We start from the raw sequence: 115,343 nt of genomic DNA on the forward strand, positions 1-115,343 counted from the left end.
ACAAATTTAAATGTATATTTGTTTTAATTTTAAAAAACCGCCATAGCTATGACGGTTAATAATCGTTATTGATTAAAATGTACATCCATTTGAGGATACGGTATAGAAATACCTTCTTCATCAAATTTTCTTTTTACAGTTTCAATTATATCAAAATAAACTGTCCAATAATCCTCTGCCTTTGTCCATACTCTTACCGTAAATACTAAGGCACTATCTGCATGTTCTGACATTCTCACAAAAGGTTTCGGCTCTTTAAATATTTGAGCATGATTATCCATAATTTCTTCCAATAAACTAATAACCTTATCTTGATCATCATTATATCCTGCAGTAAATTTAAAATCTACACGACGCGTGTCTTTTACCGAATAATTTACAATGCTTGTATTTGCAAGGTTTCCATTAGGTATGTAAATTACCTTGTTATCAACAGTTATGAGTTCTGTATAAAGAATCTGAATTGCCTCTACAGTTCCACCGTAGCCACTTGTCTCAATATAATCTCCAACTTTAAATGGTCTAATGGTTAGTAGAAGTACCCCTCCTGCGAAATTAGCCAAAGATCCTTGAAAAGCTAACCCAACAGCAAAACCTGCAGCCGCTAGAATTGCCACAAATGAAGTAGTATCTATCCCTATAATTTTAATTATTGAAACTGCTAATAAGACTTTTAAGGTAGCATTGACTAGGGATATCGAAAAAGGTTTTAAAGTATTATCAAGTGGTGATTTTTCGATATATGTTTTAAATTTTCCTGTGACCCATTTAATAACCACAAGTCCAACAATTATGACTACGATGGCTAGCGCTAAATTTCTAACAAAAGGTAGAAATAAAAAAGTCATTTGAGCTAGTGTACGTGTTCCCTCCATCTTATCCTCTCCTTATGATATATAGAGTACAAGGTTGTTTGTGCCTTGTTATATCTTAATTCTTTCTCTGATTGTAACATTATTAATACTAATTTAAAAGTTTACAATAATTTAAAATCAGTATCCAAGATTCATCATCAAGTTTTAATTTCTCAATTAGAAAATAAAAAGCCATGTCAGAATTATTTTAATAGTGCTATCATACAATTAGTATAATTATATCTAGGAGGAAATTAGATGACGTGCAAAAGATGTAACAGTGTTCCAAAAACTAATTATGGAAAATGTAAAGCTTACATAAGTATCCCTATTGATGAATTATTTATTAAGGTTAAAGATATAATAGGAACATATGCAAATGTAATTAGTATTAAAGAGGATTACCTAGAAGTTGAAGTAGAAGACTTTGAAAGTTTTATTATAAATTTGGGAGCTGATAAAAAATTATTCGAAAAAGAAAAAGATGATATCAATGTTCTCCCAATTTCATATGCTGATGTACTTAATTTCAGTGCATTTTCTAAAACAAAAACTCTCCAAAAATGGGTTAATACAATAAAATCTAAAGATTTAATTTACATTTTATGTAACAAAAAACTTATTACCCTTTTCCAACCTATAATTAATATAAAAAATAATGAAATCTTTGGTTACGAAGCTTTAACCAGGGGAATAAAGGAAAATGGCACAATTATGCCTCCCTTTGAGATGTTTAATCTAGCTAAAAAATGCGATTTAATTTTTAACCTTGACCGACAAGCCAGAGAAGCTGCCATAAATAATTCCGCAAAAAAAAATATAAAGAAAAATCTCTTTATTAACTTTTTACCTAGTGCTATTTATGATCCTAGTGTTTGTTTAAAAACCACTACAGAGCTAATTAATAAATATAATTTAAATCCGAGTGATATTGTTTTCGAGGTGGTAGAAACAGACCAAATCACTGATATTAATCACCTTAATAATATTTTGAATTTTTATAGAAATAAGGACTTTAATATCGCCTTAGATGATGTAGGAAGCGGGTACTCCTCTCTTACAAATTTAGCAATATTAAGTCCAAATTATATAAAAGTTGATATGGAGATAATTAGAGATATCCATAAAAATAGATTAAAACAGGCTATCTTAGATGCCCTAATTTCCATATCCAAAAGTATTGACTCTAAAGTGCTTGCTGAAGGGGTAGAAACCAAAGAAGAGTTCCAATATGTTCTAGCTAAAGGTGTGGATCTTGTGCAAGGATATTATTTTGGTAAGCCTACCGAAGAACCTTTACTGCATTTATAACTTTTAAACAACTCAAAAATACATAATGTTATTGCAAATCCCTATAATATTTTGGATACTTCTCAGATTTATGATCCTGACAAATAGATAGGGATTTCTCTTTTTCTAATGGGAGCTTACCTTCAGCCAGGTTATAAACTTTTCGATTTGCTTTCTGCGCAAAACAACCAATTTTAGGTATGCCTATTTGTTCATTCATCTCTTTCCATAGATGATTAATCCCCCTATCTCTAACGCTACCAAAATTCATCGGTACAAAATCGCACGGATATAAATGTCCATCACCACTAACATAAGAGTGCTGTGTACCTGCCCCACAACCATATTTTTCTTCACTTTCTGTATAAGCAAAGCTTGTAATCTTTGGAAATCCTGATATTTCATTAGCTTTATGCTGTATCTCGATTAATTTTTGGCGTGTTTTAGGATCATAAAGTATATCTTCTATATCTTCTGTAGTTAATAAACTTCCACTTAAGATTGGCTCTAATATTTTCACTTCGTGAGCCCCCTTATCTCCAGCAAACTTAAAAAACTGAAATAATTTATCTTGATCTACATCTTCTTTCATTACAACAGTTTGCACCATCGTATATAATCCAGCCTTTCTTGAATTATCAAGGGCAGCTAGAGCATAATCAAAAGCCTTATCGCTATTTCTATTTGCATTATGCTTGTTTCTATCAAAGGAATCTAAGCTAATTCCAATACTAAATAGGCCACTTTGCTTTAACCTTTTTGCCTTTTCTAAAGTTAAATTAACACCACTAGTAAATAAAATAGCGGTACTTCTTTCATCTATAGCGTTAATAATTTCATAAATATCTTCTCTAACCATGGGTTCTCCCCCAGTAAGTCCAATGATAGACGTTCCCATATCTTGCAAATCATTAATTACTTTTATCCATTCTGTAGTAGTTAATTCTTCTGCTATCTTTCTATTCTTTGCACTACAATATAGACAATTATTAGGGCATTTGTGCGTTAAACATAAATAGATTGATATAGGTGCACTTCTTTTAGCATATATTTGTTGGGTAAATATATTATGCGGAGATAGACTTGCCGTTACATTAGTTATAAAAGCCTCTGACGGAAAAGGTGGTAAAAAGGAACTTAAAACATACTTATTTTCAAATTTAACTATTTTTTCACCTTTTAAAATATTCAGCATCATTTTAATGTATTTATTTAAAGTAAAGTTTTTATCTTCTTTTAAAATATTATAAACTTTAACTAAATCTTTGGTAACCTTTGGGTTTAAACTCATATTCATTAACATACCTATTTTAGACCAGTTCATATTTAGCAACTCCCCTTAATATCTGGTGGATGATATAACGATACTATTAGTGTCACCATCTTCATGCCCTACAACATATTTCCTAGGATCTTTGGAAAATTCCAGATGCAAATTTATGATTAATAACGTATTTTCCATTCTCATACTTTTTCTTCTTTATCTCTGCGATAATATCATCTTTTACCTTTTCAAAATCCTGAAATATTTGTGCAGTTCCCGCTATTGCACCTGTTTTAGTTAACCATTCAAAAAGTTCTTCAGGGGTATCAAAAGCAAAATTATTTTCTTCCTCACTTATTTTCACAGTTGCAAAATTCTGGTTTTTAAACCATTTTTCTAAGCCTTCTGTGCCTTTTGGGAGATGAAATCTTATGTCCATAAACTTGTTAACTTCTTGTTGATTTTTTTCCATTACCTTTAAAAATATTTCTTCAATTCCTTGCAACGTTCCCTGACTATTTACAATCACACATGCTAACCCCTTTTTGTACAAAACTCGTTTAAATTGCTTTATAAGTTCCTTTTGATTAAAATAAGGTAAAGCCCAGCCACAAAAAACAAGGTCAAATTTTTCCTCAGTATTTTCTAGGAATTTCATCCCATCTTGATTTATAATCCGAACCTCACTACCTACTACTTCTTTAAATTGTTCTAACATTTTTGCCGATATATCAACTGCTGTTATTTCGCAATCTATCTCTTTTTCTAAAAGCTTTTTCGTAATATAACCTGTGCCGCAGGCAAAATCTAATATTTTTAACCTTTTTTCTTCATTATAATACTCCGGTTTTATAATCTTATCTGTAAATTTACCCATCTCAGCCAGCCATAAATTATAGGTGCTTGCTACCTTATCATATTCTTTAGCATAATCACCACTGGTAATAATTTCTTTATTATATAATTTAGAAGCTCCTTTTAAATAAAGCTTTACCTTATTTAGCATTTTTTTCACCCTTAATGATAAAATAATATTTTTCTTGCCTACACAAGTGGACAGTAAACCTATCCTTTAGTAACTCCTTGACTTCCCTGCTCGTTTTAAAATAAAGTTTACCAAATAAAAAATACTCAAATAACCTCAATAGTTTAGTCCGTAAATATTTTCTATCAAAATCAAGAATTAAAATTTTACCCTTATCTTTTAATACTCGCTCTATTTCAACGATTAATTTTTCTTGCTGGGAAATGTGATGTAATACATCGGCTAAAATAACAACATCTATACTTTTATCTTTAAAATTCGTGGTTAAAGCATCTCCTACAATTGGTACAATCTTTTTATTAGGTTTAATTTTAGAAAGCATTTTTTCACTTTCATCTAATATATATACTTTTTTACAGTCTTCTTTTAAATGCTGAGCTAAATGACCCGTACCACCACCGATATCTAAAATTATCTCTGTACCCTGTAAATTTAAAACTTCCTTTATTTCCCTAACCTTATATAGTTTAAATGTTCTCATAAAAGAATCATAATGAGCAGAAACCTTATCAAAATCCTTCAAAGTAATATCTTCCCCTTTAACTATTACTTAAATATTAGCCAATTCAGCTAGTCTTTTCTTCATATAGTCAAGATCAAAAGAAGAACTAATCCTCTTATTTTGCTCGTTTAAAATCCTATAATGGTTGCTTATTATATTCTGCTGTATTTTATAATTATTGCATTTTTCTACATCACGCCACCATACCTTACCCCCTAGGGTATTTTCATAATCTAGTTCATATTTTTTAAAGGCAAGAGACAAAATAATATCTTCTACATCCCCACCAAAATTCATTTGCATTATTTTGCTATTTTTAAATATAGAAGCTACCGCTACAGCCCCCATCCAACCTAAACTTGCTCGTTCTTTTTCTATTTGTACCAAAGTCTTTTTTGAAATTCCTATAGTTTCAGCCATTTTATCTTGCGTAAAATTACTTTCATTTCTTATAAGTTTAAGATTAGTATCTATAATTTTTATAAATGCATTACGATCCAAAATATCACCTCTATGTATCATTTAGTGTAATTTTACACTTTAGTATACCTTTTGTAAATATAAAAATGCTCCATTTAAAGTATCCAGATTATTATTGTTTAATCTGGATACTTTAAATGGAGCACATCATAACAAAAGTGTCAAAAATATTCACTATGAAGTTTTACATAATAATTACTGCTAGGTATAAATTCATTTTTAATCCGTCTGCTAATACTATTTCTATCTTTTTGTACCTTTATCCCACAAACTTTAAACCTATAGCCCCTGTAATAATAAACCCTAGGAAAATAATTCTTTTTAAATTAGCTGGTTCTTTAAAAAATATTATCCCCATTAAAACTGCTCCTGCCGCTCCAAGCCCAGTCCAAATAGCATAAGCAGTTCCCATGGCTATTTGACGCATTGATAATGATAAGAAAATAAAGCCCGAGGCAAAGATTAGTGCAATTAAAAAAAGCCGTGCTATACTCTTTTTTTGTAAATAATAATTAATACTCGCAACACCTAAGATTTCACCTAAGCTTGCTATAATCAAGTACATCCAAGCCAAACTATTTTCCTCCTTCATTTACTTGTAAATCCTTTTTATTTTCTGCTCTTTCTTTAATTTTTTCTTCCTCAGTAGATAATTTAATTCCTATAACTCCTGTAATAATTAGCCCAATAAAAAGAGCCTTAGCCAGTGAAAAGTCTGCCTTAAAAACTAAAAAGTCTATTAAAACAATGCCTGTAGCACCCATACCCGTAAAGACAGCATAAACCGTTCCAGAAGGAAGAGTATCGCATGCTTTTATTACAAAATAAAAGCTTAAAATTATCATAACTATTGTCCCTAGCCACTGCCAAGAGGTCGATGAATGTCTTAGCCCAATCACCCAAAAAACTTCTACAATACCTGCTAAAAAAACATAAATCCACATGATTTTATCCTTTCCTAATGTGTTTTTTCTTGCTGTGAAAAAACACAACCGCAGTAGTCTTGACGGTATAAATTATATTTTTTAGACATATCTACTGAACTTTTATAACCATTATTCTTTTTAAAGTCAGAATGGAGAAATTTGACATTATATTTTTCACCTAACTCTACTCCAATTTCATTAATTTTGTGTGTATTTTTTAAGGGGCTAATTGTTAGAGTAGTTGTAAAATAATCAAAACCCTTTTCTTTAGCATACTGGGCAGTTTTATCTAAGCGTAAATTAAAACACTGAAAGCACCGCTCGGTTCCTTCTCCTAAATGTTCATAACCTTTTACAGCTTCATAAAATAAATTACTTTGGTGATCAGTATCTACTACCTTATAATTAAGACCCATTTCTCCTATAAGTCTTATTTGCTCTTCTAGTCTTTTTAAATATTCTTCTTCTGGATAAATATTAGGGTTAAAGAAAAATACTTCTATTTCAAAATGCTCAGATAAAAATTCTAAAACATACGAGCTACATGGTGCACAACAGCTATGTAATAATAATTTAGGTCTTTTGTTTTGCTTAGACATTTCATTTATTTCAGTTAACATTATTTTATGATAATTTTTTTTCATTTTTATCACTACTTTTCTCTAATTTCAATAATTATGTAACCTCACCTTTTTTAGTATACTTAAAAAGGTGAGGTTACAGTTTTAATTAACAGTTACAATCCAAGACATTTCCAGCCATTCTTTTTAACAATTTTAAAGCAATTTCTTTTTCTTCTAACTCAAAGTCTTTAGTTAATAATTCTGTCCACTGGCTGATAATTAATTCTATTTGTGGTTCTATTTCGTTAGCCTTTTGGGTTAAAATAACTTTATTAATTCTCTTATCTTCAAAGCATTCTACCCTTTTAACATAACCTGAAGCTTCTAATTTTTTCACTGCCCTTGCCGTTGTTCCTTTGTCGATACATAGAGATTTTGCTAAACTGTCCTGACTTACCCCATCCTTTTTAAAAAGAAGCATCAAAAAAGGAAATTGACCACAACTTAAATCTATTTCTTTTAATTTTCGATCAAGATAACTTTGACCTAAACGATAAAGAATAGAAACCCATCTACCAATAGAATTTTCATTATCCATCTCCTAAGACCTCCGTTAAAGACGGTCTTGATAGAAATTTAAATTCTCTAGCGATAAAGATAAAGGTTAAAATAAAAGAACAAAAATCAGCAGTTGGTCCTGCATATAAGATGCCTTCTAAACCGTAAAATCTAGGTAAAATTAAAAGTAAAGGTATCAAAAATAAAATTTGCCTTGATAATGTTAAAATCATGGCTGCCCTTGGCTTACCAACAGCTTGATAATAGTTTGCTCCTACTATTTGAAAACCTACAACAGGTAACATGATGAAAAAATAATGTATAGCTTTGGAACCAAATTTAATTAATTCTTTATCTTCAGGATTAAATAGTGTTACTAATTGTACCGAATATAATCTAGTTAAGACAAAACCTAAGACAGCAATTGTTGTGGCTGCATACATTGCTGATTTTAAAGCTTCTTTAACACGATCGTACTTTTGTGCCCCATAGTTATAGCCAATTATTGGTTGTACTCCTTGACTTATACCTATGACTGGCATCATTAATAACATCATAGTACTAAATACTATACCCATACCGGCTATAGCAGTATCCCCTCCGTATACTTTCAGGCTATTATTCATGATTAAATTTAATAAACTTGAAGCTAATTGCATAGCAAATGGTGCAGATCCAATTGCCACAATCTGTAGTAATAGTTTAGTATCTAATTTTAAATTTTTCTTTTTAAGCTTTAATAAACTTTTTCCTCCAAGGAAATAAACTAAAACCCAAGCAGCAGATACAGCTTGCGCTAAAACAGTTGCAAAAGCAGCTCCTTGTATTCCCCAGTTAAAGATAAAAATAAAGATATAATCTAATATAACATTTATAACTGCTCCCAGTAGCATTGTAAACATAGCGATTTTAGGATTTCCCTCTGCTCTAATAAAATTATTCATCCCAAAACCAATCGAGGCAAAAATATTACCTAGCAAGATAATTTGCATATAACTTTTAGCATAAGGCAAGTTAGCAGCAGTAGCACCAAATAACTTTAAAAGTGGTTCAAGAAAAGTTATACTTAAAGCCGAAAGTAATAACGCCATTAAAACTAGGCCCATAGCTCCTGTTCCCATTATAGATTCAGCACTTTCTTGATCATTTTCTCCTAATCTGATTGAAATTAAGGCAGTTGTACCTACACCAATAAGCATAGAAAAAGCCATCGAAATCATCATAATTGGAAATCCTATTGTAAGACCTGCTATCCCTAAAGAGCCAACACCATTTCCAATAAACATTCTATCAACTATATTATATAAAGCATTTACCAATGTTCCTATAATTGCTGGAATAGAAAATTTAAATAATAATTTGGATATTTTTTCCTCCCCTAGTTCTCGTGAATTTTTCTTCATAGACACCAACCTTTCTTAACATTAATAACACTGAGCTATTATACTAAAGCACAGTTGCATATGCAACTAAAATTTGAAGAAAAAAAGTCAACTAAGTTATAAACTTAGTTGACTTAAATATTAATATTCAATCTAAAAAATATTGTGAACAATTATTCTAAAAAGAAGAAACACATTTTTTAGAATTTTCTACTGGCACACCCATCATTTTTATAAAATACTCATGAAAACAAGTATTATTAGTTAATTCAGGATGAAACGATGTTGCGAGCATATTGTCTTGCCGTGCTGCAACAATATTTCCCTCTAACTTGTGAATAATTTCAACATTTTCAGCTGTTTCTACAATATACGGTGCCCTAATAAACACAAGTGGAATTTCCTTCTCAGAAACCTTTGGGATTTTTTCGTTAGTAATAAAACTATCTAATTGTCTTCCATAAGCATTTCTTTTTACTTTAATATTCATAACACTTAGATGAGAATGTTCATAACCTTCTATCTCTTTAGCCAATAAAATCAATCCAGCACAAGTTCCCCACACAGGAAAACCATTCTTGATTTTTGATTTTAAAATATCTTTCATATTAAAATCAACTAATAGTTTTCCCATAGTTGTACTTTCTCCCCCAGGTAGAATAATTCCATCTATACCCTCGAGTTGATCAGCATTTCTTATTTCTATGGCGTTATGACCTAAAGACTTGATAATTTTTATATGTTCTTTAAATGCACCTTGTAATGCTAAAACACCAATATTTCTCATATTAGTATCCTCTATTAGCCATTTTTTCTTCCTCATTTATTGAATAAACATTTATTCCTACCATTGCTTCTCCTAGATTTTCAGAAACTTCAGCAAGCATCTTAGGATCCTTAAAGTGAGTAACAGCCTTTACAATTGCACTTGCTCTTTTTCTAGGATCTCCAGACTTAAATATGCCAGAACCTACAAATACTCCATCACAACCAAGTTGCATCATCATTGCTGCATCAGCAGGTGTAGCAACACCACCAGCGGCAAAGTTTACAACTGGAAGCTTTCCATGTTCATGAACGTATTCAACTAAATGAATTGGAGCTTGTAATTCTTTAGCTGCATTCATTAATTCTTCTTTAGCAAGTCCTTGTATTCTTCTTATTTCAGAATTCATCATACGCATATGTTTTACAGCTTCAATAACATCACCGGTTCCAGGTTCTCCCTTAGTTCTTATCATTGATGCCCCTTCCCCAATTCTTCTTAATGCTTCTCCTAAATTTTTAGCTCCACATACAAAAGGAATCTTGAATTCTTTTTTATTTATATGTAAAGTTGGATCAGCAGGAGTTAATACTTCACTTTCATCAATATAATCTACATTAAGAGCTTCTAATATTTGAGCTTCAACAAAATGTCCAATTCTTACTTTTGCCATTACAGGAATCGAAACTGCCTTTTGTATTTCTTTAATCATTTGTGGATCTGATGCTCTTGCTACTCCGCCATTTTTTCTAATATCAGCTGGTACTCTTTCAAGAGCCATTACAGCGCATGCACCAGCTTCTTCTGCAATTTTTGCTTCTTCAGGATTTGTTACATCCATAATAACTCCACCTTTAAGCATTTGTGCAAGATTCTTGTTTAATTCATATCTATTTTCCATAAAAACATACCCCCAATTAAATGTATCGCTACAATTGTACTGATAACGATTTATTTGTTCATATTATGCCATACACTTTGCTTGCATTCAATCAAGTTTATATGGTTTAATCAATATTTTATAATTGTATCAATACACATATTTGTAATTTAAATATGTTCTCTTAAAATTACAACATCATGTATGTTTATTGACATTTATACATAATATAGATAATATTTATTTTAATAATAAAATTAATTTTACGCATTATATAATTATAAGGAGGATTTTTTTATGAATTTATTAGAAAATAAAATAGCTCTAGTAACATCTTCAACACGAGGAATTGGCCTTGCTTGTGCAAAAAAATTAGCAGAACATAAGGCTAAAGTATATCTAGCTGTGAGAAGATTAGATGCAGGTAAAAATATTGCAAATGAAATTATTGCAGCCGGTGGCTGGGCAGACGTAGTATATTTTGATGCTATGAAACATGAAACATACTCTGCAATGATCGAAGAGCTAATTGCTAAAGAAGGAAAAATTGATATTTTAGTAAATAATTATGGGGCTACGGATGTTAAGGTAGATTTTGACCTCGTAAACGGTGATACGGAATCTTTCTTTGATATTGTCGAGCAAAACATGAGAAGCGTTTACGTTCCCTCAAAATCTGCAGTACAATCTATGATTAAGACTGGTGGAGGAAGTATAATTAATATTTCCTCTGTCGGGGGAATGTTTCCTGATGTAACACGTTTAGCTTATGGAACTGCTAAAGCAGCTATTAACTTCATCACAAAAAATATAGCTGTTCAATATGCTAAACAAAATATACGTTGTAATGCTGTTTTACCTGGCTACATAGAAACAGATGCAGCAGCAGATAATATGTCTCCAGAATTTTTATCTACTTTTATAAAGACAGTTCCTTTAAACAGAGTAGGTAAACCCGAAGACATAGCTAATGCAGTGCTTTATTTAGCAAGTGACATGTCCTCCTTTATTACGGGAGAAACTATCCCTGTTGCAGGAGGATTTGGTCTTCCATCTCCGATGTATCCTTTTTATGGCGATATGAAAAGTAAGGGTTAGAAAATAATAAATTTTTCAATCTTAGGATAAAAAAAAGCCTCATAATTAGAGGGCACTAAAAATCATAAGATTTTCAGTGCCCTCCATATTTATGAGACTTTTTTCATTAACAATTTAATAATGTTAATTACTAACTTTCCCTAATAGTAGCGATTTGCGATAAATTTTATCTACCATTTTATTTTTCTTAGAGACAAACCTACTATAATCACTACTATTATTGATCATTAACTTATTTTCTATTAAAGAAGCAATTATATATAAATTTTCTATAGTATGATAATTATTTTCACCTTTTTTAGATAAATTAAATTCTCTGTTAATATAATCTATTACTGAATCTCCCATAAGCATTAAATCATTATTAGCTTTTTCTAAGTTATACGGAAGTATCATCTTATTACCAATGAAAGCTACTAGTAATCCTAGGCCTAAGAATAGTAAACGATAAAATAACTGTCCTTCAATATTTAAAGTTAAAGAAGCTGCCCCGAGTGCTGAAACAGTTACACAAATCATTTTTTTATCGTAAGTTGTACTAAATCCATCTAGATATCCAGCAGTTAAAATCATAATAGTTTTAATAACTGGATTTTGAAATATAGAAAATACAATAAATGAAATCACTCCACCTATGAGTGTCCCTTTTAGCCTTTGCCTTGATTTAACTTTAGAATTTTCATAATAAGGCTGTATCAGCGCAAAAACCGTATATGCCATCCATCTTCCTTCTGGTATTTTGAAATAATCCATAATGAAAATTGAAAATCCACCGCAAATACCTAATTTAAGCGCATAAGAAAATCTCACAGTATTAATTTTAAGGTTTCTCTTCGTTACCTCAAAAACATTAAATATTTTAGGAACTTCAGTTGACTTTATAATATTATCGGGATCTTCTAAACTTTCTAACTCACTAAAATGATTATATAATAATTCTAATTGCTCTGCTAATTTTTTATCTTGGCATTTAATTTCAATATTTTTTTGTGCTTCTAATTTATTAAATTTATTGCGGTTATTAATTATTTTATCTAAGCTATACTGAAAATCTTGCAAAATGCTTAATTTATCTTCACGATTATAAAATCCATCGAGATTATTTAATCTTTCACTTATATATTCGAAGATTACTAAAATTCTTAAGTTAATCCTCCCGCCTTCAGTTAAATAAAAGGACTTTTTCCTTCTATGAGCAATCAGTTTTTTCAGCTCTATAACATTTCTTTTAATAATAAAATCTACATCGAGTGTACTTTTTTCCTCTTTAATTACTTGTACCTTTTCTAATAATAACTCTGAAATATGAGCTATAATTTTATTACCTGTTTTTTCTAGTCTACTTTTATTAAAATAAAATTGCATAATGATGATAGTTATTGAACCAAAAATTAAAGATATTAGTCTAACTCCTAAATCTACCGATCCTACTGGAGCACTTAACATGAATAAATACTGAAGTCCAAAGGGAATATACATATTACTATTTAAATCATAGCAAAATAAAAACCCTATAGTAAATAAGGCGATAAAATTGATAGGTATCCCTATCCAAATATTTAAACCTGCTAAGAAAGCTGCTATTGCTAAAAATAAATTAAATCCTATTAAACATATTAGATACCTAAATGGTGATATCGTAAAGTCTCTTTCTAATAACATTAAAGCTGCGGTTATAACTGTTACCCCTATAAGTGTATTTTGTTCACCAAATATTTTAGCAAATATAATTATATATGCAATAATTAATACAAAGGTAATAGTTTTGGATTTTATTAATTTCGTATTCATTACACTCCCCCATTTATTAAACATGTTAAATATTATAACATAAACTTCACTCAACTTTATAATACACTTTTTACTTTTTAGCTATTCTCTTGAATATTTGGATTTAAATTGTAAAATTTTGATTTTCCCCTAATTTAAAATAACCTATTCACTACTATTGCATGTACATAGTAAGACGAATAGGTTATTTTTATATTCTTTAACTTGCAGGTACTACCTCAAATTGGCTAGCATATAATTTTGCATAAAATCCACCTTTTTCCAATAACACTTCGTGATTTCCTTGCTCAACTATATCACCTTTATCCATCACAAGAATTAAATCTGCATCCCTAATTGTAGATAACCGATGAGCTATGATAAAACTTGTTCTTTTTTGCATTAGATAATCCATTGCTTTTTGGATTCTTACTTCAGTCCTAGTATCTACTGAGCTAGTAGCCTCATCAAGTATTAAAATTGTGGGTTCAGAAAGAATGGCTCTAGCTATGGTAATTAATTGCTTTTGTCCCTGGGAGACATTTGAGGCATCTTCATTTAAAAGCATATTATATCCATCAGGCAAGTTATGAACGAAACTATCCACATGTGCTGCTTTAGCGGAAGCAATTACCTCTTCATCTGTAGCATCAAGTCTTCCATAACGAATATTTTCTAAGATGCTCGTATTATAAAGCCAAGTATCTTGAAGTACCATTCCAAACATAGACCGTAAATCATTACGGCTAAAATCTTTTATATCATGACCATCAATTAAAATCTTACCCTTATTTATATCATAAAATCTCATAAGTAGTTTTACAATTGTAGTTTTACCCGCTCCTGTAGGTCCAACTATAGCAACCTTTTGACCAGGCTTAATTGATATAGAAAAATCATTAATTACAGGGTCATTTTGTTTATAACCAAAATGCACATTTTTAAAATCAACTTTTCCAAGTGGTTTATTTAAGTTAACAGGATTAGAAGATTCAGGTACCTCTTCTTCCTCTTCTAAAAACTCAAAAACACGCTCAGCTGATGCTGCAGTTTGTTGAAGTATGTTAGAAATATTAGCAATTTGTCCAATTGGTTGGTTAAATTGACGTATATATTGAATAAATGCCTGAATTTCCCCAACTTCTATGGTTCGTTTAGCTGCAAGATATCCTCCTAAAATAGTTACACCAACATAACCTAAATTCCCCACGAAATTCATAAGTGGATGCATGATACTACTTAAAAATTGGGACTTCCAAGCAGAGGCATAAAGCTTATCATTTAACTCATCAAATTTTTCAATACTTTTCTTTTCTCCATTAAAAGCTCTCATCACAAGATGAGCACCATACATTTCCTCAACATGACCATTTACATTACCTAAAAAATCTTGTTGCTGTTTAAAATATTTTTGAGATTTTTTTACAATTGATAAAATTAAACCCATAGATATTGGAATAATTACCAAAGCAACTAGTGTCATTTCCCAACTAATAGTTAACATCATAATTAATACTCCCACTACCGTTGTAACAGAAGTAATTATTTGTCCTAAACTTTGATTTAAAGTCTGGCTAAGGGTATCAACATCATTTGTTATCCGCGACAGCACTTCACCTTGATTTGTATTATCAAAATAACTAAAAGGCATTTTATTAATTTTTTCTGCTATATTTTTTCTAAGAGTATAACTAACCTTCATTGAAACACCAGACATAATAAAACCTTGGATATAGCCAAAAAGAGCACTTAATAAATATAGTCCTATCAAAGTAAGCATAATTTTTTCAATTGCTCCAAAATCAATACTTCCAGTACCAGAAATTTTAGCCATAACTCCTTCAAACAAGATAGTCGTAGCATTTCCTAGAATTTTAGGACCTACAATGGTAAAACCAGCACTTGCAATAGCAAAAATAAGAACTACTATAATTGAGATCTTATATACACTTAGATATTTAGCTAGTTTTTTCATAGTTTCTTTAAAGTTACGGGGTTTTTCACCGCCACCCATTGCAACCATTTTTTTGTGTCCCCGCTTCATTCTAGGTACATTTGTATTTCTCTTATCGGAGTTCATACTCATGCTAATTCCTCCTTTGACAGCTGCGACAACGCAATTTCTTGGTATGTTGGGCAATTCTCCATAAGTTCCTTATGTGTACCTTTACACACAATTTCACCATCATTTAGAACTATAATTTGATCAGCCGCTATAATACTTGATACCCTTTGAGCTACAAGTAAAATTGTACTATAGCTTGTAATTTCTCTTAACGCTCTTCTTAAAGCTGCATCAGTTTTAAAGTCTAAAGCTGAAAAACTATCATCAAATATATAGATTCCTGGTTTTTTCACGAGAGCACGGGCAATCGATAATCTTTGCTTTTGCCCCCCCGATACATTTGCCCCACCTTGAGAAATTTCTGTTTTTATTCCTTCTGGTTTTTCCTTAATAAATTCCGTAGCTTGTGCGATTTCAGCCGCTTTTAATAATTCATTGTCCGTAGCTGCCTCTTTTGCATATTTTAGGTTTGATTCAATTGTTCCACTAAATAAAGAACTTTTTTGTGGTACATACCCTATTTTTTCACGAAGATCGTGTTGACTAACTTCTCTTATATCTACTCCATCTACCAAAATCTGTCCACTAGTTACATCATAAAAACGCGGAATTAGATTAACTAAGGTTGTTTTACCGGAACCAGTAGATCCGATAAAAGCAGTTGTTTGACCTGGTAAAGCTGTGAAGCTAACTTTCTTTATCATATCTTCCTCTGCACCTTGATAACGAAAGGATACATCTTTAAACTCAACTGTATTTTTTAAGTTTTCTTTGAATTCTTTAGGCTGCTCTGGGTCTTTTATTTCAGGTTCAGTTTCTAAAACTTCTACAATCCGCACAGCTGAAACTGCTGCCCTTGGAATCATAATAAACATAAAAGACATCATTAAGAAAGCCATTATAATTTGCATAGCATATTGCATAAATGCCATCATATCTCCTACTTGCATACTAGAGTTTGCAATCTGGTTAGCACCAACCCAAACTATTAATAAGACTATTCCATTCATTATTAACATCATGATTGGATGCATTAAAACCATTACTCTATTCACAAATAGATTAGTTTTTATTAAATCTTTATTCGCCTCATCAAATCTTTTCTCTTCAAAATTTTGGGTATTAAAAGCTCGTATTACCATCATTCCCGATAAGTTTTCTCTTGTTACTAAGTTTAATTTATCAATTAACTTTTGGATTAATTTAAATTTTGGCATAGCAACAGAAAATATCCCTACTATTAAAATTAAAAGTGCGATAACTGCTACTGCAATAATCCAAGACATCGATGGACTATGTTTTAGAGCTTTAAAAACTCCTCCTACCCCTAAAATAGGGGCATAAATTACCATTCTAATCATCATTACAACTAATGTTTGAATTTGGGTAATATCATTAGTGGTTCTAGTTATAAGGGTAGCTGTAGAAAATTTATCTAGTTCTGTTTTAGAAAAGTTTTCTACTTTAGAAAATACAAGTTGACGCAAGTTTTTAGCAAGTCCTGCTGCAGTTTTAGATGATAAAAATCCTACTAAAACTATAGCCACAGCACTAACTAAAGCTATCATGAGCATATAAATACCCATTTTAAGAATATATTTATTTTGCATCTGATTTGTATCTATTCCTAGAGCATTATACTCAGATTTTATGCTACTAGCTGCTGCCTGAATAACCATCTTATCACCTAAAGCTATAAATTGTTCATTCATCTGGTTACTGATTTCAGTTCTTTTATTTTCTGGTAAATTAGCAAAAAGTTCATAAAGATCCGTATTGGCTGGGACTTTATTTCCCATGATATAAATAAATCCATCTTTTGCCTCTGTCTGCATTTTTTCAATCCCTGTTACAGCAAGAAATGATTTTCCCATTACGGAATTAAGCTGTTCAAATTTTGTCTTGTCTATCTTATTTGAAACATAAATGGGTTCCTTAGCGAGAGTCGGATATGTTTTTACATACTGATTATAATCAGAGCTTGATCTATCAATTAGCTTATATTGCTCTAAAACTTCTTTTTTATCTTGTTCATTCATAAAAATGGTTAGCTTATCCATCTTACTTTGCCTTACTGCTTCTGGCACTGCATTTACAATTCCACCTTGCTGGATACCATTGTTTACAATTCTGGCCATGTAGTCGGGAAGCGAAAGATCTGCCATTGCCTGTACAAAAAGAAGCATAATTGCTAAGATAATTAATCCCATAAAAGGCTTTAAATGTTTTGCTAATTTAAGCATATTTTCACTCCTTCTTTTGTTGATTCCTTTTCATTAATTCCTTGAGAAGATTTAAACCCTCAAATATTTTGTCCACTTCTTCTGGTGTTGTGTTGTAATTTAAAATGCTCTGAAACTTCTCTTCTATTTGATTAAAATGCTCTTTGGCCTTTTTCTTGAATTCAGCAGTTACTTTAACATAAACTACTCTTCTATCTTCAGTACTTCTTGTTCTTTCTACTAAACCTTGCTTTTCTAGACGATCTACTATTCCAGAAATTGTACTGTTTGAAAGTTTCATTCGTTCACTTAAATCACTTATTTTCATTTCACCATAATGAGCTAATATGCCAACGAGCATTCCCTGAGGCCCTGTTAAATTTAATTCCATAAATTCTAATTCTACATTTTGCCTTATTCCATCTGTTATTTGTTTTAAAAGACGAACAAGCATCATCCCGTTATTTATTTCTTCCATAATTTTTTCCTTTCAAATATAATTATTTTTTATATTTATCCAGTATATTTCGCATTAACATATTTCGTATGCGAAATTTATTGTACTGTAAATTTATTTGAAAGTAAATAGGATTTTACTGTTTGTAAATAATTAACTTTTAAATTTTAAAGTCTCTTTCATTATTTCCATCTTCTTAAATATTAGTAATTTAGAACTTGATTTTGCGCAAATAAAAAACCCCTAAGAGGGGTTTAAGTTTAAGTTTAAATTACAATTTATTCTTTTATAAATGATTATCTACCACTTATTCTTTTTACCAAAAAACAAGATATAAGCCTCAGCTATTACAAATAAAATTAAACTCACTATTACTGTGATTATTATTTCTGGATACTCACCATTAAATCCTGTTGCTGATTTATGCTTATATAAAATTCCCACATACGCCCAAATAAGAACCAATCCATAGGCAATATTTTTATTTCTTACGATTGTCATTAATCCAATTACCGTTCCAATAACAATCATAGTAATAGCCCATATTACCCCTGTTTTACCTAGTCCATCTCCTCCTAAACTAACCCAGAGGGTTGTTAAATTAGCTAGCGTTGCTACGGTAATCCAGCCATAGTAAATACTAAAAGGAAATCTTATAAATACTTTTTCAGAAAATGATAGATTTTCTTTATTTATAAGGTTATTAATTTTAATTAAACACAGAAGAATAGCAATCATTAAGATCATTGAAAGAGGTATCATCAGATAATGCCAGGCAAATATCCAAGCTGTATTAAATAAAGAAGAAAGCGAGAAATATATTCCGACTTTTTCTAGTAATTCTATTTGCCTTATTGTTTTAGGTCTTTGAAAAAAACCAAACTGATAAATTGTGAAACCAGCTAAAGCAAAATAAATTAGTCCCCAAATTGCAAAGGTAAATCCAGCAGGAGCAAAAAGATTTGGAAATTGACTAGAAACTTCTGCTGTTGTTAGACCATTAATAGGAAGACTTGTCGCTAACCAATTTGCCGTAATCATAATCAAAAAAGTTATTGCTACTAAAATCTTAATCCAGGGTCTTACTTTGTTTTCAAACATTTTCAGCACACCCTTCTAATTTGACTCATATTTACTATATTCTATATCTTAGATCTATTTTAAATTCATTAATTTAGCAGCATTATTATAAAAAACATCTTTTAACTCTTCTTGATCTAATCCACTAGTTAATACCTTTTGTATTTCTATAGTTGGATGATGAAAAGGGGAATCTGTCCCAAACATAATCCTATCTTTTCCAACCTCTTCGTATGCTTGCTTAATTTTTGTATTCATTGGCATGCCTGACATTTCTAAATACAGGTTATCATAACGTTTTGCCATTTTAATACTTGCGTCAATATAAACTCCATGCCCATGTCCCATATGTATCATAACTATCTTGACTTTAGGAAATCTTTCTGCTAAAAGGGCTATACTCCAAGGTAATGAATGTGGGGGATGCCCACAGTGCATAAATACAGGCAAGTTTAAATCTTCTGCTTTCTTTATAATAGGGTCAACTACTTCTGCATCAGCAACATAAGCATGTCTTAATGGATTTAGTTTTATACCTACAAATCCTTCGTTAGTAACATAATGTTCGATTTTTTTTAACGCCTCTTTACCTTCTAGTGGATTTGTATAAACCAAAGGTAATATTCTATCAGGATATTTTTTAAATGCATTAGCAACATTATCATTATCATGAGTATCAGAACTACATAAAATTGTTTTTTCTATATTATACTCATTCATTTGCTTTATTAATCCTTCTAAATTAATTGAAACGCCTGCCCATCCTCCAAAATCACCAATATGTGCATGTGCATCTATTTTTTTCAAGACTATAACCTCCTTTTTCTTCTATTATTACATACTTTATCCTTAAATTGTATCTACTAATTTAATTATAAAATGTATATACTTTATAATTAAAAACTTTTGCTTTAATTATTCTGCTAAATATTATGAATTATTAAACAAAAATACAAGAAACCAATGTCAGTCTCTTGCATTTAAGCTATTAAGTGCCACAAAAAGTTCGATAAGGGGTATTAGTAGCGCAAGGTAGTTTAGCATATTCTTCCTGATCTTTAGAATACGTATAAGGATTTGAAAGAACCGAAAGTAATCGTTCCATCACGGTAAAGTCCCCTTTTTTGACAGCAGCGTCTAATGCCTCTTCTACCCTATGATTGCGTGGAATAATAGCTGGATTATTCCTTTTCATCAGCTGATAAGAGGATTCTTTTGATTCTTCTTGCCTATCAAGCCTAGACTGCCATAACTTATACCATTTAGTAAACTCTTCATTAACAAAAAAGACTGTTTCTTCAGGTTTTCCTAAGGTTAAAGCACGAAAGGTATTAGTAAAGTCCGCTTGATACTGCTGCATGATATTTAGAAAATCTTCAATTAAAGCTTCATCTTGTGGCTCTTCATTAAATATTCCAAGTTTTGCTCGCATTCCATTTATCCAAAATTGATTAAATAATTTATTATAATTTTTTATTTCATTTTGAGCAATTTCAACAGCCTTTTCTTTATTAGAATCTAGCAGTGGTAATAAGGTTTCAGCAAATCTGGCTAAATTCCAGGCACCAATTTGGGGCTGATTACCATAAGCATAACGGCCATTTCTATCAATAGAACTAAATACAGTTTTAGGATCATAAGTATCCATAAAAGCACATGGTCCATAATCAATAGTCTCACCACTTAATACCATATTATCCGTATTCATTACTCCATGAATAAAGCCTACTAGTTGCCACTTTGCAATTAACATTGCCTGCTTTTTAATTACTTCTTGAAGTAAGAAAAGATATTGATTTTCCCCTTTATCACCATTTGGAAAATGTCTTTGCAATGTATAATCAGCTAAAGCTATTAGATTATCACTACTTCCCCAATTTGCAGCGTATTGGAAAGTGCCGACACGGATATGACTTGAAGCCACGCGAGTTAAAATTGCACCAATTTCCTTTTTCTCACGAATTATAGCTTCTCCAGTTGTTACTACCGCTAAGCTTCGAGTAGTAGGAATATTAAGTCCATGCATAGCTTCACTAATAATATATTCTCGTAACATCGCTCCAAGTGATGCTCGTCCATCTCCTCCACGCGAGTATGGAGTCTTGCCAGATCCTTTAAGCTGAATATCAAACCGCTCACCTTTAGGCGTTATCTGTTCCCCTAAAAGTAAAGCTCGTCCGTCCCCTAACATTGTAAAATGACCAAATTGATGCCCTGCATAGCTCTGCGCAAGCGGAAAAGATCCTACCGGCACTTTGCTACCCGAGAGAACCGCTACCCCAACACTACTTTGTAGTCTTTCTATATTAAATCCTAAAGATTTTGCTAGTGGATGATTAAGAATCACAAGTTTTGGTGAAGGCACAGGATTTAAGTTAAGATGCGAAAACAAGCTTTGCGGCAAGTCTTTATAGCTATTTTCTAAATTCCAACCTATTTCAGTTACTTCATTTTTATCCATAATATCACCCTTTCTTTTTACACTATAAGTTCATTATCTCCCATCTTGAACTAAATATTTATTTGCTTTATTTCACTTCACTATTAATTTCAAGTTTGTCATTTTTAATTTTCAACATTAATATTTAGGATATCTTAGTCTTCCTAGAAGTGGTAATAAAAATAGTGATCCAAATTTTAATTAATTTAAAATTCGGATCACTAGTATAATATCAATCGTTTATTAAGCCTTGGACTCTAAGGCTTCTTCTCTTTTATGTTTTCTGTTATCTTGCATCTCTAAAACCTTTTCAGTTTTATATTTTTTGATAGTTATCATACCCGAGTATAAAATAATTCCTACGGGAAGCCAAAATAAAGTGTAACCAATTCCTTCTTTTATATATGGAAGCATTACACCCCACCCTGATCCTTTTAAATTTAATAATTTTAAGGGGAGTGCTACATGAATATATGGCCAGATACTTTTAACAACTGCTGCAAATCCTGGTGGCATCATATGCTCTGGCCACGGAACTGCTGATGTGAGCATCACGATTAAGTTAGTCATACCATAAAATTGTAAAAAGAGAGTCATATTTTCTACTACCGAAGCAATAACTAAGCTAATTGCGGTAAGATTAACTAGGAAAATTGCCATTAATGCTGCATATATCCATACATTTCCACGTAAAGGTACAGCATATAATTTTCCTGTAAACAAAAGTCCAATAAAACTTGCAATAATCGTGATACTAATAATCATCAAAATTCTTGCTACGAGAATCAATATCCTTTTTCTTCCTTCTTTTTTGCTGATTTCAATCGAAGCTAGTTGTTTTTTCTCTCGGCTTAATGTTGGCACTAAAAAACCTGTAACAAAAAGCATCTGAATTACAAAAGGCATTAGGATATAAACCATATTTCTCATATAACTAAGCTGATTATCATAAAGTATTCGTTCTTCAAAGGAAAAAGATGAAAGTGATTGTTTTGCACTATAAGGAAGAACATTACCTCCTTGCAAAACGTTTAACTGAAAACCAGCATTTAAAGTACCTAGCACAGTGCTACTACAACTAAGTGCATTTCCTCCTGTTAACATATTAGTGCCATCAACAATTATTGACGCCTTAGGCCCATTTAATTTAACAGCATCTTTATTAAAACCTTTAGGGATAATAATGCCTCCTACTACCTCTTTAGATTTTATGGCTGCTTCAAGTTCTGATTCCGAATCAAGATAAGTAGATACATTTAAGCCTGGATGAATTTCTAGTTGCTGGGTAATAGTTCTTGATAAAGAGGAATTATCCATATCCACTACAGCAAAAGGAATGTCTAGTACAAATATCTTACTAAAAATAAAACACAATCCAACTATAGCGACTATAGGTCCAACTAACATTTTCAGTATATTATCTTTATCATTTTTAATAAAGTTTAGTAATTTCATCCATATCACATCTCCAAATCCACAGTACCTATTTTACTTTTTTCTTTACTTTTCTTTTTTGTTTTTGCTAAAAAGGCCATTAAAAGAACTCCCCACATAATGAGAACAAACTTAGTAAGCCAATAGATTTCAGGTAAAACATCTGCTAAGTTAAGCCCTAATAAAGATATATCTCTCATGGGTATTCCATAATATAGAAAGGGAACATATTTTGAAATAGGACCGAACATACCCGGCATTGCCATTACAGGAAAAGTATATCCAGCAAGTAAAATCGTAGCTGATACTAAAGACATTGAACTATTTGCTGCTTCCATTTTGTCATCTTTTAAAATACCTAGAGTAATTCCAATACTTGTTATGCCTATACTATACAGCACGGTTAATATTATTGCTGCTAGTACTGAACCTTTAAAGGGAAATCCAAAATATTTTACTTGAATTATAATAGTTGAGAGTATAGCAATTGCACCTAAGAGCCCACAGACTATACTTTTAATCCATAATGGTAAGTAACCTTTTTTATTAGCTACTACAACCCCTAAAATTACTATTCCTACTTGGGCTACCCCAATCAACATTCCTTGTAACATATAATTAGATATACTTTTAGCTGGGTTTCCTAAAAATCTATATGTATAGTTTAATGGCATGATATGATCTTTTACTTCTCCCGGCATTAATCCAAGTTTACCCCCTCCTAGGCCTATCAAGTAGCCAGCCTTAATAGTGGATAAAATTTCAGAAATTCTGCCTTTTGCTGAACTAACTGCAGACATTTGGGCACCATCATAAGCAACAAGTACTTTAGGTGCTTGCCCATTTAGTAAATCTATTGAAAAATTTTCTGGAATAATCATGCCTACAACTATTTCACCTTTATCGATTAAATTTTCTATATCATCATTATTTTCTGGATAATTAGTTACATTAAAAGCATCATTTGTCTTTATCTTATCAACTAAACTTCTGCTTAAAGTAGAGTTATCATGATCTACAATTGCAGTAGTAACATTATTAACTACATGTTCTTTAAATTCATAGCCTAAAATCATACTAGCAATTGGTGGTATAGTTAAAAGAAGTATAATAGAAATTATTACTTCTTTATGTGTTAAAAACAGGTTATATAAATTTAATATTTTTGCTTTCATTATAAATCATCACTTCACTTTTCCAAAATCAACAAAGGCTGTCATTCCTGCGTAAAGAGGTTGATTCATATCAAGTAACTCCACTTTAACGCCATAAGATAAAATATCAAATTCTCCATTATCATTAGTCGCTCTTTTAACAGCAAAGTCAGCATTTTTATTAATTTTAACTATTTTACCTATGAAATTTTTATCAGGAAAACTAGGAATACTTATGGAAACCTCTTGACCTAATTTTACTTTTGAAAGATCAGTTTCTTTTAGATTACACTGTATAGAAGGATTATTGGTATTGGTTATTACAACTAATGGCATTCCCATAGAAACAAGTTCTCCAGGTTCAGCATTTATTTGAGTAACAACACCATCCGTAGGAGCCGTAATTATCGTATTATTAACATTAACCTGTAGCCCTTGTAAAGATGCTTCAGCTTGCTTTAATTGGCCTTGAACTACTTCAATTGAAGCGTTTGCTTGATTTACTTGTGCTTGTGATGCTGCTATATCTTCTGGTCTAGTACCATTTCGTATAAGTTCATATTTATTTTTAGCAATTTCATACTGAGAGTAAACATTATCTAGGTCAGCTTTAGAAATAGCATCTTCTTCATATAACATCTTTTCTCTTTCATATTTTATTTGAGCAAGCTCATATGCTGATTTAGCTTGATTAATTTCTTCAGGTCTTGCACCATTTTGCGCTTTTTGGAGCTGAGCTAAAGCTGCATCTCTCCCCGCTATCGCAGAATTTAACTGAGCTTTAATTGTTCCCATCTGCGCTAATATTTGCGCTCTTTGCGCAGCTAAAGAATCACTATCAATAGTAATTAAAACTTGACCTTGTTTAACGCTATCGCCCTCTTTAACATTTATTTCTTTAATCTTTCCCCCAGTTTGAGAATTTATATTAGTATCTGTCATTTCTACATTTGATTGAACAATTAAATGGTCATTTTCCTTTTTTACTATTTTATCACCTGTCAAAGTTGCTAATGTGCTACATGCAGTAAATAAACTTACTACAATTACTAAAGCTGATAAAACTAGAATTCTTTTGTTTTTCATAAATTCTCTCCTCCAAAAAATAATATTATGATATTTAATCTTTTAAATATTTCTTGATTAACCCTTGCTTGATTTTCATCGTTAATTTATATGCTGTTTCTATTTCAGTTTCTGTTAAAAAATCTAAAATAGTTGACTTAAACACTTCATTATCTGGCAACACTTCTTTCATGATTTCTTTTCCCTTATCCGTAATAATAACTCGAATACTTCTCCTATCATCTTCATTGTCCACTCTTTCTGCCAGTCCTGAAGCTACCATTCTATCAATTAAAGATGTTGTTGTGGGTCTTGTTATATCCATTTTTTCACTAATACTCGATAAGGTAATTCCTTCAGAAGTACATGAGTATAAAAATAATAATGCCTTAAACTGAACCCTAGTTAATTTAAACTTTTTATAAAACTTGTCATTAATATTATTTAATATTTCTGCTGTTTTCGATATTTCCATAAGTAACCCTATGGATTTAGCATTATGTAAATTCTGAATCTGACACGTCTCCGTGCTATCTTTTTTATTCATAATTACACCCCTAATTTTTTTCAAACTGGTTTATTTTTACTATCATCTTATCCGTTGAATATAGTTAGGTTGCTCATAGTTAGTATGCTAACTATACTAATTATATATATAATCATTTATTTGTCAATATAATACTAATATTTCTAATTGATCATAAAAAATAGTAGTCCAGATCTAATTTATCTTTAAATCTGAGCTACTATTGAAATAACAATAACAATTCATTGTTATTGTTTATCTAATAAATGAAGTAAAAATCCATATCCTTTTTCTTTCATCTGTTCTTTTGGGATAAAATTTAGTGAAGCACTATTAATACAATATCTAAGACCACCTGATTTCTTTGGTCCATCTGGAAATACATGTCCAAGGTGGGCATCTCCTCGCTTACTTCTTACTTCTACCCTTTTCATGCCAAGACTTGTATCAGTTAATTCATTAATTAAATCCTTATTTATTGGTTTAGAAAAGCTTGGCCAGCCACACCCTGATTCAAACTTATCCGTGGAGACAAAAAGCGGTTCACCTGTAGTAACATCTACATATATTCCCTCTTCAAAATTTGCATTATACTTATTTTTAAATGGTGGTTCCGTGGCATTATTTTGGGTTACATTATACTGCATTTCAGAAAGAGTATTTTTTAAAACATCTTTTGGTTTTACCTGATACTTAAGTTTTGGATCTTGGGCAGATTTTGCCTTTAGAAATTTATCCTGTCCAATATGACAATAGCCACTTGGGTTATTATCTAAATATTTTTGATGATATTCTTCAGCAGGAAAATAATTTTCAAGGGGCATCACTTCAATTGCAATCGGACTTTCATAGTTTTTTTGCAGTTCTTTTAAAGAATCTACTATGATTTGCTTATCATCATTATCAGTGTAATAAATACCCGTACGATATTGAGTACCGATATCATTACCCTGTCTATTTAGCGTTAGAGGATCTATAACATCATAAAAAAGCTGTAAGATAAACTCTAAACTTACTTCACCAGGATTATACACTAACCTTACAGCTTCCGAATGACCACTGTTACGCCTACATACATCTTCATAACTTGGGTTTTCCGTATTACCATTTGCATAGCCTACTTCCGTGCTTATAATACCTTTAACCTGTGAAAAGTATTTTTCTGTTCCCCAAAAGCAGCCCCCAGCTAAATAAATTTCTTTTATTTTTTCATAGGGGTTAGTTACAATAGCCATAATACCCTTCCTTTCATTTAATAGTAAATGGGATATTTAGTTAGATAAAATCATAAAATCTTTTCCATCTGGATATGGGGACAAAATTCATCATAATAAATGTCACCCTTAGCTATATAACCATTCTTTTCATAAAATCTTTGGACCTCACATTGAGCAGACAATTCTATTTTATGGGACCCTTCTTCCTTTGCCTTTTCTTCAAGAAATTCTAATACCTTATTTCCTAGATTCAAATTTCGATATTCTAAAAGCACAGCAACCCGCCCAATTGTATACACATTTTCTTTAGTATTACTTATAAATAAACGCCCTGTTGCTACTGCTTTACCATTATCAGTGATAATTAAATGTGTAGCCTTATCATCAATTTCATCAAACTCATTTTGAAATCCTTGTTCTTCTACAAATACCTTTTCTCGTATATAACGCACATCATTAGTTAAACCTTTATAAAAATCTCTTTTTAAGTTCATTATTATATTCTCCTAAATAATTATTAATATTTATTGATAATTACTATCTTATAAAAAATTTTATTAAATTAAAAGGTTGTGTTTCCAATAAAGAAAACACAACCTTTTTAACATTAAGAATTTTATATTTTAGACATAATCAAAATCATCGGGTGCATCAAACCATTTATCTCGTCCTGAGTGGAGAATAAAGCAAGTAACTGCCATAGTTAAATAACCTATCATAAATGGTGACTCTGGGAATATTCCTAAAGCTGCACTATGAATAAATCCAAAGAAAGAAAGAACAGCCCCTGCTAGAGAGATATACCCTGCTTTATCTAAACGTCTATCGATAATAAATACTGTCAAGGTTCCAAGAATAATACCTATTATAATGGCACCTGACTTAACAGCTGGTACCCCGTTCCACATAACCCCAGATGCTGCTAAGCTTTGAGTTATTTCTGTACCATAACCGACAAGGCCTGACGGCAAAGTTTCTGTCCATACGTCCGCTAGCCCAACAGCTCCCGTGATTTGAGTAAATAAGAAGTCTGCAATAGGTGGAACCATGGCAATACCTATTCCAGCATAATGTCTTCTATCACAGGCTCTAAATGCTTGAGATAACATAACAATCGAACACCACAAATATGTGATAGCTGCAATAGCTGGTGGAACTAATGCACTAAAGAATGTGAATAATCCAAATACACCTGCTAAAGCAAGTAGGATTCCTCCAACCCAAGAAAACCCTATATTAGCACCTGCTTTTTTAAGCCCTGCATGTCCAAGCCAAACAGTATTTGGTACTACTCCACCGCATGCTGCTGAAATCATAGTACATACACCATCAGCAAATTGTGCTTCTCTTACACTATAATTGTCTCCAGCAGCTTGTGCCGCTTCAACATTATCCATTGTTTCAATAAAATTATAAATTTCTACTGGAATTATAATTGTTAAATATGGAATTACAATTGCAAATCCATTAATAAGTGCTTGAATAGAATTTGCAGGATTAGGAATAAAAAATCCTATGCCTGAAAAATCAACATGCGTACGTCCGATAAGTAAGGCATAAAGAATACCTCCTAAAATAGCGACCACAAATGGTGGAATTCTTTTAGGAAACATATATCCTCCAAATACACCAATCATCCCTACAAGTAAAACCGGAAGTCCTACAACTGGATCGCTAAATAAGTCAAAAACACCTTGCGTAGCCATCCAAATAAATCCAATCCCTGCTACCGTACCTAAAAGTGCAGCTCGTGGAATCTCCCTTTTAAGCCATGGTCCAATAAAACCGCCTAGAAATTCAATTGATCCACCTATAAAACATGCTGCTACAGCTGCTGACCAAGCAAGTTCTGGATCATTAAGTCCATAATGTAAAGGCATTATAACACCAAATAAAATAACAAACATCGCAGGAGTAGATACTCCAGAAGGTAATGCCGTTACATCTGTTCTTCCTTCTTTTTTAGCTAGTTTACGAGCCATATAAGCATAATATAAACCACTAAATAAAAGTCCCATCGACATTCCAGGAATAACTCTTCCATAAACTATTTCATCTGGCCAACCTAATACTCCAGATAAAGTCGCTATTACAATAATATAGTTTACAATATTGTTTGTAAGGATATAAGTCAAACCACCTATATCCCCTTTATTAAATAATGGTAGAATTTTTTCAGATTTTGTCATTAATTAATCTCCCCTAATGTTTAAAAGATTTAGGCTTCATTGCTTATAAATTCAAATTTGGTAACATCGAATAATCCCATGTCTGTAAGTTTTATTTCTGGTATAACCGCTAAAGACATAAAACAAAGTGTCATAACAGGTTCAACGTCTTGATTAATTTTTAAAGTGTTATGGGCAATTTCATGAATTTGCGTAAGCTTTTCATCAACCCACTCCCCACTTTGATTACTCATCAGACCCGCAATTGGCATAGGCATACTTTCTAAGATTTCCTGATTATTTACAAGGATAATTCCACCACCTTGTTTAATAAGCTCTTCTACAGCAAATGCCATATCGGTATCATTTACACCAACTACAATTATATTATGGGAATCATGTGCGATAGAAAGGGCAACTGCTCCTTCTTTAATGCCATAGCCTTTTAATAAAGCCACTGCTACATTCCCAGTATTTTGATGCCGTTCAACTACAGCCACTTTAGCAATGTCTACTGATGAATCGTAAACAAAGTCACCATTTTCATCACGATTAATTTCTAGCACTTCTTTACTGGTAACTACACCACCTGGCAAAATATTTATAACATTTGCCTTTTTAGAGTTTATAGTTAAGCGTAACTTTTCTTTAGAGAAATCTTTGACATGAAAACTTCCTTTAGTTTCTGAAATATCATGAAAATTAATAGGCAAATTATAGTTTCCTTGAGTTGCTACTTCTTGCCCCGCAATAAACACCTTTACTACATTAAAATCTTGAAGATTATCCATGAGCACGATATCTGCTCTAAGACCCGGTACGATTGCACCTCTATCTTCTAATTTAAAGCACTCTGCTGCATTAAGGCTCGCCATTTGAATAGCAATTATTGGATCAATTCCTTCTTCAACACATATCCGTAAGTGATTATCTAAATGGCCTAAGCTTAAAATCGTCTTTGGCTGACAATCATCTGAACAAAGAAGACAGCGTCTACTATTTAAAGGAGTAACCCCTTTAAGTAAATCTTTTAGATTATGACAAGCTGAACCCTGACGAAGTAAAATATACATACCTCTTGATATTCTATCTTGCATTTCTTTTACAGTAGAACATTCATGATCTGTTCTAATTCTCGTCGCTGCGTATGCATTAAGTGCACTACCTTCTATTCCCGGGCTATGTCCATCTATTAATTTTCCTTGATCTTTTGCTACTAAGAGTTTATCTAAAATATTATCATTAGCCCCGATTACCCCAGGAAAATCCATGAATTCTCCAAGACCTAAAATCTCATCTAATTTAATTGGCTCTTTCATAGCTTCTGCATTGATATTAGCTCCAGCATGTTCAAAAGGTGTTGCTGGCACACAAGAAGGTAACATCCACTTCACATCTAAGCTCGTTCCCTTAGATGCCTCCATCATATAATTTAAACCTTTAAGACCACATACATTAGTAATTTCATGGGGATCTGCAATAATTGTTGTGGTACCATGAGGAATTATCAGTCTACCTAGTTCCTCTGGGCTTAAATATGAAGATTCAACATGAATATGACTATCGATAAAACCAGGGGCTGCATAACAGCCCTTAGCATCAATTTCATTACATCCTTCATATTTTCCTACTCCTGCAATAAGTCCATCGCATAGAGCTATGTCACCTTCAATAATAGAAGCATTATATACATCTACTACTTTAGCGTTTTTTATAACTAAATCAGCTGTAATTCTTCCCGCTGCAATATCGATAAGTTTTTTTAATTGTTTTTTTTCCATCACTTACAACTCCTTACTCTATTAATCTTGAATAAGCTCAAGTATTGGATCGAAAGTATTTAATGCTATACAATCTACTGGTCCTACATCTGTGATTGCATAGTCAGGAATAGCTGTAATTGGTAAGAAAAACATATACATCAAAGGCTCAGGTAAATTACAACCTAGTTGATTAGCAGCTTTTGTAAGTAACGCTTCACGATGGGCTATTTTCTCGGCATCCTCATCGCTTGCAATTCCTCCCACTGGTAAAGGAAGGAATTCAATTATTTCTCCATCAGCAACAACAACTTGTCCTCCACCATTTTCGATTAAATGATTTACTGCAATAGACATATCACTTGCATCTGCTCCCATAACAATTAAGTTATTATCATCTGGGGCAGCTGAAGAAGCCATTGCTCCTTTTTTCAGATTCCAACCTGAACAAAATGCTAAAGATTTATTACCGTTACGACCAAAACGTTCAAGAACTGAAACCATGAGAACATCTTGCTCTGTATCTGGAATGACAATAGAATTTTGTACTTTTACGGTTACATCTCTTCTTTTACGTACAAAAGGTCCCTTTACATCCATAGAAAGAACTTTAGCCTGTCCATTTTCGATATCTACCTTGTATTCAAAATCTTCTCTTGTAGTTTTCTTGCATTTTAAAGCACTACTAAGCACACTACTTCTAGCCGGTGCCTTAAGATCATAATTTAATTTGCGGTTTTCTGCTACTAAACGACCATTAGTGATAACTGCTTCAACTTGGAAGTTTTCTGGGCTATCTACTAACAAAATATCTGCTATTCTTCCTGGCGAAATAGATCCTACTAAATGATCTATTCTATAAGCTTCTGCACTATTTATTGTCGCCATTTGAATAGCTGTCATCGGTTCTACACCTTCTGCTATTGCTAAACGAACTACATTATCAACATGACCTTTTTCTAAAACATCTGTTGCAGTTACATCATCCGTACAAAAACTTACACGACGAGCTAAATAAGGATTTACTTCTGTAACAGCTCTTATATTTTCTTTAAGAAAATGGGTAACAGACGATTCTCTAATAACCATATGCATCCCTTTACGCATTTTTTCCACAACTTCTGTATGATCATAACTTTCATGATCTAATCTAATTCCAGCACAAAGATAACCATTTAAATCTTTACCTCCGACCATAGGCGCACACCCAAAAATAGGAAGACGATTTTTAAATGCTTGCTCAATAGCTCCTAGAGTATCTTCATCTTCTACTTGTACAGCTTCACGAACTGTTTCCCATACACCAAAGCACTCTGGCCACTGTTGCACTTCTTTATGAACTTCTTCCGTAAAGTTAAAAGCAACTGTTGACTGTGGGAAAGTGTAAGGCGTTTTATATGGAGCTCCCCAAAAAACTTTAAGAGGACTTGCTTTAACTTCAGCAAATATTTCATGTAAACCTTCTAGACCAGAAACAGAAATATATTCATCTAATCCAGATACGATACTAGTTGTCCCACACGGAACTACAGCCTTAGCAAAACTTGTTATGCTAAGCTTACTACATTCACTATGAAGATGACCGTCAATAAGACCTGGTACTAAATACTTACCAGTAGCATCAATTGTTTTTGTTTCTGGGCCAATATAATCTGTCACATCGCCTATTGCCACAATAGTATCTTCATATATTGCTACATCTGCTAGATAAATTTCACTTGACATAACATTTACTAAGTTACCATTACGAATAACTGTATGTGCTGGAATCAAACCCCTTCCCGCACGAATTAACTGTTTTAAATTTTCCTTATTTTTTTGCATGAAAAAACCTCCAATAATAATTTTTAAGATACACCGACCAAAAATGGCGAGCCAGGTTTCCCGTCCTGCAGTTGTATCTCGACGAATTTTATATTGGATTGAAAATATTAAAATGTACTGTTTTATGACATAATACCACATTCTTTTTGAAAAATATATAATTTTTCGAGATATTTATGATTAATATTTTATTTTACTTGAAAATTGTTCGTGTTTTTTTTAAATCCTCCGAATTGTTTACATAAAGAAAACCACAAAGTCTTTACCTGAGCCCTCCCAGATTCTAAACTTTTGTGGTTTATTAAATTTATAATAGGATATTAATTATATTTTGGGTTTCTGTATTCTTCAGATGGTGCATCTGTAGAATTTTTATCTGAATAAATGAATTCACCATTAGGGTAATATTCATAAATATATCCTGTATTTTTATCTACACAATAATTAGAATCATATATATACCCATCTTGTTCACCATCAGCTATAAATGTAACCATTATGCCAAAAATATACGTATTTTTACTTATGGCCTTATCATCTGAAGCATAAGAGTTAAATGGCATATAAATAAATTTTTCATCCTCACTTGTTTTAGCTAATTTCACTAATATATTGTGCGCCTCATCTAAGGATATAACGGGTGATTTAACATCTGTATTTATAATCACCTTAGAACTGTTCCAATCCCAAGAAACATTTAATCCAAGTAATTCTGATACAATTCTTACTGGAACTAAGGTTCTTCCTTTTATTATTGATGCTGGTACGTCTAAACTTAAATCAATATTATTATATTTATTGTCATACTCCTTATCAATATTAAGCTCTATCTTATGATCAGTATTTTCACCAACAACCGTTCTGGATTTTTCATCCCAGCTTACCTTAAGTCCTAATTCCTCTAGTAATGCTCTTGCTGGAACGAGAGTTCTTCCTTCTTTAATTATCGGTTTTACGTCTAAGTCGATTTCTTGCCCATCTAACACAATACCATTTGTTTCTTGATAGGCAAACCCTACAACCGAAAAAGAACAAAGGACAATTACTGATAATAATACTATGATGGTCTTTTTCATCCCTTAACCCCCATTGTGTTTATTTAGTTTATTTTCATATTAAATAGTTTATGTTCATTCGAGTTAAATGTCAATAAATACCATATTGTTTGATATTTATTATCCTTACTATTTTTAGAATTTGTCTATTTTCCTAAATCCTCCGAATTGTTTTTGCATTTCTTTAAATAATTCTTTACCTAATAGAGTTTTATATATTTCATCGGCCTTTTTTTCTGGATTTATATCCGTAAACTTTTCTGGATATAATATCTTACCTATATAGTAAGCATCTGCTATAGCTGTATCAATGTTTGTAGTATAAAAATTATACGGAAGCATCTGGTAAACATCACTATTTTGAAAAGCAGTTAAAGTATTATAATAACCTTTATTTTTTTGATAATCTTGTTTTAACATTTTTAGTCCAGCGCCATCAATAAAGATTTTATCAGGATTCCACTCTAATAATTTTTCCTTATCTATCATAAGTGATCCAGTTTTCCCAGTTTCATCTACAACATTCTTTACATGTACTGCATTAAACAAAGAATAGTTGCCCTGAGTACTTTCAATACCATGTGCTCCTTTCATATTTATGCAACCAATATATGCACTGTCCTTTTTATCATCAGAAATATCCTTTGTCCGAGTATTAAGATCATTTTTGCATTCTTCCATGTAATCAACTATTTCCTTAGCTTTTTGCTCCTCACCCACAATCTTTCCTATTAGATTTAACGATGTATATACAGCTGGGTCAAAAGTAGAAGTTTTACCATAACTAATTACAATCACTGGTATTCCTGTTTTAGATTGTAAATTATCCGCCGAAGCTTGATCTGATGCATAAGTACTAAAAATTACTTCAGGATTAACCGCAAGTATTTTTTCAGGATCAGGAGCGTTATTAGGTCCCCCCTGTCCTATCAAAGGCAGATTTGCTAATTGAGGATTTGCCATTACATAGGGTTTACCCGTGGAGCTACCTTTATCCATTTGTTCAACTCCAACAATCATCTCTGGATTATTAAAATAGCTACATAATCTTAAGGCACCAGGACCAATAGCTACTACACGTTTTGCCTGTCCACTTAATTCTACCTGTCTTCCTAATATATCGGTAACAGTAATTTTCTGTGCATTCACATTTGTATCCTGTGATATATTCTGCGAACAACCTCCGATTATGAATGTGATACAAAAAAGGGTTACAACAAGTACATATATATTTCTCTTTTTCATATTTCATACATCCTCCATAATTTTATTAATTAAACTTATTCACTAGAGCCATCTCACTACTTAGGTATTACAACCGGAATATCTCCAACTTTATCTATTTTTACGGGTACAGAATAAACACTTTCAATGTTTTCTGGAGTTATTACTTCAGATCCCCCTGCTGCAAAAATTTGCCCATTTTTTAAAAGTATAAACTTATCCGCAAAACGTATTGCTAGATTTAAATCATGCATTGTTACAATAGCAGCCATTTGTTGTTCCTTAGCTACCTTATTTATCACTCTTGCTACTTCAAGCTGATTTTTTAAATCCAGACTGCTTGTTGGTTCGTCCAGTAGTAAAATTTCTGGTTTTTGTGCCAAAGCTCTTGCTATCACAACCTTTTGCTGTTCTCCACCACTTAGTTCATTTAAATAGCGTAGTGCATATTCCTCTAAATCAAGTACTTTTAAAGCCTCCTGGGTAATCTCTAGATCATTTTTAGAAACCTCCCATTTTATATACGGCTTTCTCCCAAGTAGTACCGCATCAAAAACTGTAGATCTTATGTTTTCATTTCTCTGTGCAACATACCCTATTTTCTTTGCAAGTTCCCTTCTGCTTAGTTTAGAAGCTTCATCATCATTTATATAAACGATACCTGCATTTGGATTTAAGATCCTATTTAAACATTTAAGTAACGTAGATTTACCCGCACCGTTAATCCCTAAAACTGCAAGAAAATCGCCTTTTGAAATAGAAAAGTTAATGTCTTTGATTACCGAACGACTCGGATATCTAAATGATAAACTTTTAACCGATAAAATCATTTTTGCTGATACCCCCTTGCTAATAAATAAAGAAACACTGGTGCACCAAAAAACGAAGTTATTGCCCCAACAGGAAGAACAACAGGTGCAATCATTGTCCTTGCAAGGGTATCTGAAATCAAGAGCAAAAGCGAACCCGTTAGAGCTGATGCAGGAATCAAGTAACGATGATCTCCACCTATGACCCTCCTCATAATTTGGGGAGCTACTAAACCAATAAATCCTATTATACCTAAAAATGAAACTACCACAGCTGTTATCAAGGATGAAACAAACATACCACCTAACCTGATATTTTCAACATGGACACCCAAACTTTTTGCGGTCTCTTCTCCACTATCAAGAGAATTATAGTCCCATCTTTTAATCATGAAATAAATAAATGATATAACAATTATGCAGACTAAAATAATTACTTCCTTCCAAGCAATCCTTCCAAGATCTCCAAAAGTCCAAAAAACTGCTGCTGCTATCTGAACATCCTCAGCAAAATACTGTAATAACATAGTGCCTGCGGAAAAAAGCGAGCTTAAAGCAACACCTGCAAGCACCATTGCCTCAGGTGAAAATCCACGAAACCTTGCTAGTAGCAATATAATTGCTGTACCCACCATCGCCCAGATAAACGCAGAAACTGTAACCATATACGGATTGTTTATAATTACTGCATCATTTCCTGTACTCTGAATACTACCTGCTCCAAATACAATTATTGCAATATTTGCACCAAAAGCTGCAGCATTGGATATTCCAAGAGTTGATGGAGAAGCTAGTGGATTTCTTAAATTGTTTTGCATTACACATCCTGCCACTGACAAGCCTGCACCACCAATAATTGCAGTTAAAACCCTTGGAAGACGTATCTGCCATATCACAATATTAGAATTATCTGTACCCTTACCTAAAATTGCTTGAATAACTTGATAAAAGTTAAATTTAATCGATCCTGCATTTATTGCAATCACTGAAAATATAACAATAAGTATAACTAGGACAATGATTATAATCTTTTTTCTTGCTGTATATTTATAGTATCCCTCAGTATTCATTAACATTACTTACCAGCCTCTCGAATAGTCCTTAAAACAATCAAGACATACCATTTTGCCATCATTCATTCTCATTTTATATTCAGGTGCCCCCTCACCACAATTTTCACAAGCAATAGTGGTAAATATTCTCGCCTTTTCAGGCAGACTAAAGGTTGGTTTGCTAAAACTAAAAATCTTATCCACTGATGAATTTAATATGTATTCCTGGCGTTGCTTCCGATCCATTTCTTCCGTAGGATCCTTTACTATCATCCTGAGACTTTCACCATTACTCCTATTAAAGAAACTAAAAGCCATTTTACCTGTTCCTTTATAAATAAGATTTCCTTTTCCAAACGTACATCCCGTAATTACCTGAATTGCATCTACTCCACAAGCATCATTTTCCGTAACACAGACAACCTCCTCATCTTTAGAAAATGTAATATTCATTTTTTCCCTTGCTGCCTCACAAGCTTTAACACCCATTGCAAGTCCTGGACATTCATGACCATGAAATTCAACACATCTTTGCCATTCACTAACTAATTTACACATATTTTTTTCTCCTTTCAATTTGAAACTTTTTTTAAAATAAATGCAAAAAAACCACAAAAGTATCCTCCGTGTTCTCACAGATTCCTAACCTTCATGGTTTGCTTATATTTTTTAAACTTAATTTTTGGTTACTGAGTCTTCATGACTCAAATTATCACATATTATACTAACATATTCCTTTTATTAAATCCATAGGAAAATTCAGACTTTTCACTAAAACGGAAAATATCATTTAATTATTTTTTAATCTAATTAAACTATAGAATTTATAGTTTTATCATTATTTACAGGTGTTACTTTCCAGCAACACCTATATTATAATAATTTTTTAATTATGATAAATTTATTTTTTCATATTCTTTGATTTGATATAATTTCTAGCATTTTTTATTCCACCAAATCCAGAAAACATTTCATTTATCTTTTGTTTTTCAATTTGTCTTGAATTAAGGCCTTCGTATTTTGCTTCTTTTTTTAGTTTTTCATAACTTAGAAAGCGCTCTTCAGAGATTATACCTTCTTCAATGGCTTGTTTAACGGCACACCGTGGTTCATTCTTATGTGTACAATTGCTGTATTTGCATTTATCTGCAAGTTCCTCAATATCCGTAAATGTTTTTGAAATATTTGCACTTTCAATTCCAATTTCCCGCATACCTGGAGTATCTATAACTGCACCACCTGATGAAATTATTATTAGATCACGTCTTGTTGTTGTATGTCTTCCCTTATCATCATCTCTAATATCTCCTGTTTCAATAACATCTTTACCAATTAGCCGATTTATCAAAGTAGATTTACCTACACCCGATGAACCAATGAAGGCAACTGTTATGCCACTTTTAATATATTTTAATACTGTTTCATATCCATCCTCAGTCATGCTTGTAGTAACAACTACATCAACTCCAACTGTAACAGTATTTACTTCTTCTAATTTTTTCGAAAGGGAACCACATAAGTCAGATTTTGTTAAAACTACTACAGGAACTGCACCACTATCCCAAGTAATAGCAATATAACGCTCTAGCCTTCGCAAATTAAAGTCCTTGTTAAGCGACATACAAATAAAAACCATATCAATATTTGCTGCTACAAATTGCACGTCATTTTCATTTCCTGCTGCTTTCCTTGAAAATGCACTTTTCCTATCTAATACTTGGTGAATAATGGCATTACCATTTTTATTATTATCTCTATCAATCATAACAAAATCACCTACAACAGGAAATTGTGACCTACTTATAACTTCATGTCTAAATCTACCTGAGACCTCAGCTAGTAATTCACATTTCTCAGTTGCAACTTTATATAAATCTTTATATTGTGATATTACTCTCCCTAAGATAAGACCATTATAAAGATTAGCTTGCTGTATAAATCTATCAGAAAATCCTAAATTAATTAATCTATTATTCATATATACTACCTCCTAAAATTGTATCTATCTTTTGGAGGTGTATACATTAATTATCTTGTATACACCTCCGTTTTTAATACAATCTCAGCATTATTATTTTTCTTCATAAAACTTCAACTCCTTCTTAATAATTTAATTTAATTATACATTAAATATACCGTTTGACCCAAATATATGTTATATATGCTTTTTAAATATATGACCTTTTTCCAAAACAGCTTTAATTTTAACTGTATTTTTAGCCTACTTTTAGACAAAAAAATGTGTTAGTTCAGAATTTATATCTTCTCAACCAACACATTATAGCTGAAACTGACAAGTAATATTTAAACATCACCTTCAGGTGGTACTATACAAAGAAAAGAAAATTTTTCAGAACTATTATTTACAAATTGATGAATTTTTCCTCCAGGAATATATGCAAATGAACCAGCCTTAACTTCATTATCAGCTCCATCTAGATGAATTATACCTTTACCTTCAACTATATAAACAATATGAGGCCATTCATGGCTATGTCTTAACGAACAAGCATCTTTACCTGGACTTAATTCAAATAAACGCATAACATAATCTTTCCAGCCTACCTCCGGAGAAATTAATACTTTTTTTAATACATTTTCATTTCCAGCATTATTTATGCCTTGAACATCTTTAGAATGAGAAACAATCATCCGTATACCCCCTCAGATTTTTTTCTAAGATTGAATTATGTTAATTATATCATTTTTTTCATAAATTTCCAATTACCAACCATTTATAAGGAAAGAATTCTATTCCAAATGAATAAGTATTAATCCGTTTATTCTAGTCTTATCATAAATCAACAACACAAATAAGTAATATTACACTTAAAGCTTCCAAAGCTAAATTTTAATTTGTTTTGCAATTCTTAGCCTCTAAATGGCATAATAGATTATATACATTTTAGAAAGGGAACTGCCATGAAAATACTTTTAACAACCTTAAACACCAAGTATGTCCATTCTTCTCTAGCACTCCGCTATTTAGAAAAATATTGTAAAGATTATTTTTCCAACATAGCTATAAGAGAATATACCATTAACCAGGGTTCAGATTATATCCTAGGTGAAATTTATAAAGGTAATTATAATGTAGTCTGCTTTTCCTGCTATATCTGGAACATTACTTCTATCTTAGATTTAGTCGCTGATTTAAAAAGAGTTAATCCTAAGTTACTGATAATATTAGGAGGTCCTGAGGTTAGCTTTGATCCGATAGAGTTAATGGAGCAGCATCAGGCAATTGACTATGTCGTTATAGGAGAAGGAGAGGTTACCTTTTTGGAATTGCTTCACTACTTACAAACAGGTCAAGGAGATAGAGCAAGTATTCATGGCCTATCTTATCGTGAAGATAATCAAGTTAAAGTCACAAAACCAAGATCTTTAATAACTGATCTAGGCCAAGTTCCTTTCCCTTACGACGAAGATTTAACAGAGCTAGATAATAAAATAGTTTATTATGAAAGTTCTAGAGGTTGTCCCTATAACTGCAGCTATTGCCTATCATCCACTAGCCATGGAGTAAGGTTCTTCCCCTTGGAACGAGTAAAAAAGGATCTTAAATTTTTTCTTGAGGCTAAAGTTGATCAAGTTAAATTCGTAGATAGAACTTTTAACGTAATAAAAAGCCATAGTTTAGAAATTATGCGTTTTATTCATAACAATGATAACGGCCACACAAACTTTCATTTTGAAGTAACTGCTGATCTACTTGATGAGGAAACTTTAAATTTTCTAGCTAATGTTAGAATAGGGCTATTTCAATTTGAGATAGGAGTACAAAGTACCAATCCTGATACATTAAAATCTATTAATCGTACAGTAAACTGGGAAAAACTAAAATACGTAGTTGAAAGATTATCAAGAAATAAAAATATTCATCTTCACCTTGATCTTATTGCAGGCCTTCCTTACGAGGATTTTACCAGCTTTAAAAACTCTTTTAACGATGTATATTCGTTAGAGCCTGGAAAACTTCAGCTAGGTTTTCTAAAACTATTAAAAGGTACTTCTCTTAGAAATGATAGTGAAGTATATGGTTATCAGCACAAAATGCTCCCCCCCTATGAGGTACTAGCTAATAACTATCTTGATTTTCATGAAATACTTCGCCTTAAGGCTATAGAGGAAATGTTAGAGCTTTACTACAATTCTAACGACTTTACTTATTCTATAAGATATATTCTAAGTAACTTTTATCTAAAACCAGCAGAATTTTATCAAGAGCTAAGTGAGTACTGGGAAGAGAAAGGTTATCATCACATGGCTCATACTAAATCAAAACTGTATGCTGTTTTATTAGATTTTTATCACGAGAAAAATTATCCAATAAATGATGTTTTTGCTGAAATTTTAAAGTTTGACTTCTTAACTAATAACAAAAATCCACTACCTTCTTTTTTACCTGAATTGGAGCATGAGGATTTCAAAAACATTCGGTATAATTTTCTAAAGGATAATGAAAATGTTACCAAATACTTACCTGAACATGTTGGACAACCTGCTAAAACTATTTTAAAAAATGTTCGTTTTGAGCTCTTTAGATATGATGTTTTAAAAATTATAGCTAATCTAACTGATAAAAATATTATGAAAAAGCCAACTGTTATTTTATTTGATTATAGTAATAAAAATCCAATAACTAATGAATACCATTTTTCAAGGTTATCTCTTCCAGGACTTTTCTAGCTTTTGATTATATAAGTGCATCTCTAATATATATGTTTTAGAGATGTACTTATATATATCAACTAATTCAAATGATGAAAACTTATTCACACTTAAATATGCTTTTTAAGAATACTTTGTAACAATTTATTGTAAAATTTTATCCCTTCTGCTTATTTCAAATAAACGGGTTATAGCCTCACATTAATATAAGTACAAGTAAATTAGTAATTAGTTTTCTCTTTTTTCTTTTCCAATTGTAAAATAAATAAGTATTAACGCAATAATTGTTATAGCTAATCGCAACCAATTATTGTAAATATTAATTATATCATAGCTAACAAGTGCTTCTAGAGCTATAGATGGAGCCTTTCCAATCATAGTTGCAACAGTGAATATCTTACCATTAACATTACTTATTGAGGCTGCTAGTGTCACAAATCCTGATGGTATAAATGGAATTACTCTTCCTTCAAATATTAATAGGCCAGCCTTTTTCCCTTCACTATTAACTATCTGCGAAAGTAATATATATTTATCTGTAAATTTCTCTATCTTCTTCTTAAAACCTAATCTATAAACAGTAAAAGTTATACAGGCTCCTATTGTTTCTCCTAACAAAGATATCAGAAACCCTTTAACAGGTCCAAAGAAAATTATGTTAGCTCCAGTTACAAATACTGAAGGTAATACCCCCGCTAAAGAAATTGCTATACTTATTAAAAGACTTATAGGAACTGCTATAAAGCTGTTATTTTCAAATAACTCAAGTATAATATTTATATCAAACATTGCTTTATCCTTTTTAACATATTATTTAACTGTTTTTTAGGTATATCCATCTCTAACCTTTCATAAGGAGACAATATCATATGCTAAACGGCGGTTTAAATATATTAGCAACCCGTATGCCGTTTTATACCTTGAATTTATGAATTATTTGTTGCAGTTCTTCAGCTATAGTAGCAAGACTCTCACCCGAATTAGAAATTTCTTCGATACTAGCAGCCTGTTCTTCCATCGATGCTGATGCTTCTTGGGTTCCAGCTGCATTTTCTTCTGAAATTGCTGATAAATTCTGCATTAATTCAATGATCTTATTCTTATTATCAGTCATTAATTCTGATGAGATATTTAACCTTTTAATAATATCTTCGACTGAATCTATTGCATCTGCAATAAGTTTAAACTTATCTTCAGTATCTTTTACACTCTTTGATTGAGAATCGACAATACCTTTTACTTTTTGCATAGTACTTACTGCACCATCTGATTTTATTTTTAATTCATCAATTACTACTTTAATATCATTTGTAAAGCTATTCGATTGCTCAGCCAATTTTCTGATTTCTTCAGCAACAACCGAAAATCCTCTCCCAGCTTCACCTGCTCTAGCAGCTTCTATAGCTGCATTTAGAGCTAAAAGATTAGTCTGATCTGCTATACTCTGAATCATTTCACTAGCACTTTCAATTTTTTCTGCACTTTGATTGTTGCTAAGAATAATTTCATAAATTGTTTGCGTTGCTTCACTATTTTGATTCGTTTTAAGTACAAGCTCTTTTAAAATATCATACCCTTCTTCTTTTTGCTTATATATTTCCTGTGATGCTTTATTTAGATCATGTATGTATTGTTCATTTTTTTCTAAATAATTACCCATTTCATCTATATTATTAGCAGATGTTTCTGTATCAATGGCTTGATTATTTGCCCCTTTAGCAATCTCTTCAATGGTTTTTACTACTCCTTCTGCTGATGATGCAGCCTGCTGTGATGTTGCCGTTAGTTCCTCAGATGATGCAGCTACTTGTTCAGCTGTATCAGAGGTTTTTATAATAAACTCTCTTATGTTATCTTCCATTATTTTAAACGCATTTGCCATAATACCTATTTCGTCTTTTCGTTTAATATACTTTAAAACTTCTAATTGTCCATCAATTCTAAAATCAAGATTAGCTTTTTTATTGATTATATTTGTTAGTGCAGAAATCGGTTTAGCTATTGAAGTACCAATAAAATAACTTATTACAGAAGAAATAGATAAAATAATTATTACTAAAAGTATAACGGATTTAATTATTGATGTTATTCCATTATTAATTATGTTCTGAATATTATCTATAGGTTTACCAACAAAATAAATCCCAATAACTTCATTATTTTCAGTTATAGGCACATATTGAGTAACATATTGTTTACCAAGTATTTCAGCTTCTCCAAAATATACATTTCCCTTAGATATTTCTTCATAAGCTTTACCTTTAGGATCTAAATTTGTACCTACAACACGTTCACCCTTCTCATCTCTAATAGTCGTTAAAATTCTTTTGTAATCATTTCCATTTTTACTAAATACAGTAGCTACTACATCCATTCCTTGCGATAGCTCATCAATATAAGCAAATCTACCATCAATAGGGTTACCATTTTCATCAACTAATCTTCCATCTGTTGACATCTTAAATTCTCCAAACTCTTCTACTAAATATACTTTAAGCATATTGTAAGCACTTCTTAATTGTTCTTCATACAATTCATGTATTATATTTTCAGTTGTTTTAAAACTACTTTTAAGTCCTATGCCTACAGTAGATATAGAAGATACTATTACCAATAAAAGAATTAAAATAATTAATTTATTTTTTATACTTTTCAAGCATAACTCCCCCTTGAAGACATAATTGTCCTAAAACTTAATTTGGTTTTAAAACATTTTAAGATCTTAAACATAAATAAACATATAATTTTAAATTTTAAAAAATTGTTACATTATTTTACTAGTTAAATAATATTATATTATGAAAAATTCATTGTCAACTTAATTATTAATTTAAATAAAAATTTAATTTTTACGTATAATCTATAATCATACCTCTGTTTGTTATACGTAGCAATATATTGCGTATATATGCAAAAAGCACCTACCCAACGGATAAATGCTCTTTAAATTCATCTATTATCTGTTTTATTCTTTTTATTCTTTTTGAATAGGTTAATATTTGAAATTACGTAAGATAATCACTATCTTTATTCATATACAAATACATTTCCTGTGTTATTATTAAAAAATTCTTCTAATTCTTCTTTCAACATTTTTTCTGCCTTTTCTCCTGTGCAATGAGAAACCCCTACTAGTTTAATCTTCTTTTCTTTTAAATAGGAAATAACCCTTTTAATCTTTTCTTCATCAGAGTTAACTAAATGAGTACCTCCTATAACACCATAAATATTCATATTTATTCTTTCTGAAATTGTATCTAAAATATTTACAATACCTACATGAGAACAGCCAACTATAACAAACAAACCTTTTTCGGTTTTTATACCAAGAGCAATTTCATCAAGAAACTTATCCATTATGTAATTACCATTTTCTTTTATAACCATTTTTTCATCTAAATTGGCATACTCAGTATCTACTTTAAAATTAGTAAATACCATTACATTTTCCGAAATAAAAGTTATATCTTCATTTATAAAATCTACATCAATTTTACTTTTTTCTAAATAACGCTTGTCAAAAGAACTGCCTATAAATTTATATTTTCCTTCTTCTATTGATTTGTATTTTTCCTTAAAGAAGTTTTCTCCTATAAAGAGTTTAAACTTAGAATTAAATTTTTCTACTAACTTTGGTAACCCTCCAGTATGATCATAATGACCATGACTTATTAAAACATAATCTATTTTATTTAAATCTATATTTAATTTTTCTGCATTATCAATAAAATTTTCACTTTGTCCTGTGTCAAATAAAATATTTATTCCCTTAACTTCAATAAATATTGATAATCCATGTTCAGTATCTAAAGGTAGTTTGTCTTTTAAATTATTTTCAATTAAAGTAGTTATTTTAAATTTCAGAAGAACTCCTCCTAACTTCAGGTTTATACCTAGCCGTTGTATTATTTGTCCATAGACCTCTTCTAATAATTATAATCTAGCAACTATTTAAAACTCTAATGGGAGTTTAATTAGCTATTGTCTTACGGATTTGTTCCAATGCATGAAGCCCATCCATATCCTACTCTATTTTTCTCGTAAAATTTCCTCGAGTGTATCTACTGCAGCTTCAATTAAATCAGGGCAAATTTTCTTAAATAAATTATTTTCTTTAGCATATCTTAATCCCTCTTGTGTACTTAAATCACATCCTAATAACTCTCGACATTTAAGTGAACCTACTTTATCTTGATAAATACGGGCAAACTCTCTTATAACTTTATTAGTTTTTCCTTTAGACGTAGTATCATTAACACTTATTTTTCCATATTTCAAACCAATAACCATAAATCCAGCTGTTACCACCCCACAGGTTTCACCTAATTGACCCATTCCTCCCCCAAAACCACCGGCAACTTTCAAAGCTGTTATTTGATCTAAATTGAAATCAGAAGCAAACGCACACAATACAGATTGAGAACAGGAAAATCCTTGGTTAAAAAGAGCTAAGGCTTGTTCTTTTTTATTCACATTATCCCCCCTTTAGGTGATTAAGTAACCATGCTAGGTTAAATTCACCACCTTGTATGGCTTCTCGTTATATTTCTCGTTTAGTTCCATCCATTTCATTAACATCTAATGCTTATAAAATATCGATGCTAAACTTTCAAACTCTTTTTGAACCCTTCAAAAACCGTTCCTTTGTGTCCTATTTTATTCATCAAGCATACTTGAAGCAATTTCAAATTCTTTTTGACTCTCTTGATATTTCTTTTCTTTAGGAGGAAAGGATTTATCGAATTCTTCAATTTCTTCTTCAGTAACATCAAGTACAGCAGAAAAAACTGCATGACCAGAAATATTATCTAATGCACCTTCATAAAGTGGCAATACTAATAAACCCTTATAAAACTTTCCATCAGGCATGGATATATTATATTTTTTCCCCCCCTAAAAATCTATATGGTTCATAATGATATGGATATCCTAATGTTAAAATAGCACGATATCCCTTTTCTTTTGCGACATTGATAGAATAAGTTATTAACTCTCTTCCAAGTCCTTTCCTATGAAAATTTGGAGATATAAAAACAGGTCCAAAACTAATTGTTTTATATTCTTTATTATCTTTTGATACTATTTTTGAATGAGTATAGAATATACCACCTACAATCTTGTCATCTGCTTCGATTACAAATGAGAGTTCTTTTATAAAATCTTTGTGTTCTCTCATTTTGTGAACAACAAAATGTTCATGACCTCCAGGAAAGTACAAATTCCAAAAGGCTTCCCTTGCAATTTCTTCAACTATTTTATAATCTTCTGGATTTTCGTTTCTTATTATTATATTCATAAAAAATTCTCCTTTTTACTTTTATACTACACGTTCTTCTATTTAACAGGTAAGTCTTATGCTATAATTCTAATTTGTGATAAATATTGTCTAACTCAACCCCATATCCTTATACCCTATATAAGTTTTATGATACCACCCAGTTAATTTCATATTGATTTAACATATCATTCCACTCATTTGGTACTTCTTTATTAGAAACAATAACATTGACTTCATTAAGTTCTGATATTTTATAAAAGTTTCTTACTCCTATTTTAGAGTAATCTACAACTACTATAACTTCCTTTGAATTTTCCATTATCTTTTTTGGTAAATTAGCTTCGTTTACATTATAGCCCGTTAATCCATTTTGCAAACTAATTCCTCCAACTGCTATAAATGCCTTATCTATATAAAAATTTTCTAATATATTTTCACTTATAGGCCCAAAACACGACAATTGATTGGTGTCTATTTCTCCACCTAAAAATATTATATTACCATCAAACATTTTATTGTTTTTTAAATCTATCATAATATTAAGACCTGCCACATTATTAAGTAACATAGTAATATTTTTCTTATCTTTTAAATGATACAGTATTTCACAAGTAGTAGTTCCAGTATCTATAGCTATTACATCTGACATGATAAACTAAAGTTGTAACACCACATAGAAATAATATATTATAATATTTAAGAAAGTGGTGATACAAAAATGAGTAAAAAAATATATGAAAAATCCTTTAAAGAGAAATTAGTAAAATTACATCTTGAAGAAGGCAGATCTATTGCCAGTTTAACTAAAGAATATGGCCTTGGACAAGGCTCTTTAAATATATGGATTAAAAACTATCGCAAAGAATGCATCCAAACAGAAATAGGAACAAAGGATTTAGAATTACTTGATAAAATTAGAAAATTAGAACGTGAAAACAAAGAACTAGAAAAGGAAAATAATTTTTTAAAAAAGGCAGCAGCATTCTTTTCCAAGGAAATAGACGATTAATCTATATATTTATTGATAAAAACAAAGATGAATTTGGGGTTAGATGCTTATTAAATCGTTTTAAAATATATCCAAACGCTTATCTAAAATGGGACATGAATTCAGCCAATTAACTGTTCATAAATACATGAAGGAACTAGGTTTGAAATCCATTACCTTTAAAAGAAAACCTGCTTATATTAAAGGCAAAGCACATAAAGTTTTTGAAAACCTACTAAAGCAAGATTTTACAGCACAAAAGATAAATACTAAATGGTGTACCGATTTCACCTATATACACCTTTTTAATGGTAGTTTAAGGTATAATTGTTCAATTCTTGATTTGTATGATCGTAGTATTGTTGCCACTAAAACTACAAATTACATAACTGCTGATCTAGCAATAGAAACATTAAATGAAGCTTTAGCAAATAATAAACCTGAAGAAAACTTGATACTCCACAGCGATCAGGGAGTACAATATACATCAAAAGCATTTACTGAATATTGTAAGAATAAAAAAATCAGACAATCTATGAGTACGGCAGGTTGTCCCTATGATAATTCACCTATGGAATCCTTTTTTGGTAAATTAAGAAATGAACATATTAAGCATTTTGACATTAAAAATGATAATCATTTAAATTTTCTAATTAATGATTATATTTATGGATATTATCATCATATCAGACCACATAGTGCCTTAGGTGGTAAAACCCCTTTTGAAATGAGGTTTACATAATTTATTCTATTAGGTGTTACAATTTTGCTTGACCAGGTCAATATCTACTAATATAATAAACATAAAAAATAACTGAACCCTTATTACTTACAAAAGTTTCAGTCATTTTTATTACTTACCATATTAATTTCATCCATACTTTTTTAATTATATTAATTCTCAAATTCTACTTAAATTGAACCTATTTAATCTTTACTACAGCATCGATGTCCTCTATATGGACAGTGATTTTGTATTTTCCAGAAATGAATCTATATAACGTGCAAAATCTGTCCCTGCTTCATAAAGGCCACCGTCCTTTTCAAGATAAGCCTTATCATATAACGTATCGTAGTAAAGCCTGCAGCTATATCCACCAATATCATTAGACAATTCTATTCTATACTTATTGGTATGATTGTTATTTAAGTGATTCTCTTCAATATGCGTTTGGTTGGTTCTTAGAGTTGAATCAATGTATGCTACTATTTTAGAATCAGTTGTCTCAAACTCGTATGCAGACTTAGATCCCATCATATCGGGGAGAAACTAAATTTTTACTTTGTTATACTCCGCATGATACGCCGTTTCAAGTATACCTGAATGACTTTCTAATACAATACTCCCTGCTTGAAGCATGTCCCACTGTTTAGGATTTGTAACTAGTGCGATTACAATAATAACGGCGATAATTAATACAACAACCATCCAAAAGGAGGGTTTCCAGTAGCTCAGCATATTTTTACTCCTCCCTTTTACATTGCTCTAAGTTCCAATATTTTAAGTTTGCACTAAGCTAGAAAAAGTATCTATTTCAGCTATCCTTTTTTATTTAGCACAATTTTTTGTATTGTTACTGTGCATCTTCTTGTTGCATTTTTTCAAGCTTTGATAAACTCCGTATCTCTCTAATAATAAATAGCATAGCAATTACTGAAGCGATCCCATCAGATATGGCATTACTTAGATAAATTCCTTTTACTCCTATTATAGGGGCTAAAATTAGTACCGATGGCAATATGATTATCCCATAGCGCAGCATCATCAGTATTGTAGAAAGCTTTGGGTTTCCTATCCCTTGAAAATACTGGGAACTAATAGTCTGTATCCCAATCAGTGGTATCATTAGAAAATAGAGCCTCATTCCGACCACGGCAGTACTCCTTAAGCTATCATCATCAGTAAAGATAGTTACAAGTAAAGAAGGGTATATTTGGATTATTAAAAATAGTGCCACAGACATTATCGTTGAATAAACCAGCGATCTAATCAAGGATTCCCTGACTCTGTGATACTGTTTACTACCCCAGTTGTACCCTATTATAGGCTGATTACCCTGGGCTAGGCCGATTACAAACATATGATAAAAACTAAAAATGGTTGATATGATTGTCATTGCAGCCACATCTAAATCCGAACCGTAATGTACGGCATTTGTATTTACAAACACATTAACAAATGATGCAAGTATCTGGGTAAAAAAAGAAGGCGAGCCAATCATAGAGATTCTTTTTATTATTTTAAGCTCATTTATAACCTTTTTATATTTAAGATTAATAAGTAACTCTTTGTTCGTCACAAAATAATATGTAATGTATAGAGTTAGTGCCGTTTGAGAAATAACTGTAGCAATGGCCGCTCCAGCAATCCCCATCTTTAAGGTAAAAATGAATATTGGATCTAAAACGATATTAAGTATTGAAGACCACAAGATAGCCTTCATGGTAATATTCGCTTTTCCGATTGCCCTTAGAGAATTGTTCAAACAATATCCAGGGATGCCAATAATCGATCCAACTATTATAATTAAAATATAGGGTTTTGCATACATATACACTGCATCTGAAACGGAAACTGCAACTAATATTTGATCACAAAATAGGACAAATATAGTAGCAAACGCTATCATCGAAATGATTATATATTTAAAGGACAAAAAAAGTATACTCTCTGCCTCTTCCTGCTTGTCCTCCCCTAGCTTTATTGATACTAAAGTCGCCGATCCTATTCCTATGAGTAGGATGATTGCCATTTGAAGCATTTGGATAGGCATAGTAATGCCGACCCCCGACAATGCCAAAGGGTCAATTTTTCCTACAAAATATCTATCCGCAATATTAAAGATTGCACTACTCATCATACCCAGAATTGCTGGTATACTAAGTTCCCATAATAATTTACTTATTTTTTCCTGGCCTAATTTTGTATTCATGCGTCCTCTTTTTCTACTTTATTTTACCATTATTGTATAATGTGTATTTATGTACTGTCAACTTTGGAATAAATTAAAAGTATATGTGACTACTTAAATAAGTAAATCCAATCGCTCATTAAAAATGATTATCTTAAAAATTAATGTCTGCAACTGAATATAAAGCTGTATTTCCACTTAATTTAACTCTTTCACCCTGAAATTCACAATATAAAATTCCACTTCTTCTAGATGCTTGATATGCTACCAATTCATTATTACCCGTTTTTGCCGCCCAGTAAGGAATAATATGGCAGTGCCCCGAACCACATACCGGATCCTCAGGTACATCTATTTTTGGAGCAAATGATCGCGATACACAGTCATAGTCCCTTCCTGGTGCTGTTACATGTAATAATAGTCCGTCTAACTTCTTTATCTTTTGCATATTAGGCTTAAGTTTTCTTATATTTTCCTCATTTTCAAGAACTAAAAGCAAGTCTCTTCCCTTGAAAGCTTCTATAGGCCTAATTCCAATGGCTTCTTCCATTTCATCAGTCACATTTATTTTTTGTAGGTCATAGGCAGGAAAGTCCATTTCATAAAGATCTCCCCTATTAATTACCTTCAAAACACCACTAAGAGTCTTAAATTGTATCTCTTCTAACTTTGTATTATAAAATTTGGTTATAACATAAGCTGTGGCAAGAGTAGCATGTCCACACAAATCAATTTCTCCTCCCGGTGTAAACCATCTTAATCTATAATCTTCTCCCTCTTTTACGGCAAAAGCAGTTTCAGATAGATTATTTTCCAGAGTAATTTTCAACATAGTACTTTCCGGTAACCACTCATCCATAATGCAGACTGCTGCTGGATTACCTTCAAATACTTTATCTGTAAAAGCATCAACAACATATTGTCTCATTTTTTCTCCTCCTTCATACTTCTATTTAATTCATTTATTATAGATAACTGTCTTTTTACAACTCAAATAGTATACCCCTACATCCCAAAATGCTGTTTCAATAATTCTTTAAATTTCATACTATCAATTGTCTCTTTTGAAACCACTCCCTCAGTCCTTTGTGTGAATGAATTATTTGTTAATATTAAATTTCCTCCGCCGGTGAGCCTAGTAATTAAAGGACTTTTGTTAAATGGTGAGTCTTTATGTTCAGCTATAATCTTTTGGATCATATTAATTTCAGATAAATCACTTATACTCTTCTTTGTATCAAATGCATATCCAATTTTCCAATCTGTATCCCTATGTTTTAACCTCATTTCAAAAACATAATCTCCATATTCACCATTTACCCTTTTTACCCGAAATTCTCCATTCTTAGAAGATACGCTCTCTTCGGTTAAAGGTACAGGTTTTAATGGCAAATTCCCACCAAAGCCCGTATCTATTAAGTACTTTTGCTCCTTGTAAGTTACAAGAATAACTACATGCGTTCTTCCAAGTTTCTGATATTTTTTTATATCGTTATTATAAATAACCCCTCCGATAAGGGCAGCATCAAAACCATTCTCTTTTAAGAAGAAATAAAGAATCAAATTTAATTCATAACATAGTCCGCCTTCATTTTTTACAAGTATTTTTTCAATTAAGCTTTCTTTAGTAATGTTACTTGTTCTATTTTCAATTATGCAAAGATTTTCAAAAGGAATATTTTCAGCAGTTTTTTCAAGAATATTACTAAGTGATTCAAATGTAATATTTTCTACTTGCATACCTATTCTTTTACGAAATAAAGCATTTATATCTATAGCTGATTGATTCTTTGGTATCAACTTCTTCACTTCCTCTCAATTATAGCAACATATATTATCAAATTTACTTAGTTTAAACTTTGCACCGCTGTAGTATCTACTATGTTAAGTTATAACCTTTTCTATAAAGATTTTAACTATTTCTTCATCAAATTGTGTTCCTGAGTTTAATATTAATTCATTCACCGCTTCAGGTACAGTTAAGGGTTCTTTATAATGTTTGTTTATCATAGAATCATAGGCCTCAGCTATGCAAAGTATCCTAGACTGAATTGGGATATTCTCTCCTTTAAGACCTCTAGGGTAGCCTTTACCATCAGGTCTTTCATGATGACAAAGCACATATTCTGCTATATGGGAAAATTCACTAACTGATTTTAAGATATGATATCCAGTTTCAGGATGCTTTTTTATTTCCTTACATTCCTTTTCATTAAGCTCAATATTACTGTTTAATATACTTTTGTCTAATCCAATTTTACCTATATCATGGAGCATTCCTAGTAAGGCTATTTCTTCAATCTGTTGGCCTTCAAGCTTCATAGCTTCTGCTGTTTTCGTGCACAGCTCTGCTACTCTTTCGCTGTGTAATTGCTCATCTTTATTTCTTTCATAAAGACTTCTGGTAATTAGAGTTATCATCTCGCTTTTCATACTGCCACTTTCAAGCAACTTTCTTCTATACATATAATCTTCTGCTTGAGCGAATATTTTTTCCATATCTTCAGATTCTTCTTTTTTAGTGTCTAATCCAAATGATACCGATGCAGATATTTTATCTATAACCGTATTGGATATTTTGTCCTTTAACCTGTTTACTATTAATTGAGCCTCTACACTATCTGTCTTTGGAAGAAGAATAACAAATTCATCTCCGCCTATTCTTGCAAGAATATCATCTGCTCTAAGCTCTTTCTTCATAATATCTGCAACAGCTTTAAGTAACATGTCTCCAGACGTATGACCAAATGCATCATTTGTAAGCTTCAAGCCGTTTACATCTGCCATTACAAGCGTTAAAGGAAGATTTCTTTTTGTATCTAACCTTTCCAGTTCTTCTTCGTAAAATCTCCTATTATATAATCCTGTAAGTTGATCGAAATAGCTAAGATATAGGATTTTTTCCTCTGTAGATTTACGTTCTGTGATATCCATAGCAAAATAAAGTCCAGCTTCCCCTTCATTCCAGTCTATCTTGATACCATCAGATTCAATCCATCTTATTTCTCCGTCTTTCTTTATTATTCTAAACTGCTGCTTGGTGACACCGTCCATACCTTCAAGTCTTTTTTTATGAAAAGCAAGTGTCTTTTCTTTATCCTCTGCATAGACAAAATCTGTAAATTTAATTTTGACTAGTTCTTGCTGACTATATCCTGTGAGAATAGATGTCATAGGATTACACATTTTTATCTGCTCATTTTGAATAACAAGAATGGATTCTACAGCATTTTCAAAAAGAAGACGGTATTTTTCTTCACTCACTCTTAGGGCATCTTCAGCCTCTTTTCTTTCCGTTATATCACTTAATAAGTTAAATGTAGCTGGTCTTCCTTTCCATTTAATTTTAAGAGAATTCATTTCTACCCACCGCACATATCCTCCTTTTTTTAAAATCCTATAACTATATATGCGGTCTACTGTTTCATCTTTTAATCTTTTTGTATGATTTGTCACTACAAGCTCTTCATCATCAGGATATATAAAGTTTAAAAAATGTAGCTTTCCCAGTTCTTCTTGTGAATAACCAGTAAGAGCAGTTGCCATTTGATTACTTAGAACAACTTTTCCATCTTGAATTACTACTATTGATTCAGCTGCATTTTCAAAAAGTAGTTTGTATTGTTCTTCACTCTCTTGAAGTGACCTTTCCATTTCTTTACGTTCTGTTATGTCATGCTGACTGGAAAGTACACATTCTTTACCCTGATACTCTATGATTATACCGCTTCCCATGGACCAAAGCTCTTTACCCGATGCAGTCCTAACATGCATCTCGAAATCCGTTACTATACCTTCATTCTTTATTTTGTCCAGCCATAAGAGTCTTCTCTCAGGGTTCACCCAGTGCATCATAGCTGCTCTTTGACCTATTACATCTGCTTCTACCTCAAAGTATTCCATCCCCTTTGGATTTATATAAAGTACTGTGCCATCCAGAGTTATAATGGAAAGACAAAAAGGCAGAGTATCTATTATCCTTTCAAACTGCAGCTCATTTTTAATTATAGTTTCTATGGAATTTTTGTATGCTGTGATATCCCTATTGTTTGCTCTATATCCCAGGTAAACTCCCGTTTCATCTATTACAGCCCTACAAATATGCTCTATCCATACGATGTAGCCGTCTTTATGAAGTATTCTAAACTGTTTTTCATACATTTTATCTCTGTTAGCTATTTCATGATGATGACTTTTCCATATTTCTAAATCCTCGCCTAATATAATAGATTCAAATAGCCTAGGATTATCTAGAAACTCCTCAGAAGCGTAGCCTGATATCCTTTCACATGATGGAGATACATATTGGAGTTTTCCATTTTGATCCTCCCATGTTTCCCAGTCATATGAATAATCTGCTATTATTTTATATTTATAATCTTCTAACATTTTAAATTTTCCTCCAAACAAACGCTTTAAATTATATTTATATAATCCATTATAGCTTAATTTTCACATTGTAAATTATTATATTAAAAACAATAAATTATTTCCTAGTATATCTTATTATTTATGCCCGAGGGTGTTAATAGCAATCTGAACTAATACTAGATTGTTTTCCAAATTAGCTTTAAAAAAACCTACTTAAATGCATACAAAGTATGACAAATAAGTAGGTTTTTCTAACTTGTTAAACCATCTTCTTGACTTATAAAATTTAATCTTACATATTCACAACATCTATTATAGTTAAGTTATTATTTCTGAAATCATCTCTAAGATTGATATAATTAGGTTTCCCATCATTTTTATTTAATATTCTTATTTTTGGTCTTGTTGAAGCATCTGAGAAATTTTCAACTACGATTCCTATAAGTCCATTATTAAGTTTTACGCAAGTACCAATTGGATATGCGGCAACTTTTTTAATAAATAGATTTACTAAATTGAAATCAAAATGGGTATCACAGCCACCCATTATATATTCTATTGCATTAGCAGGTAAAATTGATTTTCTATAAGGCCTATCTGATATTAAAGCATCATAAACATCAGCTATTGCAATAATTCTTCCAAATAAAGATATATTTTCGCCAACTTTATTCTTGGGATATCCTGTTCCGTCATATTTTTCATGATGATCTAAAGCAGCAATATATGACTTTATAGGAACATCAAAGTTTGATTTTAAATATTTATATCCAGTAGTCGAATGAGATTTGATTATTTCAAATTCTTCGTTTGTTAATTTATCATTTTTATTTAAAATATTGTGGCTTATAAATATCTTGCCCACATCGTGTAACAATGCGCCCATAGCTAGTTTATATAACTCATCTCTATTTAAGTGGGATGATATACCCACAATAATGGAAAGTACAGCTACGTTTACAGAATGATAATAAGTATAATTATCATATGATTTTATATCTATCATATTAACCATTAAATGTTTATTTGAGACTAATTCATCTGCCATGTTTTTAGCAATATTACTAATATTATTCATATCCTTATCAATAGGATTTTTGTTTTCTATATTCATAAACATATTTTTTATTTTTGCTATGGACTCTAGTTTTAATTCATCACTAATTACATTTTTAATCTCAATATCTTGTGAAATATCATCTATTATATATAATCCCTGAAATCCTAATTCCATAATTTTTTTAATATACGGTCCCTTTATTTTTGAGCCTTCTTTTAAGATAAGACCACCATAATTATTATATAAACTTTTGCCAAGTATTTGTCCTTCTCGCAAACAAAAAGTGGGTATAAATCTCATTTTTACGTTCCTTTCTAAGTCATATAATAGCTGTCGTTAAAATAAGAGCTTTGTATAATTAAATAATTTCTTTTAAATTGATTACATTATAATTAATTATACTATAGATTGACATTTAGTAAATTTCATATTGTAAATTATTATATTAAAAGCAAGCACTTATTATCTATAACTAAGTTAAAACTGCTTCTTCATAATATTATATAATTTTCTATATCTACCTTGCGGTATATTAATCAACGTATGATGTGACCCAGTTTCTATTATTTTACCATGTTGTAATAAATAAATGGAGTCTAGTGTTTGCAGAAATTTCAAATCATGGGTAATCAAAATTAACGTTTTATCCCGGGACCAGTTTAATAATAGCGACATCATTTGAGTAACATATTCCTGATCTAAGTTTTGAGTGGGTTCATCTAAAATTACCACGGACGGATTTTTAAGGAGTAGGCGCGCAATTGAAAGCCTTTGCCTTTGACCACCAGAAAGCCTAGAACCATCTTCTGCTAAAATTGTTTCCATCTTTTCTGGCATTAATTGTACGGCATCCCATAAGTCCACGGCCTTTAAGACTTTTTCTAATTGCTCTATTGTTGCTTTAGGATTTGCCAATAATAGGTTTTCACGCATGGTGGCATGGAAAATCGTAGACTTCTGTTCTAAATAAGCTATTTCACGCGCTAGTTGAGCACGTCCTAAATCTGTGTAAGCATTTCCACCATAGCTTATTTCTCCATCATCACATTGCCATAATCCAGCAATTAGGCGCGCTAGGCTAGATTTTCCACTTCCACTTTGTCCGACAAAGGCAATATGCTCTCCTTGAGAAACAGTAAGATTTATATTAGATAAAAATATTTCGTCTTTTTGGTGATATTGAAAAGAGACATCTTTTAAGATAATTTCTCTAGATGACAACTTTTGCTCAGTTGCTTGACGCACGGGAGTTTCTATTTCCTCAATTTTTCTTAGTTCTTCTCCCGCCTGTAATGAATCCCCCACTTGAATAATAGCCTTAGGCATTGCCTCTGCAGCTTCAAAGGCTACCCAAACCACCATCCCTACCATTGCTAAGTAAACTCCTTCTAATCTCCCAGTTTGAACTAGGGGCACTGCAACAGCTAGCGCACCTAGCATAGTCAAATGACTAAGAAAAGTAATAGTTCTATCTCCTAATGAAGATAACTTTCCTACGAAAAATTGCACATCAACTAAACCTGTGTGATACTTATTCATTTTTTCTTGCCAGTTTTTTAATGCCTTTGGATGCATCAATAAATCTACCAAACCGTGCTGATAATCCAAAAAGGTATCGGATAGTTGGGTTCTTTTTTGTGCAGATTCACCTCGAGCAGAACGAGTCGATTTTCGAATAACCGTAGGCACGACGATACCTGCTAAAAACATACATACCCCTAAAATTATAATCGCTTTATGAGCAAAAAACGAAAGAAAAATTGCGCCACAAATCAGGACCATAAAAAATGCCAGTGGCAAGGAAACAGCACGCAAATAAAAATATTGCAAGACTTCAATATCTAAAAGCATACGCCTATAGAACATACCTTCCGTGTAACCGATTAATCGATCTGGCACTAAGTTTTCTAGCTTTTTATATACACGAACCCGAAGTCCGCCTAATATCCGGTAGGCAATACTGTGATTTAAAAGACGCTCTATATAGCGTAAAAGCGCCCGGGCAATCCCAAAAAAACGCACACCAGTTATAAGTGTCATTAACCATAAAAGAGGTGGCATAAGAGCTGCCTTTGATAACAAAACCGCAGATGTGGCTAGTAATCCCATGTTTGCACAAATAGTAAAACCAGAGAGCATGGCACCTAAAAAAACCCAACCACGATACGGCTTTAAAAGCGAAAAAAGCCATTTTACATTTTGAGGATTCATGAGTTTTCTCCTTTCACTAAATTATAATAATAATTTTTCTGGGCTTTTAGTTGCCCTGGTTTACCTTGTTCTACCAAATGCCCTTCGTGAAAAACAAGAATCCGATCGACCTGCTCTACTGTGGTAAGACGATGGGCAATAATCAAGGACGTCTTTTTTCTGAGAAGATTATTTAAAGCATTAATGACATTTTGTTCGCTTATAATGTCTAAATTATCCGTCACTTCATCTAAAAATAAAATTTCTCTAGCTTCATAAAATGCTCTTGTCAAGTAAAGTAATTCCTGTTGACCACCTGAAAGCTCAATTCCACCTTGCCCTACAAGTGTATCTAACCCCTGAGGACAATTCAAAATACTCTCACTTAATCCGGTTTCTTGGGCTAGTTTTTCTATTCGTTTCTTTTTAGTCTGATCTAAATTAGCTTCCATTGCAATATTTTCACTAATACTCATGCCAAATAAATAGGGCTTTTGGGGCACATAAGAAATACGTGATTGCCAATGTCCTATTTGGCCGTCATGCATATCCTTTCCATTAATTAAAATGCGCCCTTTGGTAGGCTTTATTAATCCTAAGGCAAGCTGCATGATTGTTGACTTTCCACTACCACTTTGTCCCACCATCGCTAAAGATTCACCAGCCTTTAATCTAAAGTTAATATCTTGTACTGCATAAACCTTGGTCTCAGGATAACGATAAGATACATTTTCAAAAGTAAGATCTGAAAAAGAAAATGACTCGTCCTTTATTTTTAGAGTTAATTCTTCTGATACATTTAAAAAAGCATATATATCTGTCGCTGCAGCTTCTGCATCTAAACTTACATGAAAATATGATCCTAGGCTGCGCATCGGTTTATAATACTCTGGAGCTAATAACAAAGTAAACAAAGCAATTTGATAATTCATTTCCCCTGAGACTAGGCGTAGACCTAAACTCACTGCAACCAAAGCAATGGAAATAGTTGCAATTAGTTCTAGAGCTAAAGATGAAATAAATGCCCAGCGTTGTACGCGTAGAGTCGATACCCGATAGGCCTCACTAATCGCTTCAATTTTATTTCCCTGCTCTTCACTTCGACCTAATACAACGAGGGTTTCTAGTCCACGCAGTACATCTTGAAGATAGCCTGAGAGCTGAGTAATTAGTCTCCACTGGCGTTCACTTGCATTTTTCGTCCACTTCCCAATAAGTATCATAAAAAACGGTATTAATGGTAAGGTTAAGAAAAAAATCACAGATGCAATATAATCAAGAGGAGAAACCACCAGTAAAAAAAGAGTTGGAATTAATAGTGACTTTATTAACTGAGGTAAATAACTACGAAAATAAGTTTCTAGGGTATCTACACCATCCAATAACATACTAAGCATGGCCCCGCTCTGTTTCTTTTCCATATAACTAGGGCCAAGTAGAGCTACCTTCTGAATGATACGAGATCGTACATTTTTTTGAATTACTCCAACTAGCTTTTGAGCATATAAATCATCAAAATAGTCAGTAATCATGCGTAAAGTAAGTACTACTACAGCTTGGATAAAAATCGGCTTTAAAACTTTAATCCCAATATTATCTAAAAATGCATTTTGAATAATTTTAGCGATTAACCAATACTCCCACAATAACAAAAATGCCGAGAAAACTGATAGAAAGACAGATACAAAAAATAAACGTGGTGTTTTTTGTATTTCACTTATTAAATTCCGATTTATCATGAGTTCACCTCCAAAACTGGATTCTTCGTATCTAACATATCAAAAAAGCAGGCTGCCAAAGATAGCCTGCTTTCTCTATTCCTTAATAATGTAAATCATTTTTTGTTACGCGTTTGCGGAACACGTAAAATGACCAAGTTTGATATGCCAATACTATTGGCACTAAGGTAAGTGCAATGAAGGTCATCAAGCGAAGTGTCTTCGGCGATGAAGATGCATTGTAAATATCCAGGCTCCATTTTGGATTTAACGTGGATATCATAATATCTGGGAAAATTCCAGCAAAAACTGTCGCTGTGGTACAAACAATTGAAAGGCCAATGGTAATAAATGCAAAGCCTGCCTTCCCACTATGATTCTTCCAAACTGACAAAATCATCATAACAGCAGCCGCGGCGCAAAGAACCATTGCCAGTGTACTATTAAAAATATCCGATACGAAAAAAGCATATACTACCCACAGCACAGTTGCAACAATCATAGCAAGGCCTAGTTTCGGCGCCAATGGACGCAAACGGTCTAAAATTTTCTGTTCTCCAACTTTTAATTGCAAGTATGTAGCTCCATGGTATAAAAATAATAAGGCAAAAACAACACCGCCTAAAATGGTAAAGGGCGTCAATAGTGTATAGAAGCTTCCGGAATATTGCATATCGGCATCTATCGGTACCCCCGTCACCAAATTACTCACAGCTACGCCCCACAAAATTGCTGAAAGAATAGAGGAAATTGCAATTATAGCATCCCAGTTCTTACGCCATTTCAAAGAAGGCTGTAAGCTCCGAAATTCTATTCCAGTTGCTCTAAAGATTAAAGCAACTAAAATTAAAAACAGCGCGATGTAAAAACCGCTAAACATGGTTGCATAGACATGTGGAAAAGCTGCAAATAATGCACCACCTGCCGTAATCAGCCATACTTCATTTCCATCCCAAAAAGGACCAATAGTATTTAAAACAACTCGGCGTTCGTCATCATCTTTACCTAAAAACGGAATCAAGGCTCCTACCCCATAGTCAAACCCTTCCAAGAAAAAGAAGCCAATGAATAAAACTGTGATCAATAAAAACCACAAAATATTTAAATCCATAACGAACCCTCCTCCTTGGCTATCGGTGCTTTTGCTTCCTCATCTACACCTTTTGCAAATTTTACTAACAGTTGAACATCAATGACTGCTAATATCAAATATATGAGGGTAAAACCAACCATCGATAATAAAACCATCTGACTAGAAACCACAGTGGATACCCCATCTGCAGTTTTTTGTAATCCAAATACAATCCACGGCTGACGGCCCATCTCTGTAATCAACCAGCCAAAAGAATTGGCAAGATACGGTAGTGCTATCGCAGGTGTCAAGAGCATCAAGAATTTATGCACCCATCCACCACTTAACATCTTATTTTTAAATGCAATAAATACAGAAACCATAGCAAGTAAAACCATAATTGATCCAGCAGCAACCATAATTCTAAAACTCCAGAACATGGTTACTACATCAGGAATATAATTTCCACTACCATATTCTTCTTCATATTGCGCCTGAACATCATTAATGCCCTGTACTTCCTTAGTAAAGCTATTAAATGCCATAAAACTAAGTGCATAAGGAACCGCTATTTCATGATTATTGGTTCTATTTTCCACATCAATACTTGCCCATAGTGCTAATGGTGCTTTTTCAGTAGTTTCCCATAGAGCCTCCATCGCAGCCATTTTCATTGGCTTTTCCTCTGCTAAAAATTGACCTTGGAAATGGCCTATACTAGCCACTGCTAAAGAACCAATTAAAGCTGCCACTGCCGCTAACTTAAAAGACGAACTGAAAATGGATTCATCCTTATGTTTCACCAAATGATACGCACTAATACCGAGCATAAAAAATGCAGCTGTTGATACACCTGCAGTAAAAGTATGGCCAAACTGAGTAAAAACATAAGGATTAGTGACTACCTCAAAAAAACTATCCATTTCAACACGGCCATTATTTAAAACATAGCCAACAGGGTTTTGCATAAATGAATTTGCTACTAAAATCCAAAAAGCAGATAAGTTTGTCGCAATGGCAACGAGCCAAATACTAGCCAAGTGCACCTTTTTCGGTAGCCGATCCCAGCCAAAAACCCAAACCCCCAAAAAAGTAGATTCCACAAAAAAAGCAGCTAACGCCTCAATTGCTAGAGGTACACCAAAAATATCCCCCATAAATCTAGAATACTCAGACCAGTTCATACCAAATTGAAATTCTTGCACTAAGCCTGTCGCAACGCCCATGATAAAGTTAATTATGAATAGCTTTCCCCAAAACTTGGCCATCGTTTTGTACTTTAGATCATTCGTGCGATAGTATTTTGTATGAATAATTGCTAGTAGTATGGATAAACCCAAAGTCAATGGTACAAATAAAAAATGATACACTGTAGTAATCCCAAACTGCCACCTTGCAAGTAATAAAGGATCCATAAACTTCCCCCCTCTTTAACATATTTTTTAAAAATGTCTTAATCTTATAGAAATTATAGGTAAAATTTTCAGGTAGTGCAATAAGTTTCTTAACACCCATAAAAAACCTACTTATATGTATACAGAATATAACAAATAAGTAGGTTCTTATTACTCTTCTATCCTTATATGTAGCACTTTAAATACAGATAAGAAATCATTTACGTGGTGTTTTGCCCCCGTATGCGCCCATTGTTATGTTTACTGAATTGCCTGTGATTCTTTTATTATTGATTTCGTTTAGTAATAAAGCTCAAAAAAGAATTTACCTGTTTTTCTAAGTATGGATAGCTTTCTTTCAGTGTCAGCTTATTGTCGCTGTCAAGTTGTTGCATAACATTTGGTATAGTGAGACGCGGCACATTCATAACATCCATATTCAATAAACTTATGAGTGTAACAAGATGGTCCTGGGCTATGCTAGTTCCGATCATAGAGGGAGAAATCCCGCTTATAGCGGCCGGTTTCCCTGCCAGAACCTGCCGCTCTTGATCGCTAATCGGGCGGGATAGCCAGTCGATCAGGTTCTTTAAAACGCCCGAAAAAAAGTGATTGTATTCAGGTATGAAAAACCATATACCATCTGCAGACTTCACTTCATTACGAACGCGTTTGACAGCCTCTGGTGCGGGATATTCAATGTCCTGATTCATTAATGGTACGTCTTGATATTCAAGTAGTTCAAAATCAGCTCTATCCCCAATAATTTCTTTTGCTGCTAATGCCAGCTGACGATTATAGGATTCTTTTCGCAAAGAACCCACAACAGCTACTATTTTTATTTTTTTCAATATGATGCACCCCTCTCTATGATATTATTCTCAATAAGAAATCTTATCTTGTATAAAAGTACCTTTCTTCAAATCATCAAAAGCCTTATTCAATTCTTCCTTAGTATTCATGACAATAGGACCACCCCAAACTACTGGTTCGTCCAGTCGTTTTGAACTTATGAATAAAACCTGTGCTTTTTCATCTGTAGCCTTTATCTCTACTTGATCACCTGATGTAAGTTTTACCGCTGTCTTTTCCTTTACCAGATCACCTCCGATATATGCATCCCCTAACAGGGTAAACACCATGACAGAGCAATCATTTTCAGTATTCATCACAGTTGATGCATTTGGGTTTATGTGTAAATCGTAATAGTTAAGCGGAAGATATTTGCCCATATATCCTTTGCTTCCTTCAAATTCGCCCGCCAAAAGTCTTAGCTTACCCCAATCAAACTCTAATTCCAAAATTTCTGAGTTTTTAATGCTGTGATAAGCCGGAGGAGCCATTTTGTCCTTCGCCGGAAGATTCAGCCAAAGCTGCACACCAAGCATTCGCTCAGAAGCCGGTAATTTTTCTTCATGCATTATACCAGAACCCGCTGTCATCCACTGGACTTCTCCATCACCAATCGTATCCTCATTTCCTAAGCTATCCTTATGAGTCATAAAACCACGATACACATAACTGATTGTCTCGATACCTCTGTGCGGATGCATGGGAAATCCCGCTGTATAATCATCTGGATCTGTGCTATCAAAGGAATCAAGCATTAAAATCGGATCATATTCCTGTACAGTTCCATTTCCTAAAACCCTAACCAAGCTCACTCCAGCTCCGTCCTGTGTTCCAAACCCTTTAACCTGTTGCTTAATTTTTCTTTCCATAATCATAACCTCCATCCTATTTATTCACATTAGATTTTACTGTCCATCAATCGGCAAGATGCGCCGTCAGTATATGGCTGTTATTTTTTGCTTTCTAGGTAGATTATACATGGAGGTTATATATTCCTTCTCTTCTTCCTTGTTTTTATACTTTTCATATTTTAAAATGTCCAAGTATCCTATTATTATCAACGGCATTTTAAAATCCCATAAAACCTTTAATCAAAAAATACATAACCAAAACCAAACTTAAATTCTTGTTATATTTTTAGTTATTATACATAAAAAAACCTACTTAAATGTATACAAAGTATAACAAATAAGTAGGTTCTTGTTACTGTAAAACCATCTTTAGACTTATAAGATTAAAATTAAGATTAAATCTTATAAGTCCTTAGAACACTGGCGGCTCGTCCTCAGTTAAAACTTCGTCCTTTGCCTCTGTGCCTTGAATGCTTTGGTTACTTCGATTATTCATCGTTGTTCCCTCCTACATTCAGATTGATTTTACAATAATATTATGTGCAGAATTTCGGGTTTTATACTCTTGATTTATTTATCTCTTTTTGATATAAATCTATTTTTTAACCTGAAAGTATATCAGCAAATAGCCTTTCTAGAGAGACTGGTATTACCCTACAATATAAAGATAGGTATCTATACTATTAGATACTGCCTTTTCTATAACTTTTATAAAATCACTATAATCGCCTGTTACGCTTGCCTTTTCTAATGCATTCATATACTCATCTCTAGCTTCTATTTTTATTACACAAACAGGGTATCCATTTCTCATTAATATAAGATTAGTAAGAAGCCTTGCACTTCTACCATTACCATCTATAAATGGATGTATATAAGTATATTTGTGATGAAACATTGCTGCAAGCTCTATGGGGTGTAATTTTACTTTATTTTCATTATACCAATAAATCAGCTCTCTCATTTGCTCCTCAACTAAAAAGTTTTCAGGTGGTCTATGCTCACTACCACTTATTAACACATTAACATTTCTATAAACACCTGCATTTTCATTATTTATACTTTTTAAAATTATATAGTGAAGATTTTTAATAACTGTTTCTGTAATATTTATATCTTTTCTCACTATATCTTCTATATAATCTATAGCTTCTTTATGATTTATAACTTCTAAATGTTCCTTTAATGTTTTTCCTTTTCCTATTGTAATTCCATCTTCAAGTACTACTTTTGTCTCTGTTAATGTCAATGTATTTCCTTCTATAGCATTAGAATTGTATGTTAGCTCTACATCATAATATTTTTTTAAGTTGTTTATTGCAATTTTTGAAAAAGGTTTTTTACTATCTAAAAGTACTTTCTGTTTATCTATTTCTTCAAACATAGTTTTCACCTCTTAGCTTTCTTTTCTCGTTAATGCTAGCAGTCAAACATATTAATTCGCCATTCTGCCTATTAATATTTGTTTGGAATTTATATTTTCCTTTGCCCTCAGGGCAAAAAATTGCTAATCCATGCTGATTGTTTTTAGCGTTATACCCACTTATAATATATCCACTTCAAATTCAATTTCATCGATTTCAGGATTATAAATATAATATCAATCCTAAATTCGTTCTTCCTGATGCTAAATTTAGTAGTGACTGTAAATATTCTTTTTTAACTCCATGACCTAATTGATTAATAACGGATTCATCACAAGACATTTCCATATCTTTGCCGCTCAACCAAAATGCAATCCAAACTAAGGGATTAAACCAATGAATACATAAAGTCAGATAACTTAAAAATCTACTAACATGGTCAAATCTCTTTATGTGTGTTTGCTCATGTAGCACTATATAATCCTTCTCAATTTCTGACAAATATGAAGGTAGATATATCTTCGGCTTAATCAAACCTAAGACAAAAGGTGTTTCCACATTATCTGATCGGTAAATATTATCCTTTTCAAGGTTTGCATGTTCTAATTTACTTTTAATCCTTTTAAGTGATAGCATTCCATACATTAATAGAACAGCAATTCCAAAAATCCAAAGCAATGATCCCAAAAAGACCCAACCTGCATCGGATTCACACTAGCACCTATATCAGCAACTGTTAGCGAACCGCTGATAGATTGTTCAGCCTTGGTTATGCCTGTATTAATATTAGGCGTTGGTTCTAATAAAATATTGTTAGAAATGGGCGTAGGATTGATTGGGATTAAGCTCAAAACACTTTCGAATGTAATAGGGACAATAAGTCTAATGAGAACAACTGCCCACAATATGTACGAATACTTTTTTGGTGCTTTCTTAAGAAGCAATCTTGTTACTAATATGAACATAATAACTATGCTTCCTATATAACTCATATTAATGACTTGTAAAAACATTTTCTCCAACATCCTACACCTCCCTTTTGTATCCATCAATTAATTGTTGAATTTCTTCAATCTCTTTATCACTTAACTTTTTTCGCCTAGTAAATGCTGCTAAAAATCTTGGCAAGGATCCTTTGAAAGATTCTTCTAAAAATTCTTCTCCTTTTTCTGCTAGAAAATCGTCTTTTCTAATTAAGACTTTAACCGTTCCATTTTCATTTTTAAATATACCTCTTTCACAAAGGCGTTTTAGCATGGTATATGTTGTCGTTCTTTTCCACTCGAATACCTCAGTACATATCTCAATCAGATTTCGAGTTTTAATAGGGGCTTTATCCCAAATAATATCTGCAAATCTCTGTTCCATTTCACCCAGTTTATATTTTTCCATAAGAAAACCTCCCATGTCTAATGTCCTTAGACAATTTTAGTCTAATGCCGTTAGACTAAAAAGTCAATATATAAAAAAATTACAGACTTGTTATGCCTGCAATCCTTTGATTGATATCTAATAAAGCGATAGAAATATAGATAAGACCAAACCATTTATAATAATTCTACTCTAAAGGCAACAATTCTCTTATTACACATAAAAAACCTACTTAAATGTATACAAAGTATAACAAATAAGTAGGTTCTTATTACTGTAAAACCATCTTCCAGACTTATAAGATTAATATTAAAATTAAATCTTATAAGTCCTTAGAACACTGGCGGCTCGTCCTCAGTTAAAACTTCGTCCTTTGCCTCTGTGCCTTGAATGCTTTGGTTACTTCGATTATTCATCGTTGTTCCCTCCTACATTCAGATTGATTTTACAATAATATTATGTGCAGAATTTCGGGTTTTATACTTAAAATCTATATACCTTTGAATAATTTATTAATACACATTTGAACCTCATTTTATATTGCAGTTAATAAATCCATTTTATATTTTCGCAACCTTAAAATACGTAATAATCAAATTTTCTCCATGTATTTAATAAATATTCTTACTTAACTCTATATGAAGCATATATATGCCTTAATCCAACTTAATTAGCTCCTCTATTTTCCATTTCTTTTAGAGATGTTCCATTTTCTGTTTTCCACTCTACAAGCCCATTTGCATGGCCACCAATAACAAAAGCTGCAGCATATGAAGGGCTGTTAAATAATACGTTTTCTTGTAAGATGCCTAATTCATCTATTTTTGCTTTTAACCTACGTTCCTTTATTCCTGGTGGAATACTTGCAGAATCAATAGTTTCAATATGGCTTCCCTTTAAAAGAACAAAACCTTCTATTGTCTGCTTGCAACTTGCCTCAATTAACTTCCCACTTTTACTACTTTTCCTCTTCATAAAAAGTGTTAATTCCTCATCCTCAATTGCTTCTTTTATTTTTGGTATTCTAGAATTATCGGCTAAACCTTCAAATAATTTATGTCCTAAAGTTCCCATTACAATCTTAGCATAATCTATAAATTCTTCTAGTTCGCTTTCTTTTTCTTCTGTTATATTCCCCATAGTAGGGTCAATGCTGTTTTTAACTAAATAGCGACCCGCTTCTGTTGCAATTCCAACAAAACGATTCTCAAGATAACTAATTTCTGTCGGACCAAAAGAGTTATTAGAAGTTGTAAAAACAATAGCTTCTGTCCAATAATCCTTGTCGGGGCTTCGTTTATGTTCTACTAATCTACACAGAATTCCGTCTCCATTTTTACGAATTCCTGCCTGCCCTATATAAACGATATTTTCTCCCGTCTGATCAGAAGTCCCAAAAAGAAAATAGACACCACTTTGCTTAAGATCATCCCGCTCTTTACATTTATCTAGTTCTGTTCTAGGTATTTTATATGCAACTCCTGTCCAATTAGCGAGAGTACATTTTATCCTTCCAACAGCTGTTCCATCCATTAGAAACAAATTAATACTTTTACCACGTACCGCCAAACTTGTCACCCCTAAATTTATCAACTATCAATAGAAAAAATTCATTTAACAATTCAATATTTATATATTATATTTCATCCTGACTAATTTCCAATTTTTTTAAGAGATCATCTTGAGCGATGAATTCACCTTAAAACTTACTCTCTTCTAGTAGTAAGTGATCTTCTTCCGATATATATTCATACTCTGATTCATTTATTTTACTCCATATGTTTTAGCTTTCTTTAAACTTTAAAAACTCAACCATATCATAACCGTTTTAATATTTTCTGGTTTTAATTCATCTTTTAATATTTGTTCATTTTTTTTGCTAGGGTCATCTTTATCCCACCTAATTACAATTACTTATATTAATATTATATCATTAATAATGTATATGTTATACAATTCTGTACTTTATATATACTTAATCACATTTATAACATTCTCTTCCTTTCCACGTAAATCTTCCACTTTCGCGCATAATATAATAGCACACTAAGTGAAAATGTATATCTATAGCCTCAACCCCAAAATGTTTATTAAGCCTGGTCTACTCTTGAAAGATAAAAAATAAGGTTTCCATCAATCAGTGATTGTTACCGAAAGTCTGGAAACCTTTTATATCAAGCTATTTACAGCGTGTTTAGTTATCTTTGCGTGACATCAATACAACCGTCTCCACATGCCTTGAGAGTACAATAAAGATGTCATGGGTATACAGTAACCCCTTGGCGGAAGGTTGTTTCTACGGATTTTGCTCCTTTTAACCTTTTACATAATGCTATAAAATTGCAAACAATAAAGCCTTCAAATGTATTTCAACACTTGAAGGCTTTATTGGATACAATTTTAATTGTTTGCTTCTTTTTTAAGTTCTAGTACTTCTTCTTTGGTTAGGTCTGTAGCTTATGCTATTTGTTCTATTGGCAATCCTGTACTTAGCTACTGCTTTGCTTCCTCTTTCCACACCTTTTTCTATACCACGCATTTAATTAAATAAGGTTATTTACAGTAATCATTAAGTGTAATATTGCTTTGATACAGCTTTTCATATTGCTTCTAAATAGTTTTGTGCTATGTATCGCAGCCACTGTATAGCAATCAATAGTTCCATCCTTAAATGTTTTGTTTGCCTTAACTTTTTAACAACAATTTTCAGTGCATTAGTATAATAATCCTTTAGTTTTTAAGCTATCTCTGATATTATAACTGATTTGGATAATCATTCCTTTTTACTGTCCGTAGACCCAACATATATTTAGTACTTGTAATATTAAAACCACCAGAGTGATTTTATATAGTAAATCCTTTTATCATCATAACTCACTGGATATACACTTAAATCCAAATGTTCAACATGTCTTTTAATAGCTTCCATCATATCACTGTAGTTTAATTCTTCAACAGTTTTTGATGACACGCAAAAATCCCTTGATATCTAAAACCTCTATCAGAAAACAGCCTGTCAACAAAGTCTATTTTTATCTTTTCTGTTTCAGATATATACTCAAAATAACACTTCTCTTTCACATCTTCTACATATTTACCAGAATATAAATCTAGAGCCATTGACCATTACTTCATCTTGCTGATATTGATACTGATATCCAAGATTTACATTTTGGCTTAGGGAGTGGCTTTCTTGTTGTGTATAGGGTAAGCAATCTAACACTAATACGCAGAAATATTGGTGTTAGCAGCAAAAACGCTTCCCTTGCGTTAAGGGGGCAGTGAAGTTCTTTGTGTTAATAATTTTACGCAATAATTCTTGCACCTCAATCTCAATATACGGAGTATATTGAGATTGAGATTGAAAAGAAAACAGTTTGTTTTTCAACAAACTATAAAAATTGACCATATCTTCTTATATATAATTTTTTTAGTAGCGTTACTAATACCATATAAGCTAATATTGTAGTTGCTAACCATAAAAAGTATATTGGTGGCATGGCTGCCATCCCCATCATTTTACCAAAAGCTGTATATGGTATAATTGTACCTATTGAGATTGCTATTGTTGTTAAAGTCAGCACTGGTAAAGATGCTCGACTTTGAATAAATGGTATCTTTGGAGTTCTTATCATATGAATAACTAAAGTTTGAGACCATAATGACTCTACAAACCATCCAGCATTAAATAATGACATAAATAATATATTATCCACACCTGGTGCACCATAAGCCCCACCACAAACTGCTGGACATATAACGAAGAACATTAATAAATAAGTTGTAATATCAAATACTGAGCTTGTTGGTCCTATAAAGCGCATAAAACTTCCGATTGAAGAAGCATCCCACTTACGAGGTTTCTTTAGATATTCAGTATCTACATTATCCCATGGAATTGAGATACAAGATATATCATATATAAGATTTAAAACTAGTATTTGAACAGGTAACATTGGTAAAAAAGGTAAAAAGGCACATGCAACTAATACACTAAACATATTTCCAAAATTAGAACTTGCAGTCATTTTAATATACTTAATGATATTTGCAAAAGTTTTACGCCCTTCAATTACGCCTCTTTCAAGTACCATTAAATCCTTTTCTAGTAGAATGATGTCAGCAGATTCTTTTGCTATATCAACTGCGGTATCAACAGAAATGCCTACATCAGCCTTTCTCATTGCAGGAGCATCATTAATTCCATCTCCCATAAATCCTACAACATGTCCGTTACTTCTTAAAACTGATACCACCCTGGATTTTTGTTGTGGTGATAATTTCGCAAAAATATTAGTTTCCTCAACAGAAATTTTAAGATCTGCATCAGTCATAGTTTCAATATCAGAACCTAAAAGTATATTATTTGCATTGATGCCAACTTTGTTACATACATATCTTGTTACTTTCTCATTATCACCTGTTAGCACTTTAACCTCTACTCCATATTCATGCAAAGCTTTTATTGCATCCGCAGATGTTTCCTTAGGTGGATCTAGGAAACCTATATAACCCATCAGCACCATGTCAGATTCATCTTTAATAGAGAATACTCCCTCTGGTGATGGATTTGTTTTTTGAGCTACTGCAACAACTCTCATTCCATATGCATTAAGCTCATCAACAGTTTCAAGAATTTCATTCTTTATTTCATCAGTAAGCTCTTCTACATTTCCTTTATATTCAGCAAATCTACATATTGCTAGCATTTCTTCTACTGCACCCTTTGTAATAAGCTGAGTTTTACCATTTTTATCTTCTAGCACTACTGACATTCTACGACGGGTAAAATCAAATGGAATTTCATCTACCTTTTCATACATTGTATTTAAGTTTGAAAACCCTTCTTCATCGCCATGTTCAAGTATTGCTACATCAAGTAAATTCTTAAGTCCAGTTTGAAAATAACTATTTAAATAGCCATGTCTTAATACTCTTATATCTTCATTACCACTAATATCAAGGTGACGTTCTAAAATAATCTTATCTTCTGTAAGTGTTCCTGTTTTATCAGTACATAAAATATTCATAGCTCCAAAATTTTGTATTGCATTTAAATTTTTCACTATAGTTTTACGTTTAGACATCATTACTGCACCTTTTGCAAGGTTTGTAGTAACAATCATTGGAAGCATTTCTGGTGTAAGTCCCACTGCAACTGATAATGCAAATAAAAATGCTTGAAGCCAATCTCCTTTTGTTACTCCATTAATTATAAATACAACTGGAACCATGCACATCATAAATCTTATTAATAACCAGCTTACTGAATTAACTCCTTTATCAAAGCTTGTTGCTTCTCTTTTTTCAGTAATTGCATCTGCCATAGTTCCAATACATGTATCATTTCCAGTGGTAATTACAACCGCCATAGCTATACCACTAATAACATTAGTTCCCATAAATGCTAAGTTTTCAAGTTCAAGAGGGCTTAATGATTTTTTTGCTCTTGTAGCTTGTGGTAATTCACTAAATTTTTCTACTGGTTCTGACTCTCCTGTCATAGAAGATTGACTAATAAATAGATCCTTAGAATAAATGATTCTCACATCGGCTGGAATCATATCACCAGCAGTAAGCTTGATAACATCTCCTGGAACAATATCTGATATAGGAATTTCAACATTATTTTCATTACGAAAGACAGTAGCTGTAGTTTTAATCATTGCCTTTAACTTTTCCCCAGCCTTATTTGATCTACCTTCTTGAATAAAGCGAAGAGCACCACTTATTGTAACCATTGTAACTATAATAATAGCAGTTATTAAACTTCTATCCTCTGGAGCTGCAATTATATAGTCTGTAAAGAAAGAAACCATTGCAAGTATTATAAGAACTACAGAAAATGGGTTAATAAATGCACTAACAAGCTTTTTGAGCCATGTCACTTCATTACTGTAATTTATTTCATTATGTCCATACTCATTTATTCTTTCTTCGGCATCTTCCCCTGTAAGTCCTTTACTATTGGTTTTAAGTTCTTTGAACATATTCTCTTCTTCAAGCAATCCAAATTGAAGTAAGTTTTCAAAGATTTTATCTTTCTTTTTATTTTTTTCTATCATTGCTGAGTTTGTTTTATTTTCAGTTATTTTAAATTTCATTTTCACACCCTCCTAAATAATTAAAATTGATTATGTTATAGGATATGAGAATAGATAAAAACAAGGCATATAAACTATAAATTCATAGTAGCAAAATGACTTAATTTCTTTTTTACTTTTAAGGTATATATTTAGGGAAAATAAACAAGCAGTAAGATGGCTGCGTATTTGAAAATTCTTAATATACTCCACCACATATACATATATTATCCTATATTGTTTCAAAAAATATTCACCCTTAGGGTAATCATCTATTCCCATATGACTACTGCCATCTTCCACTTGTTTTCACCTCACTTATTAATATAAAAAATCACCTAAATAAGAAAAATCCAAATTACTTAGATATTCTTATATCCCTGTGAACAACACCATTTTCATGAAGATATCTTTAAATTTTAATTAGCTTAATTCCTACTTCAAAAAATTCTTCATGCAAAAATTTATGTTTATACTTAAAAAGCATATCTTTTACAGTACATTCATGTTTAAATTCTAAAACATATAGTATCTTTAAGTCAAATTTGTTTTATTTTTTTATATATTTCACAACCTTTATTAATTCATACCAAATAACCGAAGCTATTGCTATCACAACAGCTATAATTAATTGATTTAAAGATAAAGGTGCAAGCTTCAAAGAACCACTTAGAGGTGTATATAACATTACTATTAATCCAATAATTGTTCCTAAATTAACTGCCAACATTACCTTATCCTTTATAAGTCTCATAAAAGATTTAATTGCAAATTCTGAATTAGAACTATTAACTTGAACTAATAATACATTAGCTAACAATATAATAGTGAGTCCCATTGCCCTTGCAATAGGCGCATTGTCTGGAAACTGCTTTAAAAATGCAAAATAGGTTCCAAAGGATGCTCCAAATATCACAAAGCCTTGCATCAAACTTTTGAAAAGTATTTTTGCTGTTAGCAGTTTTTCATTTGGATCACGTGGTGGTCGTTCCATAATATCCTGTTCAGCTGGCTGCCTTTCTAATACAATGGAACAAGTAGGGTCAATTACCAGTTCAAGTAAAACAACATGCAATGGAAGTAATAGAAGACTTGCAGGACTTATCCCCAATAAAGGAGCAAATAGTGAAGAAAGTGCAATAGGAATATGAATAGTGAATACATATCCAACTGCTTTTCTGATGTTATCATAAATTCTTCTACCATCCTTTATTGTATCAACAATAGTAGAGAAATTGTCATCAAGCAAAATTAAATCCGCTGCTTCTCTTGAAACTTCTGAACCACGTTTCCCCATAGCAATACCTATGTCTGCATATTTAAGAGCAGGAGCATCATTAACACCATCACCGGTCATTGCAACTATTTCTCCATTTTCCTTAAAGGCTTTAACTATCCTCATTTTATGCTCAGGTACAACTCTAGAAAAGACGCTTACATCTTTAACTCTTTCACGAAGTTGTTCGTCACTCATTTTATTAAGATCATCACCAGTAATAATTTTATCACTGTTTGGCATATTAATTTGCTTTGCAATAGAGCTAGCAGTGATTCCGTTATCTCCTGTTATCATAACTACACGAACCCCAGCTTTGGTACAAGTTTTAATATCTTCTTTTACTGATTCTCTTGGAGGATCTGCAAGACCAACCATTCCACAAAGCTGTAGACTACATTCCATAAGTGTATCAGGTATATCATTTTTGCTATTTAACAGCATTTGTCCTACTGCAATAACACGAAGACCTTGAATAGACATTTCTATTATTTTGTTTTCTGCTATTTTTCTATCCTCAGCCGTTAATTTACATATTGTTAAAATATGCTCAGGTGAACCTTTTGCTACAACTACAATATTATCTCCATTTTTCCAAACGTGACCCATCATTTTCAATTCATCAGTAAAAGCATATTCTTTTATAAGCTCTCCGCCAAAAAGAGTATCTCTTGTAATTCCTTGTTTTTCACAATAGGATATCATAGCCTTTTCCATTGGGTCATAGGCATCCGGTTTACAACCCATCCCCATTACCTGAGTCAATTTTTTTGAATCACTTATTAAACTCCAAGTATCTGTAACTGTCATTTGATTCATTGTTATTGTACCTGTTTTATCAACGCAAAGAACAGAAACAGCACCTAGAGTTTCTACTGATGGTAATTTTCTAACAAGGGAATTTTTCTTAGCAAGTCTCCAAGCTCCCATTGATAGAAATATTGTTAGAATAACTGGAAACTCTTCTGGTATCATTGCCATAGCAAGAGTTACTCCTGATAAAACACTTTCTATAATCCTATCAATAAGGCTGTGATCTGGTATATTAAAATACGTAACAACTCCAACAAAAACAAATAAAACTGCTGCCATTCCTGCACATAGTTTTACTATTTTCCCTATTTGTTTTTGAAGTGGTGTTGGGCTATCTGGAGCCGACATAACATTCTGTCCTATTTTCCCATATTCAGTTTCTGAGCCTATTTTATCTACTAATACAACTCCAGTACCTTGTGTAACAAGAGTTCCTGCGTAGCAATAGTCAGTACGCCAATAATCAGTGCTATTTTTATCTTTATTCTCTGTAGTAACTTTCCAAACTCCTTCTGCCTCTCCAGTGAGGGATGACTCATCAACACAAAGAGTACTTGCCCTTAAAACCACACCATCAGCAGGCACTTTAACACCTTCAGCGATATACATTATGTCACTAGGTACTAAGTCTGCACTATTAATTGTTTTTTCTATTCCGTCTCGAAGTACTTTGATATGCGGAGCTGATAAATCTTTTAATGCCTTTAATGTTTTATCAGTTTTCCATTCTTGAATTACCTCAATGCTAATAATTCCAACCACGAAAACAAGCATGATAGCACCATCTTTAGGTTCTCCTAGAATAAAATAGATTCCAGCTGCAATAATTAACAATAAAAACATTGGCTCGGTAATAACGTGAAAAATCTTATGCACAAAGCTTTCCTTTTTTTCAGCCACAAGTTCATTCTTGCCAAATTCTTCTTGAAGCTTTTTTGCTTCTTGAGAAGTAAGTCCTTGAAGTTCTTTGATTTCTTGTTCTGTCATAATAGTTACCTCCATTTTTTCTTATTATAAGAATATTTTAAGATAGCTCTATGGCATTGCAATTCACAGAATTGTTCTATAAATGGGTATAAAAAAACCTGTAGAACATTTCACTGTCCCACAGGTGTATAATCATCCTGCTGCCAATTAAGGCCCGGCCCCACGAACTTATAAATAAGTTCATCGCCTGCTCAGTTTGTACTGTAGATTTATATGCAGCGCAAAGAGATAATTTAATTCTAACAAGTAATTATTCCTTTGTCAATATTTATTTTTGTCAAGTTCATAGAGTCTATTGGTAAAGTATTGATTATATTTTGTTCGTTATACCATAATCTCATTTTTTTATTTCTTTAATAACATCATCTTTATTAAAGTGAGCAAGTGATCCTTTGAAACTAATGCCTAATTCTGATTTATACGATAAAGCTTCAAGAATTTTTACTTCTAACCCCAGTTTATATAGTATATACATATTATTCTCCTAAAGTAATTTATTATCCTTAGTCCATTGTTGTTATTATTATTTTATAATATACCTAAATATTTATTCTGTATTATTCGCCAAATATTCCGTTTACTTATACCCAGTAAATACACCAACATTAAAACCCTCAGCACCCTCTGAGGATTTTAGTCTTAGAATATTCAATTACTCCAGGAGCAGTAATCTATATTCCATCTTCCTTGTTACCGCCCCCGCCATTCTCATTTCCCTTAATCATAGTAATCCACAATCTGTTCCATAACAATTCCTGATTCAAACTGTATCCTCAACCTTTCGCCTTTGTTTACTTTTATGCTCTTAATTAACCTTCTTACCAACTCCTCATCAAATTCTTTTACCTGTGGTCTCACAGTCTTTAAAGTGCTGTCCATCTCCATTAGCCGTTGTTCATATCTATCTGCTTGCTTTTTCTCCTGTACGAGCCTTAATTTTGCCTTTTTCAGCTCATTTATCTCTTCTGATATCCTTTTGTATTCGTCATCAAAATCTTCTGCTACAGCTCCTTGTTTTGCGTTTTCTTCGATTAAAAATAGCATTTCTTTTTGTAAGGATTCTATTTGATCATCATATTCTGTTGGGATATCTTTGGTGGAGTATCCACCCATTACTCTTATGACATTTTCTCTGAATGCTCCTATAAAATCTCCATTGTTTTCTACTACATTATTAATAGCTGTCATTATAGCATTATGTAGTGGTTCTTCCTTTAGAGTAGGTGAATTCTTACAGCTTGCTTTTGTTCCATTTTTTAGTCTGTTTTCACATCGCCATACTGCAGATTTTTGTCCATATTTGGACCATACCTGTCGTCTGTAGGGATGTCCACATTCACTACAGACTAGAATCTCTGTTAAGGCATATTTAGAGATATGTGACATGTCACATATTGATGGCTATGTGCCTAAAAATAATATGGGACTAAGTGGTATGGGAATGGTGTAAATACAGATGTTTATTATAAATTTCGTCCCATATTATTTTAATAAATATAAATGTCCTTTAAAATATAATTAGGGCTTTTTAAAGCTACTAAATACTTTGGAGGTTTTTTATGAAAAAGAAATTAGATGAACTAACTAGTGAAGTTTTAAATGAACTTGAGGCTTCAGGTTACAGTAAATTAACAAGGGACAATTTTAGATATTTCTGGAATGGTATGGTTCGATATTTTGAGAGTAAAAACATTTATGAATTTAACTCTGAAATTGCAATGGAATATTTTGAAATTAGATGTAGCAACACAGATTTAAAAAAACGCAGTGAAAATTTTATTAAAAGAGCTATTTTAATTTTAGACCATTACAATAATTATGGCGAAATTCCCCTAAGATGCTACACTCCTATAACCAAACTGAACAATCCCAAATATATTGAAATCTTAAATAATTATGGGAAATACCTGGCAGAAGGAGAATATTCTTCCCGTACCGTTGAAGGATATCTAAGAAATGTTGTAGGGTTTATACAATTTTTAGAGGGAAATGAATATTTGTGCATAGATAAGTGGTCTGCAGAAATTATGTTTAAATATATTGAAACACTTTCAGAATTTAAAAAAGCCACTATTAAACACAAGACAGGTTCTGTAAGATTGTTTTTACGTTACTTGTATCTAGAAAATATTACAAAGGTGGATTTGTCACAATATATTGGTACCATAAGAGGAACTTATCATCAAAAAATACCATCTTTTTGGACAAAAAATGAAGTGAATCAATTACTAGCTGCGATAGACCAAAACAATCCAAACGAAAAAAGGGACTATGCTATGATTTTACTTGTAGCTAGACTGGGACTTAGAAGCAGTGATGTAAAGAAACTAAAATTTGAGAATTTACACTGGAAAGAAAATCAAATAGTTATTATACAATCAAAAACTGGTGAGCCCCTTACACTACCTCTTTTAAGAGATGTGGGCTGGGCAATTATTGATTATGTTCAAAATGCCAGACCAAAGGTAGATAATCAACATATATTTTTAAGGCATTTACCACCCTATACTGAACTTTCCGAAAGAAATCATCTTTACAAAACAATAGAAAAGTATATGATGAGAGCAAAACTTCCCATAAGTGCTAAAAAAAGAAACGGTATGCATTCTCTGAGACATTCCCTGGCAACTACCCTTATGGAGGAAAATGTACCCTTAAGCGATATATCTGGTATATTAGGGCATACTTCAGTGGATTCTACATCAATATATCTAAATGTTGATATTAATAGACTCAGAGATTGTGCTCTTGAAGTTAATAACTTGGGGGTAGACCAAGATGGCAAATTTTAATGACTTTACATTTAATAGTGGATTTGCAAGTGATATTGGAGCTTTTATTAAACTAAAACATGGATTAGGAAATATATACTATAGCCCTTCCATAGTTTTAAAATCCTTTGATAAGTTTTGTTATGAAAATTTTAAGTATGAAAATATCCTATCTAAGAATATAGTAATGGCGTGGTATCAGTTGGGAGTTGATAAATATCTAACTCCCAAAACTTTACGGTTAAATATGACTCCCATAAGCCATCTAGCAAAATATCAATGTGATAAGGGTATTCCAGCATATATCTTCCCAACTAAAAGCTTACCTCCAGAAAAAAGATATACCCCTCACATATACAGCACAGAGGAGCTTACTAGGTTTTTCAATGCGACAGATAGATGTAATATTACTCATCAAAATCCAAATAGACATTTAATAATGCCTGTGTTTTTTAGATTATTGTATTCTTGCGGTCTTCGAGTTTCAGAAGCAACTAATTTATTAACTGATAATGTTGATTTAGAAAATGGCATACTAAAGATTATGGAATCAAAAAATGATGGTGAAAGACTTGTTCCATTATCAGAAGATATGCATGAAAGATGCAAAAATTATTATCAATCGGTTCATTTCAGTAATCCACACAAATACTTTTTTCCTTCAAAAACGGATGATCCCATTAAATATATGAATATTTATGGTAATTTTCGTAGATTTTTAAGAAATGCAGAAATTTCTCATGGTGGAAGGAATAATCAAATACGAATGCATGATTTTAGGCATACTTTTGCTGTTCATTGCCTTAGAAATTGGGTACTAGAAGGCAAAGATTTAAATACTTGTTATCCTTATTTAAAAGCATATATGGGACATACATTATTTAGATATACAGCCTATTATCTGAGAATCACGGCTGAAATATATCCAATGATAGAAGAAACCTTAGAGAAACATTACCCAGATATTATTCCGTTTTCCGGAGGTGAAGAATATGAAGGTTTCTGATTTTTCTTATCACCTAACAAACTTTCTAACAACATATATGTCTGGTCAAAGAAATGCAAGTATCAATTCAATCAAAAGTTATCGGGATGCATTTAAATTGTTTTTAACATTTTGTAAAGAAGAAAAAGATATTGTACCTGAGAGATTAACCCTTTCAAAAATCTCACCACAGATTATAAAGGAATACTATGATTGGCTTGAAAAATCTCGAGGCTGCAGCATAACTTCAAGGAATCATAGAAGAACAGCAGTAAATTCATTTTTTAGATATTTACAAATTGAAGCACCTGAGCATTTATTCTTGTGCCAGAAAATACTTGCTATTCCCCAAAAAAGAACCCCTAAAACAGTGGTTGGATATTTGACACCAGAAGAAATGAAATCCTTATTAGCTCTTCCAAGTCGCTCAATTTCATCTGAAAGAAAAGAGCTTGTAATATTAACTGTACTATATGATACAGGAGCAAGGGTTAGTGAGCTATGTGACCTTAAAGTTAGGGATATTCGCCTTGAACCACCTTCAATTATCACATTGATTGGGAAAGGAGAAAAAACAAGACATGTTCCAATAATGAAAAATACTGTTTTACTATTAAAACAATATCTATCAGATTTAGGATATTCAGATACGAAAAATGTAAATATTCCCTTATTCATAAATTGCCACCATGCTCCATACACAAGAAAAGGAATTTCATATATTATTAAAAAATATGAGAATCGTGCTATTGAATCCTCAATACATCTTTCTGACTTCAAAATTACTCCGCATATTTTCAGGCATTCAAAGGCGATGCATTTATATCAGGCAGGGATTGACTTGATTTATATTAGAGATATATTAGGGCATGTTGATATTTCTACAACAGAGATCTATGCAAAAATTGATACGGAACGAAAAAGAGATGCCCTAGAAAAAGCATATCCTGAAATTACTGCATCCACACTTTCAGATTGGAATGACGATAATGATTTGATTGAAAAGTTGTCTAAATTAGTTTAATTCTATTTTAAAATATGGGACGAAGTTTTATGGAAGATGTGTGTATTTACAACATTTCGATACCACTTGGTCCCATATTATTTTTGAGCACATAGCCGTCTGAAGCTTGACCAGTTATGTCATCCTTGATTTTTTCAAGTTCTTGCGGTGTTAAGTTATCATTTAATGTAAGGACTGCCACACCCAGTAGTTCCCCATCAATCATTTCTACAAAGAATACATATTTTGAAACCTTTGCATTGACACTATCATGGTCATCATAATATCTCATGAGACCTCTTTGATTTTCTTCTGGCAGATTATCTTTTTCAATCGCCTCCATTATTTCATCAATATAATTAGTTACTTCATAATTTGACAGTTCCAGTGGTTCATCAACAGTTTCATGATAACCATATTCATTTTCTACATCGTAGGTAGTTATCTTAAGTGGCATATACAATTTCAATACTTGTTGCTCTTTTTGTTTAGGGATCACCATACCAAGGTTTTTAGATAATAGATTAGAGAGTTCTTGATTGTGCCCATGATAAACAAGGTAGCCATTCGTTGAAAATGCACCAACTTCATTTGCTATTTTCTCCCCACCATATCTTTTGAAATCTATATATTCCTCAAGATTATCATCATATTCAAAATGACCTGACTCACAAATAATATATCTGCCGTAGCTCTCAGCATCTTTAATGCCATCATAGATTTCAAATTCGTACATCGATTCTGTAAGGGCTAATATTTCATCAATTGTTTGAGGGTTTACATAGCCCATAAGTTTTTCAAAATACTTTATATCTTTATTTCCCATTTGTTCAAAGTGGTTTGCTAAATTATTTAAGGCATATATTTTAATCAATGGTGTTACATCATCAGAAATAATATTTAATATTCTCTCGGGAAAGTTATGGCTATCTACTGCAACTTCACAATCATATAAAGAAGCAGTTTCTAATCTCATCAGTGCCTTATTAATTTCAATATCAGAACAGGGAAGATATATAAATTCATTCTCGCCTTTGGCTGTTATTTGAACTGTTGCTATTTTTTCTTGCCATTGGTACGGGGGAAAGTGTCTTCCATCATATACTTGATATGGCTCATTATTATTTTTATATAAGACACCATAAGGAGTAATTGTAGAATTGGGATTATTCTTTATAACCTCCATAGCAAAGGATTCACCATCAAGTTCATCTAATTCTCTAGTTGCTACTGCTTGCTTCTCACTTAGGTATAAATCTTTACCTACTCTATTGAGATTACTAAAATCGCTGACAAGACTGTAGCAATGAGTATTAAAACTTAGATTTATTAACTCTGCCATCGTTTTAGACTTTTCAGCAAGGGCGGATGCATAAAATTGTTTTCTTTCTCTTTCAACAAATCCATCTATCCTTTTCATTAAATAGTTTAGTTCATCAATGTTACAAGTATTATCTTGAAGTATCCCTAAAAAATCTTTATTATCTGTATCTACAATATAGCAATTGGTTCCTGTAGTCATTTTTATTCCAAGTTCATTGCAGATTCCATACAGTCTTTCTTCGTCACTTGGAAACCTTACAATTTTCATCTTTTCATTAATGCTACTGGGACTTTTTATTGTAATGTCCATATCTAATACCCCCATTTTATTTAGTGATTAAAAATATATCTGCACCGTACCTTGCAATTAATGATGCATTAATTATTGCTTTAAAGGCTATATCATTAATTAAATCTTCATCAGCTATCTCACTGATTCTTATATGTTCTTTTCCTGTTGATATTGTTTTTGCTGTTTGATATAGGGCATACCCTTCAGTACTAATTTGTCTAAGATGTATCTGGCTAAAATCAAATCCATTTGCCCTTACCGTAGGTTCTGACAGCTTCCACAGCACCTCATCAGCCGTAAGAAGAAATAGAATAGAAATGTAACTTGGTGATGTATCCCTTATATCCATGTCTTGTTTCTGTAATAGATGATAGCACCTTTTCTTGTGGCTATGATTTAAAAATACTTCTCCTTTGAAGTTATTGCTAAGTAATCTTAGTCTGATTCGCAAAGTATTATTTTTTAGTCTTCCAAAGCAATCTTTCACTAAATCTTTATACTTAATTTCATTGCCATTCAGTTTTTCTTTTAAATAAAAGCAGGTACTTATATAGGATCTGTTCCTAGCATTACTTCCACAGTTATTACAATTTACAACACCTCCATCACAATTAAAATAGTTTTGAATAATTATTCCACTGTCTCTTGGTGAAAAATTTGGTGCCGCCATCATCAGTTTTTCTATTCCTTCTAGTGATGTACCATACATAAAAAGTCTTGACATTATTCTCATTCCTTTCTTTTTGTTTTGAAATAAAAAAAGCGAAGCCTATCGATCATAAGTTGATCGATGACTTCGCCTCTTTGGATTTCTGTATTTAGTTTTAGACTTTTATAAAAAAACAGCATCAAGACTTTTTTCTCAGTGCTGTTAAGGTTTTTTATTTTATTGTTTAAATAAAGGGACTCTCATTTGCAGTTATTAATATTTCTTACTTAGATATCTATAGATAATAATTCCAATTACATATTGAAATACAAACAGTCCACCTAGATATATAACAATCAAATCACTATTGTCTATTATTTCTAAACTTCCAAGTATAGAAAACACAACTATTGAAATCGATAGAACAATTATTCCTAAAATATAAGCATATCTACCTGACTTATCTCTCAGCCTTTCCTTTCTTTCATCCTTTAATTCAATATTTTCATTTTGTGTCTTTTCCATATATTTATCTTTATTTTCTGGTCTTGTCCAATAGTAATACTTCCACAACATAACTGCACCAAAAACAATACCTGTAGTTGCGAATCCACTCAATATGCTATTTAATTTAGTTTCAAATAACAATATAAAAACTAGACATGCTATTCCAATTATCAAATTTCCCAATCCAATTATAAAATTATTCTTCTTCATTCTTTTTTCCCCCTTCATAGACAAAAATTTGTTCAATTGATTTTCCAAAATAATCAGAGATAACAAATGCTAATTCTAAAGATGGATTATATTTTCCTGTTTCAATAGAACTAACTGTTTGTCTTGAAACAAGAATCGCTTTAGCGAATTCTTCTTGGCTCAATCCCTTCTCCTTACGTAGCATTTCTACTTTGTTTTTCAAGCAATAACACCCTCCTTTTATTTTGACAAGTTTCCTTTACATATAATGTACTACGTATTTATATTCTTGTCAAGGTTCCTTTACAATATTGTGGTGAGAAAAGCCTAAACTCATCTATCATAAGGTTGAGGAAGATTTGCATTTTTGTGTTTCTGTATTTAGTTTTAATTTTGTATAAAGCAAAAGCACCAAGATTTTTACACCTTGATGCTCTGAAAACCTTTATCTCTATTTAGATAATATCACAATAAAACATTTGTGTTTTTTATAGCTTATATTTTCTGTGCAACTATTAAAAATCTATGTTCAGTCCCTTGAATAACACCATCTGTCTCTAGTTTTTTTTGGAATTTACTTAAATTTTCAAAACAAGTATCGACTGAAAATCCAGGAAATTCCCACTCAATTATTTTTGCGAAATATACCAACGCACCTACATCATAAAAATAGATTGGGGTAAATACTTCTTCCGATTTTAGTATTTCAAAACCATCCATCTTCAACTCAGTAACACTATTATTCAATGTATGGTTTGGAAATTGCGGTTGGAAGTTATCTATCAGTCTACTTGATAAATCATAATCATTTTTACCGCCAATCTGCTGCGTAATAAAATAACCACCTTTTTTTAATATGCGACTCACTTCGTAAGCATCAAACGATTCATGACGGTTGATTATTATATCAAAATAATTATTCTCAAACGGTAATTTATCATCTTCATATACTTGCCTAACGGTAATTCCGAGCGGTTCAAGTTTTTCTTTACAAATCTTTACATTTGGAGGATATGCTTCGGTAACGGAAGTCAAGGCTTGAGGGTGTTTAAGAGTAAGAACAAACTCTCCACCTCCAGTTCCCATATCCAAAAGCTTATCAGTATTTTTGAGAGATGATAAGACAATCGAACGATAATTCCAAGGTAAATCCTCACTGTCCCATCTACCATCAATATATGAAAAATCCCATCCTTTGAACGCATGAGTTTCTTCGGATTTCCACTTTCTTTTTAATTCAATTAAATTCATCATAACTACCCCTTTATATTTATTATAAGCCGATAAACGGTGCAGTTAACTGATAACAAATTTATTTAATCTCGGCACAATCTGTTATCAGATTATACTAACTGCCCCGAGTAATTAATTCGTTGTATTCTCAAGACGAGTTCACCCCTTTCAAAGATTATATTAAATTCTCCCAAGTTGGAAGAATTTTCTTCATACTAAACAATCTTCATTTTCTTCATTTCTACCCTGTCATCACTTAAATTACTCTATGTCATCTATAAAACACCCCTAAAACAAGGGTCAAAAAACGGTGTTTTTCCACTCATTTTCGACCCCAAAACAGGCCTCTACCTACTACATGTTGTGTCTAAACCCTACTTTTTCGCCTCTGAGGTACTAGATGTCATCAGAATTATACTCTCAACGTGAGAAGTCAACGGAAACATGTCCACAGGTTGTACTTTTTTCACTTCATACCCACCCGCTACTATAAATTTTAAATCGCGTGCTAGAGTTGATGGATTACAGGATACATATATGATTTTCCCAGGTTTAGCCTCTACCATCGCTTGTAGGGTTTCTTGATCGCAGCCCTTGCGTGGTGGATCTACGACGATTACATCAGCACTATTTCCTTCTTCTACCCACTTAGGTAACCATTTTTCTATTTTTGCAGCTATAAATTCTGCATTAGTGACTTCATTTATTATTGCATTAAATTTAGCATCTTCAGTTGCACGGGTTACAGATTCTATTCCATATACTTTCTTTGCATGTTTTGCCATAAATAATGAAATTGTTCCTATTCCACAATAAGCATCTACTACAGTTTCTGTGCCTGTTAATCCCGCATATTCTAATGCTTTGGTATATAGTTTTTCAGCTTGCTCTGTATTTACTTGGAAAAAGGATTCTGGGGAAATTGCAAAGTCTAAAGAACCTAATTTATCTGATATTAATCCTTTTCCTTTAAGTAATTTAAATTCTTTCCCTAAAATAATCGGCCCTGGTTCAGGATTTATATTTTGGAAAAATGATGTTACTTCTGGAAACTTTTCTTCGATCAGTGAAATTATTTTATTTAATTTATTAGCTTTATTATTGGTGACAAAAATCAGCATTATTTCATTAGTTTCTTTGGATTGTCTAAAAACTATATTTCTTAAATATCCCGTTTTATCTTTTTGATTATAGACTTTTATTTGTTCATCAGTTAATATTTCTTCTAAGAATACTACAATTTCATTAATCTTTTCGCTAAATAAAGAACAATTATTTGTGCCCATTACATCATGGCTATTTTTATTATAAAAACCGAGGGTTACTTGTCCATCTTTTTTGTGAACGTGAAATTGTCCTTTATTACGATAAGCTACGGGTTCATCCATACCAATGGTTGGGGCAACTTCTATTTCAATGCCACCGATTTTTTTTAGGGTACTTTCTACTATTTCCTTTTTCATTTCTAATTGAGCATCATAGTTCATGTGTTGTAAACTACACCCGCCACAAGTATCGATTAAAGTACAATTTTCTTGGTTTCTATTTTTAGAAGCTACGATAATTTCTTTTAATACTCCTCTTGCAAAACTCTTTTTAACTTCCGTAATTTTTACTTTTACTTCTTCACCTGGGATAGCTCCTGGTACAAAGATAGCAAAATTATTTATTCTTCCAATTCCTTCTCCTTCATGAGAATGAGAATTTACAACTAGGGTATACTCTTGGTTTAATTCGACAGGCTTTACTGAATGTTTTTGCACTTATATTCCTCCTGAAAATTACATATTATATTAATGGTGATGTGAATGTATGATTTAAATAAGTTTTATGAAAATTTAACTACTATTTTATCTCGTCCAATAGATTTTACATGTGAAAATGTATATTTAGATTTAGCTACCTTTACTAATTATAAGGTTAATTTAATCCTGGAGAAAATAAATATTCCTCCTTTAGAAAATCCATTAATTGATGCTACCTTTTTAATCGTAAATTCGATGAAATCTTGTCATTTAACCCAAACTAAATTGGGCATAAATGAACTTTTAAAATCATTTCTTTTGCACATTACTCCTGATAATCAAGAAAAATGTGCTGAATGTTATAGCGATTTTTTGTATGAAATATTTCTCAATAGTTTACAAGATACTTATCCTTATACTGATTTATTATGGACCTATTTTGGGGACTGTTTTCATACGGTTGCTTTAATCTTAGTTGAAAATGGTTACATTGAAGGTTCAGATATATTTTTAAAAAAAATTGCTCTTATGGGAAAAATAGCTGCTCAAAAAGGGCTTCACACTAGTAATATTCAGCATTTCCTTCATACTCTAGAGGTACGAGCATATGAATTAAAGTTTGATGATTTGGCTAACTCAGCTAAAAATTATCGCTTTAATTTAGAAAACTAAGGAGGTATTTATGTTTTCTAAAGTTTTTTATCCCTACATAATTACTAGTATGATTAGTGGACTGTTAACTTTACTTGGTTCAGTGGGTATATTTATCTCCATTATTCTCCAACGTAAAGTTGAACGTTTGCAAGCCATATTAGAAGAATTTATAGATTTATCTAATAACAACAATATGAATTTAAGTGGTAAAATGTATAACTTAATTCAAAAATATCAAATGCACTATATCTTACCACAAAATCCACGTCGCATTATTTTAATTTATTTAAATGCAACTTTAGGTCTTGCTCTTACTTTATGGACACTTTTATACTTTTTAATTTATGAAGGACCTTTTATCTGGATTACTGTTTTTTATCTTTTACCACTAGTAGGTATTATTTTAATTATGGGGTGGTTTAGAAGACTTTTGTATTACTTAATAAGTATTGATTCTACACCACTTTTAAGTTCTATAATTCCACCTCCTAAAAAACTTCATAGTGTTTCATATTTATCGAGTTATATTAATTTATCTGTTAAGTCTGTTTTAAGACAAGCTAGGCTAAGCCTTTTAATAAAACAAGAAAATACAACTGGCACTAAAAATCCTTGGGTGGTTACTTTAAAGGAAGAATTATCTTTTGATGACTTCCACTATTTTCTAGTGATATCTGATAAGGATTGCCCACTTTTTATTAGTTTTGGTGAGATCTTATTTGATTTTCCTATTGATTCGATTACAGGTAAACCCTGCCCAATTAAGAAAAATATAAATGTACCTATTGGTAATTTTATAGTTGATAATTTATCAGATGATTTAAACGCATGTTTACTTATCTTTACAAGAGGAGAAAGAAATCCCCTCAAGTATGACTTAGATCTTAAGTTTAGTAATAATTATTATACCCCTGCTAGTGATTTAGATATTTCTATTGAACATCAAATTACTTATTCTATAGAAAATAATCAAATAAATATTCTAGAAAATGAAAGTTCTTTACCCTTTATCAAAGAATTATCATCTATGTTCATTTTAAATAACAAAATTAATTATTTGCCTATTAATAATAACAATTTAAATAAAGGAATGCTCATTTCAGGTGATCCAGAAGTTTATGTTGACTAACCTAATCCAAAAATCAAAAATGTCATAATACTATTCCACACTCCATGGGCAATCATAGAGGGGTATATTGAACCAGATCTTTCATATAAAAGATTTAACCAAACTCCTCCAATCGTGATGGGAATAAAACGAATGAGATCAAAGTGCACACTACCAAAAATAATTGAAGTAATAGCTATTGCCCATTTTACCCCTACCCTTTTTCGAAAAGCTTGATACAAAAATCCTCTAAAATATATTTCTTCACTAATTGGAGCGAAAACTCCTGTAACTATAAAGGGAATGAACATTTCCCATTTAGTGGTTGCCGACATAATGATTTGGGCTACATCTTGAGGATTAACTTTAATATTTAAGACTAAATTAATTAACAAGCTAATTAAGGAGATTAAAAAGAATAAGCTAATACCATGTAATATGCCTTTTCTCACCCAATATCCCAAATTATTATTACTAAAGCCTAAGGATACTAATCCCTCTTTATATTTAATAAACACAAAGTAATAAATAAATACTAAAAAGAGGACAGTTTGTAATAAGCTACTTAATAACAATTGGTTAATGCTACTTGCTCCCCCAGGTAAAAAATCTAATAGAGAAATAATCATGCCTTGACCAAAATTTTTCAATAAAAAACCGGAAATTATTACTAAAACAAAAACTAAAATTGCCTCATAAATTTTCCAAGGTGGATTATTTCTTAAAGTTGATTGCAACATTTTTTATCTCCTAACTTTTTAAAGATTATTAAATCTCTTATTAATCTTAATTTATCGTCCTGGGTATTATTATATACTAAATTTAGAAAATTAATTAAAATAAAAACACTTTGGACTAAAATTAAATCCAAAGTGTATTTTTAATTACATTTGTGATAACTTTTCATTTAATATTTTATTTACTACTCCAGGATTAGCTTGTCCTTTGGTTTCTTTCATGACTTGGCCTACTAAAAATCCAATAGCTTTTCCTTTACCAGCTTTAAAATCTTCAACAGATTTAGGATTATTAGCAATTATCGTTTCAATAACAGATGCTAACTCTCCTTCATCAGAAATTTGTACTAGTCCCTGTTCTTTAACTATTTCCTCAGCATCTTTACCAGAAGCAAACATTTCATCAAAAACAGTTTTAGCAATTTTACCACTAATAGTACCTTTTTCGATTAACTCTAATAACTTAGCTAGACCTTGAGGCGTTATTTTACTATCACTTATTTCAATAGCTTCTGCATTTAATAATTTCATAAACTCGCCCATAATCCAGTTACTAACTGCTTTAGGATCATTAAAGATTGCTACTGTTTGATCATAAAATTCAGCTAAAGCTCTAGAGCTAGTAATTACACTTGCATCATATTCTGGTAAGCCTTGCTCAGTAACTAGTCTATTTTTCTTATCATCTGGTAATTCAGGTAAAGAATTTCTTAATGAAGTAATATATTCTTGATCAATTACAATTGGCGCTAAATCTGGATCTGGGAAATATCTATAATCACTAAATCCTTCTTTAGATCTTAAAGAACGAGTTACTCCTTTATTTTCATCCCATGTACGAGTTTCTTGAATGATTCTACCGCCGTCTTCAATTTCCGCAATTTGTCTTTCTATTTCATATTCAATTGCTCTTTGAACTGATCTAAATGAGTTTAAGTTTTTTACTTCTGCCCTTGTTCCAAATTCTTTTTGTCCTACTGGTCGTACTGAAACGTTAGCATCACAACGTAAGGAACCTTGTTCCATTTTTACATCTGATACACCAGTATATTCGATATATGCTTTTAATTTTTCTAGATAAGCCCTTGCTTCTTCTGCTGAGCGCATATCAGGTTCAGAAACTATTTCTATTAAAGGTACTCCACCACGATTATAATCAGCTAAAGAAGTGTCTGAATCCGTAATACTAGATCCTTGGTGAACTAACTTTCCAGCATCTTCTTCCATATGGATTTGAGTAATTCCAACTCTTTTTGTTTCTCCATTAACTTCTATGTCTAAGTGACCATTTTTACAAATAGGAAAGTGAAATTGTGATGTTTGATAAGCTTTTGGTAAATCAGGATAAAAGTAATTTTTACGGTCAAATTCACTATACTCAGAGATATCACAATTTACCGCAATTCCAGCTTTAACTGCATATTCTAGTACTTGTTTATTTAAGACTGGTAAGGTGCCAGGAAGTGCTAAACACACAGGGCAAACATTTGTATTAGGTTCTAATCCAAATTCATTAGGACAACTACAAAAGATTTTTGTGTTAGTTTTTAATTCTACGTGCACTTCTAAACCAATAACTGCTTCGTAATTTGCCATCTTATTTCACCTCCTGTAAGTTTGGTTTCATTCTAGTTTTATCTGTATTTTGTTCTAAAGTATAGGCTACTTGTAATAGTTTTCCTTCTCCGAATGCTTGGCCTATTAATTGTAAACCTACAGGTCTATTATTAGCTAATCCAAATGGAATACTTAGTGCAGGCACGCCTGCTAGATTAATTGGCATTGTACAAACATCTAATTTATATAAAGATAAGGCATCCATGTTAGATCCAAGTTTAAAAGATACATTTGGAGTTGTAGGAGTTAACAAACAATCATATTTTTCAAAAGCTTTATCAAAATCTTGCTTAATTAATGCTCTTACTTTTAAAGCCTTTAAGTAATAAGCATCATATGATCCTGCACTTAAGGCATATGTACCCAGCATTATTCTCCTTTTAACTTCATCACAAAGTCCTTCTTTGCGAGTTTCACAAAACATATCTACTAAATTATCAGCTTCTACTCTTAAACCATAACGTACTCCATCAAAACGAGCCATATTTGAACTACATTCAGCTGGAGCAATAATATGATAGGTTGGCAGAGCATATTCAGTATGTGGTAAAGAACATTCTTCTACAATTGCACCTAGTTCTTCTAATTTTTTAATTGCTTCTTTTATATTAGCTTCAATCTCAGGTGCTATACCTTCACCATAATATTCTTTTGGAATTCCAATTTTCATTCCCTTAACATCATTTTGCAAGAAACTTGTATAATCTGGATATTCTATATTAGCAGAGGTTGAATCTTTTTTATCATATCCTGAGATTGCATTCATAACTAGTGCACTATCTGTAACGTCTTTAGTAAAAGTACCTACTTGATCTAAAGATGATGCAAAAGCAACTACCCCATATCTACTAACAGCACCATAAGTAGGTTTTAACCCTACTACACCACAAAAAGATGCTGGCTGACGAATAGATCCACCTGTATCAGATCCTAAACTAAAAAAGGCTTCATCAGCTGCTACTGCTGCCGCCGATCCCCCACTTGATCCTCCTGGAACACAGCTTAAGTCCCACGGATTTTTAGTAGAAAAGAATGCTGAGTTTTCTGTAGTAGAACCCATAGCAAATTCATCCATATTTAACTTTCCTAATAAAATTGCATTTTCTTTATTTAACTTTTCATAAACTGTCGCACTAAAAGGTGGGACAAAGTTATGTAACATTTTAGATGCACAGGTTGTCCTTATTCCATCTGTACACATATTATCCTTTAAAGCCATTGGAATACCAGTTAATGGACTAATAGCTTCGCCTGCTTTAATTTTTGCGTCTACTTCACTTGCTTTTTTAAAAGCATCTTCTCTAGTAATAGTTATAAAAGCCTTAATATTTTCTTCTACCTTATCTATTCTATCTAAAGATTTTGTAACTAAATCTGTTGCACTAATTTCTCGTTTTTTAAGTAATTCACTTACTTCATTTATCGTTAAACTATATAATTCCACCGTAACCCCACCCTTTATACAATCTTTGGTACTTTAAACATTCTTTCTTCTACTTCTGGTGCATTTTGAAATGTTCGTTCTTCAGATAAAGTTTCTCCAACCTTATCATCACGTAGCACATTCTTAGTAGGTAATATATGAGATAAAGGCTTTATATTACTTGTATCAACTGTATTTAAAATATCCATAGCCCCTAGAATTTTATTTAACTGCTCTACTTGTTCTTCTTTTTCATCTTCAGTTAAAGTTAAGCGTGATAATAACGCAACATGCTCTACATCTTTTATATTAATTTTCATTTCTTCACCATCCTCTGTCAGTTTGGAAAATAAAACACTTAAACATTATAATATATTATACTTAAATCATTCAATTTTTTTCTGCAAATTTCGTGAATTTATTGTAATTTTACGGAAAAAGTTCATCTTTGATAATTCAAATCATCGCTAAAAATTCATCTTCTGTTAAAATAGTAATGCCAATTTCTACAGCTTTATCATACTTTGATCCAGGGTCTTTACCTACCAAGACAAAGTCGGTCTTTTTACTCACACTCGAAGACACCTTAGCACCTAGGCTTTCTATTTTATCTTTAATATCTTTACGCGAAAATTTTTCTAAAGACCCGGTTACGACAAAGGTTTTACCACTAAGTTTAGAAGAAATAGTAGTAACTTCAATAGGGCTTGAATTTTCTGTTGTAATTTTTGCCTCTTTTAATCTTTCAATGAAAATAACATTTTTTTCATCTTTAAAAAATTGCACTACGCTCTCTGCCATTTTAGGTCCTATTTCTGGGATAGTCATTAATTCATCTAAACTGGTATTTTTGAGTTTTTCTAATGATCTATAATGATCTGCTAGTATCTTACCAGCCCTTTGCCCAACAAGTCTAATTCCCAGTGCGAATATTAGTTGACCTAGACTATTGTCTTTACTTTTTTCAATTGCTTGTAATAAATTCTGCGCTGATTTTTCGCCCATTCGTTCTAGTTTAATCAAATCTTCAAATTGCAAATAGTATAAATCGCTGGCATCACTTATTAACTTGTTTTCTAAAAGCTGATTAATAACTGCAGGCCCTAACCCATCGATATCCATTGCATTTCTAGAAACAAAATGAATAATACCTTCTCTTATTTGTGCAGGACAAGATAATCCAGAGCACCTAGCAATGGCTTCTCCTGTAGGTCTAATAATCTTAGATCCACATTCTGGACAAACTACCGGAAGTTCAAAATCAACTTCGTTACCTGTACGTTTTTCATTTATAACTTCTACTACTTCGGGTATGATATCGCCGGCCTTTTGAATTACAACATAATCACCAATTTTAATGTTCTTTTCTTTGACAAAATCTTCATTATGTAAGGTTGCCCTACTTACAATTGTTCCTGCTATTTTTACGGGTTCTAAATGGGCAGTAGGGGTAACAGCTCCAGTTCTACCTACTCGAACTGTAATATCTATTATTTTAGTTTCAACTTGCTCAGCTGGAAACTTATAGGCAATAGCCCAACGTGGACTTTTAGAGGTATAGCCTAACTTTTCTTGAACTTTTAGTGAGTTAACTTTAATTACCATACCGTCAATTTCATAGGGTAAATCTTTTCTTTTAATATTCCATTTTGTACAATAATCATAAACTTCATTAATATCATTACTCACAAAGATCTCTGTGGTACTAAAGCCCTGCTCTTTTAAAAACTCCAAAGCTTCAATATGATTTTCTATCTTTTTGCCATCAACATACATCACTGTATAAATAAATGCTCTAAGGTCTCTACTGGCTGCAACTTTAGGATCTAATTGTCTAATTGAACCAGCAGCTGCATTGCGGGGATTAGCAAAAAGTTCTTGATTATTACTTTGCCTTTCCATATTTAGTCTTTCAAAGGAGCTTTTAGGCATATAAACTTCGCCCCTGACCTCAAGGACTGGCATATTATCCTTTAACTTTAAGGGTATATTAGGGATAGTTTTTACATTTTGAGTGACATTTTCTCCGACTAATCCATCACCTCGCGTACTTGCAATCTCTAATACACCATTTTTATAATATAAAGCTATAGATAAACCGTCTATTTTAGGCTCGACTACATAATTTACCTCAGCTTCTCCTAAAGAATTAACTATTCTCTTATCAAATTCTATTAAATCATTCTTATTAAAACTATTTCCTAAACTTAGTAAAGGGGATCGATGTTTATATGTCTTAAATGTATCTAGAGGCTGTCCTCCTACTCGCATCGATGGTGAATCCGAGGTAATTAGTTCAGGAAATTCCTTTTCTAAATTTAATAATTCATTCATTAGATTATCATAAACATCATCACTAACTATTGGTTTATCTAGTACATAATAGCTATAATTATGGTCATTAATTTGTTCTTTTAAGGTATTTATTTTTTCCTTTGCTAGTTCTAGGGTTAACATATGTTCCTCCTTAGTTTTCCCTATATTATAGAAATGGGAGCATATTTAGCGATTAATTTCTTTATCCCTAAGTCTGGAAAGGCAACATTTAACTCAGCATCCTCGCCACTGCCTTTGACAGAAACGATAACACCTATCCCCCACTTTTGATGTTCTACTTTGCCACCTACATCATAGGATGAATTACATGTTTTAGTTACAATTTGTGTTTCTACATTTTTAGTAAAGGTCGCTTTTGTTTTAATTCGTGCTTCGCTCTCTATTAACTCTAAAGGAAGTTCATCTAAAAACCTTGATTTTGCGTTACTTGTTGACCTGCCAAAGATCATTCTACTCCAGGCATTGGTTAAAAATAACTTTTCACGAGCACGCGTAATAGCAACATAGCATAATCTTCTTTCTTCCTCTAGTTCAGTATTATTCCCTGAATTTATACTTCTTATATGTGGAAAAATTCCCTCTTCTAAACCAGCTATAAATACAGTAGGAAATTCTAGTCCTTTTGCTGCATGTATTGTCATCACAGATATAGCCTCTTCATTTTGATCATAATTATCAATATCTGTAAAAAGAGAAATTTCTGCAGTAAAGGTTTCTAAATCACCACCAGGATTTTTTGTGTCATAATCTAAGGTAACTGATAAAAACTCTTTGATATTTTCTACTCTTGTAGCAGCCTCAATAGTTTTTTCTGCTTCTAATTCCTCTATATAACCAGTGTCAGCTAAAATAGTATTAGTTAAATTAGTAATATCAGTTTTTTTACTTAAGATAATGAACTCGTCCATTATCTTTTTAAAATTCTTGATTGGATTAGTAGCCCTAGAGCTAACCCCTGCTTCTTCAGGTGTGTTTAAAGCTTCAAAAACAGTTATATTTTTATTAGTTGCATGTCTTTTTAAATGGTCCCATGTTGTATCACCTATACCTCTTTTAGGCGTATTAATGACTCTCTTAAGACTGATTTCATCAGCAGGATTGACCAATATTTTTAAATAAGCTAAAACATCTTTTATTTCTTTGCGGTCATAAAACTTTGTACCGCCTATTATTCGATAAGGTATCTGATTGCGTATTAAACCATCTTCAATAGCTCTAAATTGAACGGTTGTACGACATAGTACGGCAAAGCTATTAAAACCTAAACTATTTTCTTTAGACATTTCACGAATCTTTCTAGAAATAAAGTTAGCCTCTGATAATTCATCATGAGCTGTATGTAAATAAACTTTATCTCCTCCAGATTGGTCAGTCCATAAACTTTTAGATTTACGATCACTATTATTTGAAATTACTCCATTAGCTGCATCTAATATTGTTTGCGTAGACCGATAATTTTGTTCTAATTTGATTATTTTAGTGTTTTGATAATCATTTTCGAAGTTTAAGATATTTCTAATATCTGCACCACGCCAACCATAAATTGATTGGTCATCATCCCCTACAACACATAGATTATGATGCTTTTCAGCTAAAAGTTTAATCAGCATATATTGACAGGTATTTGTATCTTGATATTCATCTACAAGTATATACTTAAATCTCTCTTGATACTTTTGTAAAATCTCTTTATCCTTTTGAAATAAAAGAACAACTAACATTATAATATCATCGAAATCTACAGCATTATTTTCTTTTAACCTTGTTTGATACTTTTCATATATATCACATGTAACTTCATCATAATAATTTTCTGCTGTTTTTTTAGCACTTGTTGGACTTTTTAATTCATTCTTGTATGAAGATATCTGCGTAATTATACTTCTTGGTGTGTATTTCTTTTCATCTAAGTTCATATCTTTAAGAATCATTTTTATTAAAGTCTGTTGGTCAGCATTATCATAGATTACAAAATTACTTGTATAACCTAACACTTCAATTTCTCTGCGCAATATTCTCACACAGGCAGAGTGAAAAGTACTCACCCACAAATTATCAACACTTTGCTTAATTAATTTTTCTAATCTTTCTCTCATTTCTTTAGCCGCTTTATTTGTAAAAGTGATCGCTAAAATATTATTTGGATAAACGTTTTTTTCGTACATCAAATAAGCAATACGATGAGTTAATACTCTTGTCTTACCACTTCCAGCACCAGCTAATATTAATAAAGGGCCTTCTAAAGTTTGAACTGCCTCTAATTGCTTTGGATTTAAATTATCTGTAATCTTCACAAACTTACCTCCCTTAAACCAAAAGGTCACATCTATTATAACATAAATAAAATGTCTCTATATCATAAGAACAAAATCTTAAAATATATTTATATTTAAGTATAAAATAAGAGTACTATGTGCATAATACTTAATGGAACAACTCCTCTTATCTCCTCCACATAGGTCTAGGTTATCCTAGGCCTTTTTTTTGTGGCGTATATTACATTGAAAATTTTCACATTTGAATTTTTCAGAAGTAAACATTGTATTAACTATAAATTTCCACAAAAAAAAGTCAGTCTATTAAGACTGACTTTAATTATAACTTATACGCAACCAGTTGGTTTTGGTAATCCAGCTACTTTACAAGCACCTTTAGCAGGTCCTGTTGGGAATAAGTCATAGATTTCTTTTAATTTTAATCCAGTATCTTTACACATTTTTCTTACCATTGGAGCAATACCATACTCTTTGTAGTAATCTTTAAGATAGTTTACTAATTTCCAATGATCTTCAGTTAATTCAGCTACATCTTCAGTTTTAGCTAAATAAACAGCTACTTCTTCATTCCACTCGTCTAAGTTTACCATAAAACCATCTTCATCTAATTCAACACTGTGGCCATTAACATCTACTGTTGCCATTATAGACACCTCCATAAAATATTAATTATTTATTATTTTCTTCAAGCACCATAGCAAAACCAACTAAATCCATTAAGCCTGCAATTGTAAAATCTTCATGACCAGTTTCTTTCTTGAAGTCTTCGAAGACTAATGGAAGCTGAGCTTTACATATGGAGCATGGAGCACAAAGATAGTTACGATCCGCTAGGGTCTCAATTTGTTTAACCTTTTGAGCACCTAATTTCTTACGGATATCTTTTATTTCTTCAAATAAAAGTCCTGATCCACCACCACAACAGAAATTTTTCTCCTTGTTAGGTGTCATTTCTTTAAAGTCATTTACAACATGTTTTAAAACATATCTAGGAGCTTCGATTAATCCTGCTCCACGAGCATAGTTACAAGGATCATGTAAGGTTACTTTTAAATGATCATTAACACTCTTATCAAACTTCAACTCACCTTTTTTGATTGACATTGCAACTTCCTCATGAATATGAGTAATTTCAAATTCATGTGGTCCAAAAATACTCTCAGTATACATTTTAAATTCACGCCATCCATGACCACACTCACCTGCTATAATCTTTTTAGCGCCACATTTTTTTGCTGCAGCTAATTTACGATGAGTATGTTCTTTTTGAGTATATTCATCAAAGAATAATCCAAAGTTTGCTGTTTCTAAAACACTAGTGTCCATAGTCCAACTAGCACCTATAGCATAGAAATATTTAGCTACACCAATCATTGTATCATAGTTTGTGAAAAAATCAGCAGATGATGGAATATATAAAATATCTGCTTGCTCTAGATCAACAGGTAGAGGAATTTTATATCCATACTCGTCTTCTAAATCATCTTCCATAAATTCTATACTATCTTTTGCTGCTGGTACTGGAATACCCATATTGTTACCTGATTTGTGTAACATAGTAGCAGTATCCATAATGAATTTAGGTACTATACCTAAATACGTTAAGATTTGTCTAGCAGCAATTGTCACTTCAGCTGTATCAATACCAAATGGACAAAATACTGAGCATCTACGACACTCATTACATTGATAAAAGTAATTTACCCATTTTTCTAAAAGTTCATCACTAAATTCTTCTCCACCAGCAAAAGAACCAAATACTCTTCCAGTTGTAGTAAAGTGTCTTTTATAAACTTTTCTCATTAAATCTGCTCTATTAGCAGGTATATTGTAAGGATCTTGTGTTCCTAAATAGGTATGACAGGCATTTGCACAACGTCCACACTTTACACAAGATTCCATTGCCATTAACACTGAACGAAATTGTGATTTCATTCTTTCAAAAAGTTCTAAAGCTCTTTCATCCCTATGTTCAGGATCAGGAGGAGATATAGGCAAATATGTCAAACTTTTAGCCATATTTAATATTGGTTTCATACTTTACACCCCCCTATTGACTTTTTGATCTACTGAATTTAATCTAACTTGGTCAGTTTGATAAGTTCCTGTACCAGGTCTTGTTGAAATAGCTCTTGTATAAATACTTCCTAAGAAGTGCATTAATTTACTGAATGGGAAGTACATCAATAATACCATTACTAAAGTAAAGTGTATTAAGAAAGTCGTATTGCTTGGAATAGCAATTGGACTAAAAGTGAATATATCAATAACGAAATTTTTAGCTTCAATATATTCGATTGGAGTTAAGAATCTCATTAAGTTTCCTGTACCTACGATTCCTAATAATAAAAATAAGTCAAAGAAATCCATTGGATCTGAAATAATTTTAACTTCACGTACAGTTGAACGTCTAATTAACAAATGGACTAAACCATATAATAACATTAAACCTGCAGCTGTTCCTAAAATTGATGATAATTGCTTACTTAACTCAACACTAATACCAGGTACGATTGCAAATTGTTCTCCTAAAGTTGGGATACCAACAAAGTGACCAAAAATAGCACCAGCTAAACCAACGTGGAAAATCCATGATCCTACCCATAAAGGTTTATCATTTTCAAAAAGGGTTTGAAACAGTGCTAATTCTTTTGCAATTTTGAAGTTTGCTTCAGCTTTTGTTGTAGGAGCTGGGTATAAAGTCTGTCTGTGTGGAATCGGAGTTTGATTCCAAAGAGAAATTCTATAAAATACTCCTATACCAAAAATAGCTATTGCGGCAAATGCCATTACTCTGAAAAATATTTCCATTAAATACACCCCCATAAGCTTTTGCTTATTAATTGTTGGGAAAACATAAGACTTAACAACAGTTATTTTATATCTTTTAAGGCATCTAATTCTGGAAAGCCTTCTAAATAGCTTTTAAGCATATCTATCGCCATTTCAATGCCATCAGCGACTCCAGCTCTGTATTCGTCTGATTTAAAGTCGCGCATTTCATATACTAAACGGTCACTAAAGGAAATGTACTCAGCTAAAGATTCCCGTAAATTTTCTATATCCATGTAGTAATGCCTCCTATAAATCAGGATTCAAGGTCAAGGCTACTACCTTGACCTTTATCCTAATAGAAACAGAAACTATTTTTTCGCTAATGTTACATAAGAAGTACCAAGATATAAAAACTCTATAGTTCCTTCATTAGCTAATTCATTAATTGCCTTTGTTGCCTCTTTTTTATCAACGCCTATAGCCTTAGCTATATCTTTATTTTTTGCCTTGTCAGTAGTTTGTAAATATTCAACTACTTTTACACGTATTTCTTCATTTGTTAACTCAGCCATCATTTTCACCTCTCTCTTTAATTTACTTTGTAAACTTAAACTGAGAAGTTGAACGGAATGTTGGAACTGAGAAAGTGAAATCATCAATTAACTTAGAGTTAAACGGTAAGTTAGCTTTTTCAAAGAATTTTTCCCAACCAATTCTTTCAATCCACTCTCCGATTCTTTCATGCTTTTTAGCATCAGATAACCAAAGTTCAACTATTTTTCTAATTTCCTTAACTAAAGTATCCCATCTTGGAGTTTCGTTTGGAATATAAGGAATTACTAATTTACTGAAAGCTGGGCCTGATCTTGTGTTAGAAACTTTACCACCGATAAAGATAGCAACTCCGTCACCTTCAGGGTCAGCTATTGGTAATGCAGGACATACTGAGTAACAGTTACCACAGTACATACATTTTTCTTCATTAATTGTTACTGATTTTGCTTTTGGATTTGGTCTAATTGCACCTGTCGGACATGATGCAATTACGTTCGGAATTTCACAACCGTTAGCAACACCATAGTCATTAACTTGTGGTATTCTTCTGTGTACCCCAACGAATGCGATGTCTGAACAGTGAACAGCACCACACATATTTAAACAACATGCCATCGCAATTTTTAATTTAGCTGGCAGGTCATCTTTTTGGAATAAGTCAAATAAGTCATCCATAACAGCTTTAACTGGGCCAGAAGCATCAGTAGCAGCACTATGACAGTGAATCCAACCTTGTGTATGGATAAGGTTTTTAAGAGCCTTACCTGTACCACCAGCTGGCCATCCAGCTGCATCTAATTCAGCAATTAATGGATCAACGTTTGCAGATTCACTTAATAAAAACTCAACGCTATGTCTACTTGTAAAACGTAAGTGTCCTCCAGAATATTTATCAGCCATATCAGCAAAATATCTAATAGTGTCAATATGGATTAAACGCGGAGAAGCAATACGTACTGTGAATAATTCATCTCCAGATTCACCAACGTGTTTTAAAACACCTGGCTTCACCTTTTCATGAAATAACCATTTACCATAGTTATTCTTAATAATATCAGGAAGCATATCCCAATAATGTGGTGGTCCTATATCAGTTTTTCCATAGTTTGGATTGCTCATTATTTAGACACCTCCGCATTTTTTCTAGAAGCAATTTCTGCTACAACTTCTTCTTCAGTCCAGAAGAAGTAAGGGTTTTCACGTGGATGTTTAACCATTTGTGGTACAGCTTCGATATCGATAGCTTTTAAGAAATCAGTCATACCTTTTCTGTAGATTAACTCGCCGATTCTCTCACGAACCTTAGCGTTTTCATCCCACCAGTCCCACATCTTCTCTAATAATTCTTTTAATTCAGCATAGTCATCTTCTTTGTTAAGTTTAATGAAAGGTTTTACAACCCAACCTAAGAAAGCTGATTGAACTATTGTAGCTTTACCACCGATTAATAAACTAGCTCCTCTATCTTTACCTACATGTAAAGCTTTAGTCATAGTATTGATACAATGCATACATCTTGTACAGTTATCATTGTCAATGTTTAATTCTTTTTTATCAGCATCGTAGCTCATGCACTTAGTAGGACATTTGTAAACAACTTCTCTTTTAACATCCATACCTGCATCAGCATAGTTAGCAACTTCTGCTTGGTTTACTTGGATAGCATCTCTCCATGTACCAATGATTGCAATGTCAGAACGAGCAATTGAAGAAGTACAATCGTTAGGACAACCAGAAATTTTAATTTTTGATTTATATGGCCACATTGGTCTGTGTAACTCATCTTGATACTCATTAGTTAAGTCATGACATAAATGCATAGCATCAAAACAAGAATATTCACAACGTGCTTCACCATTACAACAAGATGGCGTTCTTAAGTTAGATCCTGAACCACCAAGGTCAAAACCAGCTTCAGATAAATCATTGAAAATTGGTTGTAAATGCTCAGTAGTAGTACCTAAAAGAATAGCATCTCCTGTAGCACCGTGCATGTTAGTTAATCCAGAACCATGTTTTTCCCAAATATCACATAATGTACGTAGTGATTTAGAGTTGTAGAACCATCCTGATGGTTGGTTTACACGAATAGTATGGAATTCAGCTACATCTGGGTACTCTTCAGGTAAGTCACAGTAACGACCAATAACTCCACCGCCGTAACCTCTAACTCCTACGATACCACCATGTTTCCAGTGAACTTTCTTTTCTTCATACGAGCGCTCTAACAAGTTTAATAACTGCTCGGTTTTTGCCCCGCCTTTTTCCATTTCCTTAACAAACGAAGGATATCTACCTTCTTTAAGGTTATCCAGTAAAGGTCTGTTAGACAATGCGATGCACCTCCATAGTTATAATATATTTTATGAAAAAATTTAAACTAATTTAAAATTTTAGTATTCATCTAATGTAATTGCTTCGTTAGGACAAATTGCAATACAAGTTTGACAACCCATACATTCATTTTCAGTTACTATAGCTTTGTCATCTGTTAGAACGAATACTTGTGCAGGACATGCAGAAATACATTCACCACAACCAACGCATTTTTCTTCATCAACTGTTACCATGAACATTTTATATACAACTCCTTTCGCTATAATTTCAATTAGTGTTTAAGTACAAATTTAATATTACACTTATATAATAATATTAAATTTTAAAATTGTAAATACGCTTGTGAAAGAGTTCACGGGATATTTCAAAACTCAACACAATCTTAACATACTCAGTCCTATTTTAAAACATAATTTATTAAAACATTTTACTATTAGTTAATAGCTAATTGTTATTGTTTTTAAATTCTAAAACTTTATGCAAAAGTCCATCAGCCCACTCAGGTGTTGAGGCTGCATGAGTATGCATATACGTTACTAGACAATTATTGAATAAAATTCCATCTTTTGAATTTATAATACCTTTTCCTCTTTGAACCTCGAATGCAAACTTCACTTTTTCTTCTTCTAAATTAATTAAGCGTGAATTGTGAAATTCGTGACCTTTCACTATTGTATCTTCTGTAGTAAAAGGATTGTCTTTTAGACTTTTGTTTATTGTATACCCATGACCTTGTGGTTTTTTCTCCATTTTTACGTCATAAGGTAAAGCTCCAACCATTTCATAGCTATTATCATCAACAAAAAGTTTTTGACCTAAATACATAAGTCCCCCGCATTCGGCATATACTGGCATTCCAAGCTGAATTGCATTCTTAATATCGGTTTTTAAACCTTCGTTTCTTTCAAGTTGCTCTGCAAAAACTTCAGGAAACCCTCCCCCTATATATAGTCCATCTATTTCAGGGAGTTTTGCATCGTTTAAAGAGTTAATAATTACTAATTCTGCACCCTTTTCCTCTAAAGCTTCTAAGTTTTCAGGATAATAAAAGCTAAAAACTTTGTCTTTTATTACTCCTATCTTAACTTTAGCCAATCTATTCATATCAACAGCATCCTTGATAGATTCCAAAGATGTAGTATTTTGGGAAATTTCAATTAATTTATCAAGGTCAATATTTTCTTCTATTAGTTTTCCTAATTTATCGACCTTTTCCAACAATTCTTCTTTTTCACCTGCTGGTATTAGACCTAAATGACGATCTGGAATAACTATATCCTTGCTTTTAGGGACTATGCCTAAAACAGGAACATTGCAATACTTTTCTATCGATTGTTTCAAAATGTTTTCATGTCTTTTACGGGCAACATTATTTAATATAACGCCTGCTATTTTTATTCTAGGGTCAAAATTCACTACACCATTTACTAATGCAGCTACACTTCTTGTCATTCTTTGACAATTTACTACTAAAATAATAGGTGCATCGATCATATAGGCAATTTCAGCTGTACTTCCACTACCTTCTACATCTAAACCATCAAATAGTCCCATGGCACCTTCGATAATACTAATGTCCATATTATTTGAACTATTTACAAAAGTATTTGTAATGTCATTTTTAGTCATCATAAAAGCGTCTAAATTTCGCGATTGTATGCCTGAGGCAAATGAATGCCAACTAGGATCTATATAATCGGGTCCTTTTTTAAAAGGTTGTACTTTTAAACCTCTGTTTTTTAAGGCCTTTAATAGACCTAAAGTAATTGTTGTCTTTCCTGACCTTCCTTGATTTGCAGCTATTACTATACGCGGACGTTTTTCCACAAAAACACTCCACCTTCATGTATAAATTATATTTATCCTTCTCTCATACATACTATATCAGAATTTCACACAAATATATATAAGTTTATTTTATGGACGTGATAACTAATCCTAGTGTTAACTTATAATTTATTATAACATAAAAAAAACTTCCAAGTAGATAATGTAATTTTTAATGAAATATATTGTCTACTTTGGAAGTATTATATTGTTATTAACACCTTTTTTATTAAAACTATTTTACAACTATATTAACTAGTTTATTTGGGATGATAATTATTTTTTGAATTGTTTTGTCTTTTATGTTTTCTTTTACATTTTCTTGTTCTAAAGCCATTTTTTCAATTTCATCTTTAGAAAGACCAGCCGCAACTTCTAATCTTCCTCTTACTTTTCCGTTTATCTGCAATACTATTGTTACTTCTTCTAATACTAATGCGTTCTCATCATATTTAGGCCAATTCTCTTCATGAACACTATTTTCATTTCCTAACTTTGTCCAAAGTTCTTCTGTTAAATGTGGAGCAAAAGGAGATAACATAATTACTAGATTTTCGATTGCTTCTTTCACAATTAAATTGTTTACTTCTTTATCCTTTTCTCTATAATGATAAATTGCATTTACTAATTCCATAATAGAACTAATTGCTGTATTAAAATTAAAGCGTTCTTCTAAATCAGCTGTAACCTTTTTTAAGGTTTGATGATTTATTCTCTTAAGATCTTTATCTTCTTTAGTTAGTTCCTTTTGTTCATTTGTATATTCTTGAGGGTCATTTACATAGCTATCAATTAAACGCCATACTCTGTTTAAGAATCGATAGCATCCTTCAACAGCTTGATCATTCCACTCTAAATCACGTTCTGGTGGAGCAGCAAAAAGAATAAATAATCTAGCAGTATCAGCACCATATTTATTTATTATCTCTTCTGGGCTGACTACATTGCCTTTAGACTTAGACATTTTAGCTCCATCTTTTAAAACCATACCTTGAGTTAGGAGGTTTTTAAATGGTTCATCCACACTAACTAATCCTTGATCTTTTAATACTTTAGTTAAAAAGCGAGCGTACATTAAGTGTAAAATTGCATGCTCTACGCCACCAATATACTGGTCAACAGACATCCAATAGTCAGTTTTTTCTTTATCAAATGCCTTTTCAGTATTTTTAGGATCACAAAAACGCAAGAAATACCAACTAGAACAAACAAATGTATCCATTGTATCAGTTTCTCTTTTTGCTGGCTTATTACACTTTGGACATACAGTGTTGACAAATTCGTTTGAAGATTTTAATGGAGATTCGCCATTTGGTAAAAACTCTACATTTTCTGGTAATAAAACTGGTAAGTCTTTTTCTTCTACGGGAACTGCTCCACAATCCTCGCAATAAACTATCGGAATAGGGGCACCCCAATAACGCTGCCTAGATATTAACCAATCTCTTAAACGATAGTTGATTTTTCTTTGTCCTTTGTTGTTTGCTTCTAAAAATTCAGCGATTTTTTGCATTCCTAGATCTCTGTTAGCTAGTCCACTAAATTCTCCAGAGTTAACCATTATGCCATTTTCAGTATAAGCATCTTCCATTTGATCAACAGTTAAACTTTGACCTTCTGGCTCAATTACTACTCTAATATTTAAGTTGTATTTTTTAGCAAATTTAAAGTCCCGTTCATCATGAGCAGGTACACCCATAACGGCTCCTGTACCATATTCATATAAAACATAATTACCAACTAATATTGGTACTTCTTCTCCATTTAATGGATTAATAACATACGCACCTGTAAATACGCCTTCTTTTTCTAATTCAGTTGATGTACGATCAACTTCACTAAGCTTTTGAACCTTTGTAATAAAATCTTGTACGTTTGCTTGATACTCAGTACCTTGTGTTAGCTTTTCAACTAACGGATGCTCAGGTGCTAACACTACATAAGTTACCCCAAAAATTGTATCATGACGTGTTGTATATACTTCTATTTTTTCATCTGTTCCCTTAACATCAAAAACAATTGTGGCTCCTTCACTTCTACCAATCCAGTTTTCCTGCATTGTCTTAACCTTGCTTGGCCATCCATCAAGTTTTTCTAAATCATCAAGTAATCTTTGAGCATAATCAGTAGTTTTAAAGAACCACTGTTCTAAAGCTTTCTTATTAACCTGGCTAGTACAGCGTTCACATCCGCCATCTACTACTTGCTCATTAGCTAATACAGTTTGGCAAGACGGACACCAATTAACATTACTGTTTTTCTTATATGCTAATCCTTTATTATATAACTGAATAAATAACCATTGAGTCCACTTATAATAATCAGGTAAGCAGCTTGCAATTTCTCTATCCCAGTCATAACTTATGCCCATTGCTTTTAATTGCTCACGCATATTTTCCATATTCTCTATAGTCCATTTCGCAGGAGGATATCCATGTTTAATCGCTGCATTTTCAGCAGGTAAACCAAAAGAATCCCAGCCCATAGGGTGCAAGACATTAAAGCCTTTCATTTTTTTATATCTAGCGACAACATCCCCAATAGAGTAATTTCTTACATGACCCATATGTAGGTTTCCTGATGGATAAGGAAACATCTCTAAACAATAATATTTTGGTTTACTCTTATCTTCTACTACTTTAAATGCATTAGTATCTTCCCACTCTTTTTGCCATTTAGTTTCAATTTCTTGAAAATTATAATGATTACTCATATTTTAAGCCTCCTTAATTAGAAAAAACCCAAAAAATCTCTCATCCCAATTTGGAAGAGAGACTATTTCTTTGCAATAAAAAATACCTTTTCTTCTTCATTTATCGGATCTGTAAAACTTAATTTTCCATAAACATTTATTTGTTTAAATTCAACTTTAGTTAATAATTCCCTTACCTTTTCTAATTTAAACGCCTTTTGTTTATGCTCTTCATCGAATCTTACATAACTTTCTTCTTCAGCTTCTTGCACAAAAAACGTTAGATTCATCTGACAAACATCCCTGGTTTCACAAAACTCATTTTCCCATAAATAAACAAGTTCTGGTGTGTTATATGTGAAAATATTATTTCCTAATATTGTTTTTAAATAATAATACGTATTAATATCAAAGATCAATACTCCATTATTAGTTAAAATTTTATAAACATTTGAAAATGCTTTTAATAAATCATCTTCGGTCAAAAGATAATTAAAAGTATCAAAAGTAGATATAGCAATATCTACTTTTTCATTTATAGTTAGATTTCTTATATCTTGTTTATATAAACTAACTTTTGCATTGTGCTGTCTAAATCTCTGTTCGGCTTCGGTTAACATTTCTATAGAATTATCCACACCTACAACATCAAACCCTTTTTGGGCTAATAATAAAGAAATCTTACCTGTGCCACAGCCTAAATCTAAAATTTTATTGCCTGTAACTTGACTTTGGTCTATTAAAGTAACTAGATAATTAGCCCAGGCTTCATAATCAATATCTTCCATCAAAAAATCATATACACTAGCTAAGTCTTGATAGGACATTTTACTCACCAAGTATAGTTTCTATTTCTAGTCTTTTGGCATCTCCCCAGAGTCTTTCTAAATCATAAAACTCTCTATCATCTGGTAAAAAGACATGAACTATTATATTATTATAATCTAGAAGTACCCAGTGACCCTGTTGATAGCCTTCTTTACGCATAGCATATAAATTTGATTTTTCTTTTAATTCTTTTTCAATATTATCTGCTATAGCCTTTACTTGCGTATTAGATGAACCTGTACAAATAACAAAATAATCAGCAAAGGTAGATATACCTTGTACATCTAAAGCCACAATATCTTGTGCTTTTTTATCGTCAATAGATTTTATAATTTGTTTTAAAACATCATTTTTCTCCAAATTAATTAATCCTCCTAATTTTATACTCTAATATTTTCTATTATCCAGTTTCGTGCAGCTATACTCAAAGGGTGTATTAATTTATTTTTTTCAATTATAAATTTGAGTGAATTATCCAAACCGTTTAAAACACCTATGGACAAATTACGAAAGGCAAGCTCTCTGATTTCTTTAACCCCATTAAATACTCTATTAGGTTCAATATAATCAGCAATATAGATAATTTTAGTTAGAGTGTCCATATCAGCACAGCCTGTTGTATGATACCTTACTGCCCGCAAAATACTTTCATCTAATATATTATGATCACGTTTAAGAAGAAAAGCTCCTACTGGCCCATGTAGTAAGTCAGGTTGTTTATACTCTACATCATCAGCAATCAAATTATTGTTTTTAGCTAAATTTAATAACTCTTGATCTGTTAGACATTTTGCATAATCATGAATTAAACCTGCTAAATAAGCTTTGTCGGGATTTACCCCGTTAATTAACGCTAATTCTTTAGCAGTCTCTGCCACCCCTATTGAGTGAAGGTATCTTTTACTATTTAAGCGTTTTTTGATGATTTCTACATAGTTATTCATCTTTACACCTAAATATCATTTTCTTTTTTTAAGTATAAATCATATTTTGTTATATAGTCTTCTACAGTTTCTGGTAATAAATACTTGATAGATTTGTTTTCTCTAACTCTTCTTTTTATATCTGTTGAGGATACTTCTATCCCTGGCACTTCTATTATTTCAATATTTTCTAATTGTTTTTTTGAAAGCATCTGTAATTCTTTGTTTTTTAAATTAGACAAGGTATAACCAGGTCTTGTTGCTGCTATAAAGTAACACATTTCTAATAATTTTTCATAATTATACCAGGTGGTGATGTCTTTAATAGCATCTGCTCCAGTGATAAAATAAATATCGTGTTTTGGGTACTTTTTCTTAAACTCTATTAAGCTATCATACGTATATGATTTTCCGCTTCTATCAATTTCCACAGTAGATATATCAAAATATCTATTTGTTGCTGTAGCTAAGGCCGTCATGGTATATCTATCCATAGCACTACTTACATTGCTACAATTTTTATGAGGAGGACACCCAGACGGAACAAAAATCACCTTATCCATATTATATTTACTTCTAACGGCCTCTGCTATTACTAAATGCCCATAATGGATAGGATCAAAAGTTCCACCCATTATTCCAATGGACTTTCGCTTTGACAATTCTTACACTCCTTGTTAGCCGTTTATTTTCTAATCTGACCTTCACCATTAATAATATATTTAAAACTGGTCAGTTCTTTTAGACCCATAGGTCCTCTAGCATGAAGTTTTTGAGTACTTATTCCAATTTCAGCCCCAAATCCAAACATGAAACCATCTGTAAAGCGAGTAGAAGCATTAACATAAACAGCAGCCGCGTCTACTGATCTTTGGAATTTCTTTGCTTTACTATAACTATTAGTAATAATGGCTTCAGAATGTTTTGTCCCAAACTTACGAATATGATTTAGAGCTTCATCTATATCTTTTACAATTTTAACAGCAATTATTAAATCTAAAAACTCAGTAGCATAATCTTTTTCGGTCGCTATAATAGAATTAGACAAAATTTGTTTGCATTTTTCACAGCCTCTAATTTCGACCCCTAAATTAATTAATTCAGGTCCAACTAAATTCAAAAAACTACTTGCTATACTTTCATGAATTAGTAGACTTTCTGCTGCATTACAAACTCCTGTACGCTGAGTTTTAGCATTGATAACGATATTTTTTGCCATTTCTAAATTTGCATCTTGTTCTACATAAAGGTGGCAATTGCCAGTCCCTGTTTCAATTACAGGGACTGTAGCATTTTCAACTACATTTTTAATTAATCCCGCTCCTCCTCTTGGAATGAGGACATCTAAATATTCGTTTAATTTTAACATTTGATTAGCAACTTCTCTGCTTGTGTCTTCAATTAACTGTACAGATTTAGCAGGTAATTCTGAATCACTTATGGCTTCTTCAATAATTTGAGCTATTTTTTTATTAGAATTAATCGCATCAGAGCCACCTCTTAAAATTACAGCATTTCCTGATTTTAAACATAAACCTGCTGCATCTACTGTTACATTTGGTCTTGCTTCGTAAATTATTCCAATTACACCTAGAGGCACTCTCATTTTACCTATTTCTAAGCCCTCTGTAGTCTTCCACATTCTTTCTATTTCTCCAATTGGATCTGGCAGACTAATTAACTGCTTTAGTCCCTCTGCCATGTCTTCAATGCGTTTTGATGTTAGTAATAGCCTATCTTGTAACGATACTGGCATGTTTTTATCTTTAGCATCATTTATGTCTAATTCATTAGCCTTAATAATTTCATCTTTTCGTTCTAGTAATTTTACAGCTATTTTTTCTAAAGCACCATTTTTTTGCTCTGAACTAGCAAGTGTTAGGTGATATGCTGCTTCTTTGGCTAGGCGGCCTTTTTCTATTAATTCTTTAGCTATCATCTTGATCCACCTTTCATCATCTAATCGCTAAATTGTCCCGATGGATTACTTCATCATAATCCTTATGACCTATAATTTTAATAATATCTTCACATTTAACACCTTTTATTTGTTCTATTTCGGAGGAATCATAGTTAACTATTCCCCTTGCAAACTCTCTTGCCTCATGATTAATGATACTAACTACATGTCCAACGTTAAAAGATCCTTCGATTTTCACAATACCTCGTGGTAATAAGCTTTTTCCTTTATCGTTAATTGCTTCAAAAGCTCCACAGTCTACCCATATTTTACCTTCTGATTTTGAACTAAAGGCAATCCATCTTTTACGTGTTTGGGTATTTACTTCTTTCGGTGGGATAAAGAGCGTACCTATTTTTTCTCCTTGGAAAATCCTCGAAATGTTTTCTATTTTAATTCCATTAGTAATAATCATAGGTATTCCTGCTTTAACGGCAATTTTAGCAGCTAATACTTTAGTAATCATTCCACCGGATGCAAACTTACTGCCAGCTCCACCCGCTACGCTTTCAATACTTTCATCTATTTCTTCTACTGTTTCAATCAAACAAGCATTGGGATCCTCATTGGGATCCCCAGTGTATAGACCATCTATATCTGAAAGTAATAACAATAGATCCGCATCTACTAAACCCGCAACTAATGATGATAATGTGTCATTATCTCCAAATTTCATTTCATCAACAGCAACCGTATCATTTTCATTAATAATGGGCACAACCCCACATTTTAGTAAAGTTAATAAGGTATTTCTAGCATTTAAAAATCTATTTCGGTCATTTAAATCTGCTCGCGTTAATAATAATTGAGCAACTTTTGCACCATACTCTGAAAATATTTTTTCATATATATGTACTAAAACACCCTGTCCAACAGCAGCACAAGCCTGTTTTTCAGGAATTGTTCTAGGTTTATCTTTAAATCCTAGTACACCCATCCCAGCACCCACGGCACCTGATGTTACTAATAGTACTTCTTTTCCTTGGTAAATTAAGTCCGCTAATTGCCTCACTAACTTTTCAATTAAATTAAGGTTTAATTTACCCGTACTATGTGTAAGTGTACTTGTGCCCACCTTAAACACAATTCGGTGGGCATTTTTAATCATATTTTTATATTCATTTTCACACATTTCGAACACCGTACCTTTAAAATTATCTTGGAAGTTCTATAGATGGCTTATCTTTTGATCTGCGATAAAAAATTAGATTTCTCCCAATCTTTTGGACCAAATAAGCATCAGTTAACTTTGCCATTTCTTCACCTACAAATTTAGGCTCCTGAGGGCAATTATTAAGCACTTTCACTTTAACTAATTCTCTAGCAGCTAAAGCTTCTTCGAGGGAATTAACTACCATCTCACTTACTCCTGATTTACCTATTTGTAAAATTGGATCCAAAGCTATCCCTAAAGCTTTTAAAAATCTTCTTTGTTTTCCTGTTAACATTAATTAACTAGTACTAAACTACCGTACCAGTTTTCCACCTCCTTGAAGGTATAATATTTTAATTATAGCATAGCAAATAAGCATTTTATACTTATCCAGCTTTATTTTATCTTATATTGCAAGATAGTTAAAGTTATATTTAGCCTTTAATAGATGGCCAATCAGAAAAAGCTAAAAAGAACAATACAACAATATTAATTAAAGGAATAAATAAAAAGAAACAAAGCCACCCAGGGTAGCCTGCCTTAGTAAAAATCTGCCAAAAGGGAATGATTACACACACCATTATAATTAGTAAATTAAATAAACTAAACATACAAATCCTCCACCCATCCTTGTCGATAACTTTATCTTATAGCATTATATGCAGGAGGCTTTATATAAATCATAATAAAAAAGAGATAGAAATAAATTCTACCCCTTGTACTAAAAACTTAATCTAAGAAATCAAAAATCATTTCTTTAATTCTTATTTCATCTCCATCTTCAGCACCTTGTTCACGAAGTGCTTTGATAACACCCATAGCTTCAACTATTTGTAAAAATCTTGCTACGGCATCTTCATTATTAATATCTGTTCTCGCCCAATGTTTATCAATTTCAGGACCTGTTACAACAAATATGTTATCAACCTTTTCAATATAAAACTTAGGTTTTTTATCTATTTTAACCATGCGAAGTCCTTTTTCTTCTTTAGGAATAACTGGTTCTTGATCTTTTAATTCTACTAAAAGTTGTGCTAATCTATAAACTAAAGGTTTTAACCCTTCACCAGTTGCTGCACAGACTGGAAATATTTCATAGTCCTTTAATTCTTTTTGTAAAACCTCTAGATTATCCTTACCTTGCAATAAATCTGTTTTATTTGCCGCGATAATCATAGGTCTTTGTGCTAAATACTCATTATATTTTTTTAATTCATGATTAATTGTATGGAAGTCTTCTAAAGGATCACGATCCTCTGAACCTGATACATCTAATACATGAACAATAACCTTAGTTCTTTCTATATGTCGTAAAAAGCGATGACCAAGCCCAGTTCCTTCAGCAGCACCTTCAATTAAGCCAGGTATATCAGCCATGACAAAACTTGACTCTGAGTCAATATCAACCATTCCTAAATTAGGAGTTATCGTTGTAAAATGATAATCTGCAATTTTCGGTTTTGCTGCTGATACTCTAGATATTATCGTTGATTTTCCAACATTAGGGAATCCAACTAATCCAACGTCTGCTAGTAATTTTAGTTCTAATTCAATCCATCTTTCTTCACCTAAATCACCATTTTCAGCCAAAGTCGGGGCTCTATGAGTCGAACTAATGAACCTAGCATTTCCTCTACCACCCTTACCACCTTTAACTATGACTACTTCTTGTCCGTGTTTTACTAAATCAGCTATTATCTCATGAGTCTCAGCATCTTTAACTACTGTACCTGCTGGTACTCTCAAAAAACTATCCTGTCCACCTCGGCCGTGTTTACTACTACCCTGACCATGTTGTCCTCTTTCGCCCTTATAATGTCTTTTATATCTAAAATCCACTAATGTACGAAGTCCCTCATCAGCAACAAGTATGATGCTACCACCTGCGCCACCATCACCACCAGCTGGTCCTCCAAAAGGAACATATTTTTCACGACGAAATGCAACTACCCCATTTCCTCCATCTCCAGCCTTTAAATTTATTTTTGCATAATCATAAAACATTCATTATCACCTATTTACAAATTTATTATAATTTCATTTTTAAGTTCTATATAATGAAAATTATTTTTTTTACATAAATCAAATACTGCATTCCAGCTTAAACTAGCTTCCGTATCTATAGTATTAACCTTTATTAGAATTTTACTTTCTTCTAAACAAAAATCTACATTAATTTTTTCTTGGTCCAAAGGTGTTTTTATTTCATTCCAGATACTACTAATTAGTGCATTTACTTCAGGAACTATTTCTTCCTTAACGCGCCAGTTTTCTGATATTGAATACTTAAAACCAGGGTTAATTCCTATTTCCATCACCCTGGATAACATCATAGCCTCTATTTCAGGCTGAGTTATTTGATTAGTTTTTCTTAAAGCTTGCAAGTGACTGGTTACCTCAGCTATGTACTCAACAGCTTTATCTTGTTTGTTAATTTTTATTAGTCCCCAAATTACTTGGATATTATTCAAGAAATCATGTCTTTGAATCCGATTAGCCTCTAATAAATCCTCTACTAAACTTTTCAAATCCATCCCCCTTTCGAGAATATTCCTATTGTATCCTGTAAATTTAGATTTTGTCCACATTTTTCTTTAAACAAACAAAAAACCTGGCCATAATGACCAGGTTTAAATTAACTTACGATTGCAACTTCAGGTACAATACTTACTTGTTTTTTGTCTTTTCCTTTTCTTTCAAACTTAACAGTACCAGTTTCTAAAGCAAATAAAGTATCATCTTTTCCGATACCAACATTTACACCTGGGTGAATCTTAGTTCCTCTTTGTCTAACTAAGATATTTCCAGCTAAAACATGTTGACCATCATGCCTTTTAACGCCTAAACGTTTAGCATTACTGTCACGACCGTTTCTTGAGCTACCTACACCTTTTTTAGATGCAAATAACTGAAGGTTTAACTTTAGCATTAATTCCACCTCCTATGTGAAAGCTTTATATATTGACTAAAGTTCAGCTCAATAGATTTAATACCAATTTCTAGTGTTTTTAAGATAATTTGAGCTTTTTCAAATTTATCTTGCGATAAATCTTTAGGCAACATACATTTTAGATATCCACTTTTTTCATCTACAGTATAGTGATTGTGTAAATCAAGCTGTAACTCCAAACTATTAACTGTAGTAGTTGCTAATACCGAAGCAGCAGCACAAACGATATCTTTGCCTGAATCAGCAAAAAAGGCATGTCCTGAAAACTCAAATCCTATAATCTCTTCATTAGCACTTAAATATAAATCAG

107 protein-coding genes, 2 pseudogenes and 1 riboswitch (1 of these 110 only partly in view) are annotated in these 115,343 nt (G+C 32.1%); of the genes and pseudogenes, 9 read left to right on the top strand and 100 right to left on the bottom strand.

Translation table 11 applies throughout. The features are described 5' to 3' along the window. Positions 1–65: 65 nt before the first annotated feature. Positions 66–875 (bottom strand): mechanosensitive ion channel family protein, encoded by an 810-nt coding sequence (locus B8965_RS00320; RefSeq protein WP_242941892.1) that lies wholly within the window; start codon positions 873–875, stop codon positions 66–68. Positions 876–1,112: 237 nt separating this feature from the next. On the opposite strand from B8965_RS00320, the gene B8965_RS00325 reads away from it, so the two are divergent. Beyond that, positions 1,113–2,165 carry an EAL domain-containing protein gene (locus B8965_RS00325; protein WP_084051875.1) on the top strand — a complete coding sequence of 351 codons (1,053 nt, stop codon included), beginning with the start codon at positions 1,113–1,115 and terminating at the stop codon, positions 2,163–2,165. 28 nt (positions 2,166–2,193) lie between these two features. On the opposite strand, the gene B8965_RS00330 is transcribed toward B8965_RS00325, so the two are convergent. The 11 genes from B8965_RS00330 to pdxS form a co-directional block, all read right to left on the bottom strand. Continuing rightward, the gene (locus B8965_RS00330; protein WP_084051876.1) at positions 2,194–3,468 is read right to left on the bottom strand and encodes a radical SAM/SPASM domain-containing protein; all 1,275 of its coding nucleotides are present in this window, start codon (positions 3,466–3,468) and stop codon (positions 2,194–2,196) included. An 82-nt stretch (positions 3,469–3,550) separates the two neighbouring features. Beyond that, the gene (locus B8965_RS00335; RefSeq protein WP_084051877.1) at positions 3,551–4,414 is read right to left on the bottom strand and encodes a methyltransferase domain-containing protein; all 864 of its coding nucleotides are present in this window, start codon (positions 4,412–4,414) and stop codon (positions 3,551–3,553) included. Continuing rightward, positions 4,404–4,976 carry a class I SAM-dependent methyltransferase gene (locus B8965_RS00340; RefSeq protein WP_084051878.1) on the bottom strand — a complete coding sequence of 191 codons (573 nt, stop codon included), beginning with the start codon at positions 4,974–4,976 and terminating at the stop codon, positions 4,404–4,406. Before B8965_RS00340 ends, B8965_RS00335 begins: the two co-directional genes overlap by 11 nt. Positions 4,977–5,003: 27 nt before the next feature. Continuing rightward, positions 5,004–5,456 (bottom strand): helix-turn-helix transcriptional regulator, encoded by a 453-nt coding sequence (locus B8965_RS00345; protein ID WP_084051879.1) that lies wholly within the window; start codon positions 5,454–5,456, stop codon positions 5,004–5,006. Positions 5,457–5,694: 238 nt separating this feature from the next. Next, entirely contained in the window at positions 5,695–6,000 is a 306-nt protein-coding gene (locus tag B8965_RS00350) for a DMT family transporter (RefSeq protein WP_242941899.1), read from the bottom strand. Positions 6,001–6,010: 10 nt separating this feature from the next. Continuing rightward, positions 6,011–6,379 carry a DMT family transporter gene (locus B8965_RS00355; RefSeq protein WP_200805835.1) on the bottom strand — a complete coding sequence of 123 codons (369 nt, stop codon included), beginning with the start codon at positions 6,377–6,379 and terminating at the stop codon, positions 6,011–6,013. Between the two features lie 14 nt (positions 6,380–6,393). After that, positions 6,394–7,005: an epoxyqueuosine reductase QueH gene (locus B8965_RS00360; RefSeq protein WP_084051881.1), complete on the bottom strand. Its 612-nt coding sequence runs from the start codon at positions 7,003–7,005 to the stop codon at positions 6,394–6,396. 85 nt (positions 7,006–7,090) lie between these two features. Next, positions 7,091–7,522, bottom strand: a complete 432-nt coding sequence (locus B8965_RS00365) for a MarR family winged helix-turn-helix transcriptional regulator (RefSeq protein WP_084051882.1) — start codon at positions 7,520–7,522, stop codon at positions 7,091–7,093. After that, complete coding sequence (locus B8965_RS00370) at positions 7,515–8,885, bottom strand: MATE family efflux transporter (protein WP_084051883.1); 1,371 nt, start codon at positions 8,883–8,885, stop codon at positions 7,515–7,517. Before B8965_RS00370 ends, B8965_RS00365 begins: the two co-directional genes overlap by 8 nt. 157 nt (positions 8,886–9,042) lie before the next feature. Further along, positions 9,043–9,687, bottom strand: a complete 645-nt coding sequence (gene pdxT, locus B8965_RS00375; protein WP_242941893.1) for a pyridoxal 5'-phosphate synthase glutaminase subunit PdxT — start codon at positions 9,685–9,687, stop codon at positions 9,043–9,045. Then, on the bottom strand, positions 9,653–10,531 hold the full coding sequence (gene pdxS, locus B8965_RS00380) for a pyridoxal 5'-phosphate synthase lyase subunit PdxS (RefSeq protein WP_084051885.1): 879 nt from the start codon (positions 10,529–10,531) through the stop codon (positions 9,653–9,655). Before pdxS ends, pdxT begins: the two co-directional genes overlap by 35 nt. A gap of 276 nt (positions 10,532–10,807) precedes the next feature. On the opposite strand from pdxS, the gene hdhA reads away from it, so the two are divergent. After that, positions 10,808–11,608 carry a 7alpha-hydroxysteroid dehydrogenase gene (gene hdhA / locus B8965_RS00385; RefSeq protein WP_084051886.1) on the top strand — a complete coding sequence of 267 codons (801 nt, stop codon included), beginning with the start codon at positions 10,808–10,810 and terminating at the stop codon, positions 11,606–11,608. A gap of 123 nt (positions 11,609–11,731) precedes the next feature. On the opposite strand, the gene B8965_RS00390 is transcribed toward hdhA, so the two are convergent. The 23 genes from B8965_RS00390 to B8965_RS00500 form a co-directional block, all read right to left on the bottom strand. Beyond that, positions 11,732–13,399: an FUSC family protein gene (locus B8965_RS00390; protein ID WP_159446226.1), complete on the bottom strand. Its 1,668-nt coding sequence runs from the start codon at positions 13,397–13,399 to the stop codon at positions 11,732–11,734. Positions 13,400–13,598: 199 nt separating this feature from the next. Next, positions 13,599–15,422: an ABC transporter ATP-binding protein gene (locus tag B8965_RS00395; RefSeq protein WP_242941900.1), complete on the bottom strand. Its 1,824-nt coding sequence runs from the start codon at positions 15,420–15,422 to the stop codon at positions 13,599–13,601. Between the two features lie 38 nt (positions 15,423–15,460). Beyond that, positions 15,461–17,686: an ABC transporter ATP-binding protein gene (locus tag B8965_RS00400; RefSeq protein ID WP_084051889.1), complete on the bottom strand. Its 2,226-nt coding sequence runs from the start codon at positions 17,684–17,686 to the stop codon at positions 15,461–15,463. 4 nt (positions 17,687–17,690) lie between these two features. Then, the gene (locus B8965_RS00405) at positions 17,691–18,143 is read right to left on the bottom strand and encodes a MarR family winged helix-turn-helix transcriptional regulator (protein ID WP_084051890.1); all 453 of its coding nucleotides are present in this window, start codon (positions 18,141–18,143) and stop codon (positions 17,691–17,693) included. A 279-nt stretch (positions 18,144–18,422) separates the two neighbouring features. Beyond that, the gene (locus tag B8965_RS00410) at positions 18,423–19,223 is read right to left on the bottom strand and encodes a lantibiotic ABC transporter permease (RefSeq protein WP_084051891.1); all 801 of its coding nucleotides are present in this window, start codon (positions 19,221–19,223) and stop codon (positions 18,423–18,425) included. A 54-nt stretch (positions 19,224–19,277) separates the two neighbouring features. Beyond that, a complete protein-coding gene (locus B8965_RS00415) occupies positions 19,278–20,009 on the bottom strand; it encodes an amidohydrolase family protein (RefSeq protein ID WP_084051892.1) in 732 nt (243 codons plus the stop codon). A 181-nt stretch (positions 20,010–20,190) separates the two neighbouring features. Beyond that, the gene (locus B8965_RS00420; RefSeq protein WP_200805848.1) at positions 20,191–21,666 is read right to left on the bottom strand and encodes a protein adenylyltransferase SelO; all 1,476 of its coding nucleotides are present in this window, start codon (positions 21,664–21,666) and stop codon (positions 20,191–20,193) included. Between the two features lie 219 nt (positions 21,667–21,885). Further along, complete coding sequence (locus B8965_RS00425) at positions 21,886–23,097, bottom strand: ABC transporter permease (RefSeq protein ID WP_084051894.1); 1,212 nt, start codon at positions 23,095–23,097, stop codon at positions 21,886–21,888. 5 nt (positions 23,098–23,102) lie between these two features. Continuing rightward, entirely contained in the window at positions 23,103–24,251 is a 1,149-nt protein-coding gene (locus B8965_RS00430; RefSeq protein WP_084051895.1) for an ABC transporter permease, read from the bottom strand. A 9-nt stretch (positions 24,252–24,260) separates the two neighbouring features. Beyond that, complete coding sequence (locus tag B8965_RS00435) at positions 24,261–25,316, bottom strand: HlyD family secretion protein (RefSeq protein WP_084051896.1); 1,056 nt, start codon at positions 25,314–25,316, stop codon at positions 24,261–24,263. 34 nt (positions 25,317–25,350) lie between these two features. Next, positions 25,351–25,842, bottom strand: coding sequence for a MarR family winged helix-turn-helix transcriptional regulator (locus B8965_RS00440; protein ID WP_084051897.1), 492 nt, complete (start codon positions 25,840–25,842; stop codon positions 25,351–25,353). A gap of 227 nt (positions 25,843–26,069) precedes the next feature. Beyond that, positions 26,070–27,026 carry a peptide-methionine (R)-S-oxide reductase MsrB gene (gene msrB / locus B8965_RS00445; RefSeq protein WP_084051999.1) on the bottom strand — a complete coding sequence of 319 codons (957 nt, stop codon included), beginning with the start codon at positions 27,024–27,026 and terminating at the stop codon, positions 26,070–26,072. 80 nt (positions 27,027–27,106) lie between these two features. Next, positions 27,107–27,532, bottom strand: coding sequence for a GNAT family N-acetyltransferase (locus B8965_RS00450; RefSeq protein WP_084051898.1), 426 nt, complete (start codon positions 27,530–27,532; stop codon positions 27,107–27,109). Between the two features lie 129 nt (positions 27,533–27,661). Then, positions 27,662–29,227 carry a xanthine/uracil/vitamin C permease gene (locus B8965_RS00455; RefSeq protein ID WP_084051899.1) on the bottom strand — a complete coding sequence of 522 codons (1,566 nt, stop codon included), beginning with the start codon at positions 29,225–29,227 and terminating at the stop codon, positions 27,662–27,664. Between the two features lie 29 nt (positions 29,228–29,256). After that, positions 29,257–30,987: an adenine deaminase gene (gene ade, locus B8965_RS00460; protein WP_084051900.1), complete on the bottom strand. Its 1,731-nt coding sequence runs from the start codon at positions 30,985–30,987 to the stop codon at positions 29,257–29,259. Between the two features lie 21 nt (positions 30,988–31,008). Then, entirely contained in the window at positions 31,009–32,790 is a 1,782-nt protein-coding gene (locus B8965_RS00465; RefSeq protein WP_084051901.1) for an adenine deaminase, read from the bottom strand. Positions 32,791–33,110: 320 nt separating this feature from the next. Further along, complete coding sequence (locus B8965_RS00470) at positions 33,111–33,866, bottom strand: copper amine oxidase N-terminal domain-containing protein (protein WP_242941894.1); 756 nt, start codon at positions 33,864–33,866, stop codon at positions 33,111–33,113. 114 nt (positions 33,867–33,980) lie between these two features. Further along, on the bottom strand, positions 33,981–35,090 hold the full coding sequence (locus B8965_RS00475) for an iron ABC transporter substrate-binding protein (RefSeq protein WP_084051902.1): 1,110 nt from the start codon (positions 35,088–35,090) through the stop codon (positions 33,981–33,983). Between the two features lie 56 nt (positions 35,091–35,146). Continuing rightward, a complete protein-coding gene (locus B8965_RS00480) occupies positions 35,147–35,899 on the bottom strand; it encodes an ABC transporter ATP-binding protein (protein ID WP_084051903.1) in 753 nt (250 codons plus the stop codon). Next, the gene (locus B8965_RS00485; protein ID WP_084051904.1) at positions 35,896–36,954 is read right to left on the bottom strand and encodes a FecCD family ABC transporter permease; all 1,059 of its coding nucleotides are present in this window, start codon (positions 36,952–36,954) and stop codon (positions 35,896–35,898) included. Before B8965_RS00485 ends, B8965_RS00480 begins: the two co-directional genes overlap by 4 nt. Positions 36,955–36,957: 3 nt before the next feature. Then, positions 36,958–37,488, bottom strand: a complete 531-nt coding sequence (locus tag B8965_RS00490) for an FmdE family protein (protein WP_084051905.1) — start codon at positions 37,486–37,488, stop codon at positions 36,958–36,960. Between the two features lie 343 nt (positions 37,489–37,831). Next, on the bottom strand, positions 37,832–38,908 hold the full coding sequence (rsgA, locus tag B8965_RS00495) for a ribosome small subunit-dependent GTPase A (protein ID WP_084051906.1): 1,077 nt from the start codon (positions 38,906–38,908) through the stop codon (positions 37,832–37,834). 326 nt (positions 38,909–39,234) lie between these two features. Next, the gene (locus B8965_RS00500; protein ID WP_084051907.1) at positions 39,235–39,582 is read right to left on the bottom strand and encodes a cupin domain-containing protein; all 348 of its coding nucleotides are present in this window, start codon (positions 39,580–39,582) and stop codon (positions 39,235–39,237) included. A 270-nt stretch (positions 39,583–39,852) separates the two neighbouring features. On the opposite strand from B8965_RS00500, the gene B8965_RS00505 reads away from it, so the two are divergent. Then, positions 39,853–41,622 (top strand): B12-binding domain-containing radical SAM protein, encoded by a 1,770-nt coding sequence (locus B8965_RS00505; protein ID WP_084051908.1) that lies wholly within the window; start codon positions 39,853–39,855, stop codon positions 41,620–41,622. A gap of 210 nt (positions 41,623–41,832) precedes the next feature. Here B8965_RS00505 and B8965_RS00510 read toward each other — a convergent pair whose 3' ends face one another. From B8965_RS00510 to B8965_RS00535, 8 genes and pseudogenes are all read right to left on the bottom strand, one after another. Beyond that, positions 41,833–42,393: a TVP38/TMEM64 family protein gene (locus B8965_RS00510; RefSeq protein WP_084051909.1), complete on the bottom strand. Its 561-nt coding sequence runs from the start codon at positions 42,391–42,393 to the stop codon at positions 41,833–41,835. 124 nt (positions 42,394–42,517) lie between these two features. Then, positions 42,518–44,260 carry a methyl-accepting chemotaxis protein gene (locus B8965_RS00515; RefSeq protein ID WP_143334176.1) on the bottom strand — a complete coding sequence of 581 codons (1,743 nt, stop codon included), beginning with the start codon at positions 44,258–44,260 and terminating at the stop codon, positions 42,518–42,520. A 371-nt stretch (positions 44,261–44,631) separates the two neighbouring features. Beyond that, the gene (locus B8965_RS12660) at positions 44,632–45,045 is read right to left on the bottom strand and encodes an MBL fold metallo-hydrolase (protein ID WP_242941895.1); all 414 of its coding nucleotides are present in this window, start codon (positions 45,043–45,045) and stop codon (positions 44,632–44,634) included. Between the two features lie 141 nt (positions 45,046–45,186). After that, a pseudogene (locus B8965_RS13035) lies at positions 45,187–45,513 on the bottom strand (MBL fold metallo-hydrolase); the annotation flags it as partial. A 120-nt stretch (positions 45,514–45,633) separates the two neighbouring features. Next, positions 45,634–46,077 (bottom strand): C-GCAxxG-C-C family protein, encoded by a 444-nt coding sequence (locus B8965_RS00525; protein ID WP_084051910.1) that lies wholly within the window; start codon positions 46,075–46,077, stop codon positions 45,634–45,636. Between the two features lie 183 nt (positions 46,078–46,260). Further along, positions 46,261–46,473: a hypothetical protein gene (locus tag B8965_RS12665; protein WP_242941896.1), complete on the bottom strand. Its 213-nt coding sequence runs from the start codon at positions 46,471–46,473 to the stop codon at positions 46,261–46,263. 7 nt (positions 46,474–46,480) lie between these two features. Further along, positions 46,481–46,900, bottom strand: coding sequence for a GNAT family N-acetyltransferase (locus B8965_RS00530; protein ID WP_242941897.1), 420 nt, complete (start codon positions 46,898–46,900; stop codon positions 46,481–46,483). A gap of 127 nt (positions 46,901–47,027) precedes the next feature. Next, on the bottom strand, positions 47,028–47,531 hold the full coding sequence (locus B8965_RS00535; RefSeq protein ID WP_084051911.1) for a DeoR/GlpR family DNA-binding transcription regulator: 504 nt from the start codon (positions 47,529–47,531) through the stop codon (positions 47,028–47,030). A 69-nt stretch (positions 47,532–47,600) separates the two neighbouring features. Between B8965_RS00535 and B8965_RS00540 the strand changes: the two are divergent. Next, positions 47,601–48,612, top strand: a pseudogene (locus tag B8965_RS00540) (IS3 family transposase). Between the two features lie 213 nt (positions 48,613–48,825). On the opposite strand, the gene B8965_RS00545 reads toward B8965_RS00540, so the two are convergent. The 23 genes from B8965_RS00545 to B8965_RS00650 all read right to left on the bottom strand — a co-directional run bounded on the left by B8965_RS00545 (position 48,826) and on the right by B8965_RS00650 (position 77,570). Then, positions 48,826–49,128: a hypothetical protein gene (locus B8965_RS00545; RefSeq protein ID WP_084051912.1), complete on the bottom strand. Its 303-nt coding sequence runs from the start codon at positions 49,126–49,128 to the stop codon at positions 48,826–48,828. A gap of 12 nt (positions 49,129–49,140) precedes the next feature. Continuing rightward, entirely contained in the window at positions 49,141–49,329 is a 189-nt protein-coding gene (locus B8965_RS00550; RefSeq protein WP_084051913.1) for a hypothetical protein, read from the bottom strand. Positions 49,330–49,444: 115 nt separating this feature from the next. Next, positions 49,445–50,803, bottom strand: a complete 1,359-nt coding sequence (locus B8965_RS00555) for an MATE family efflux transporter (protein ID WP_084051914.1) — start codon at positions 50,801–50,803, stop codon at positions 49,445–49,447. 133 nt (positions 50,804–50,936) lie between these two features. Then, entirely contained in the window at positions 50,937–51,710 is a 774-nt protein-coding gene (locus B8965_RS00560; RefSeq protein ID WP_084051915.1) for a PhzF family phenazine biosynthesis protein, read from the bottom strand. A gap of 77 nt (positions 51,711–51,787) precedes the next feature. Beyond that, entirely contained in the window at positions 51,788–52,591 is an 804-nt protein-coding gene (locus B8965_RS00565) for an arylamine N-acetyltransferase family protein (protein ID WP_200805837.1), read from the bottom strand. Positions 52,592–52,666: 75 nt separating this feature from the next. Then, on the bottom strand, positions 52,667–55,171 hold the full coding sequence (locus B8965_RS00570) for a PAS domain S-box protein (RefSeq protein ID WP_084051916.1): 2,505 nt from the start codon (positions 55,169–55,171) through the stop codon (positions 52,667–52,669). A 274-nt stretch (positions 55,172–55,445) separates the two neighbouring features. Then, positions 55,446–56,489 carry an HD-GYP domain-containing protein gene (locus B8965_RS00575; protein ID WP_207651160.1) on the bottom strand — a complete coding sequence of 348 codons (1,044 nt, stop codon included), beginning with the start codon at positions 56,487–56,489 and terminating at the stop codon, positions 55,446–55,448. Between the two features lie 201 nt (positions 56,490–56,690). Continuing rightward, entirely contained in the window at positions 56,691–58,424 is a 1,734-nt protein-coding gene (gene cydC / locus B8965_RS00580; protein WP_084051918.1) for a thiol reductant ABC exporter subunit CydC, read from the bottom strand. After that, the gene (cydD, locus tag B8965_RS00585) at positions 58,421–60,142 is read right to left on the bottom strand and encodes a thiol reductant ABC exporter subunit CydD (protein ID WP_084051919.1); all 1,722 of its coding nucleotides are present in this window, start codon (positions 60,140–60,142) and stop codon (positions 58,421–58,423) included. Before cydD ends, cydC begins: the two co-directional genes overlap by 4 nt. A gap of 82 nt (positions 60,143–60,224) precedes the next feature. After that, positions 60,225–61,232: a cytochrome d ubiquinol oxidase subunit II gene (gene cydB, locus B8965_RS00590; protein ID WP_084051920.1), complete on the bottom strand. Its 1,008-nt coding sequence runs from the start codon at positions 61,230–61,232 to the stop codon at positions 60,225–60,227. Further along, on the bottom strand, positions 61,223–62,608 hold the full coding sequence (locus tag B8965_RS00595; protein ID WP_084051921.1) for a cytochrome ubiquinol oxidase subunit I: 1,386 nt from the start codon (positions 62,606–62,608) through the stop codon (positions 61,223–61,225). Before B8965_RS00595 ends, cydB begins: the two co-directional genes overlap by 10 nt. Positions 62,609–62,874: 266 nt before the next feature. Further along, positions 62,875–63,438, bottom strand: coding sequence for an NADPH-dependent FMN reductase (locus B8965_RS00600; RefSeq protein WP_084051922.1), 564 nt, complete (start codon positions 63,436–63,438; stop codon positions 62,875–62,877). A 30-nt stretch (positions 63,439–63,468) separates the two neighbouring features. Next, positions 63,469–64,308: a pirin family protein gene (locus tag B8965_RS00605; RefSeq protein ID WP_084051923.1), complete on the bottom strand. Its 840-nt coding sequence runs from the start codon at positions 64,306–64,308 to the stop codon at positions 63,469–63,471. A gap of 631 nt (positions 64,309–64,939) precedes the next feature. Continuing rightward, positions 64,940–65,674 (bottom strand): Fic family protein, encoded by a 735-nt coding sequence (locus tag B8965_RS00610; RefSeq protein WP_084051924.1) that lies wholly within the window; start codon positions 65,672–65,674, stop codon positions 64,940–64,942. Positions 65,675–65,876: 202 nt separating this feature from the next. Beyond that, positions 65,877–66,341 carry a M56 family metallopeptidase gene (locus B8965_RS12860; protein WP_084051925.1) on the bottom strand — a complete coding sequence of 155 codons (465 nt, stop codon included), beginning with the start codon at positions 66,339–66,341 and terminating at the stop codon, positions 65,877–65,879. Next, positions 66,299–66,679 carry a M56 family metallopeptidase gene (locus tag B8965_RS12865; RefSeq protein WP_143334177.1) on the bottom strand — a complete coding sequence of 127 codons (381 nt, stop codon included), beginning with the start codon at positions 66,677–66,679 and terminating at the stop codon, positions 66,299–66,301. The genes B8965_RS12860 and B8965_RS12865 overlap by 43 nt, the downstream gene beginning before the upstream one ends. Position 66,680: 1 nt before the next feature. Next, positions 66,681–67,046, bottom strand: a complete 366-nt coding sequence (locus tag B8965_RS00625; protein ID WP_084051927.1) for a BlaI/MecI/CopY family transcriptional regulator — start codon at positions 67,044–67,046, stop codon at positions 66,681–66,683. Positions 67,047–67,691: 645 nt separating this feature from the next. Next, the gene (locus B8965_RS00630; protein ID WP_084051928.1) at positions 67,692–68,594 is read right to left on the bottom strand and encodes a GIY-YIG nuclease family protein; all 903 of its coding nucleotides are present in this window, start codon (positions 68,592–68,594) and stop codon (positions 67,692–67,694) included. Between the two features lie 1,374 nt (positions 68,595–69,968). Then, the gene (locus B8965_RS12530; protein ID WP_200805838.1) at positions 69,969–70,145 is read right to left on the bottom strand and encodes a hypothetical protein; all 177 of its coding nucleotides are present in this window, start codon (positions 70,143–70,145) and stop codon (positions 69,969–69,971) included. A 272-nt stretch (positions 70,146–70,417) separates the two neighbouring features. After that, complete coding sequence (mgtA, locus tag B8965_RS00635; protein WP_084051929.1) at positions 70,418–73,129, bottom strand: magnesium-translocating P-type ATPase; 2,712 nt, start codon at positions 73,127–73,129, stop codon at positions 70,418–70,420. Positions 73,130–73,658: 529 nt separating this feature from the next. Beyond that, a complete protein-coding gene (locus tag B8965_RS00645; RefSeq protein WP_084051931.1) occupies positions 73,659–76,184 on the bottom strand; it encodes a cation-translocating P-type ATPase in 2,526 nt (841 codons plus the stop codon). A gap of 111 nt (positions 76,185–76,295) precedes the next feature. Next, a riboswitch (NiCo riboswitch) is annotated at positions 76,296–76,389 on the bottom strand. A 132-nt stretch (positions 76,390–76,521) separates the two neighbouring features. Further along, a complete protein-coding gene (locus B8965_RS12385; protein ID WP_159446227.1) occupies positions 76,522–76,659 on the bottom strand; it encodes a hypothetical protein in 138 nt (45 codons plus the stop codon). Between the two features lie 242 nt (positions 76,660–76,901). Then, a complete protein-coding gene (locus tag B8965_RS00650) occupies positions 76,902–77,570 on the bottom strand; it encodes a recombinase zinc ribbon domain-containing protein (protein WP_084051932.1) in 669 nt (222 codons plus the stop codon). Positions 77,571–77,743: 173 nt separating this feature from the next. Here B8965_RS00650 and B8965_RS00655 point away from each other — a divergent pair, with 173 nt between their 5' ends. Genes B8965_RS00655 through B8965_RS00665 form a run of 3 tightly spaced genes read left to right on the top strand, consistent with a single transcriptional unit; the run spans position 77,744 to position 80,964 of the window. Next, positions 77,744–78,976, top strand: coding sequence for a tyrosine-type recombinase/integrase (locus B8965_RS00655; RefSeq protein ID WP_084051933.1), 1,233 nt, complete (start codon positions 77,744–77,746; stop codon positions 78,974–78,976). Next, positions 78,963–79,961: a tyrosine-type recombinase/integrase gene (locus B8965_RS00660; RefSeq protein ID WP_084051934.1), complete on the top strand. Its 999-nt coding sequence runs from the start codon at positions 78,963–78,965 to the stop codon at positions 79,959–79,961. Before B8965_RS00655 ends, B8965_RS00660 begins: the two co-directional genes overlap by 14 nt. After that, entirely contained in the window at positions 79,948–80,964 is a 1,017-nt protein-coding gene (locus tag B8965_RS00665) for a site-specific integrase (protein ID WP_084051935.1), read from the top strand. Before B8965_RS00660 ends, B8965_RS00665 begins: the two co-directional genes overlap by 14 nt. 46 nt (positions 80,965–81,010) lie before the next feature. Here B8965_RS00665 and B8965_RS12225 read toward each other — a convergent pair whose 3' ends face one another. The 6 genes from B8965_RS12225 to rlmD all read right to left on the bottom strand — a co-directional run bounded on the left by B8965_RS12225 (position 81,011) and on the right by rlmD (position 86,899). Beyond that, entirely contained in the window at positions 81,011–82,576 is a 1,566-nt protein-coding gene (locus B8965_RS12225) for an antirestriction protein ArdA (protein WP_143334178.1), read from the bottom strand. 16 nt (positions 82,577–82,592) lie between these two features. Then, on the bottom strand, positions 82,593–83,282 hold the full coding sequence (locus B8965_RS00675) for a hypothetical protein (RefSeq protein WP_084051936.1): 690 nt from the start codon (positions 83,280–83,282) through the stop codon (positions 82,593–82,595). Positions 83,283–83,480: 198 nt separating this feature from the next. Next, the gene (locus B8965_RS00680; protein ID WP_084051937.1) at positions 83,481–83,924 is read right to left on the bottom strand and encodes a hypothetical protein; all 444 of its coding nucleotides are present in this window, start codon (positions 83,922–83,924) and stop codon (positions 83,481–83,483) included. Continuing rightward, positions 83,911–84,126 (bottom strand): helix-turn-helix transcriptional regulator, encoded by a 216-nt coding sequence (locus B8965_RS00685; RefSeq protein ID WP_084051938.1) that lies wholly within the window; start codon positions 84,124–84,126, stop codon positions 83,911–83,913. Before B8965_RS00685 ends, B8965_RS00680 begins: the two co-directional genes overlap by 14 nt. Positions 84,127–84,398: 272 nt before the next feature. Then, on the bottom strand, positions 84,399–85,154 hold the full coding sequence (locus B8965_RS00690; protein ID WP_084051939.1) for a class I SAM-dependent methyltransferase: 756 nt from the start codon (positions 85,152–85,154) through the stop codon (positions 84,399–84,401). Positions 85,155–85,510: 356 nt separating this feature from the next. Next, a complete protein-coding gene (gene rlmD, locus B8965_RS00695; protein ID WP_084051940.1) occupies positions 85,511–86,899 on the bottom strand; it encodes a 23S rRNA (uracil(1939)-C(5))-methyltransferase RlmD in 1,389 nt (462 codons plus the stop codon). Between the two features lie 45 nt (positions 86,900–86,944). On the opposite strand from rlmD, the gene B8965_RS00700 reads away from it, so the two are divergent. After that, complete coding sequence (locus B8965_RS00700; RefSeq protein ID WP_084051941.1) at positions 86,945–87,553, top strand: hypothetical protein; 609 nt, start codon at positions 86,945–86,947, stop codon at positions 87,551–87,553. Between the two features lie 10 nt (positions 87,554–87,563). Continuing rightward, positions 87,564–88,664, top strand: a complete 1,101-nt coding sequence (locus B8965_RS00705) for a hypothetical protein (RefSeq protein ID WP_084051942.1) — start codon at positions 87,564–87,566, stop codon at positions 88,662–88,664. On the opposite strand, the gene B8965_RS00710 is transcribed toward B8965_RS00705, so the two are convergent. From B8965_RS00710 to B8965_RS00840, 28 genes are all read right to left on the bottom strand, one after another. Further along, entirely contained in the window at positions 88,661–89,383 is a 723-nt protein-coding gene (locus B8965_RS00710; RefSeq protein WP_084051943.1) for a CPBP family intramembrane glutamic endopeptidase, read from the bottom strand. The two genes, B8965_RS00705 and B8965_RS00710, sit on opposite strands and share 4 nt — an antisense overlap. A 144-nt stretch (positions 89,384–89,527) precedes the next feature. Then, on the bottom strand, positions 89,528–90,976 hold the full coding sequence (gene gatB, locus B8965_RS00715) for an Asp-tRNA(Asn)/Glu-tRNA(Gln) amidotransferase subunit GatB (protein ID WP_084051944.1): 1,449 nt from the start codon (positions 90,974–90,976) through the stop codon (positions 89,528–89,530). Position 90,977: 1 nt separating this feature from the next. Further along, positions 90,978–92,441, bottom strand: coding sequence for an Asp-tRNA(Asn)/Glu-tRNA(Gln) amidotransferase subunit GatA (gene gatA, locus B8965_RS00720; protein ID WP_084051945.1), 1,464 nt, complete (start codon positions 92,439–92,441; stop codon positions 90,978–90,980). A 14-nt stretch (positions 92,442–92,455) separates the two neighbouring features. Further along, positions 92,456–92,740: an Asp-tRNA(Asn)/Glu-tRNA(Gln) amidotransferase subunit GatC gene (gene gatC / locus B8965_RS00725; RefSeq protein ID WP_084051946.1), complete on the bottom strand. Its 285-nt coding sequence runs from the start codon at positions 92,738–92,740 to the stop codon at positions 92,456–92,458. Between the two features lie 136 nt (positions 92,741–92,876). Next, positions 92,877–94,877 (bottom strand): NAD-dependent DNA ligase LigA, encoded by a 2,001-nt coding sequence (ligA, locus tag B8965_RS00730; protein WP_084051947.1) that lies wholly within the window; start codon positions 94,875–94,877, stop codon positions 92,877–92,879. 20 nt (positions 94,878–94,897) lie between these two features. Beyond that, a complete protein-coding gene (gene pcrA, locus B8965_RS00735; RefSeq protein ID WP_200805839.1) occupies positions 94,898–97,051 on the bottom strand; it encodes a DNA helicase PcrA in 2,154 nt (717 codons plus the stop codon). 308 nt (positions 97,052–97,359) lie between these two features. Beyond that, on the bottom strand, positions 97,360–97,677 hold the full coding sequence (locus tag B8965_RS00740; protein ID WP_084051948.1) for a TusE/DsrC/DsvC family sulfur relay protein: 318 nt from the start codon (positions 97,675–97,677) through the stop codon (positions 97,360–97,362). Positions 97,678–97,702: 25 nt separating this feature from the next. Continuing rightward, positions 97,703–99,070 carry a sulfate reduction electron transfer complex DsrMKJOP subunit DsrK gene (gene dsrK, locus B8965_RS00745; protein ID WP_084051949.1) on the bottom strand — a complete coding sequence of 456 codons (1,368 nt, stop codon included), beginning with the start codon at positions 99,068–99,070 and terminating at the stop codon, positions 97,703–97,705. Positions 99,071–99,073: 3 nt separating this feature from the next. Next, positions 99,074–99,844, bottom strand: a complete 771-nt coding sequence (locus B8965_RS00750; RefSeq protein WP_159446228.1) for a respiratory nitrate reductase subunit gamma — start codon at positions 99,842–99,844, stop codon at positions 99,074–99,076. Between the two features lie 62 nt (positions 99,845–99,906). Further along, positions 99,907–100,101 carry a hypothetical protein gene (locus tag B8965_RS00755; RefSeq protein WP_084051951.1) on the bottom strand — a complete coding sequence of 65 codons (195 nt, stop codon included), beginning with the start codon at positions 100,099–100,101 and terminating at the stop codon, positions 99,907–99,909. A gap of 75 nt (positions 100,102–100,176) precedes the next feature. Beyond that, positions 100,177–100,380 carry a winged helix-turn-helix transcriptional regulator gene (locus B8965_RS00760; protein WP_084051952.1) on the bottom strand — a complete coding sequence of 68 codons (204 nt, stop codon included), beginning with the start codon at positions 100,378–100,380 and terminating at the stop codon, positions 100,177–100,179. A 22-nt stretch (positions 100,381–100,402) separates the two neighbouring features. Next, a complete protein-coding gene (gene dsrB / locus B8965_RS00765; protein ID WP_084051953.1) occupies positions 100,403–101,482 on the bottom strand; it encodes a dissimilatory-type sulfite reductase subunit beta in 1,080 nt (359 codons plus the stop codon). Next, on the bottom strand, positions 101,482–102,702 hold the full coding sequence (gene dsrA, locus B8965_RS00770) for a dissimilatory-type sulfite reductase subunit alpha (RefSeq protein ID WP_143334179.1): 1,221 nt from the start codon (positions 102,700–102,702) through the stop codon (positions 101,482–101,484). Before dsrA ends, dsrB begins: the two co-directional genes overlap by 1 nt. Positions 102,703–102,756: 54 nt before the next feature. Next, a complete protein-coding gene (locus B8965_RS00775; protein ID WP_084051954.1) occupies positions 102,757–102,939 on the bottom strand; it encodes an indolepyruvate ferredoxin oxidoreductase subunit alpha in 183 nt (60 codons plus the stop codon). A 205-nt stretch (positions 102,940–103,144) separates the two neighbouring features. Next, positions 103,145–104,527, bottom strand: coding sequence for a cobyrinic acid a,c-diamide synthase CobB (locus B8965_RS00780; RefSeq protein WP_084051955.1), 1,383 nt, complete (start codon positions 104,525–104,527; stop codon positions 103,145–103,147). Positions 104,528–104,762: 235 nt separating this feature from the next. After that, a complete protein-coding gene (gene leuS / locus B8965_RS00785) occupies positions 104,763–107,240 on the bottom strand; it encodes a leucine--tRNA ligase (protein WP_084051956.1) in 2,478 nt (825 codons plus the stop codon). A gap of 62 nt (positions 107,241–107,302) precedes the next feature. Then, the gene (locus B8965_RS00790; RefSeq protein ID WP_084051957.1) at positions 107,303–108,046 is read right to left on the bottom strand and encodes a class I SAM-dependent DNA methyltransferase; all 744 of its coding nucleotides are present in this window, start codon (positions 108,044–108,046) and stop codon (positions 107,303–107,305) included. Position 108,047: 1 nt separating this feature from the next. Beyond that, complete coding sequence (rsfS, locus tag B8965_RS00795; RefSeq protein ID WP_084051958.1) at positions 108,048–108,407, bottom strand: ribosome silencing factor; 360 nt, start codon at positions 108,405–108,407, stop codon at positions 108,048–108,050. 20 nt (positions 108,408–108,427) lie between these two features. Beyond that, positions 108,428–108,991, bottom strand: coding sequence for a bis(5'-nucleosyl)-tetraphosphatase (symmetrical) YqeK (gene yqeK, locus B8965_RS00800; protein WP_084051959.1), 564 nt, complete (start codon positions 108,989–108,991; stop codon positions 108,428–108,430). 8 nt (positions 108,992–108,999) lie between these two features. Continuing rightward, positions 109,000–109,632, bottom strand: a complete 633-nt coding sequence (gene nadD / locus B8965_RS00805) for a nicotinate-nucleotide adenylyltransferase (RefSeq protein WP_278336304.1) — start codon at positions 109,630–109,632, stop codon at positions 109,000–109,002. A 23-nt stretch (positions 109,633–109,655) separates the two neighbouring features. Continuing rightward, the gene (locus B8965_RS00810) at positions 109,656–110,909 is read right to left on the bottom strand and encodes a glutamate-5-semialdehyde dehydrogenase (protein WP_084051960.1); all 1,254 of its coding nucleotides are present in this window, start codon (positions 110,907–110,909) and stop codon (positions 109,656–109,658) included. Between the two features lie 16 nt (positions 110,910–110,925). After that, complete coding sequence (gene proB, locus B8965_RS00815; RefSeq protein ID WP_084051961.1) at positions 110,926–112,062, bottom strand: glutamate 5-kinase; 1,137 nt, start codon at positions 112,060–112,062, stop codon at positions 110,926–110,928. A gap of 22 nt (positions 112,063–112,084) precedes the next feature. Then, entirely contained in the window at positions 112,085–112,378 is a 294-nt protein-coding gene (yhbY, locus tag B8965_RS00820) for a ribosome assembly RNA-binding protein YhbY (RefSeq protein ID WP_084051962.1), read from the bottom strand. Positions 112,379–112,517: 139 nt separating this feature from the next. Then, a complete protein-coding gene (locus B8965_RS12535; RefSeq protein ID WP_200805840.1) occupies positions 112,518–112,694 on the bottom strand; it encodes a hypothetical protein in 177 nt (58 codons plus the stop codon). Positions 112,695–112,812: 118 nt separating this feature from the next. Further along, entirely contained in the window at positions 112,813–114,087 is a 1,275-nt protein-coding gene (obgE, locus tag B8965_RS00825) for a GTPase ObgE (RefSeq protein ID WP_084051963.1), read from the bottom strand. A gap of 14 nt (positions 114,088–114,101) precedes the next feature. Next, positions 114,102–114,611, bottom strand: a complete 510-nt coding sequence (locus B8965_RS00830; RefSeq protein WP_159446229.1) for a Spo0B domain-containing protein — start codon at positions 114,609–114,611, stop codon at positions 114,102–114,104. A gap of 107 nt (positions 114,612–114,718) precedes the next feature. Further along, on the bottom strand, positions 114,719–115,012 hold the full coding sequence (gene rpmA / locus B8965_RS00835; RefSeq protein WP_084051965.1) for a 50S ribosomal protein L27: 294 nt from the start codon (positions 115,010–115,012) through the stop codon (positions 114,719–114,721). Next, positions 115,012–115,343, bottom strand: partial view of a ribosomal-processing cysteine protease Prp gene (locus B8965_RS00840; RefSeq protein ID WP_084051966.1) — the 3' portion only. It continues 10 nt past the right edge of the window; only the last 332 of its 342 coding nucleotides appear in the window; the start codon falls outside the window, past its right edge — the gene reads right to left on this strand; its stop codon occupies positions 115,012–115,014. The genes rpmA and B8965_RS00840 overlap by 1 nt, the downstream gene beginning before the upstream one ends.

Origin of the sequence: Desulfonispora thiosulfatigenes DSM 11270 (assembly GCF_900176035.1) — a bacterium.
Classification (GTDB): Bacteria; Bacillota; Peptococcia; order Peptococcales; family Desulfonisporaceae; genus Desulfonispora; species Desulfonispora thiosulfatigenes.

Coding starts and splice junctions, on each gene's coding strand:
- cydC (WP_084051918.1), bottom strand. CDS start 58,424: ATGAATCCTCAAAATGTAAAATGGCTTTTTTCGCTTTTAAAGCCGTAT.
- B8965_RS12865 (WP_143334177.1), bottom strand. CDS start 66,679: ATGTTGGAGAAAATGTTTTTACAAGTCATTAATATGAGTTATATAGGA.
- B8965_RS12385 (WP_159446227.1), bottom strand. CDS start 76,659: ATGTATATACTATATAAACTGGGGTTAGAAGTAAAAATTCTTGAAGCT.
- B8965_RS00400 (WP_084051889.1), bottom strand. CDS start 17,686: ATGCTTAAATTAGCAAAACATTTAAAGCCTTTTATGGGATTAATTATC.
- dsrB (WP_084051953.1), bottom strand. CDS start 101,482: ATGAGCAATCCAAACTATGGAAAAACTGATATAGGACCACCACATTAT.
- yqeK (WP_084051959.1), bottom strand. CDS start 108,991: ATGAATAACTATGTAGAAATCATCAAAAAACGCTTAAATAGTAAAAGA.
- gatB (WP_084051944.1), bottom strand. CDS start 90,976: ATGGCAAATTACGAAGCAGTTATTGGTTTAGAAGTGCACGTAGAATTA.
- B8965_RS00545 (WP_084051912.1), bottom strand. CDS start 49,128: ATGATGGGATCTAAGTCTGCATACGAGTTTGAGACAACTGATTCTAAA.
- ade (WP_084051900.1), bottom strand. CDS start 30,987: ATGGAAAAAAAACAATTAAAAAAACTTATCGATATTGCAGCGGGAAGA.
- B8965_RS00330 (WP_084051876.1), bottom strand. CDS start 3,468: ATGAACTGGTCTAAAATAGGTATGTTAATGAATATGAGTTTAAACCCA.
- rsgA (WP_084051906.1), bottom strand. CDS start 38,908: ATGAATAATAGATTAATTAATTTAGGATTTTCTGATAGATTTATACAG.
- B8965_RS00660 (WP_084051934.1), top strand. CDS start 78,963: ATGGCAAATTTTAATGACTTTACATTTAATAGTGGATTTGCAAGTGAT.
- B8965_RS00480 (WP_084051903.1), bottom strand. CDS start 35,899: ATGATTTTATCGGTTAAAAGTTTATCATTTAGATATCCGAGTCGTTCG.
- B8965_RS00605 (WP_084051923.1), bottom strand. CDS start 64,308: ATGGAAAGAAAAATTAAGCAACAGGTTAAAGGGTTTGGAACACAGGAC.
- B8965_RS00365 (WP_084051882.1), bottom strand. CDS start 7,522: ATGGATAATGAAAATTCTATTGGTAGATGGGTTTCTATTCTTTATCGT.
- B8965_RS00320 (WP_242941892.1), bottom strand. CDS start 875: ATGGAGGGAACACGTACACTAGCTCAAATGACTTTTTTATTTCTACCT.
- B8965_RS00475 (WP_084051902.1), bottom strand. CDS start 35,090: ATGAAAAAGAGAAATATATATGTACTTGTTGTAACCCTTTTTTGTATC.
- B8965_RS00550 (WP_084051913.1), bottom strand. CDS start 49,329: ATGCTGAGCTACTGGAAACCCTCCTTTTGGATGGTTGTTGTATTAATT.
- B8965_RS00690 (WP_084051939.1), bottom strand. CDS start 85,154: ATGAATTTAATTGAATTAAAAAGAAAGTGGAAATCCGAAGAAACTCAT.
- B8965_RS00325 (WP_084051875.1), top strand. CDS start 1,113: ATGACGTGCAAAAGATGTAACAGTGTTCCAAAAACTAATTATGGAAAA.
- B8965_RS00625 (WP_084051927.1), bottom strand. CDS start 67,046: ATGGAAAAATATAAACTGGGTGAAATGGAACAGAGATTTGCAGATATT.
- B8965_RS00740 (WP_084051948.1), bottom strand. CDS start 97,677: ATGGCAACAGTAGATGTTAATGGCCACAGTGTTGAATTAGATGAAGAT.
- B8965_RS00360 (WP_084051881.1), bottom strand. CDS start 7,005: ATGAAAAAAAATTATCATAAAATAATGTTAACTGAAATAAATGAAATG.
- B8965_RS00450 (WP_084051898.1), bottom strand. CDS start 27,532: ATGAACTTAAAAAGAGATTTTTATAAAGGTTTAACTAATGATGTGCGT.
- mgtA (WP_084051929.1), bottom strand. CDS start 73,129: ATGAAATTTAAAATAACTGAAAATAAAACAAACTCAGCAATGATAGAA.
- B8965_RS00675 (WP_084051936.1), bottom strand. CDS start 83,282: ATGTCAAGACTTTTTATGTATGGTACATCACTAGAAGGAATAGAAAAA.
- B8965_RS00560 (WP_084051915.1), bottom strand. CDS start 51,710: ATGAGACAATATGTTGTTGATGCTTTTACAGATAAAGTATTTGAAGGT.
- B8965_RS00810 (WP_084051960.1), bottom strand. CDS start 110,909: ATGATAGCTAAAGAATTAATAGAAAAAGGCCGCCTAGCCAAAGAAGCA.
- rpmA (WP_084051965.1), bottom strand. CDS start 115,012: ATGCTAAAGTTAAACCTTCAGTTATTTGCATCTAAAAAAGGTGTAGGT.
- B8965_RS00655 (WP_084051933.1), top strand. CDS start 77,744: ATGAAAAAGAAATTAGATGAACTAACTAGTGAAGTTTTAAATGAACTT.
- B8965_RS12535 (WP_200805840.1), bottom strand. CDS start 112,694: ATGTTTAGTTTATTTAATTTACTAATTATAATGGTGTGTGTAATCATT.
- B8965_RS00490 (WP_084051905.1), bottom strand. CDS start 37,488: ATGTGTAAATTAGTTAGTGAATGGCAAAGATGTGTTGAATTTCATGGT.
- B8965_RS00510 (WP_084051909.1), bottom strand. CDS start 42,393: ATGTTTGATATAAATATTATACTTGAGTTATTTGAAAATAACAGCTTT.
- B8965_RS00425 (WP_084051894.1), bottom strand. CDS start 23,097: ATGAAATTACTAAACTTTATTAAAAATGATAAAGATAATATACTGAAA.
- B8965_RS00405 (WP_084051890.1), bottom strand. CDS start 18,143: ATGGAAGAAATAAATAACGGGATGATGCTTGTTCGTCTTTTAAAACAA.
- B8965_RS00410 (WP_084051891.1), bottom strand. CDS start 19,223: ATGTTTGAAAACAAAGTAAGACCCTGGATTAAGATTTTAGTAGCAATA.
- yhbY (WP_084051962.1), bottom strand. CDS start 112,378: ATGTTAACAGGAAAACAAAGAAGATTTTTAAAAGCTTTAGGGATAGCT.
- cydB (WP_084051920.1), bottom strand. CDS start 61,232: ATGGATTTAAATATTTTGTGGTTTTTATTGATCACAGTTTTATTCATT.
- B8965_RS00555 (WP_084051914.1), bottom strand. CDS start 50,803: ATGAATACAAAATTAGGCCAGGAAAAAATAAGTAAATTATTATGGGAA.
- B8965_RS00610 (WP_084051924.1), bottom strand. CDS start 65,674: ATGTTTGAAGAAATAGATAAACAGAAAGTACTTTTAGATAGTAAAAAA.
- B8965_RS00650 (WP_084051932.1), bottom strand. CDS start 77,570: ATGTCACATATCTCTAAATATGCCTTAACAGAGATTCTAGTCTGTAGT.
- B8965_RS12225 (WP_143334178.1), bottom strand. CDS start 82,576: ATGGACATTACAATAAAAAGTCCCAGTAGCATTAATGAAAAGATGAAA.
- B8965_RS00470 (WP_242941894.1), bottom strand. CDS start 33,866: ATGAAAAAGACCATCATAGTATTATTATCAGTAATTGTCCTTTGTTCT.
- proB (WP_084051961.1), bottom strand. CDS start 112,062: ATGTGTGAAAATGAATATAAAAATATGATTAAAAATGCCCACCGAATT.
- B8965_RS00370 (WP_084051883.1), bottom strand. CDS start 8,885: ATGAAGAAAAATTCACGAGAACTAGGGGAGGAAAAAATATCCAAATTA.
- ligA (WP_084051947.1), bottom strand. CDS start 94,877: ATGTTAACCCTAGAACTAGCAAAGGAAAAAATAAATACCTTAAAAGAA.
- B8965_RS00435 (WP_084051896.1), bottom strand. CDS start 25,316: ATGAAAAACAAAAGAATTCTAGTTTTATCAGCTTTAGTAATTGTAGTA.
- B8965_RS12530 (WP_200805838.1), bottom strand. CDS start 70,145: ATGGCTCTAGATTTATATTCTGGTAAATATGTAGAAGATGTGAAAGAG.
- B8965_RS00790 (WP_084051957.1), bottom strand. CDS start 108,046: ATGTCCTATCAAGACTTAGCTAGTGTATATGATTTTTTGATGGAAGAT.
- B8965_RS00485 (WP_084051904.1), bottom strand. CDS start 36,954: ATGTTAATGAATACTGAGGGATACTATAAATATACAGCAAGAAAAAAG.
- B8965_RS00775 (WP_084051954.1), bottom strand. CDS start 102,939: ATGTTCATGGTAACAGTTGATGAAGAAAAATGCGTTGGTTGTGGTGAA.
- B8965_RS00535 (WP_084051911.1), bottom strand. CDS start 47,531: ATGTCAGATGTAATAGCTATAGATACTGGAACTACTACTTGTGAAATA.
- obgE (WP_084051963.1), bottom strand. CDS start 114,087: ATGTTTTATGATTATGCAAAAATAAATTTAAAGGCTGGAGATGGAGGA.
- B8965_RS00440 (WP_084051897.1), bottom strand. CDS start 25,842: ATGAATAAAAAAGATAGCACGGAGACGTGTCAGATTCAGAATTTACAT.
- B8965_RS00395 (WP_242941900.1), bottom strand. CDS start 15,422: ATGAAGCGGGGACACAAAAAAATGGTTGCAATGGGTGGCGGTGAAAAA.
- B8965_RS00755 (WP_084051951.1), bottom strand. CDS start 100,101: ATGGATATAGAAAATTTACGGGAATCTTTAGCTGAGTACATTTCCTTT.
- B8965_RS00350 (WP_242941899.1), bottom strand. CDS start 6,000: ATGTACTTGATTATAGCAAGCTTAGGTGAAATCTTAGGTGTTGCGAGT.
- B8965_RS12665 (WP_242941896.1), bottom strand. CDS start 46,473: ATGCCTGATGGAAAGTTTTATAAGGGTTTATTAGTATTGCCACTTTAT.
- B8965_RS00500 (WP_084051907.1), bottom strand. CDS start 39,582: ATGATTGTTTCTCATTCTAAAGATGTTCAAGGCATAAATAATGCTGGA.
- B8965_RS00595 (WP_084051921.1), bottom strand. CDS start 62,608: ATGGATCCTTTATTACTTGCAAGGTGGCAGTTTGGGATTACTACAGTG.
- B8965_RS12660 (WP_242941895.1), bottom strand. CDS start 45,045: ATGGTATTTACTAATTTTAAAGTAGATACTGAGTATGCCAATTTAGAT.
- B8965_RS00645 (WP_084051931.1), bottom strand. CDS start 76,184: ATGACAGAACAAGAAATCAAAGAACTTCAAGGACTTACTTCTCAAGAA.
- B8965_RS00705 (WP_084051942.1), top strand. CDS start 87,564: ATGTTTTCTAAAGTTTTTTATCCCTACATAATTACTAGTATGATTAGT.
- B8965_RS00530 (WP_242941897.1), bottom strand. CDS start 46,900: ATGAATATAATAATAAGAAACGAAAATCCAGAAGATTATAAAATAGTT.
- hdhA (WP_084051886.1), top strand. CDS start 10,808: ATGAATTTATTAGAAAATAAAATAGCTCTAGTAACATCTTCAACACGA.
- cydD (WP_084051919.1), bottom strand. CDS start 60,142: ATGATAAATCGGAATTTAATAAGTGAAATACAAAAAACACCACGTTTA.
- B8965_RS00465 (WP_084051901.1), bottom strand. CDS start 32,790: ATGCAAAAAAATAAGGAAAATTTAAAACAGTTAATTCGTGCGGGAAGG.
- leuS (WP_084051956.1), bottom strand. CDS start 107,240: ATGAGTAATCATTATAATTTTCAAGAAATTGAAACTAAATGGCAAAAA.
- B8965_RS00680 (WP_084051937.1), bottom strand. CDS start 83,924: ATGAAGAAGAATAATTTTATAATTGGATTGGGAAATTTGATAATTGGA.
- pdxT (WP_242941893.1), bottom strand. CDS start 9,687: ATGAGGAAGAAAAAATGGCTAATAGAGGATACTAATATGAGAAATATT.
- B8965_RS00700 (WP_084051941.1), top strand. CDS start 86,945: ATGTATGATTTAAATAAGTTTTATGAAAATTTAACTACTATTTTATCT.
- gatC (WP_084051946.1), bottom strand. CDS start 92,740: ATGAAAATTAATATAAAAGATGTAGAGCATGTTGCGTTATTATCACGC.
- B8965_RS00750 (WP_159446228.1), bottom strand. CDS start 99,844: ATGGAAATATTTTTCAGAGTAATGGCATTTGCCGCAATAGCTATTTTT.
- B8965_RS00710 (WP_084051943.1), bottom strand. CDS start 89,383: ATGTTGCAATCAACTTTAAGAAATAATCCACCTTGGAAAATTTATGAG.
- pdxS (WP_084051885.1), bottom strand. CDS start 10,531: ATGGAAAATAGATATGAATTAAACAAGAATCTTGCACAAATGCTTAAA.
- B8965_RS00390 (WP_159446226.1), bottom strand. CDS start 13,399: ATGAATACGAAATTAATAAAATCCAAAACTATTACCTTTGTATTAATT.
- dsrK (WP_084051949.1), bottom strand. CDS start 99,070: ATGAAACCAATATTAAATATGGCTAAAAGTTTGACATATTTGCCTATA.
- B8965_RS00335 (WP_084051877.1), bottom strand. CDS start 4,414: ATGCTAAATAAGGTAAAGCTTTATTTAAAAGGAGCTTCTAAATTATAT.
- B8965_RS00760 (WP_084051952.1), bottom strand. CDS start 100,380: ATGGCTGAGTTAACAAATGAAGAAATACGTGTAAAAGTAGTTGAATAT.
- B8965_RS00455 (WP_084051899.1), bottom strand. CDS start 29,227: ATGACAAAATCTGAAAAAATTCTACCATTATTTAATAAAGGGGATATA.
- B8965_RS00665 (WP_084051935.1), top strand. CDS start 79,948: ATGAAGGTTTCTGATTTTTCTTATCACCTAACAAACTTTCTAACAACA.
- B8965_RS00505 (WP_084051908.1), top strand. CDS start 39,853: ATGAAAATACTTTTAACAACCTTAAACACCAAGTATGTCCATTCTTCT.
- B8965_RS00570 (WP_084051916.1), bottom strand. CDS start 55,171: ATGTTAGAAGATTATAAATATAAAATAATAGCAGATTATTCATATGAC.
- B8965_RS00430 (WP_084051895.1), bottom strand. CDS start 24,251: ATGAAAGCAAAAATATTAAATTTATATAACCTGTTTTTAACACATAAA.
- B8965_RS00355 (WP_200805835.1), bottom strand. CDS start 6,379: ATGTGGATTTATGTTTTTTTAGCAGGTATTGTAGAAGTTTTTTGGGTG.